The organism is Clostridium sp. CTA-7, from assembly GCF_054768095.1.
Genome location: NZ_BAAAAV010000006.1, coordinates 115,343 through 216,906, shown reverse-complemented (window position 1 = coordinate 216,906; position 101,564 = coordinate 115,343). Strand labels below are relative to the sequence as shown.

At 28.2% G+C, this 101,564-nt stretch carries 89 protein-coding genes, 5 tRNA genes, 1 rRNA gene and 1 other annotated feature (1 of these 96 cut by a window edge); of the genes, 72 read left to right on the top strand and 23 right to left on the bottom strand.

Annotation, left to right across the window (positions count from 1 at the left end; translation table 11 throughout):
• Window positions 1-39: 39 nt before the first annotated feature.
• The 18 genes from rrf to addA all read left to right on the top strand — a co-directional run bounded on the left by rrf (window position 40) and on the right by addA (window position 19,837).
• Window positions 40-156 (top strand): 5S ribosomal RNA (gene rrf, locus ACYUEX_RS13215).
• A gap of 11 nt (window positions 157-167) precedes the next feature.
• A tRNA-Ala gene (locus ACYUEX_RS13210) sits at window positions 168-243 on the top strand.
• 115 nt (window positions 244-358) lie between these two features.
• Window positions 359-862 carry an HDIG domain-containing metalloprotein gene (locus tag ACYUEX_RS13205; RefSeq protein WP_460288603.1) on the top strand — a complete coding sequence of 168 codons (504 nt, stop codon included), beginning with the start codon at window positions 359-361 and terminating at the stop codon, window positions 860-862.
• A gap of 15 nt (window positions 863-877) precedes the next feature.
• Complete coding sequence (locus tag ACYUEX_RS13200) at window positions 878-1,384, top strand: 3H domain-containing protein (protein WP_460288602.1); 507 nt, start codon at window positions 878-880, stop codon at window positions 1,382-1,384.
• Window positions 1,385-1,406: 22 nt separating this feature from the next.
• The gene (locus ACYUEX_RS13195) at window positions 1,407-2,819 is read left to right on the top strand and encodes an FAD-dependent oxidoreductase (protein ID WP_460288601.1); all 1,413 of its coding nucleotides are present in this window, start codon (window positions 1,407-1,409) and stop codon (window positions 2,817-2,819) included.
• Window positions 2,812-3,066, top strand: a complete 255-nt coding sequence (locus tag ACYUEX_RS13190) for a DUF1667 domain-containing protein (RefSeq protein ID WP_460288600.1) — start codon at window positions 2,812-2,814, stop codon at window positions 3,064-3,066. The genes ACYUEX_RS13195 and ACYUEX_RS13190 overlap by 8 nt, the downstream gene beginning before the upstream one ends.
• Window positions 3,067-3,156: 90 nt before the next feature.
• Window positions 3,157-3,356 (top strand) — a binding site (T-box leader).
• A gap of 66 nt (window positions 3,357-3,422) precedes the next feature.
• Window positions 3,423-4,700 carry a serine--tRNA ligase gene (gene serS / locus ACYUEX_RS13185; RefSeq protein ID WP_460288599.1) on the top strand — a complete coding sequence of 426 codons (1,278 nt, stop codon included), beginning with the start codon at window positions 3,423-3,425 and terminating at the stop codon, window positions 4,698-4,700.
• Window positions 4,701-4,996: 296 nt separating this feature from the next.
• Window positions 4,997-5,087, top strand: a tRNA-Ser gene (locus tag ACYUEX_RS13180).
• Window positions 5,088-5,245: 158 nt separating this feature from the next.
• A tRNA-Ser gene (locus tag ACYUEX_RS13175) sits at window positions 5,246-5,336 on the top strand.
• Between the two features lie 23 nt (window positions 5,337-5,359).
• A tRNA-Ser gene (locus ACYUEX_RS13170) sits at window positions 5,360-5,450 on the top strand.
• Between the two features lie 100 nt (window positions 5,451-5,550).
• The gene (locus ACYUEX_RS13165; RefSeq protein ID WP_460288598.1) at window positions 5,551-6,570 is read left to right on the top strand and encodes a LacI family DNA-binding transcriptional regulator; all 1,020 of its coding nucleotides are present in this window, start codon (window positions 5,551-5,553) and stop codon (window positions 6,568-6,570) included.
• Window positions 6,571-6,746: 176 nt separating this feature from the next.
• A complete protein-coding gene (locus tag ACYUEX_RS13160) occupies window positions 6,747-7,691 on the top strand; it encodes an ROK family protein (RefSeq protein WP_460288597.1) in 945 nt (314 codons plus the stop codon).
• 122 nt (window positions 7,692-7,813) lie between these two features.
• Window positions 7,814-9,478 (top strand): glycoside hydrolase family 13 protein, encoded by a 1,665-nt coding sequence (locus ACYUEX_RS13155; protein ID WP_460288596.1) that lies wholly within the window; start codon window positions 7,814-7,816, stop codon window positions 9,476-9,478.
• A 31-nt stretch (window positions 9,479-9,509) separates the two neighbouring features.
• A complete protein-coding gene (locus tag ACYUEX_RS13150; protein WP_460288595.1) occupies window positions 9,510-11,180 on the top strand; it encodes a PTS transporter subunit IIBC in 1,671 nt (556 codons plus the stop codon).
• Between the two features lies 1 nt (window position 11,181).
• Complete coding sequence (locus ACYUEX_RS13145; protein ID WP_460288594.1) at window positions 11,182-11,967, top strand: endonuclease/exonuclease/phosphatase family protein; 786 nt, start codon at window positions 11,182-11,184, stop codon at window positions 11,965-11,967.
• Window positions 11,968-12,086: 119 nt separating this feature from the next.
• Window positions 12,087-12,602: a GNAT family N-acetyltransferase gene (locus ACYUEX_RS13140; RefSeq protein WP_460288593.1), complete on the top strand. Its 516-nt coding sequence runs from the start codon at window positions 12,087-12,089 to the stop codon at window positions 12,600-12,602.
• Window positions 12,603-12,647: 45 nt separating this feature from the next.
• Window positions 12,648-16,079: a helicase-exonuclease AddAB subunit AddB gene (gene addB / locus ACYUEX_RS13135; RefSeq protein ID WP_460288592.1), complete on the top strand. Its 3,432-nt coding sequence runs from the start codon at window positions 12,648-12,650 to the stop codon at window positions 16,077-16,079.
• 2 nt (window positions 16,080-16,081) lie between these two features.
• Entirely contained in the window at window positions 16,082-19,837 is a 3,756-nt protein-coding gene (gene addA / locus ACYUEX_RS13130; RefSeq protein WP_460288591.1) for a helicase-exonuclease AddAB subunit AddA, read from the top strand.
• A 113-nt stretch (window positions 19,838-19,950) separates the two neighbouring features.
• Here the strand turns inward: addA and ACYUEX_RS13125 are convergent, their stop codons facing one another.
• Window positions 19,951-21,294, bottom strand: coding sequence for a CCA tRNA nucleotidyltransferase (locus ACYUEX_RS13125; protein ID WP_460288590.1), 1,344 nt, complete (start codon window positions 21,292-21,294; stop codon window positions 19,951-19,953).
• A 119-nt stretch (window positions 21,295-21,413) separates the two neighbouring features.
• Entirely contained in the window at window positions 21,414-22,646 is a 1,233-nt protein-coding gene (locus ACYUEX_RS13120) for a L,D-transpeptidase family protein (protein ID WP_460288589.1), read from the bottom strand.
• A gap of 189 nt (window positions 22,647-22,835) precedes the next feature.
• Here ACYUEX_RS13120 and ACYUEX_RS13115 point away from each other — a divergent pair, with 189 nt between their 5' ends.
• From ACYUEX_RS13115 to ACYUEX_RS13080, 8 genes are all read left to right on the top strand, one after another.
• Window positions 22,836-23,597, top strand: a complete 762-nt coding sequence (locus ACYUEX_RS13115) for a DUF1189 domain-containing protein (protein ID WP_460288588.1) — start codon at window positions 22,836-22,838, stop codon at window positions 23,595-23,597.
• Between the two features lie 257 nt (window positions 23,598-23,854).
• A complete protein-coding gene (locus tag ACYUEX_RS13110) occupies window positions 23,855-24,775 on the top strand; it encodes a sensor histidine kinase (protein ID WP_411169342.1) in 921 nt (306 codons plus the stop codon).
• 74 nt (window positions 24,776-24,849) lie between these two features.
• Window positions 24,850-24,926 (top strand) — tRNA-Arg (locus tag ACYUEX_RS13105).
• A gap of 143 nt (window positions 24,927-25,069) precedes the next feature.
• Entirely contained in the window at window positions 25,070-26,212 is a 1,143-nt protein-coding gene (locus tag ACYUEX_RS13100) for a Card1-like endonuclease domain-containing protein (protein ID WP_411169343.1), read from the top strand.
• A 101-nt stretch (window positions 26,213-26,313) separates the two neighbouring features.
• Complete coding sequence (locus tag ACYUEX_RS13095) at window positions 26,314-27,678, top strand: 6-phospho-beta-glucosidase (RefSeq protein WP_411169344.1); 1,365 nt, start codon at window positions 26,314-26,316, stop codon at window positions 27,676-27,678.
• Between the two features lie 272 nt (window positions 27,679-27,950).
• Window positions 27,951-28,313 (top strand): DUF2089 family protein, encoded by a 363-nt coding sequence (locus tag ACYUEX_RS13090; RefSeq protein ID WP_460288587.1) that lies wholly within the window; start codon window positions 27,951-27,953, stop codon window positions 28,311-28,313.
• A gap of 22 nt (window positions 28,314-28,335) precedes the next feature.
• Window positions 28,336-28,719 (top strand): hypothetical protein, encoded by a 384-nt coding sequence (locus tag ACYUEX_RS13085; RefSeq protein ID WP_322379156.1) that lies wholly within the window; start codon window positions 28,336-28,338, stop codon window positions 28,717-28,719.
• Window positions 28,720-28,727: 8 nt separating this feature from the next.
• The gene (locus tag ACYUEX_RS13080) at window positions 28,728-29,000 is read left to right on the top strand and encodes a hypothetical protein (protein WP_460288586.1); all 273 of its coding nucleotides are present in this window, start codon (window positions 28,728-28,730) and stop codon (window positions 28,998-29,000) included.
• Between the two features lie 120 nt (window positions 29,001-29,120).
• On the opposite strand, the gene ACYUEX_RS13075 is transcribed toward ACYUEX_RS13080, so the two are convergent.
• The gene (locus ACYUEX_RS13075; protein ID WP_460288585.1) at window positions 29,121-29,927 is read right to left on the bottom strand and encodes a MurR/RpiR family transcriptional regulator; all 807 of its coding nucleotides are present in this window, start codon (window positions 29,925-29,927) and stop codon (window positions 29,121-29,123) included.
• 9 nt (window positions 29,928-29,936) lie between these two features.
• Entirely contained in the window at window positions 29,937-30,830 is an 894-nt protein-coding gene (locus ACYUEX_RS13070; protein WP_460288584.1) for a phosphatidylserine decarboxylase, read from the bottom strand.
• A gap of 144 nt (window positions 30,831-30,974) precedes the next feature.
• Here ACYUEX_RS13070 and ACYUEX_RS13065 point away from each other — a divergent pair, with 144 nt between their 5' ends.
• The 3 genes from ACYUEX_RS13065 (at window position 30,975) to ACYUEX_RS13055 (ending at window position 34,833) form a co-directional block, all read left to right on the top strand.
• Window positions 30,975-31,295: a DUF1622 domain-containing protein gene (locus ACYUEX_RS13065; protein ID WP_411169348.1), complete on the top strand. Its 321-nt coding sequence runs from the start codon at window positions 30,975-30,977 to the stop codon at window positions 31,293-31,295.
• A gap of 208 nt (window positions 31,296-31,503) precedes the next feature.
• The gene (locus ACYUEX_RS13060; RefSeq protein ID WP_460288583.1) at window positions 31,504-33,228 is read left to right on the top strand and encodes a ferredoxin hydrogenase; all 1,725 of its coding nucleotides are present in this window, start codon (window positions 31,504-31,506) and stop codon (window positions 33,226-33,228) included.
• Between the two features lie 282 nt (window positions 33,229-33,510).
• Window positions 33,511-34,833, top strand: a complete 1,323-nt coding sequence (locus ACYUEX_RS13055; RefSeq protein WP_460288582.1) for an MATE family efflux transporter — start codon at window positions 33,511-33,513, stop codon at window positions 34,831-34,833.
• A gap of 155 nt (window positions 34,834-34,988) precedes the next feature.
• On the opposite strand, the gene ACYUEX_RS13050 is transcribed toward ACYUEX_RS13055, so the two are convergent.
• Window positions 34,989-36,599: an ABC-F family ATP-binding cassette domain-containing protein gene (locus ACYUEX_RS13050; protein ID WP_411169351.1), complete on the bottom strand. Its 1,611-nt coding sequence runs from the start codon at window positions 36,597-36,599 to the stop codon at window positions 34,989-34,991.
• Between the two features lie 483 nt (window positions 36,600-37,082).
• Between ACYUEX_RS13050 and ACYUEX_RS13045 the strand changes: the two genes are divergently transcribed.
• From ACYUEX_RS13045 to ACYUEX_RS13030, 4 genes are all read left to right on the top strand, one after another.
• Window positions 37,083-38,393 carry a sodium-dependent transporter gene (locus ACYUEX_RS13045; RefSeq protein WP_460288581.1) on the top strand — a complete coding sequence of 437 codons (1,311 nt, stop codon included), beginning with the start codon at window positions 37,083-37,085 and terminating at the stop codon, window positions 38,391-38,393.
• 235 nt (window positions 38,394-38,628) lie between these two features.
• The gene (locus ACYUEX_RS13040) at window positions 38,629-38,991 is read left to right on the top strand and encodes a GntR family transcriptional regulator (RefSeq protein ID WP_460288580.1); all 363 of its coding nucleotides are present in this window, start codon (window positions 38,629-38,631) and stop codon (window positions 38,989-38,991) included.
• Between the two features lie 3 nt (window positions 38,992-38,994).
• A complete protein-coding gene (locus ACYUEX_RS13035; RefSeq protein ID WP_460288579.1) occupies window positions 38,995-39,870 on the top strand; it encodes an ABC transporter ATP-binding protein in 876 nt (291 codons plus the stop codon).
• On the top strand, window positions 39,870-40,628 hold the full coding sequence (locus ACYUEX_RS13030; RefSeq protein ID WP_460288578.1) for a hypothetical protein: 759 nt from the start codon (window positions 39,870-39,872) through the stop codon (window positions 40,626-40,628). Before ACYUEX_RS13035 ends, ACYUEX_RS13030 begins: the two co-directional genes overlap by 1 nt.
• Before the next feature lie 58 nt (window positions 40,629-40,686).
• On the opposite strand, the gene trhA is transcribed toward ACYUEX_RS13030, so the two are convergent.
• A complete protein-coding gene (gene trhA, locus ACYUEX_RS13025) occupies window positions 40,687-41,334 on the bottom strand; it encodes a PAQR family membrane homeostasis protein TrhA (protein WP_460288577.1) in 648 nt (215 codons plus the stop codon).
• 210 nt (window positions 41,335-41,544) lie between these two features.
• On the opposite strand from trhA, the gene ACYUEX_RS13020 reads away from it, so the two are divergent.
• The 10 genes from ACYUEX_RS13020 (at window position 41,545) to ACYUEX_RS12975 (ending at window position 52,600) form a co-directional block, all read left to right on the top strand.
• Window positions 41,545-42,129 carry a DUF1836 domain-containing protein gene (locus ACYUEX_RS13020; RefSeq protein WP_460288576.1) on the top strand — a complete coding sequence of 195 codons (585 nt, stop codon included), beginning with the start codon at window positions 41,545-41,547 and terminating at the stop codon, window positions 42,127-42,129.
• A gap of 11 nt (window positions 42,130-42,140) precedes the next feature.
• Window positions 42,141-43,841 carry an ABC-ATPase domain-containing protein gene (locus ACYUEX_RS13015; protein WP_460288575.1) on the top strand — a complete coding sequence of 567 codons (1,701 nt, stop codon included), beginning with the start codon at window positions 42,141-42,143 and terminating at the stop codon, window positions 43,839-43,841.
• A gap of 35 nt (window positions 43,842-43,876) precedes the next feature.
• Complete coding sequence (locus ACYUEX_RS13010) at window positions 43,877-45,529, top strand: LytS/YhcK type 5TM receptor domain-containing protein (RefSeq protein WP_460288607.1); 1,653 nt, start codon at window positions 43,877-43,879, stop codon at window positions 45,527-45,529.
• 4 nt (window positions 45,530-45,533) lie between these two features.
• Window positions 45,534-46,256 (top strand): LytR/AlgR family response regulator transcription factor, encoded by a 723-nt coding sequence (locus ACYUEX_RS13005; RefSeq protein WP_460288574.1) that lies wholly within the window; start codon window positions 45,534-45,536, stop codon window positions 46,254-46,256.
• A 268-nt stretch (window positions 46,257-46,524) separates the two neighbouring features.
• Window positions 46,525-47,742, top strand: coding sequence for an L-lactate MFS transporter (locus ACYUEX_RS13000; protein WP_460288573.1), 1,218 nt, complete (start codon window positions 46,525-46,527; stop codon window positions 47,740-47,742).
• A gap of 379 nt (window positions 47,743-48,121) precedes the next feature.
• A complete protein-coding gene (locus ACYUEX_RS12995; protein WP_460288572.1) occupies window positions 48,122-48,823 on the top strand; it encodes a response regulator transcription factor in 702 nt (233 codons plus the stop codon).
• An 84-nt stretch (window positions 48,824-48,907) separates the two neighbouring features.
• Entirely contained in the window at window positions 48,908-49,828 is a 921-nt protein-coding gene (locus tag ACYUEX_RS12990) for an ATP-binding cassette domain-containing protein (RefSeq protein ID WP_460288571.1), read from the top strand.
• Window positions 49,821-50,561, top strand: a complete 741-nt coding sequence (locus ACYUEX_RS12985; RefSeq protein ID WP_460288570.1) for an ABC transporter permease — start codon at window positions 49,821-49,823, stop codon at window positions 50,559-50,561. The genes ACYUEX_RS12990 and ACYUEX_RS12985 overlap by 8 nt, the downstream gene beginning before the upstream one ends.
• Before the next feature lie 48 nt (window positions 50,562-50,609).
• Complete coding sequence (locus tag ACYUEX_RS12980; protein ID WP_460288569.1) at window positions 50,610-51,518, top strand: sensor histidine kinase; 909 nt, start codon at window positions 50,610-50,612, stop codon at window positions 51,516-51,518.
• Between the two features lie 194 nt (window positions 51,519-51,712).
• Window positions 51,713-52,600: an AraC family transcriptional regulator gene (locus ACYUEX_RS12975; protein WP_460288568.1), complete on the top strand. Its 888-nt coding sequence runs from the start codon at window positions 51,713-51,715 to the stop codon at window positions 52,598-52,600.
• A gap of 230 nt (window positions 52,601-52,830) precedes the next feature.
• Here the strand turns inward: ACYUEX_RS12975 and ACYUEX_RS12970 are convergent, their stop codons facing one another.
• From ACYUEX_RS12970 to ACYUEX_RS12960, 3 genes are all read right to left on the bottom strand, one after another.
• Window positions 52,831-53,520, bottom strand: a complete 690-nt coding sequence (locus tag ACYUEX_RS12970; RefSeq protein ID WP_460288567.1) for a YjjG family noncanonical pyrimidine nucleotidase — start codon at window positions 53,518-53,520, stop codon at window positions 52,831-52,833.
• A 68-nt stretch (window positions 53,521-53,588) separates the two neighbouring features.
• Window positions 53,589-54,053: a DMT family transporter gene (locus ACYUEX_RS12965; protein ID WP_460288566.1), complete on the bottom strand. Its 465-nt coding sequence runs from the start codon at window positions 54,051-54,053 to the stop codon at window positions 53,589-53,591.
• Window positions 54,054-54,064: 11 nt separating this feature from the next.
• The gene (locus ACYUEX_RS12960) at window positions 54,065-54,487 is read right to left on the bottom strand and encodes a DMT family transporter (protein ID WP_460288565.1); all 423 of its coding nucleotides are present in this window, start codon (window positions 54,485-54,487) and stop codon (window positions 54,065-54,067) included.
• A 93-nt stretch (window positions 54,488-54,580) separates the two neighbouring features.
• On the opposite strand from ACYUEX_RS12960, the gene ACYUEX_RS12955 reads away from it, so the two are divergent.
• Window positions 54,581-55,270 carry a Crp/Fnr family transcriptional regulator gene (locus ACYUEX_RS12955; RefSeq protein ID WP_460288564.1) on the top strand — a complete coding sequence of 230 codons (690 nt, stop codon included), beginning with the start codon at window positions 54,581-54,583 and terminating at the stop codon, window positions 55,268-55,270.
• Window positions 55,271-55,370: 100 nt separating this feature from the next.
• On the opposite strand, the gene ACYUEX_RS12950 is transcribed toward ACYUEX_RS12955, so the two are convergent.
• Window positions 55,371-56,315 carry an ABC transporter substrate-binding protein gene (locus ACYUEX_RS12950; RefSeq protein WP_460288563.1) on the bottom strand — a complete coding sequence of 315 codons (945 nt, stop codon included), beginning with the start codon at window positions 56,313-56,315 and terminating at the stop codon, window positions 55,371-55,373.
• 141 nt (window positions 56,316-56,456) lie between these two features.
• On the opposite strand from ACYUEX_RS12950, the gene ACYUEX_RS12945 reads away from it, so the two are divergent.
• From ACYUEX_RS12945 to ACYUEX_RS12920, 6 genes are all read left to right on the top strand, one after another.
• Window positions 56,457-57,461, top strand: a complete 1,005-nt coding sequence (locus tag ACYUEX_RS12945) for a FecCD family ABC transporter permease (protein WP_460288562.1) — start codon at window positions 56,457-56,459, stop codon at window positions 57,459-57,461.
• Entirely contained in the window at window positions 57,461-58,483 is a 1,023-nt protein-coding gene (locus ACYUEX_RS12940; protein ID WP_411169375.1) for a FecCD family ABC transporter permease, read from the top strand. The genes ACYUEX_RS12945 and ACYUEX_RS12940 overlap by 1 nt, the downstream gene beginning before the upstream one ends.
• 5 nt (window positions 58,484-58,488) lie before the next feature.
• Window positions 58,489-59,259: an ABC transporter ATP-binding protein gene (locus ACYUEX_RS12935; protein WP_460288561.1), complete on the top strand. Its 771-nt coding sequence runs from the start codon at window positions 58,489-58,491 to the stop codon at window positions 59,257-59,259.
• 275 nt (window positions 59,260-59,534) lie between these two features.
• The gene (locus ACYUEX_RS12930; RefSeq protein WP_460288560.1) at window positions 59,535-59,747 is read left to right on the top strand and encodes a hypothetical protein; all 213 of its coding nucleotides are present in this window, start codon (window positions 59,535-59,537) and stop codon (window positions 59,745-59,747) included.
• 170 nt (window positions 59,748-59,917) lie between these two features.
• On the top strand, window positions 59,918-61,732 hold the full coding sequence (locus tag ACYUEX_RS12925) for a S8 family peptidase (protein WP_460288559.1): 1,815 nt from the start codon (window positions 59,918-59,920) through the stop codon (window positions 61,730-61,732).
• Window positions 61,733-61,801: 69 nt separating this feature from the next.
• On the top strand, window positions 61,802-63,502 hold the full coding sequence (locus ACYUEX_RS12920; RefSeq protein WP_460288606.1) for a S8 family peptidase: 1,701 nt from the start codon (window positions 61,802-61,804) through the stop codon (window positions 63,500-63,502).
• Between the two features lie 116 nt (window positions 63,503-63,618).
• Here ACYUEX_RS12920 and ACYUEX_RS12915 read toward each other — a convergent pair whose 3' ends face one another.
• Entirely contained in the window at window positions 63,619-64,980 is a 1,362-nt protein-coding gene (locus tag ACYUEX_RS12915) for a YjiH family protein (RefSeq protein ID WP_460288558.1), read from the bottom strand.
• Window positions 64,981-65,195: 215 nt separating this feature from the next.
• Between ACYUEX_RS12915 and ACYUEX_RS12910 the strand changes: the two genes are divergently transcribed.
• The 3 genes from ACYUEX_RS12910 to ACYUEX_RS12900 all read left to right on the top strand — a co-directional run bounded on the left by ACYUEX_RS12910 (window position 65,196) and on the right by ACYUEX_RS12900 (window position 68,419).
• Window positions 65,196-66,263 carry an AI-2E family transporter gene (locus ACYUEX_RS12910; RefSeq protein ID WP_460288557.1) on the top strand — a complete coding sequence of 356 codons (1,068 nt, stop codon included), beginning with the start codon at window positions 65,196-65,198 and terminating at the stop codon, window positions 66,261-66,263.
• Between the two features lie 75 nt (window positions 66,264-66,338).
• Window positions 66,339-67,148 carry a glutamate 5-kinase gene (gene proB / locus ACYUEX_RS12905; protein ID WP_460288556.1) on the top strand — a complete coding sequence of 270 codons (810 nt, stop codon included), beginning with the start codon at window positions 66,339-66,341 and terminating at the stop codon, window positions 67,146-67,148.
• A gap of 26 nt (window positions 67,149-67,174) precedes the next feature.
• Complete coding sequence (locus tag ACYUEX_RS12900; RefSeq protein WP_460288555.1) at window positions 67,175-68,419, top strand: glutamate-5-semialdehyde dehydrogenase; 1,245 nt, start codon at window positions 67,175-67,177, stop codon at window positions 68,417-68,419.
• 49 nt (window positions 68,420-68,468) lie between these two features.
• Here the strand turns inward: ACYUEX_RS12900 and ACYUEX_RS12895 are convergent, their stop codons facing one another.
• The 3 genes from ACYUEX_RS12895 to ACYUEX_RS12885 are packed head-to-tail and all read right to left on the bottom strand — an operon-like array spanning window position 68,469 to window position 71,449.
• Entirely contained in the window at window positions 68,469-69,572 is a 1,104-nt protein-coding gene (locus ACYUEX_RS12895) for an ABC transporter permease (protein WP_460288554.1), read from the bottom strand.
• Window positions 69,569-70,687: an ABC transporter permease gene (locus ACYUEX_RS12890; protein WP_460288553.1), complete on the bottom strand. Its 1,119-nt coding sequence runs from the start codon at window positions 70,685-70,687 to the stop codon at window positions 69,569-69,571. The genes ACYUEX_RS12895 and ACYUEX_RS12890 overlap by 4 nt, the downstream gene beginning before the upstream one ends.
• Before the next feature lie 12 nt (window positions 70,688-70,699).
• Window positions 70,700-71,449: an ABC transporter ATP-binding protein gene (locus ACYUEX_RS12885; RefSeq protein WP_460288605.1), complete on the bottom strand. Its 750-nt coding sequence runs from the start codon at window positions 71,447-71,449 to the stop codon at window positions 70,700-70,702.
• A gap of 280 nt (window positions 71,450-71,729) precedes the next feature.
• On the opposite strand from ACYUEX_RS12885, the gene ACYUEX_RS12880 reads away from it, so the two are divergent.
• Together ACYUEX_RS12880 and ACYUEX_RS12875 are read left to right on the top strand one after the other, a co-directional pair.
• Window positions 71,730-72,200 (top strand): GNAT family N-acetyltransferase, encoded by a 471-nt coding sequence (locus ACYUEX_RS12880; protein ID WP_460288552.1) that lies wholly within the window; start codon window positions 71,730-71,732, stop codon window positions 72,198-72,200.
• Between the two features lie 52 nt (window positions 72,201-72,252).
• On the top strand, window positions 72,253-72,903 hold the full coding sequence (locus ACYUEX_RS12875; protein ID WP_460288551.1) for a SanA/YdcF family protein: 651 nt from the start codon (window positions 72,253-72,255) through the stop codon (window positions 72,901-72,903).
• A gap of 35 nt (window positions 72,904-72,938) precedes the next feature.
• Here the strand turns inward: ACYUEX_RS12875 and ACYUEX_RS12870 are convergent, their stop codons facing one another.
• From ACYUEX_RS12870 to ACYUEX_RS12860, 3 genes are read right to left on the bottom strand one after another with little or no spacing between them, the layout of a single operon-like run.
• Complete coding sequence (locus tag ACYUEX_RS12870; RefSeq protein ID WP_460288550.1) at window positions 72,939-73,289, bottom strand: hypothetical protein; 351 nt, start codon at window positions 73,287-73,289, stop codon at window positions 72,939-72,941.
• Between the two features lie 6 nt (window positions 73,290-73,295).
• Complete coding sequence (locus ACYUEX_RS12865; RefSeq protein ID WP_460288549.1) at window positions 73,296-73,685, bottom strand: hypothetical protein; 390 nt, start codon at window positions 73,683-73,685, stop codon at window positions 73,296-73,298.
• Between the two features lie 20 nt (window positions 73,686-73,705).
• Complete coding sequence (locus ACYUEX_RS12860; protein ID WP_460288548.1) at window positions 73,706-74,095, bottom strand: hypothetical protein; 390 nt, start codon at window positions 74,093-74,095, stop codon at window positions 73,706-73,708.
• A gap of 354 nt (window positions 74,096-74,449) precedes the next feature.
• Between ACYUEX_RS12860 and ACYUEX_RS12855 the strand changes: the two genes are divergently transcribed.
• The 3 genes from ACYUEX_RS12855 to ACYUEX_RS12845 all read left to right on the top strand — a co-directional run bounded on the left by ACYUEX_RS12855 (window position 74,450) and on the right by ACYUEX_RS12845 (window position 77,107).
• Entirely contained in the window at window positions 74,450-75,844 is a 1,395-nt protein-coding gene (locus ACYUEX_RS12855; RefSeq protein WP_460288547.1) for an NCS2 family permease, read from the top strand.
• 181 nt (window positions 75,845-76,025) lie between these two features.
• Window positions 76,026-76,814 (top strand): SDR family NAD(P)-dependent oxidoreductase, encoded by a 789-nt coding sequence (locus ACYUEX_RS12850; protein ID WP_460288546.1) that lies wholly within the window; start codon window positions 76,026-76,028, stop codon window positions 76,812-76,814.
• A 14-nt stretch (window positions 76,815-76,828) separates the two neighbouring features.
• On the top strand, window positions 76,829-77,107 hold the full coding sequence (locus ACYUEX_RS12845) for a hypothetical protein (RefSeq protein ID WP_460288545.1): 279 nt from the start codon (window positions 76,829-76,831) through the stop codon (window positions 77,105-77,107).
• A gap of 123 nt (window positions 77,108-77,230) precedes the next feature.
• Here the strand turns inward: ACYUEX_RS12845 and ACYUEX_RS12840 are convergent, their stop codons facing one another.
• Window positions 77,231-78,415: an ABC transporter permease gene (locus ACYUEX_RS12840; RefSeq protein ID WP_460288544.1), complete on the bottom strand. Its 1,185-nt coding sequence runs from the start codon at window positions 78,413-78,415 to the stop codon at window positions 77,231-77,233.
• On the bottom strand, window positions 78,408-79,139 hold the full coding sequence (locus ACYUEX_RS12835) for an ABC transporter ATP-binding protein (protein WP_411169392.1): 732 nt from the start codon (window positions 79,137-79,139) through the stop codon (window positions 78,408-78,410). The genes ACYUEX_RS12840 and ACYUEX_RS12835 overlap by 8 nt, the downstream gene beginning before the upstream one ends.
• Window positions 79,140-79,647: 508 nt before the next feature.
• On the opposite strand from ACYUEX_RS12835, the gene ACYUEX_RS12830 reads away from it, so the two are divergent.
• From ACYUEX_RS12830 to ACYUEX_RS12820, 3 genes are all read left to right on the top strand, one after another.
• Window positions 79,648-80,697, top strand: coding sequence for a carbamoyl phosphate synthase small subunit (locus tag ACYUEX_RS12830; protein ID WP_411169393.1), 1,050 nt, complete (start codon window positions 79,648-79,650; stop codon window positions 80,695-80,697).
• A gap of 13 nt (window positions 80,698-80,710) precedes the next feature.
• Entirely contained in the window at window positions 80,711-83,917 is a 3,207-nt protein-coding gene (gene carB, locus ACYUEX_RS12825) for a carbamoyl-phosphate synthase large subunit (protein WP_460288543.1), read from the top strand.
• Window positions 83,918-84,094: 177 nt separating this feature from the next.
• On the top strand, window positions 84,095-84,385 hold the full coding sequence (locus ACYUEX_RS12820) for a hypothetical protein (protein ID WP_460288542.1): 291 nt from the start codon (window positions 84,095-84,097) through the stop codon (window positions 84,383-84,385).
• 27 nt (window positions 84,386-84,412) lie between these two features.
• Here the strand turns inward: ACYUEX_RS12820 and ACYUEX_RS12815 are convergent, their stop codons facing one another.
• From ACYUEX_RS12815 to ACYUEX_RS12805, 3 genes are all read right to left on the bottom strand, one after another.
• A complete protein-coding gene (locus ACYUEX_RS12815; protein ID WP_411169396.1) occupies window positions 84,413-85,510 on the bottom strand; it encodes an HD-GYP domain-containing protein in 1,098 nt (365 codons plus the stop codon).
• Window positions 85,511-85,633: 123 nt separating this feature from the next.
• Window positions 85,634-87,529, bottom strand: coding sequence for a type I glutamate--ammonia ligase (locus tag ACYUEX_RS12810; RefSeq protein ID WP_411169397.1), 1,896 nt, complete (start codon window positions 87,527-87,529; stop codon window positions 85,634-85,636).
• Window positions 87,530-87,765: 236 nt separating this feature from the next.
• On the bottom strand, window positions 87,766-89,523 hold the full coding sequence (locus ACYUEX_RS12805) for a MutS-related protein (RefSeq protein ID WP_411169398.1): 1,758 nt from the start codon (window positions 89,521-89,523) through the stop codon (window positions 87,766-87,768).
• Window positions 89,524-89,704: 181 nt separating this feature from the next.
• Between ACYUEX_RS12805 and murI the strand changes: the two genes are divergently transcribed.
• The 8 genes from murI (at window position 89,705) to ACYUEX_RS12765 (ending at window position 97,949) form a co-directional block, all read left to right on the top strand.
• On the top strand, window positions 89,705-90,487 hold the full coding sequence (gene murI / locus ACYUEX_RS12800) for a glutamate racemase (protein ID WP_460288541.1): 783 nt from the start codon (window positions 89,705-89,707) through the stop codon (window positions 90,485-90,487).
• A 140-nt stretch (window positions 90,488-90,627) separates the two neighbouring features.
• Window positions 90,628-90,897 (top strand): STAS-like domain-containing protein, encoded by a 270-nt coding sequence (locus ACYUEX_RS12795; RefSeq protein WP_411169400.1) that lies wholly within the window; start codon window positions 90,628-90,630, stop codon window positions 90,895-90,897.
• 142 nt (window positions 90,898-91,039) lie between these two features.
• Complete coding sequence (locus ACYUEX_RS12790) at window positions 91,040-91,564, top strand: peptidylprolyl isomerase (protein ID WP_460288540.1); 525 nt, start codon at window positions 91,040-91,042, stop codon at window positions 91,562-91,564.
• 30 nt (window positions 91,565-91,594) lie between these two features.
• On the top strand, window positions 91,595-91,972 hold the full coding sequence (locus tag ACYUEX_RS12785; RefSeq protein ID WP_411169402.1) for a DUF3783 domain-containing protein: 378 nt from the start codon (window positions 91,595-91,597) through the stop codon (window positions 91,970-91,972).
• A complete protein-coding gene (locus ACYUEX_RS12780; protein WP_411169403.1) occupies window positions 91,965-92,645 on the top strand; it encodes a helix-turn-helix domain-containing protein in 681 nt (226 codons plus the stop codon). The genes ACYUEX_RS12785 and ACYUEX_RS12780 overlap by 8 nt, the downstream gene beginning before the upstream one ends.
• A gap of 126 nt (window positions 92,646-92,771) precedes the next feature.
• Entirely contained in the window at window positions 92,772-94,577 is a 1,806-nt protein-coding gene (locus ACYUEX_RS12775) for a S8 family peptidase (RefSeq protein WP_460288539.1), read from the top strand.
• Window positions 94,578-94,639: 62 nt separating this feature from the next.
• The gene (locus ACYUEX_RS12770) at window positions 94,640-96,043 is read left to right on the top strand and encodes a peptidoglycan-binding domain-containing protein (protein WP_411169405.1); all 1,404 of its coding nucleotides are present in this window, start codon (window positions 94,640-94,642) and stop codon (window positions 96,041-96,043) included.
• 130 nt (window positions 96,044-96,173) lie between these two features.
• On the top strand, window positions 96,174-97,949 hold the full coding sequence (locus tag ACYUEX_RS12765; RefSeq protein ID WP_411169406.1) for a heme NO-binding domain-containing protein: 1,776 nt from the start codon (window positions 96,174-96,176) through the stop codon (window positions 97,947-97,949).
• A 59-nt stretch (window positions 97,950-98,008) separates the two neighbouring features.
• On the opposite strand, the gene ACYUEX_RS12760 is transcribed toward ACYUEX_RS12765, so the two are convergent.
• Complete coding sequence (locus ACYUEX_RS12760) at window positions 98,009-99,067, bottom strand: YkvI family membrane protein (protein WP_411169407.1); 1,059 nt, start codon at window positions 99,065-99,067, stop codon at window positions 98,009-98,011.
• Between the two features lie 135 nt (window positions 99,068-99,202).
• Between ACYUEX_RS12760 and ACYUEX_RS12755 the strand changes: the two genes are divergently transcribed.
• From ACYUEX_RS12755 to ACYUEX_RS12745, 3 genes are all read left to right on the top strand, one after another.
• Complete coding sequence (locus ACYUEX_RS12755) at window positions 99,203-100,309, top strand: hypothetical protein (RefSeq protein ID WP_411170645.1); 1,107 nt, start codon at window positions 99,203-99,205, stop codon at window positions 100,307-100,309.
• A gap of 82 nt (window positions 100,310-100,391) precedes the next feature.
• Entirely contained in the window at window positions 100,392-101,315 is a 924-nt protein-coding gene (gene mnmL / locus ACYUEX_RS12750) for a tRNA modification radical SAM protein MnmL/YtqA (RefSeq protein WP_460288538.1), read from the top strand.
• A gap of 53 nt (window positions 101,316-101,368) precedes the next feature.
• On the top strand, window positions 101,369-101,564 hold the beginning of the coding sequence (locus ACYUEX_RS12745; RefSeq protein WP_460288537.1) for a 2-phosphosulfolactate phosphatase family protein. Its footprint extends 536 nt past the window's final position; the window shows 196 of its 732 coding nt (coding positions 1-196); its start codon is at window positions 101,369-101,371; the stop codon falls past the right edge of the window.

Below are 101,564 nucleotides of genomic sequence, written 5' to 3'. Positions count from 1 at the left end.
GCAATAATTCATGTGCAATTTTCAGAGAACACTCTGATATCTGGTGATGATGGCGTAGAGGAAACACTCCTTTCCATTCCGAACAGGAAAGTTAAGCTCTACAGCGTCGATGGTACTGCATGGGAAACTGTGTGGGAGAGTAGAACGTCGCCAGGTTATTTTTTTATGGGGGTATAGCTCAGTTGGGAGAGCACTTGCCTTGCACGCAAGGGGTCAAGGGTTCGAATCCCTTTACCTCCACCAAAGCTACGATTAGTTTCGTAGCTTTTTTTGTTTTATAAAAATATATATAATTGATAATGAAAATATATAGTGTTATTATCTATATATATATAGATAATAAATATAGGTGATTAAAATGGCTTTATATAGAATAAAACAATTTATATGGGGATTTACTTCATTATTTAAGGATATAGATTATGATTATATAAATAAGTTTTTAAGTGAAGATGAAATTAAAATATTTAATAAGTTAAAACATAATGATAAGCATCACTGTATAAGAGTATGTAAAGATTCAATAAAAATGAAAGAAGATTTTAATATAGATGTTGATATAAATAAACTAGCTAAGGCAGCGTTATTGCATGATGTAGGAAAGAGTAAAAAACATTTAAGTTTAATAGAAAAATCTGTAATTGTGTTATTAGATAAGACAACTAAAGGTAAAATTAAAAAGTACAATAAAGTAAAACAAATAGATATATATTATAATCATCCTAAAATAGGGTTAGATATGCTTAAAGATTTTAATTATGATAAAGAATTTTTACAAGTGGTAAGATATCATCATAATAAAAATAAAGTAAATAATAATAGAATACTTAATATAATAAGTACTTGTGATGATAAAAATTAGTACAGAGGTGTATTTATGAGAGCTATTGAAAGAAGAGAAAAAATTATAAAGTTGATAATTGAAAAGAATAGAGCAGTTAAAGGAACAGAATTAGCTGATTTATTTGGAGTTACGAGGCAAATAATAGTAAAAGATATAGCTATATTAAGAGCTGCTGGTAAAAATATAATAGCCACTCCAGATGGATATATTTATAATAAAGATATTAATAAAATAAAGGCTATTATTGCAGTTAATCATGGAAGTAGCGAAACTATAGAAGAATTAAAAATCGTAGTTAAATATGGTGGTATAATAGAAGATGTTATAATAGATCATCCTATCTATGGTGAAATAAAAGGAAATTTAATGATAAAAAACTTAAATGATTTAAATAAATTTGAAAGTGAATTTAAAAGAAAAAATATTAAACCTCTTTCAAATTTGACTAATGGGGTTCATCTTCATACTATAGCTGCAGATAATGAAGAGGACATTGAAGCAATAAAGATGGAATTATCGAAAAAAGGCTTTTTATTATAGAGTTTAGGAGGATTTAATATTTATGGACTATGATATTCTTATATTAGGTGGAGGAATAATAGGGTGTTCAGTTGCATATGAGTTATCAAAATATAATTTTAATATAGCTTTAATAGAAAGAGATTATGATATAGCAGATGATATTTCATTTGTAAATACATCTATAGTATATGACGGCTCAGAGACATCTGATGATGTAATGGCTGGACTTGAGTATATAGGAAACTCAATAATGATGGATACTTGTAAAAAGTTTAAAGTTCCTTTTAGAAAAATTGGAGCCTTAAGAGTTGTAAATGATGAAAATGGTGTTAAGAAATTACAAGAGATGTATGATAGAGCAAAAAAAAGAGGGATAGACGGCGTTTATTTAATAGATGATAAAGATGTATATGATATAGAACCAAATATAAATAATAATATAAAGAAAGGGTTATATTCTGAAAATATAGGAATAGTAGCACCTTATGATCTAGCTATTGCATATGCTGAAGTGGCTTCAGATAATGGAGTTAATTTTAGGCTAGAAGAAGAAGTTTTAAATATACAAAGTTTAGCTAGAGGATTTAAAGTAACTACCAATAAAAATAAATTTACATGCAAGGTTGTTATAAATACAATTCCTCATGAAATATATATAAGAGAAAATGGAAAAGTTGAAGATAAAGAAGTAGATAATAATGAATCTTGCTTTAAAAATATGAGTTATTTATTAGTCGATGATAATTATAAAAATAAATTAAATAAAATAGTAATAGAAACTTTTGATAAAAATACTTTTGTACTAAGTACTCCAACAACAACTACAGGATCGTTAATAGGAATAAAAAGTACAGAAAAAACTAGCTTAGAGGATAATTTAATGTATGCAAATAGCTTATTAATAGACTTAGATAAAAATAATATAAATAATTTATTTAGAGAAAGTTACAATAAAGATTCTATGGTAATAGATGATAGTGAGATAGATAAAGGATATATAAGAGTAACAGGTACTCATTATGGGAAAATTACGATAGCACCAGCAATAGCAAAAATGCTTTGTGATACTATAGCTAATAATTTAAATTGTACATTAAAGAAAAACTTTATTGATAAAAGAAGAGAAATTTATAAATTTAGAGAACTTGGAAAAAAAGAAGCTAATGAAATAATAGCTGTAGATAAAAGATATGGGAAAATTATATGTGTATGTAACAATATATCTGAAGGTGAAATAGTAGACTGTATAAGAAGACCTTTGGGAGCTAGAACTGTAGAGGGCGTTAAAAGGAGAACAGGATCTGGATTTGGAAGTTGTCATGGTTCCTACTGCTATGAAAAAATAGTAAATATATTAGCTAGAGAGCTTGATAAAAAAGTTACAGATATAGTTGAGGATTCTAAGAATTCTAAAATTATATCAAGCCGAATAAAGGAGTTTAAGGATGTTTAATTCAGAATCTAAAGTTGATAATAAAGATATATTTACATCAATAGTTAGAGTTAAGGGCAATGAAAAATATAAGGTTGTACCAGTTAGAACTAATAAAGAAGTAGATAAATCATTATGGATAGAGCTATCTAAAGTTTTAGCTAGAATATATGTTAGTACTCCAGTTAAAGAAGGAAGTATGATTTGCAAAAATATATTAAATACTGGGATTGACGTAATATGTACAAAAGATATATTAGATGAATAATTATAGTACAAAAAACAAATAATATATAAAAATCATCTTAGTAAAATATTGACATACACAATATTTTATAATATATTAAGAATAAATATAATAAAACTGTTGAAGAGGCTAGTAATAACAATATTTTTTTTAAGAGAGTCGATGTTTGGTGTAAATCGATAGTAAAATGTTATGAATCCACCTTGGAGGGACTGTGATGAGCAGTACGGCTTAAACCGTTAAATTTATTAAAGAGAATAGCATTTTTTGCTATTAATTAGGGTGGCAACGCGGAATCTTTCGTCCCTTGTTTAGGGGAAAGGTTCTTTTTTTATTGAAAAAAATTAATAGATATAAATTATTAGGAGGTATACATAATGTTAGATTTAAAATTTGTAAGAGAAAATCCAGAGATAGTTAAGGAAAATATAAAAAATAAGTTTCAAGATAGCAAACTTCCACTAGTAGATGAGGTAATAGAATTAGATAAAAAGCTTAGGGAAGCTAAACAACAAGCTGAGGCTTTAAGAGCTGATAGAAATAAATTCTCAAAACAAATTGGGTCTTTAATGGCTCAAGGAAAAAGAGAAGAAGCAGAAGAAATGAAAATGAAGGTAACTGAAAATTCAGAGCGTTTATCTGAGTTAGAAGCTGAGGAAGTTGAGTTAGATGAAAGAGTTAAGACAATAATGATGACTCTACCAAATATAATTGACCCAAGCGTTCCAATCGGTAAAGATGATAGCGAAAATGTAGAAGTTGAACGTTTTGGAGATCCAAAGGTTCCAGATTTTGAAGTTCCATATCATACAGATATAATGGAAAAGTTAAGTGGATTAGATTTAGATAGTGCTAGAAAAGTAGCTGGAAGTGGATTCTATTATTTAATGGGTAATGTTGCAAGACTTCATTCAGCAATAATTTCATATGCTAGAGATTTTATGATAGATCGTGGGTTTACTTATTGTATTCCGCCATACATGATTCGTAGCGAAGTTGTAACAGGTGTTATGAGCTTTGCTGAAATGGATGCTATGATGTATAAAATTGAGGGTGAAGATTTATATCTAATTGGAACAAGTGAACACTCTATGATAGGGAAGTACATCGATACTATATTACCTGAAGATTCATTACCACAAACTTTAACAAGTTATTCTCCTTGTTTTAGAAAAGAAAAGGGAGCTCATGGAATAGAAGAAAGAGGAGTATATAGAATTCATCAATTTGAAAAACAAGAGATGATAGTTGTATGTAAACCAGAAGAAAGTATGGAGTGGTATGAAAAATTATGGGTAAATACTGTAGATTTATTCCGTTCTTTAGATATACCAGTTAGAACTTTAGAATGTTGTTCTGGAGATTTAGCAGATCTTAAAGTTAAATCAGTAGACGTTGAAGCTTGGTCACCAAGACAAAAGAAATATTTTGAAGTAGGAAGCTGTTCAAACCTAGGAGATGCACAAGCTCGTCGTTTAAAAATTCGTGTAAATGCTAAGGATAAAAAATACTTTGCTCATACATTAAACAATACAGTTGTTGCGCCACCAAGAATGTTAATAGCATTTTTAGAAAACAACTTAAATGAAGATGGTTCAGTAAATATTCCAACTGCACTTCAACCATACATGGGAAATATGAAGGTAATTAAGTAGTTTTAATTCTAAGGACTAAATCTATGCTATTAGATTTAGTCTTTACTTATTTATTTGAAAGATAAAATTAAGTCGTAATGGAATATATTGCAAAAGAAAGTAATATATTTGATTTTTCTAAGTATATATGTTATTTAAATTTTACTATTAGATTAATAAGCAGTAATTTCAGTGGGGGATGAAGAGGTAGAAATTTGTTTTTATTAGATTTATTATTTAATTTAAAAATATGTAAATTTATAATTGACAATAAAGAAAGTCATTGCTATAATAATATTTGTCGCGAGACGAAGTATGGAGAGATGGTCGAGCTGGCTTAAGGCACCGGTCTTGAAAACCGGCGTACCTTTGCGGGTACCGTGGGTTCAAATCCCACTCTCTCCGCCATAAAGGCATCTAAGTTTTCTTAGATGCTTTTTAATTAAAGTATTAGCTTATTATAGTTAAGTATTATTTTAATATTTATTATGTAATAAAAAATTAAAAAAATAATTGACAATAAATATAGTACTTGATATAATAATATTTGTCGCAAGACGGAATATGGAGAGATGGTCGAGCTGGCTTAAGGCACCGGTCTTGAAAACCGGCGTACCTTTGCGGGTACCGTGGGTTCAAATCCCACTCTCTCCGCCATAAAACTTCAAGAGAAGGCACGTGGAGAAATACTCAAGTGGCTGAAGAGGCGCCCCTGCTAAGGGCGTAGGTCGGGTAACTGGCGCCCGGGTTCAAATCCCGGTTTCTCCGCCAGAAAGCATCTAACAGTAGTTGGATGCTTTTTTATTTTAGATTTATTTTATATTTAAAATATACTATAATCTTATTAAGTAATTCTTAGGGGGAAAATAAGATGAAAGTTACAATTAAAGATGTAGCTAAGGAAGCAAATGTTGCAACATCAACAGTTTCAAGGGTATTATCGAACAGTGATAAAATAAGTGATAAAACAAAAGAAAAAGTAAATGAAGCAATAAAAAAATTAAATTATACTCCTAATATAATTGCAAGGGGCCTTGCTAATAATAGAACTAGAATTTTAGCAGTAATATTACCAAAAGAGGCAGAAGATATATTTTCTAATCCATTTTTTGTTCAAGCAATGAAGGGGATGAGTATATATGCTCAAAAAGAAAATTATTATATAATGTATGCCTTTAAGCAAGAAGGAAAAAATGATAAAGAATGGTTTGAAAAATTTATAGACAGTAATTTAGTTGATGGTATTTGTTTATTAAATTCTAAAGAAGATGATGATTCTATAAAATATTTGAAGGAAAGGGAATTTCCGTTTGTCGTTATAGGGAGACCAGATGATATACAAAATGTATTATGGGTAGATAATGATAATTTTAAAGCTATGTATGAATTAGTAGAAAAACTTATAAGTTATGGACATAGAACAATAGGTTTTGTGGGGGCTAAATCCAATCTAAATGTATCTAAAGATAGATTAAATGGATATAAGCAAGCACTACTTGACAATAATATAGGGATTGAAGAAAGTTTGATATATGAAGGAAAAGAGTTTACACAAAAAAATGGAAGCAGTGCGACGAATAAAATATTAAAATTAAATAAACCAACAGCCATAATAGCTACTGATGATTTATTAGCACTTGGAGTTCAAGAAGTTTTAAATAAGCTTAATATGTATAATATATCTATTGTAGGGTTTAATAATATACCTATGTCTGAGTATCAAAACGTACCATTATCATCAGTAGATATAAATGCAGAAAAATTAGGATTTCATGCAACAAAGCTTATAATAAATAAATTAGAAGATAGAGATATGGAGAAAAATTCATACATAATAGATACAAAATTAATAGAAAGAAAATCCATACAAAAGATTAAAATTCAAGAGTAAGTGCAACCGATTGCACGAAACTTTAAATTATAGAGAAAAATGAAGATAATTTAAAATGATTAGCAATTTTCGCGTAAAACAAAACATTAAATTATTGTAAACAATTTCTCTTGTATGATATACTATTTTTATAATATAAGAGAAATAAAATTAAATTTATATCTAGGGGGATGGAAATGGAAAAGAAATATGTAGTAGGTGTTGATTTAGGAGGAACTAAAATATATACTGCTTTAGTTGACCTAGAGGGATCTATAATAAAAGAAGTTACCGTTAAAACAGAAGCTCATAAAGGTGAGAGTGTAGTTTTAGAAAAATTATTAAAAACAATAGATGATGTATTAGAAGGAACAGATATAAATGAAGTTAAAGCAATAGGGATAGGTTCTCCAGGGCCTTTAGATGTAGAAAAGGGATTAATAGTATATACTCCTAATTTACCATTTAAGAACTTTAACATAGTTCAACCTATAAAAGATAGATATAAATTAGATACTTACTTAGATAATGATGCAAATGTAGCAACACTAAGTGAATTTATGTTTGGAGCAGGTAAGGGAAGTAAAAACATGGTCTTCATTACTGTAAGTACGGGAATAGGTGGAGGAGCTATAATAAATGGCAATCTATTTAGAGGTAGTACATCAAATGCATTAGAAATAGGACATGCTACTGTTATGAAAGGTGGTCCTAGATGTGGATGTGGGAACACTGGATGTGCAGAAGCAGTTGCATCAGGAACTGCAATTATGAAGAGAGCAAGGGAAGCTTTTGAAAGTAAGGTAGAAACTAGCTTAAAGAATTATGAAGAAGTTACTGCTAAGGAAGTATTCGTAGAAGCTGAAAAAGGAGATAAAGTTTCACAAGATATATTAAATGATGCTTTATCATATTTAGGAATAACTGTTGCAAATATAGCAAACACTTTTGATCCTGATAAAATAGTTATAGGTGGCGGTGTTAGTGAAGCTGGTAGAATTGTATTTGACAAAATAGAAAATGAAATGGAAAGAAGATGCTTAAAGACAATTTATAATCACTGTAAAGTCGAAAAAGCTTTATTAGGTAATCAAGCAGGGGTTTTAGGTGCAGCTGCACTAGCAATATTAGAAAGCAAATAGAATGATGTGTACAGATATTCTCTGTACACATATTTTAAAATATTTTAGGCAAACGATTGCACAGATTTTTTAAAATATTTTAGGCGAACGATTGCACAGATTTAGCTATGTTGGAGGAATATATGAAACAAATTTGGTGGAAAGAAGCAGTAGCATATCAAATATATCCAAGGAGTTTTTTTGATTATAATAATGATGGGATTGGTGATTTAAAAGGAATAACTTCAAAGTTAGATTACTTGAAAGATTTAGGTATAGATGTTATATGGATTTGCCCAATGTATAAGTCACCAAATGATGATAACGGTTATGACATAAGCGATTATAAAGATATAATGACTGATTTTGGAACTATGGAAGACTTTAATGAGTTACTATCAGAGGTTCATAAGAAAGGAATGAAGTTAATAATAGACTTAGTAATAAATCATACTAGTGATGAACATGAGTGGTTTATAGAGTCAAAGTCATCTAGGGATAATCCTAAAAGAGATTGGTACATTTGGAGAAAAGGAAAAGGTGAGTTAGAACCTAACAATTGGGAGAGTATCTTTAAAGGATCAGCTTGGGAATATGATAAAGATACTAATGAATATTTTTTACATTTATTCACGAAAAAGCAGCCAGATTTAAATTGGGAAAATGAGAATTTAAGAAAAGAAATTTATAAAATGATAAATTGGTGGCTTGATAAGGGAATAGATGGATTTAGAATAGATGCTATAAGTCATATTAAGAAAGATACAGAATTTAATGACATGCCTAATATAGAAAATCAAAAATATTTAAGTTGTTTCGAAAAGCATATGAATGTTGAAGGTATACATGATTTTTTAGATGAATTAACTGAAAATACATTTTCAAAATATGATGTTATGACAGTTGCAGAAGCAAATGGAGTAAGTGCTGAAGAAGCAGAAGAGTGGGTAGGAGAAGAAACAGGTAAGTTCAACATGGTATTCCAATTTGAACATCTAGATTTATGGAATAATGAAGATAATCAAGCATTTAATGTAAATGAGTGCAAAGAGGTTCTAACTAGATGGCAAGAGGGTTTATATAATAAAGGGTGGAATGCATTATTTATAGAGAATCATGATATTCCAAGAGTAGTATCAACATGGGGAAATGATAAAGAGTATTGGCGAGAAAGTTCTACTGCGTTAGGTTTGATGTACTTTATGCAGCAAGGAACTCCATTTATATACCAAGGGCAAGAGATTGGGATGACAAATGTAAAATACGAATCTGTTGATGAGTATAATGATGTTAAAAGTATAAATGCTTATAATGATATGTTAGAAAATAGTTTTACTGAGGAACAATGCATAAAACATTTATGGGCAGTATCTAGAGATAATGCTAGAACCCCAATGCAATGGAGTAACTCAATAAATGCGGGATTCTCTAATAGTAAACCTTGGATAGGAATTAATCTAAATTATAAATATATAAATGTTGAAGATCAAATTAATGATAAAGAATCAATACTTAATTTTTATAAAGATATGATAAGAATAAGGAAAAATAATCCGATACTTATATATGGTGAGTACAAATTAATTTTAGAAAATCATGATAAGATTTATGCATATATAAGAGAAATTAATGAGGAAAAGTTTATTATTATAACTAATTTATCAGAAAATAAAGCACAGTATAAGAATGAGAATGAAATATTAAAATATGAAAACTTATTAATATCAAATTATGAGGTTTTACCACATGATGATTTGAAATATTTAGATTTAAAGCCATATGAAGCGAGAATGTATAAAATAGATTAAGATTTTTAATAAAAATAAGGAGTGAATAATAATGGGGAAAGTTGAGAAAAAAGGTAAATTGGTATCATTCGATTTCTGGCAAAAATTTGGGAAGGCATTATTAGTTGTAGTAGCGGTTATGCCAGCAGCAGGGCTTATGATCTCTATTGGAAAGCTAATAGGAATGTCAGTAGATATATCAATAATAAATACTATAGGAAGAGTTATGGAAGATATAGGTTGGGCTATAATCGGAAATCTTCATGTATTATTTGCAGTTGCTATAGGTGGATCGTGGGCAAAAGAAAGAGCTGGTGGTGCTTTTGCTGGATTACTATCCTTTATATTAATTAATCGTATTACAGGTGCAATATTTGGAGTAAATCCAGGAATGCTAAGTGATGCTTCAGCAAAAGTAAATTCATTATTTGGAACAGAACTTATAGTTAAAAATTACTTTACTAATATATTAGGTGCACCAGCACTTAATATGGGAGTTTTCGTAGGTATAATTTCAGGTTTCCTAGGAGCAGCTTTATATAATAAATATTATAATTATAATAAGCTACCTAAAGCATTAGATTTCTTTAATGGAAAAAGGTTTGTTCCTTTTGTAGTTATTTTAGGATCAACAGTTACAGCTATAGTACTGTCAATAGTTTGGCCATTTATACAAGGAGCTTTAAATAGTTTTGGAGTTTGGTTAGCAGAATCAAAAGATACAGCACCAGTTTTAGCACCTTTCGTGTATGGTGCATTAGAGCGTTTATTATTACCATTTGGTTTACATCATATGTTAACGGTTCCTGTAAACTATACAGAGCTAGGCGGAGTATATCAAATAATGACAGGTTCATCAGCAGGCACATTAGTAGCAGGTCAGGATCCACTATGGTTAGCGTGGATAGGTGATTTAATTAACTTCAAGGATGCTGGAAATATTTCAGAGTATAATACATTATTAACAAGTGTTGTTCCAGCAAGATTTAAGGCAGGGCAAGTTATACTTTCAAGTGCATCATTGCTAGGTATAGCATTTGCAATGTATAAGAATGTTGAATCAGATAAAAAGAGTAAATATAAAACAATATTCTTATCAGCTGGATTAGCAGTATTCCTAACAGGAGTTACAGAGCCAATAGAATTCATGTTTATGTTTATATCACCTATATTATATGGAGTGTATGCAGTAATTACAGGAATAGGATTTGCTTTAGCTGATATAATACAATTAAGAGTTCATGCATTTGGGTTTATAGAATTTTTAACAAGAACACCAATGATGATTCATGCAGGGTTAATAAGAGATTTAATTAATTTTATAATTACATGTTTAGTTTTCTTCGGATTAAACTATGGAATATTCAATATATTAATTAAAAAATTTAATATTCCAACACCAGGACGTAATGGAAACTATATAGATTCAGAAAATGAAGAGACAACAAAATCTTCTTCTAAACAAAATCAAAATACAGAAAATGATTTACAAGCAATTAAGATAATTTCATTATTAGGAGAAAAGGATAACATAGAAGATATAGATGCATGTATGACAAGATTGAGAGTTACTGTTAAAGATATAAAATTAGTAGCTGATGAAAAAGAATGGAAGAAGAATGGGGCATTAGGGCTTATATTAAGAGATAATGGAGTTCAAGCTATATATGGGCCAAAGGCAGATGTGTTAAAATCAAATATACAAGATATATTAGGAGTTTAAGATGAAATTATTAACACTTAATTGTCATTCATGGATGGAAGAAAATCAAGTAGAGAAAATCAAGTATTTAGCAAAAATAATAAAGGAAAATCAATATGACGTTATAGCCCTTCAAGAAGTTAGTCAAAGTATAAAAGAAGATATAATTAAAGGAATTATAAAAAAAGATAATTTTGTTCATTTATTAAATGAAGAACTTAAGGAATTAGGAGAAAGTAAATATAATTATATTTGGGATTTTTCACATATAGGTTATGATATATATGAAGAGGGATTATCTATATTAACTAAACATAAAATAGAAGGTTCAGAAGCTTTCTATATAACTGAAAGTAGTGATAAAACTTTTTATAAAAGTAGAAAAATAATTAAATGTACTATAAATATAAATAATAATACAATTAACTTTTTCACATGTCATTTGGGCTGGTGGAATGATGAAGAGGAATCCTTCAGATACCAAGTGAAAAATCTTATTAATAAAGTTGATGGATTAAGCTTTATTATGGGGGATTTTAATAATGATGCTATGATTAAAAAAGAAGGATATGATTATTTATTAAATAGTGGGTTGATTGATACTTATACGATAGCAGTTGAGAAAGATGATGGTATAACAGTAAAGGGTGAAATTGCAGGTTGGGAAGGTAAAAAGGAGAATAAAAGACTAGATATAATATTTACCAATAGAATTGTTAATGTAAAAAAGTCTAATGTAATATTTAATAATATAAACAAAAATGTTATTTCTGATCACTATGGAGTAGAAGTATATATTTCAGAGTAATATGAAAATTAAGGGTTCAATTTTTAATTGAACTCTTTTTTTTACTATAACAATAGATTTATAATAAAGTATACAAAGGTTTATTTTATAGTATAAACTTTACTTAGGGAGATGGCATTATGATATACGGAGAAAATATATATTTAAGAGATCCAGTAAGAGAAGATATAGATACTTTATATGATATTTGTGCAGATAAAGAGGTACTTAAGTATAATGGTTTATCTACAGGAATTATGACTAAGGAATATATAAGAAGCCAATTCCATCACTTTACGAAGCCAAATAAAAAGGAATTGGTTATAGTAACCAAAGATAGTGATTTAATAGGATATGTTTATTATAAAGAAAATAGTTATACAAGAGATGTATATTCAATAGGTATAACTATAGGTAAGGGATATTGGGGAAATGGATATGGTAAAGATTCAATAAGAACGTTATGCAATTATTTATTTAATAAGAGAAAAGCTCATAAGATAGAACTAGAAGTTGTTAAGGAAAATATTAGAGCTATAAATTGTTATAGAAAATGTGGATTTAAGGAAGAAGGAGTAAGAAGAAGTAAGTACTATATATGCGGAAAATATCTTGATACCATAGTAATGGGCTTATTTAAAGAAGAATTTATTTAAGGCTGAGGGGAATAATTAAGATAGAATATTATTAGGAGTGTGTTTATGGGAATAAGGTTTATTTTTGGAAGGGCAGGTACAGGAAAAAGTAGATTCTGTCTTGAACAAATAAAAAAGAAAATGGAAAACAATGATAATAAAAATAAGTTAATTTTAATAGTTCCAGAACAATACACCTTCGATACAGAAAAGAAATTCCTAGACATAGTAACTGAAAGGGGACTATTAAGGGGGGAAGTATTAAGCTTTAAAAGAATGGCTCATAGAGTATCAGAAGAATGTGGAGGAAGAACAGAGGTTAGAATGAGCGATTCTGGAAAGAATATGCTTATTTATAAATTATTAAAAGATAAAGGGGAAGACTTGCAATACTTTAACAGAATGTCTAAGCAACAAGGCTTCTCATCAATAGTATCAAAAGTAATTACAGAATTTAAAAAATATAATATTTCCACGGAAATATTAAATATAAAAGAAGAAGAAATAAATGATGATGAACTTAAAAAGAAAATGAATGATTTGAAACTAATTTTTGATAATTTTAATGAGGTTCTTCATAAGAGGTTTATTGATTCAGATGATGAATTAACTTTATTAGCAAAGAGATTAAAAGATTGCACTATATATGATGATTCTGAAATATGGATAGACGAATTTACTACTTTCACACCTCAACAGTTAGAGGTTATAAAGGTACTTGCAAAGAAGGCAAAGGTTGTAAATATAACTTTATGTAGTGATTCTTTAAGTGGTGGTGCCAATATAGATTATACTGATATATTTGATGCAATAAAGAATACTGAAAACTCTATATTAAGAATTATGCAAGAAGGAAATATATCATATTTAGAGCCTATTAATTTAAATAAAGGATATTCATATAGATTTTTAAATAGTGAAGATTTGCAACATTTAGAACGTCACTTTTTTACTTATCCATTCAAAGAATATAAAGGTAAAGCAAATAATGTAAGAGTATATAAAGCAAACAATAGCTATGATGAAATTGAGGTTGTAGCTAAAGATATTTTAAGAATGGTTAGAGATAATGGCTATAGATTTAAGGACATAGCAGTTGTATGTAGAAATATAGATGAGTATGAAAAGATATCTACAGTTATTTTTAATGAATATAACATTCCATTCTTTATAGATAAAAAAAGAGAAATACTTAATAATCCATTAGTTGTAGTTATTATTTCATCATTAGAGATATTATCAAGCAATTGGTCATATGAAAGTGTATTTAAATATTTAAAAAGTGGATTAGTAAATGTTGAAAGAGATTATATCGATATACTAGAAAATTATATATTATCTAATGGCATAAAGGGGTATAAATGGACTAAGGATCTTTATGATAAAGAGAATATTTCTGAAGAAGAAAATATAATTCTTGAGATTATGGAAGAAATAAGAGCACCTTTAATTAAGTTACATAATAAGATAAAGGGAAAGCATAGGGTAAAGGATTTTGCTATAAACATATATGAATTTATGAATGAACTAGGCGTATTTAAAACTCTAGAAACTTGGTTAGAAGAATTTGATACCTTAGGACTTCAAGATAAAATAAAAGAATATATACAAGTTCCTGAGATGGTAATAGAAATTCTAGATCAAGTTGTAGAAGTTTTAGGAGACGAAGTTTTAGAAATAAAAGAATTTACTAAAATACTTATATCAGGATTTGAGGAGAAAGAAATAGGGGTAATTCCTATGTCTTTAGATCAAGTGAATATAGGTGATATATCAAGAATTAAAGGTAGAGAAGTAAAAGCACTGTATTTAATAGGAGTAAATGATGGCATATTACCAGCTTCAAATAAGGACGAAGGAATTATAAGTGATAGAGAAAGAGATGTTTTAAGGAATATAGGAATAAAATTAGCATCAGATACTAAAAGTAGAGCTTTTGAAGAACAGTTTATTGTTTATACAGCATTAACAATTCCTTCTGAGTATTTAATGGTAACCTTCCCTATGGCAGATTTTGAAGGAAAATCATTAAGACCATCTATAATTATTCCAAGACTTAAAAAGATTCTATCAAATGTAACAGAGGAAAGTGAAATATATAATAAGAGAGATAAAGAAGATAAATTTAATAAAATAACGGCTCCTACACCAACTTTTAATGAACTTATATCGGCTCTAAGAATGGAGTTTGAAAAGGAGAAGATAGATGATTATTGGGCTCAAGCATTTAAGTGGTTTGAAAATAGTGAGGAATTTAAAAATAAATCAAGTAGAATGTTTAAAGGATTAACATATACAAATCTAGTTGAGAAGGTTCCTAGAGAAAAAATAAAGAGATTATATGAGTCAGAAAATAAGAAGCTAATATTTAATGTATCTAGAATAGAAAAGTATGCGCAGTGTCCTTTTTCATACTATGTACAATATGGATTAAAGGCAAAGGATAGAAAAGTATATGAATTTTCTGCTCCAGACTTAGGGTCATTTATGCATAACGTATTAGATGATTTTACAAATACCATAAGAGATGAAAGAATAGCATGGTCTGATTTAAATAAAGAAAGATGTAAGTTAATAGTAAATGAACTGGTTGATAAAAGGTTAGAGAATGATTCTAATTCAATATTAAATAGTACAAAAAAATATAAATATTTTGCAGATAGATTTAAGAGAACTATAACTAAGTCAGTAATGGTTATATCAGAGCAAATGAGAAAAGGAAAATTTGAAGTATTTAAAAATGAGTTTGCTTTTGGAGGATTTAAAGATGGTGAAGCAATTAAGATAGACCTACCATCAAATGAAACAGTATATTTAGTTGGAAGAGTAGATAGAATTGATACCTTAGATTTAGATGGAAACACATATATAAAGATAGTTGATTATAAATCAGGAGCTAAAAAGTTCAATTTAACAGAAGTTTATTATGGTCTCCAAATACAGTTATTAGTTTACTTAGATGCTCTTATAAAAAATTCAAAGTATATATTGCACAAGCAAGCAATGCCAGGAGCAATATTATATTTCAGAATAGATGATCCAATAATAAAATCTAAAAAACAACTTACAGAGGAAGAAATAAAAGACAATATATTAAAAGAATTAAAGATGAGTGGATTACTTCTTAAAGATATAAATGTTGTTAAGGCTATGGATAATGATATGGAATCATATTCACTAATAATACCAGCGGCGATAAAGAAAGACGGTGATTTTACATCCAGTAGTTCAGTAATTACAGAAGAGCAATTTGATATATTACGAAAATATGTTAATGATAAAATGGCAGAAATATGTGAAGATATGTTAAGTGGTGATATAAAAATAGAGCCTTGTAAAAATAATAGTACTCCATATTGTAATTATTGTGACTACTCATCAGTATGTCAATTTGATACAACAATAGAAAATAATAAATATAGAGTGGTTTTAAAGAAGAGTAACGATGAAGCTTGGAAGTTAATAAAGGATGAGGTAGAGAAGGGAGGTAATAACTAATTATGGGAGATACAAAATGGACAGAGGATCAGCTTAAGGCAATAACTACAAGAGGATGCAATTTGCTAGTAGCTGCCGCTGCTGGTTCAGGTAAAACAGCAGTATTAGTAGAAAGAATTATAAGAATAATAACTAATGAAAATAATCCAGTTGATATAGATAGATTATTAGTTGTTACATTTACTTCAGCAGCAGCAGCAGAAATGAGAGAAAGAATAGCAGCCGCAATATCAAAGGCTCTAGAAGTAAATCCTAATTCTAAGGTTTTACAAAGACAATTAACACTTTTAAGTAGATCAAATATAACAACAATGCATTCATTTTGTTTAGATGTTATAAAAAATTATTATCATGTTATAGATTTGGATCCTACATTTAGAATTTCTGATGAAACAGAAAATACCTTATTAAAGTTAGAAGTTATAAATGATATATTCGAGGATTACTATGAAGATGAAAATCAAGAATTTAGAAATTTAATAGAAGCTTATAGTGGTTCAAGAGATGATCAAAGATTAAAAGATATAATACTTGATTTATATAGGTTCTCAATGAGTGGACCATGGCCGGAAAAGTGGTTAACTAAAAATGCAGAAAGTTTTAATATAGAAAACATAGATGATTTAAACAAAACCATATGGATAGATATATTAAAGGAAACTATAAAAATTGAGGTTTCTGGATATATAAAAATGTTAGAAAAAGCTATAGGAATTATAAAAGATACTGAAGGGTTAGATCCATATGAAATTACTTTCTTAGATGATTTAAATATGTTTAAAAATATTGAAGAGTCATTAAATTACGGTATAGCGGAACTTTATTCATCTATTAGCAATATAAGTTTTTCTAGATTAAAATCAGTAAAAAAAGATAAAGTATCAAATGAAGAAAGTTTAGAAGTAGTTAAGAGTATAAGAGATAGCATTAAAAAGAAAACGTCAAAGTTAATTGAAGATAGTTTTTCTATGACAATAGATGATGCTCTAAATGGAATAAAAAGCTCTTATCCCTATATGAAGATGATAAGCCATTTAACTTTAGAGTTTATAAATAGATTTAAAGAAAAGAAAAGGGAAAGAAATATATTAGACTTTAATGACTTAGAGCATTTGTGCTTAAAGATACTTATAAATGAAGAAAATTATAGTTTAATACCATCTAGTGTAGCAAAAGGTTTTAGAGAATATTTTAATGAAGTATTAGTGGATGAATATCAAGACTCTAACAACGTTCAAGAAGCTATAATAGAATTAGTATCTAGAAAAAATTTAGAAAATCCAAATGTATTCATGGTTGGAGATGTTAAACAAAGTATATATAGATTTAGGCAAGCAAAGCCGGAGTTGTTTTTAGATAAGTATAATAAATATCCTTTAGAAGCTGGTGATTTAAATAGAAAAATACAATTATATAAAAATTTTAGAAGTAGAGAAGAAGTAATTAGTGGTGTAAATTATATATTTAAGGAAGTAATGTCTAAAACAGTAGGAGAGCTTGAGTATAATGATGATGAAGCACTTAATCTTGGAGCTAATTATAAAGAAAATAATGATGAAGATACAATTATAGCAGGTCCAATAGAACTTCATATTCTTGATAAGTCAGGGGAATACACTACTGAGGTAGAGGATGATTATGACGGTGAAGGTGTGACTGAAGAGGAAGAAGATATTGATTCAATAGGCTTAGAGGCAAGAATAGTTGCTAGAAGAATCAAAGAACTTTTAAATCCGGATCCTAAAACAGGAAAAATATATAAAGTTTTAGATAAAGAAACAGGAGATTACAGACCTTTAAAGTATAAGGATATAGTTATATTACTAAGAGCAACTAGAAATTGGTCAGAAATATTTTTAGAAGAGCTTGGTTCAGAAGGAATACCTGTTTATGCTGATACAGGTACAGGATATTTTGAAACTATAGAAATAAGAACAATGATGGCTCTATTAAAAATTATAGATAATCCAATGCAAGATGTTCCTATGATTTCAGTATTACGATCTCCTTTAGTAGGCTTTAGTGCAGAGGAGCTCGGTGATATAAGGTTATTGGATAAAGAAAAATATTTCTACGAGATAATAAAAGAAGTTGCAAATGATATCTATGAAGTAAATGAAAATCTTAGAGAAAAATGTACTGTATTTGTAAATAGTTTAAGTAAGTGGAGAAATAAATCAATATATACTCCTATAGATGAATTTATTTGGTATCTTTATATGGATACAGCTTATTATGGATATGTTGGAGCTATGCCAAATGGTAAGCTAAGACAGGCAAATTTAAAAATATTATTCCAAAGAGCAAAGCAATTTGAACAAACTAGCTTTAAGGGATTATTTAATTTTATAAACTTTATAAATAAAATTAGAAATTCATCAGGGGATATGGGAAGTGCAAAAATACTTGGTGAAAATGAAGATGTTGTTAGAATAATGAGTATTCATAAAAGTAAAGGTCTAGAATTTCCTGTAGTATTTACATCAGGATTTGGTAAGCAGTTTAATTTAATGGATTTAAATAAATCTATTTTATATCATGATGAGTTAGGGTTAGGACCAGATTATGTTGATTTAGAAAGAAGAAATTCCTACAGTACATTAGCTAAGGAAGCAATAAAGAAAAAAATACTATTTGAAACTCTCTCAGAAGAAATGAGAATACTATATGTCGCATTTACAAGAGCAAAAGAAAAACTTATTATTACAGGTGCAACAAAAAATCTAGAAAAATCAATATCAAAGTGGGCTTCAGCAGCGGCTTTAGACGATTATATAATCCCACCATCAGAAGTTTTAAAAGGAAAAAGTTATTTAGATTGGGTTGGAATGGCTATATGTAAGCATAGAGATGGAGAAAAGCTTAGAAAGTATATAGGAGTAAATAATAGCTCAGTAATAAATGATTTTTCAACATGGAATATACAAATGTGGACTAAAAATTTATTAACTGTGGAAAAAAGTGAAGTGGCTGTGGATGAAAATGGTGAGTCTGATTTATTTATAAACTCAGATATAAATTATATAGATAAGGAAATTGAAAGAAGATTAAATTATAGATATAAGTATAGTTTATCAGGGGGATTGCCTAGTAATGTTTCAGTCTCTGATTTAAAAAGATCTCTTTATAATAATGAGGATGATAATGTTATTACATTAAATATATTTAGTGATAAAGAAGTGTTAAGGCCAAAGTTTTTACAAGAGAAAAAGGGATTATCAGCATCAGAAAAAGGAACTATAGCCCACTTTATAATGCAAAAACTAGATTTAAATAAAGTAAGTAGTAAAGAAGAAATAGACGCTCAAATAAATTCTATGGAAGATAAAAATCTACTGACAGAAGAAGAAATCAAAGCAGTACAAAAAATTAGTTTTATAAGCTTTTTTGAAAGTAATCTAGGAAAAAGATTACTAAATGCATTTAATGAAGGAAAGTTATTAAAAAGGGAGTTACCTTTCTATACCGAAATTAGTAGTTTAAACATAGACAATACATTACCTAAAGAGATATATGAAAATGAAAATGTAAGACTTCAAGGAATAATAGATTGCATATTTGAAGAAGATGATTGTATTGTTTTATTAGATTATAAAACTGATTATGTTGAGTATGGCAAAGAGAATGAAATTTTAGATAAATATAGAATTCAAATTAAATATTATAAAGATGCAGTAGAAAGAATTACAGGAAAGAAAGTAAAAGAAAGCTATCTATATTTATTTGGATTAAACAAAGAGTTTAGAATGAATCTATAATGAAAAGATTATGATTTACAAATATAAAGTTAAAGGTTAATAATTTTATAAGTATGAAATAGCAAAGGGGTGGATTAAAATTAAACCACCTCTTTGCTTGCTAATAATACAATTTATTTATAGATAAACTCTTTAGCTAGTTTAAATAATGACTCTTCATCATTTAAACTAGGATTTTCTAAAACTTTATTTAGTAAAAAGCTTAATGTATCGCCAATTAATTTACCAGGTTTTAAATTAAAGTTTTTAATTAGTATTTCACCACTAGTATGAAGATCTTTTATTGAAAGCGGTTCATTATTGTTTAATATTTCATCTACTAAATTATCCATATAATCAACCTTAGCTAAAAATATTTTAGGATTATCTAAGGAGTTTATATCTGCTCGTTGCAAATCAAATAAAAGACCTATATTGTCTTTACCAATAACATTTAATAGCTTTTTAACTTCAAATTTGGTTGGAAGATAATTAACATCTAAAACTAAGTGATGTTCTATTAATTTACAAACTATATTTATAGTATTATTATCAAATCTTAATTTAGATAATATATTTCTGGCCATTATTGAACTTTCTATATTGTGATTAGGAAAATAATAAGATCCATTTCCATTAAATGTGAGTGTGTTTAATTTTCCTACATCATGAAGTAATGCTGATAATCTTAATAAAAGATTATTATAGGTATTATCAATAACTTTAAGGGTATGGCTAAATACATCTTTATTATGATTATTACATTTTGGAGTAAAGTTAGTTAAACTATGAATTTCTGGAAGAATTATTTCTAGTAATCCTGTATTTTTTAATAAAATAAGACCTTTTGATGAATTATTAGAAATTAAAATTTTACATAGCTCATCTCTTACTCTTTCATGACTTATATTACTTACTAACTTATTATTATTTATTATAGCCTTATAAGTAATCTCATCTATATTAAAGTCTAATTGACAACTAAATCTAATTGCACGAAGCATTCTGAGGGAATCCTCTTTAAAACGTTCATCAGGATTACCTACGCAACGAATTATTTTATTATTAATATCATCAATTCCACCAAAATAATCGATAAGTCCAATAGACTTATTGTAAGCTAAAGCGTTTATAGTGAAATCTCTTCTAGATAAATCCTCTTTTATATCAGAAACAAATTCGACTGATGATGGTCTTCTATTGTCTAGATAGGTTCCTTCTGTTCTAAATGTAGTTACCTCATATTGATTATTACTTATAATAACTGTTACTGTTCCATGTTTTAAACCTGTTGGAATAGTTTTTTCAAATAGAGATAAGGTGGTGTCAGGTTTTGCAGAAGTAGTTATGTCATAATCTTTAGGGGAAATTCCTAGTAAGCTATCTCTAACGCACCCACCTACCATAAATGCTTTAAAGTTATTTCTATAAAATGTATCTATAATAAAATCAACTTCATTTGGAATAAATATATGCATTATTTGTCCTACTTTCAAAATATTATATAAATATAATAGCATAATTAAATATTTATAAGAAATGGTAAAATAACCTTAATCATTACATAAATAGTGATTAAGGTTATTTTAATTATATGTTAATTTATTATTATCTTAGTATCATTTGCAATATTGTCATATAACCATTTGGCGTCTTCTACCTTTAACCTTATGCAACCATGAGAGGCTGGAGTACCAAGAGTATCGTCTAATACAACAGTTTGAGTTTTATCAAAGGGAATAGAGTGAAATAAGTAATCTCCCATAAATTGAACCCAATACTTTCCACCTTGACCGAATTCCTCTGCGAAGAACCAATCTCCTCTATTAGTAACGGCAAATATGCCCTTAGGAGTTTCTTTTCCAGATATTCCTGTGGAGCAAGGGAAATTTTTAATCAACTCCCAATTATTTGTTGAACCTTTATATACATACGTCATTTGCTCAGCTAAATTTAAATAAACAAAATAAGATGTTTTACTACTAATAGATAAGGTATTAACATTCTGAGTCGTTATTGCTTGAAGAATTGCATTAGATGTATACTCCGAGTCATCTCCTTGATATTCTTCTCTAAATAATTTTATAGAACTAATTTTATTATTTATTTCTGTTATATCATTTTTACTTAATAAGTTTGAATCATACTCAGACAAAAGATTAATTGCTTTAGTATAATATTTATTTGCAACTAGTTTATCAGAAGTTTCAAGAAGATAGCCCTTATAATTTACTGTACAATCCTTTATATATTCTTGTGCCATTGAATAATCTTCAGCTAATGATTTTGGAACTAGATTAAAGTATTTTATCGCCTTAGAATAATCTTTTGAATTAAAAGCTGAAATTCCTAAATTTAGATAATTATCTTTTTTTGATGAATTAGTGCTTGAATTATTAGATTTTGAAGATATACTATTTGAAGCACTGTTTTCAATAGGAGAATTTTCTAATGCCAAAATTAATTTATCTAATGAAGAATTTAATACATTATAGCTTTTAATTTCAGATAAAACAGCTAGTGCTTGTTTATTACTAATTTCATTATTCTTTAAAGAAACACATAACTTATTAACAATTTCTGTAAAGTATGTTTTTAAGTCTGAATTAATTTGATTTTTTTTAAAAGATATAATTTTTTTGTTCAAAGTATCTTTTGCATCTGAAAACTCACAATTATTAAATGATTTATAGAAACTAGAAGTTACTTGCTTGTATTGATAGTTTAAATAAATATTTACTCCAAACCATAATAAAATAAATAAAGTTAAAATAGAAAGAAGCTTAAAAATAGAAAATTTATTTTTAGGTTTGGGCTTATTATTAAACATTAGTACCCCTCCTTATAATTCATACTATAATCATTAACCAAAAGAGGGAATTTTAATCTGAAAAAAATATTTTTATAAAAATAGCTATTATATATGAATATTGCTATAAAAAACAACTATTGTTTATAAAATTAAATATATATGGTAAAATATTTAGTAAGCGTTTAATCCAGATATTTGGAGGTATTTATGGAAGAAAACATAAGTTTTGTAAATAAAGTTAAAATTAGTGTATTAAATATAGGAAAATATAAGGAGCTATTAAGATTAAGCTTTTCTAAAGCCTTAATTTATTCTATTTTATTAAGCATTTTAGTTGGGGTAGTAACTGGAATTGCTCAGTTTGCAGCAATAAATTTAGTGCAAAAAGCTAGTAGAAATGCATTAACAGATGATAAATTTAGTTTTGAAATGGAGGATGGTGTACTAAATTTTAATGAGTCTCCTATAATAAAGGAAAAAGGAAAGTTAATATTACTTATAGATACTAATAAGTCTTTAGAAGATGAAGAAAGTGTAAGAAAAATAGTAATACACAAGGATATTTCCACAGTAATATTTAAAGATGGAATATCTGTAAGAAATAATGATCAAAAAGTAACCTATAAGTATAAAGAACTTCCATTACCACAAAATTTTGATAATGAACTAATTATTAAAGCTATAGATGCTATGAAACCACTTAAATATATAGTATTTATAGTGAATATTTTTTTAGTTTATTTAACACTCTTATTTTATGCATTTATAATTTCCTTAGGAGGAGCAATTATTAACAAAACTCAAGGTATAAATTTAGATTATGGAGATATATTTAAATTATCTTTATATGCAATGACTTTACCTACATTAATTAAATTAATTTATCCAATAGGACCACTTAGCATATTAGTATCGGGATTTTATCTAATGATAGCTATAAGTAAAATTAAGCTAGAAGCAAATATTTAATTATAAATTTAAAATCCTAAAAAATAATATTAGATTGATTTCATGTATCTTTTTACTAATGAAAATGAAGATTAACATAATAGAAAGAATTATTATACAAAAAAGTGTAATAATAATGTATTAAAAATACCACTAGATAATTAATAATTAAATAAACAAAAGGGAAATTGGAAAAAAACAACAAAAAGCATTGTTGGAAAAATGTGTATATGTTAAACTGTTTATATGGTATTTATGTAAATAAATCTAAATCTGTTATGAAAGGAATTATTATCATGATTATTAGTGAAGTTATAGAATTATTAGATAATAAAAGAGATATAAGTGAGATTATATTAAATGAAAATTTTAATTTTAAAAATGAAGAATTAATTAATGTCATAACAGAGTTAATAGGAAAGGGGATTAATCAAGAAAATTTTTTGCTTAATATTTCTCATGACCTAAGAGGTCATTTAAATGTTATATTAAGTATTATGCAATGTATTGATTATGGTAGCGTAAATATAAAAGATAAAAAAGCATTAGAATATATGAAAATTGTGAAGAGAAATAGCTTAAAAATGTTAAAGTTAATAAATAATTTAATAGATACAACAAAACTAGAAAATAATTACTATGTTCTAAATAAGAAAAACATAGATATAATATCTATGATAGAAAGCACTATAAGTTGTATAGATAAATATGCGAAGCAAAAAGAAATTCAATTAATATTTGATACAAATGAAGAAGAATGTATCATGGCAGTTGATCCAGAGGTTATAGATAGAATTATTATGAACTTACTATCTAATTCTATTAAATTTTCTTATAGTAGTACTAATATATATATAAATATATTAGTACTAAAAGAAGCTATAAAAATTTCTATAAAGGATGAAGGTCCAGGAATATCAAAAGAATATCAAGAAAAAATATTTAATAGATTTTATCAAATATCAAGCAAGAAAGAAAGAGAAAATTCAGGAAGTGGCATAGGGTTGGATTTAGTAAATTACTTAGTAAAGTCACTTGATGGAAATATAGAGTTAAATAGTGAAGAAGGAAATGGATGTGAATTTATAGTAACATTACCAATAACTATTGTAGAAGAAAGTGAAGATTTCTGCATAAGAGGCGATAGTAATAAAATTCAAATGTTAGAAGTAGAATTCTCTGATATATATAATAATTAGTTTGCTATAAGCTAATTAGTTGCTTGATTTATTTCAGTAATTATGATAATATAATTATTGTTAAAATTTTATATGCGGTGGTAGCTCAGTTGGATAGAGTAGCTGGCTACGAACCAGTTGGTCGGGGGTTCGAATCCTCTCCGCCGTACCATAACCTGTAACTTAAGTTGCAGGTTTTTTTACTTTTAGATAAATATTATATAGTAATAATGTACTATTAATTATTTTTAAAATAAAATTTGATTCCTTTGGGTAAATTAGAATCATATAAATTAAAAAAGAAGGAATTTAATTATGAGCGTAGATATATTAGTAAATCAACTAGATGAACATAATCAATCAAGTATTTTAGTAGCTAAAAAATTTAAGCCTAAAGAAGTTTTATTTATATATGATAAAAAAGATGAAGATTTAATGAATTCATTACAGGACTACTATTTAAAGTATGAACCACTAGTAATATTTGAAAGAAGATGTATTAGCGAAGGAAATATAGAGGAGTTAGAAAAAGTTATAAACATAAATAAAAATAAAGATATCTTAATTAATTTAACAGGAGGAAGTAGAATAAATTCATTAATACTTTTGGATATATGTAATAAAAATTCATTAGAATCAATATATGTAGATATAAGAAAAAAGATTTTGTATAAGATAGGTAATGAAATAGAGTTATTAAAAGAAGAGTTTGATGATATGAACTTAGATAGCCTTATAAAGTCTGCAGGAGGAAAACTTATATCTGACTCTACTAGACTTTGTGATAAAGAGGAGCTTATATATTTAACAAAGAAAATATATAAGAACTTAAATCTATGGCATAAATATAAGCAAAAGCTATATGATATGAATATATTTGTGCATGATTATCAAGATTCTGAAAAGGTTATAATTAAAAAAGAAAATTTAAATAGAGAAGAAATACAATTATTAAACAAAATACTTAGTGAGTTAAAAAAGCTTAATGGAATAGACTATTTAGAAATCGATAAAAACCAAATAGAAGTAAATTTTAAAAATGAATATTTAAAGTCTTTTATTTTTAAAAGTGGTACATGGCTTGAAATAGCAACAGATATTATAATACGCGAAATAAAAGAAATGGATGAAGTGAAAAGTGGAGTTATGTTCTTCTGGAATGATAAGAGCAAAATAGTAAGAAATGAAGTCGATGTAGTTGCAGTAAAAGATTCAATTCCCATATGTATATCTTGTAAAGATAGCGATAAATACAATGAAGACGCATTAAATGAATTAGATGTATATAGTAAACAAATTGGTGGAGACAAGGCATATAAGATATTAGTTGCAACAAAAAATCCAATAAAATCTGCAGTAATTGAAAGAGCAAAGGAAATGGACATAGATATTGTTATATTTGATGGAGATGAAGAAAAGTTTAAAGATAAGATACAGAAAATTATTAGAAGGAATTAATTTAATGTAATAAGGATTTTCAAATTTTGAAATTGTTTAAAGGTTTATATATGTATAATTAAGATATAGAAAATAATTTAAACATTATGGGGGGTTGGCATATGGCTAAAAAAGGAATAAAAATAGTTACTATAGGTGGAGGATCAAGCTATACACCTGAATTAGTAGAAGGATTAATTAAAAGATATGATGAGATGCCTGTAAGCGATTACTGGTTAGTTGATATTGAAGAAGGTAAAGAAAAACTAGAAATAGTAGGAGCACTAGCTAAGAGAATGGTTGAAAAAGCTGGCGTTCCAATGAATATACACTTAACGTTAGATAGAAGAGAAGCATTAAAAGATGCAGACTTTGTAACTACTCAATTAAGAGTAGGATTATTGCCTGCAAGAGTAAAAGATGAAAGAATTCCACTAAGTCATGGATTTTTAGGACAAGAAACTAATGGAGCTGGTGGATTATTTAAAGCTTTAAGAACAGTTCCAGTTATATTAGATATAGCTAAGGATATAAGTGAGTTATGTCCAAATGCATGGCTTATAAACTTTACAAATCCAGCAGGTATAGTTACTGAAGCATTATTAAGATATGGAGTTCATAAAAAGGTAATTGGCGTTTGTAATGTTCCTGTAGGCTTACAATATTCATTTGCTGATATATTAGGAGTAGATAAGGATAAGGTAACTGTTGATTTTGCAGGATTAAACCATATGGTTTATGCAGAAAGAGTTTATTTAGAAGGAAAAGATGTTACAGCAGATATAATAAAAGAGTTAACATCAGGTAATGCTAAGTCACAAACTATGGCAAATATCAAAGGATTTAATTGGGATGTAGCAACTATAAAAGCTTTAGGAGTTATACTATGTCCATATCATAGATATTATTACAAAACTAGAGATATGCTTAATAGCGAGTTAGAAGAATTCAAAACAGGAAAAACTAGAGCAGAAGTAGTAATGGAAGTTGAAAAGAAATTATTTGAAATGTATAAGGATGTTAATTTACAAGAAAAGCCAGAAGAGTTGGCTAAGCGTGGTGGAGCTCACTATTCAGATGTAGCATGTAATGTTATAAATGGAATATACAATGATAAAAATACAATTATTGCAGTAAATACTAAAAATAATGGAACTTTAAAGCAATTTGAAGATGATTCAGCTATAGAAGTAAGTTGTTATGTAGGAAAAAATGGTCCTGTACCAGTTGAAACAGTTACAGAATTGCCAGTATTTGCTCAAGGCTTAGTTGCACAAATAAAGTCATTTGAAAGATTAGCAGCTGAAGCGGCTTATACAGGAGATTATAATACAGCATTATTAGCAATGGTAACAAATCCATTAATATCAGATGATATAAGAGGAAGAAAATTATTAAATGAAATGTTAGTTGCTCATAAAGATTATCTACCGCAATTTAAAGATGTTATAGAAAAGATTGAAAAGGTTGAAAGAGCAGAATTTTAATATAGTGATTACTAATTTAGGAGATTAACTTTTATAGTTAATCTCCTTTTATGTGTAATTAATTTTTATTTTATAAAGTGGTATAATTATTATTTATGTAAAGTATAGCATAATTAAGAGAAATTCAAATAAAATTAATTAAGAAATAAATAAAATCAATTAATTTAAAGTATAAAATTAAAAATATTAATTGTGAAATAATTAAATTCAATATTTTCGTTGACAAATATAAGGGGGAGGCATAATATATAATTAACAGGAGGGATAATGGAATGTATAAAGTAATAACTTCTTGTCCAGTATGTAATAAAAAAATGAAGGCTACTAGATTAAACTGTTCTTCATGTAAGACTGTTATTGAAAATGAATTTGAGTTTTCTAAGTTTGATTATTTATCTAAAGAGCAATTAAAATTTATAGAAGTTTTTATTATGTGTAGAGGAAATATTAAAGATGTAGAGAGAGAACTTGGAATTTCATATCCAACAGTTAGAGCAAAGCTAGATGAGGTAATTAATTCCTTAGGTTATAAAAATAGTTCAAAACCTTTAAAAACATCAACAAGTGATGTTATCAATGCATTAGAAAAAGGAGAGATTTCTCCGCAAGAAGCCATAGAGAGAATGAAAGAATAATAAGTATTTGGAGGGAAAAGGAATGAGAGAGGATTTAGTAAAAGTATTAACAATGCTATCAGAGGGAAAGCTTAATGTGGAAAAAAGCGCAGAATTAATTGAGGCAATGTATAAGAAGGAAGAAAAGGAAATACAAGTAGTAGATAAGAACTATGACAAGAGAATGCTCAAGGTCTTTGTAGATTCAGCACAAGGAGATAATGTAAAGGTTAATTTGCCGATAGTTGTTATAACATCAATACTTAAGGCAACAGGAAAATTACCAATTAAAAGTGCAGAGATGGAAGGCATTGACTTTGAAGTGTTAAGTGAATCAATAATTGCAGCTTTAGATAATGAAATGCTTGGAGAGATAGTAACTGTAGATTCAAGTAAGGGCGACGTTGTTAGAGTTGTTGTTGAATAGGTAGAAAAATGAAAATAGTAGTAAAATCAAAGGAAACTAATTTTACATTATATATACCTATGTTTATATTAACTAGTGGTATAAAGCTTACGAGTTATATTAGTACAAAATATCACAAGCATAACAATTCAGATAAAGATTTACAAAATTTTATTAAATATATAGACTATATAGATATGGAATCTATTATGCTAGGGATGAAAGAACTAAAGAAGTATAAGGGTTTAACATTAGTCGAGATTAATACTAATGATGGAGATTATGTGTTAGTACGTGTTTAAAAAATTACGCAAATTTATCTAATGTCTCCTATTGCTTCAAATAGTATTATAAAAATAAAGTAATATATTTGTTTTATATAAACATATTACTTTATTTTTATAATTTATATTCTAGAAAATTTAAGAATTAGAACTATATAAACTTCCGTATCTAACATAAATATATTCAATAAGATAACTTAAGTCATATCTATGATTCTGAACATATTCATTGGAGTCATTTCTTGGTGGAAGGTAAATTATATAATCACTTCTCTTTATATATTCAGGCTTTTCTTTTTCTGTAATTACAACTACTGTAGATGAACTATTCTCAATTTTTTTCCAAAGCCTTTCATGATATAGAGTAAATCTTCCAGTTGGAGAAATTAGAATAGCTAAAGAATTTTCATCTAATTCATCGGCTAACCTTTCTTGTTCTTGAACATCGTTAGCATGGTAAATTAATTTAGATAAATTAACTAGCTTACGCTGTAACTCTTGAGCCATAAGCTGAGAAAATTGAGTTCCAAATATACATACATTAGTACTATTAAATATAAGCTCTACAACCCTATCTACAACTTTTAAATCAACAAAGGATTTAAAAGTTGTAATTTCATTCATTATTTCTAAAGACATATTATTTAGAATATCTTCTCTAGAAAGATTATAATGTATAGCTTTTGGCTTCATAAGACCAACATTATAATAACCTATATTTATTTTTATACTTTCTTTAAACTCAATTAAGTTAGAATAACCTAGCTTATGACAAAATCTTGTTATAGCAGCTGGAGATGTATAACATAAATCAGCTAATTTATTTATAGACATATCTGGAATTACTCTGATATTTCTAAGCATAGTTATTGCTATATTATAGTTAATATCATTTTCTTTACTGCTATTTAAAAATAATAATAATCTATATATTAAATCCCCCATAAAATACCTCTAAGAATTAAATTTTTTACCTATTACTTCACCCATTAAAACCTTACATTCAAATCCAAGTTCTGTTTGACATAGTATATCATCATCAATTTTAATACTATTCTTTTTAAATAAAAGTATAGTTGTTGAGCCACCAAACTTAAAGTAGCCTTTTTCCTCTCCCTTTATAACTCTTTTATTAGGAGTATAAGTTTGAACTATTGTACCGACACAGGTAGCCCCAACTTCAATATGAATTATATCTCCAAAATTATCAGATTTAAAGATACTCCATTCTCTTTTATTTTGACAATATAACTTAGGGATTCTCTCTAAGGCAACAGGATTAACAGAATAGTAATTACCAGCTATGAAACTACTTTCCAATGGAACTCCATTATCAACAAAGTGAAATCTATGATAATCTGTAGGGCAAAGCCTTAACACTAAGCAAACGCCACCTTCATAATCTTTAGCTATAGAAGCATCACCTATTAATTCAGATAAACTGTAGTGAATACCTTTAACTTGTATTAGTTTGTCAGTAGAGATATTTTCAAAAGCAAATAACCTACCATCTCCAGGTGAAGTTAGCAAACTATCGTCAGTTGGAACAGGTCTTGAATCTTTACTTAATGTCCTAATAAAGAATTCATTAAAGTTATTAAACTCAGAAACGTTCATTGAGCTTATGTTCATGTCTATATCGAAATCTTTTATAAATTTATCTATTTTCTTTTTGCTAAGTGAAGTATTGCAATAAGACCCATAAAGCTTAGAAAACAACTTTTTCTTTAATAAAAGCTCTGTGAAGCTTTTCCCTACAGGTGATTCATAAGACCATTTTATATAGTTTTCTCCTGCTACTTTTTCTGTCTCATAATTATTAGTTTTTCTATTATATATTTGTATCATAAGTTACCTCGAATAAAAAAATTTTATATTATTATATTAACATAAAAACGCAATAAAAATTCTAAAAAATATATAAAGTTCCTTTACATATATTTTATTATACAAGATAATTAAGGTTGGGAATAAATTTTTGGAGGGATAGTTTTGTTAAATCATTTTGTGGAGACTATAACTCCCATAGCTATACATCTGTTAGAGTCTATGGGAATATTAATAATAATTGTAGGAGCAATTAAAGCTTTCTATAAATTTGTATTAAATATTGTAACTAAAAATAATTTTCCAATAAAAGTAGAGTTTGCACAGTCACTAACTCTTGCACTGGAATTTAAGTTAGGAGCAGAGATATTAAAAACAGTAATTGTGAGGTCTTTAGATGAAATGTACATATTAGCTGCAATAATAGTTTTAAGAGCAATATTAGCCTTTGTTATTCATTGGGAGATGAAGGAAGACTCACATTAATTAATATAATAGTAAAAAGTATGCATATTTGACTACAATTTAGCATTGTCCGTTATATAAATTTGTCGTACAATCATATATGGAGAATATATTAAAATAATAATAATTAAAAGATAGTAATTATTGGAGAAATAGTGTAAAATAGAGTTTGTTAATAAAATATCAATTACAAAAGATGTTTATATAAAGCAATACAGGGGGAAGTTAAATGAAAAACATAACTATAAATGGAAATAAAATCGTAGTTAATGAGGATAAAAGTATAATAAAAATAGCTAAAGATAACGGGATAGATATTCCAGCTTTATGTTTTTTAGAGGATTGTAGTAATGTTGGACAGTGTGGAGTATGTTTAGTTGAAGTAGAGGGACAAGAAGAGCTAGTTAAAGCATGTTGCGTTATTCCAGAAGATGAAATGGTTATTAATACAAATACAGAAAGAGTTCAAGAAGAAGTTAAAAAAACTGTTTCTTCATTATTAGATAAGCATGAATTTAAGTGTGGACCTTGTAAAAGAAGAGAAAACTGTGAATTCTTAAAGTTAGTAATAAAAACTAAAGCAAGAGCTTCTAAGCCTTTTATTGTTGCAGATAAATCAGAATATGTGGATGATAGAAGTAAATCAATAGTTTTAGATAGAACAAAATGTGTTACATGTGGCAGATGTGTTGCAGCATGTAAAACTAAGACTGGAACAGAATCAATAAAATTCATAGAAGTAGACGGAGAAAAAATAGTTGGACCAGAAAACTTAAAATGTTTTGATGATACTAACTGTTTATTATGTGGACAATGTGTTGTTGCATGTCCTGTAGATGCTTTATCAGAAAAATCTCATATGGATAGAGTAAAAGAAGCTTTAGCAGATGAAGAAAAGCATGTTATAGTTGCAATGGCACCATCAGTTAGAACATCTATGGGTGAATTATTCAAAATGGGATATGGGGTAGATGTTACAGGAAAAATATATACTGCTCTTAGACAACTTGGCTTTGATAAAATATTTGATATAAACTTTGGAGCTGACATGACAATAATGGAGGAAGCTACAGAATTAGTTCAAAGAATTAAAAAAGGTGGTCCATTCCCAATGTTTACATCTTGTTGTCCTGCATGGGTTAGACAAGTTGAAAATTATTATCCAGAGTTTATAGACAATCTATCAAGTGCTAAATCACCACAACAAATATTTGGTGCAGCAAGTAAAACTTATTATCCACAAGTTGCTGATATAGATCCAAAGAGAGTATTTACAGTAACTATAATGCCATGTACAGCTAAGAAGTATGAGGCAGATAGACCTGAAATGGAGAATGAAGATTTAAGAAATATAGATGCTGTAATAACAACAAGAGAATTAGCAAAAATGATTAAAGATGCTAAGATAGATTTTGCCAAATTAGAAGATAGCGAAGTAGATCCAGCGATGGGAGAATACACCGGAGCAGGTGCTATATTTGGAGCAACAGGTGGTGTTATGGAAGCAGCTTTAAGAAGTGCTAAGGATTTTGTTGAAGGTAAGGATTTAGGAAATATAGAATATGAACAAGTAAGAGGATTAGCAGGAATAAAGGAAGCTACAGTTGAAATAGGTGGACAAGAATGTAATGTTGCTGTTATAAATGGATCTTCAAATGTATTTGAATTTATGAAGAGCGGTAAAATTAATGATAAGAAGTATCATTTTATAGAAGTAATGGCATGTCCAGGTGGATGTGTAAATGGTGGTGGACAACCTCATGTAAATGCTTCAGATAGATTAGATATGGATATTAGAAGTATAAGAGCATCTGTATTATATAATCAAGATAAAAACTTAAAGAAGAGAAAATCACATGAAAATGGTTCTTTAAATAAAATGTATGAAACATTTATGGGAGAGCCTGGTACAGGGAAAGCTCACGAGTTACTTCATATAAAATATAAAAAATAAATTTTAATTATAAATAGAGGAGGTCGTATAGGCATCCTCTATTTTAATTTATTAGTAATTTAGTGTATAGAAAAAATGCTTAAATAGTAAAATACCCCTATGGTACAGGAACTTCTACATTGACAATATTAGTATATTGTAATAAAATTATTTCAATTAAATAGTTTTTGAGTGATTATGTCGCCGGACATAATATTCGTATAACAAGCATTAGGGATTCATACCATTAGGCCTTTGGGTATGAACCACCTAATGCTTTTTTATTTATAGGAGGAATCAATTATGAGAGTAGAATTAAGTAATAATATCTTTAAAAGTTTTATTAAATATGTATCATTCAATGTTATTAGTATGATAGGACTATCATGTTATATATTAGCTGATACATTTTTTGTTGCTAATGGAGTTGGGAGTGTTGGACTTACAGCTTTAAATTTAGTTTTACCTGTTTATAGCTTAGTTAGTGGGGTAGGACTAATGATAGGTATGGGGGCTGGAACAAAATACTCTATATTAAGAGGAAGAAACAATAATAAAGGTGCAAATGAAGTATTTACCCATGCTATTATTATGGGATTTTTAATTGGTGTTATATTAACCATTATAGGGATATTTTTCTCTTATGATATTGCAGCATTACTTGGTGCTGATGAAAATGTAAATCCTTTAGCCGGAATGTATTTAAAAACTATTTTAATGTTTTCCTGTGCTTTTATAATAAATAATATAATGATTTGCTTTATAAGAAATGATAATGATCCTAATTTACCTATGATAGCAATGCTTTTAGGAAGTTTTAGTAATATAATTCTAGATTATGTTTTTATATTTCCATTGAAGCTTGGTATGTTTGGTGCAGCCTTTGCAACGGGACTTGCTCCAATATTTAGCTTAATAGTTTTATCAATACACTTAATTAAGAAAAAAAATAATTTCAAGTTTATAAAATGTAAAATTAATAGAAGGTATATAAAAAACATAATTTCATTAGGAGTTCCATCTTTTATTACAGAATTTTCTTCTGGAATAATAATGCTTGTTTTTAACTTTACAATTTTAAATATTGCTGAAAATATTGGAGTAGCAGCCTATGGAATAATTGCAAATTTAGCACTAATAGTAGTTGCTATTTTTACTGGTATAGCACAGGGCATACAGCCTATAATAAGTAAAAATTATGGACAAGGTAAAGGTGGTAATGTTAAAAAACTATATCATTATGCATTAATAACAGCAATAATACTTGGAACTATTTGTTATTTAATGGGGATTATATTCTCTAATCAAATAATTGCTGTATTTAATAAAGAACAAAATCAAATGTTATTAAGTATAGCAGATCAAGGAATTAAAATTTATTTCATTGCTTTCTTCATAATGGGAGTAAACATTGTAACAACATCATTATTTTCATCAATCAATAAACCGCGAGAGTCATTTATTATATCTATTATGAGAGGATGTATTGCTATAATACCTTTAATACTTATATTACCTAGAATGTGGGGAATGAAAGGGGTCTGGATAACTATCCCTCTAGCTGAATTAATAACATTAATTATAAGTATTAGATTTTATACTAAAAACAAGAAAATACTTATCTAAGTAATGTAAAAAAAAGACTATTTCATTTAAAAATATGAGATGGCATTTCATTATAGTTGACTCATTTATTGAGCTAAGGTTAGAGAAAGGATTATTAAAAATAGAAGCTGTACTAAGGAGTAAAATACCCTTTAGTACAGCTTTTTATAAAGATATTACTTAGTTTTTCCAGCGAACTCTAAGTATTCATCATATGTCATAGTTCTATCTACTATTGAACCATCTTTTTTAATATCTACTATTCTATTAGCAATAGTTTGTATAAATTGGTGGTCATGAGAAGCGAATAGTATAACGCTCTTATAATCATTAAGTCCATTATTAACAGCTGTTATAGATTCAAGGTCTAAATGGTTTGTAGGTTGATCTAGTACTAATACATTAGCATTTGTAAGCATCATTCTAGATAACATACATCTAACCTTTTCTCCTCCTGATAAAACGCTAGCATTCTTTAAAGCTTCTTCTCCAGAGAATAACATTCTGCCTAAGAATCCTCTTAAGTAAGATTCTGATTGTTCTTCAACAGTGTTACCTGAATATTGTCTTAGCCAATCTACAAGGCTTAGATCACAGTTATCAAAGAATTCATTATTATCTTTAGGGAAGTAAGATTTTGTTATAGTTATTCCCCATTTGAATTCTCCACTATCTGCTTCCATTTCGCCATTTATTATTTTAAACAAAGTTGTTATAGCAATATCATTATCTCCAATGAAAGCTATCTTATCATCTTTATTAACTCTAAAGCTAACATTATCTAAAACTTTAACTCCATCAATTGTTTTAGTTAATCCTTCAACAGTTAAAATTTCGTTACCAACTTCTCTTTCAGGCTTAAAACCAATGAAAGGATATCTTCTGCTTGAAGGTTGAATATCATCTAAAGTAATTTTATCTAAAAGTTTTTTACGAGATGTTGCTTGCTTAGATTTTGAAGCGTTAGCACTAAATCTAGCAATGAAATCTTGTAATTCCTTAATTTTTTCTTCTTTTTTCTTGTTTTGATCCTTAGACATTTGTAGTGCTAATTGGCTTGATTCATACCAGAAATCATAGTTACCAACATATAACTTGATTTTGCTAAAGTCAACATCAGCCATTACAGTACATACTGTATTCAAGAAGTGTCTATCATGGGATACAACTATTACAGTTCCTTCAAATCTTAAAAGGAAATCTTCTAACCAGTTAATTGATTGTATATCTAAGTGGTTAGTAGGCTCATCTAGAATTAGTATTCCAGGGTTACCAAATAAGGCTTGAGCTAAAAGAACCTTAACCTTTTCGCCCCCAACAAGTTCTGACATCTTCTTGTAGTGCATATCAGTTCCGATTCCTAATCCTTGAAGTAATGAAGAAGCATCTGATTCAGCTTCCCAACCATTCATATCAGCAAATTCACCTTCTAATTCTGAAGCTCTTATACCATCTTCATCAGAAAAGTCTGGCTTTGCATATAAGGAATCCTTTTCTTCCATTATTTCATATAATCTTTTGTTTCCCATTATAACTGTTTGTAAAACTTCAAATTCATCATATTCATAATGATCTTGTTTTAAAACAGACATTCTTGTATTTGGAGCAATAGAAACATCTCCTGTGTTTGGCTCAATCTCTCCAGATAATATTTTTAAGAATGTACTTTTACCAGCACCGTTAGCACCGATAACACCATAGCAGTTACCAGGAGTAAATTTTATATTTACATCTTCAAAAAGCTTACGAGCACCAAATCTTAAACTTACGTTTGATACAGTTATCACTAAAAACCGACCTCATTTCTAATCTTATTCATTTCGTTATTATATCATAAACTTAACATATTTTCATTTAAAGGTAAAATAATATTTAGAAAACTTAATGGAAAAGAAGTAAATTATTAAAATTTTGAAAAAATTAAAGATTGACACTTATATAGGGGGGTGATATTATGTATTAAAATGGAAGTTTTAGGAGAATAGAAATGGGCAGTAATATTAACTTAAAAAAAATAAAAGTTAATATAGAATATTATTATAACTATTATAGATAGGTCTTGTATTTATAAAAACAATTATAGATACAGACCGTTAAGAAGATTCGGGGTTTGTATCTATGATGGTTATTATTGTTAGTTGTGCTCAAATTCACAGAGTTAATTTAGCCACATAGATAAATGCTATGTGGCTTTAATTTTTAAAGTTGCTTATTTACCACATAGCGTAGTCTATGTGGTTTTTTTTATAAAACAAGGAGGAATGTAGGTTATGAAGAAAAGAGAACATTTTACAAGCAGAGCAGGATTTATAATATCCTGTATAGGAGCAGCTGTAGGTCTAGGAAATATTTGGATGTTTCCTTATAGACTGGGGCAAAATGGAGGAGCAGTATTTTTAATACCATACTTTATATTTGTTTTATTACTTGGTTCTACAGGGCTTATTACAGAGTTTGCATTTGGAAGAGCATCACAAGGAGGATCATTAACAGGGATAAAGAGGGCCTTTGAAAAAAAAGGTAAGAAGGGTGGAATATTATTAGGAGTAATACCAGCAGTAGGATTAGCAGGAGTTTTTATGTTTTATAATGTAGTGGTAGGCTGGATTATTAAATATTTTACCTTAAGTGTAACAGGAGAAATAAATACAATAGAAATAAACAGTTATTTTAATAATTTTTCAGGGAGTACAGAAACTATACTTTGGAATGCGATTGCTATATTTATAGCTCTTATTATAGTTATTATAGGTGTAACAAAGGGTATAGAAAAAATAAATAAAATAATAATGCCTTTATTATTTATAATTTTTATATTATTAGCAGTTAGATCATTAACATTACCAGGAGCAATGGAAGGCGTTAAATACTTATTAACACCTAAGTGGGAATACTTATTTAAAGTAGATACGTGGGTAATGGCTTTAGGACAAGCATTTTTTACAGTATCATTAAATGGGTGTGGAATGGTTGTATATGGTAGTTATATAGGAAAGGATATGGATATACCAACGGCAGCAATAAGTACAGCAATATTAGATATAATATCAGCACTATTAGCTTCATTTGTTATAATGCCAGCAGTATTTGCATTCGGACTTGATCCAATGTCAGGTCCGCCTTTATTATTTATAACATTACCAACAATATTTAAATCAATGCCAGCAGGTCAAATACTATCTATATTATTCTTTTTAAGTGTGATATTTGCAGCTGTAAGTTCATCTATAAATATGCTAGAGGGTCCGGTAGAAGCATTGATGTCTCAAACAAGGTTAAATAGGAAGAAAGCAACTACTTTGATTGTTGGAATACTATTTATACTTTCAATACCGTTAAATTTAAATATGGACTTATTTAATGGATTTTCAGATTTAATGACAATAATTATATCTCCAATTGGTGCATTGATAGTACTTATCGTATTTTACTTTATGAGAGATAAAGAAGATATTTTAAGTGAAATTAATATGGGAGCAAGTAAGAAGGTTGGAGATAAATTTATAATGTTTTCTAAGTATGGTTTTACGACTATAACTGTTTTAGTTATAGTACTTGGAATAATATATGGTGGAATATAATAATTAAAATTTTTAATATAATAATGTATAGAGATTTGAGATAACTCAGGTCTCTATTTTTATATCATTTATTAAACAAAATATAGGATAAATATTTATATGTATAAATTTACAAAAAACTTATCAAACATATTGACAAAATATTTCAATAGTCATATAGTTAATTACAACAGTAATGAACCAAATGACTAAAGTCGAATATAATATAGTATAAAACTCTACAAGGAGGCTTAATATGAAGTTAGATTTTACAAGTGAAATTCCTATATATATTCAAATAGCTCAATCTATAGAGGATAGTATTTTAAAGGGAATATTTAGGGAGGATGAAGTAATACCATCTACTACAGAGATATCAGTAAAATTCAAAATAAATCCAGCTACAGTGGCTAAAGGATTTAATTTATTAGTAGATGAAGGAATTATATATAAAAGAAGAGGTGTTGGGATGTTTGTTTTAAGTGGTAGCAAAGAAATACTAATACAAAAGAGAAAAGATAGTTTCTATAAAAATTATATAGTTGCATTAATAGAAGAAGCTAAAAAGTTAAATATATCAACAGAAGATATTATAGATATGATAGAAAAGGGGGAATAGTATATGGGCTTAATAAAGATATCTAACTTAACAAAGACGTACGGCAATAGTAAGGTGTTAAACAATGTTTCTTTAACAATTGAAGAAAATAAGATTTATGGTTTATTAGGCAGAAATGGGGCAGGAAAGACAACACTATTAAATCTTATAACAAATAGAATATTTCCAAGTGAAGGAATTATAACTATAGATAATGAAAGTGTTATTGAATCAGATGAACCTATAGGAAAGATATACTTTATGACAGAACAGGATTTATATCCTCAAGGATTAAAAGTAAAAGAACTATTTAAATGGACATCTGAATTCTATGAAAGCTTTAATATGGAGTATGCTTTAAATCTTTGTAAGAAGTTTGGGTTAGATACTAATAAGAAGTTTAAAGAGCTTTCAACTGGATATTCATCAATATGCAAAATAATTATTACGCTTTCATCAGGAGCAGAAATACTGATATTTGATGAGCCAGTTTTAGGTTTAGATGCAAATCATAGAGATTTATTTTATAAAGAGTTAGTTGCTAATTATATAGATGAGCCTAAAACTATTATTCTTTCAACTCATATAATTGAAGAAGTTGCAGAGATTCTAGAAAAAGTAATAATAATAAAAGAAGGAAAGCTTTTAAGTGATAAAGAAGTTGAAAATCTTTTAAGTGAAGCTTATATAGTTTCAGGAGCTTCAGAAAGTATAGATAAATATATTAAAAATAAAAAATGTATAAATATTAATACTATCTCTGGATTTAAGGAAGCAACTATAGTTGAAATATTAAGTAAAGAAGATAAAAGGGATATAGAAAGGTTAGGGATAGAAGTTTCAAAAGTTGAACTTCAAAAGCTGTTTATACATTTAACTGGAGAGGAGGGTATTAAATAATGAAAGCTTATAAGATTGCTAAATATAATATTAATAGTTTAAAAAAGTCATTATTTGTATATTATTTAATATTTATTGCTGTATGTATGTTTTTAGTTATACTTAGTAAAATATATTATGGTAATTTTGGAACCTCAGGAATAGAATTATCTTCAGCGATATTTATATTTATTGTAGGATTAAATATGTTTAAGGAAAACTTCTATTTTATGAAGAGTAATAATATATCAAGAAAAAGCTGTTTTTTAGGAACAGTTTTATCAATGTTACCTATAGCAGCCTTAATGTCTGTTATAGATATAATAATAAATAGAGTATATAGTTTATTCTCTAAATGCCCTACGAACTATGATATGATTTTTACTGATTTCTCCAATAATGTTGATATTACAACGGCAACTTCTAACTGGATTCAAGGAAATGATATAGTAACACTTTTTAATACTTTCTTATTTCAAGCAGCATTGTATTTAATGTTATTTGCATTAGGATTTGTAATAACAATGGTTTATTATAAATGTAATAAGCTTATGAAAACAGTAATATCTATTTCTCCAATAATGTTATTTATACTTTTTGGTGCGCTTGTATCTATTTTTCCTTATGCAGCACAAAAAGTACTTGAATTCTTATTTTATATATTTGGAATTACTCCTAGAAATGTATATACAGCAATATTGACGTTCATTATTTTATTCATAGCATTAATTATAGCTGCATATTTATTGATAAGAAAAATGATAATTAAAGAAAAATAATTAGATTCTATAGATTAAAAAAACAGAAGGTTTTAATTAGAGCCTTCTGTTTTTGATTTTATATTAAATATATGAAAACACATATAAAGTGGCTTAAGCTACCTAAAATGATGAATATATGAAATATCTCATGAAAACCAAATTTACCAAGTTGGAATTTCTTTGGCTTTAATCCATATATAACTCCACCAATAGTATAAAGAATTCCTCCAAATACTAGTAAAAATAAACTAGTAGGACTAAGAACTGCTGATAGAGGTTTAATCATAAATATAGCAGCCCAGCCTAAGCCTATATAAAGAGAAGTTTGTAACCATCTAGGGCAGTTAAACCAAAGCATCCTAAATAATATGCCAGCAATTGCTATGGATGCTATAGTTGCAAAGAATACAGTTCCCTTAAAGCCACTAATGCCTATTAGGCAAAATGGTGCATAAGACCCAGCTATTAAGATAAAAATCATAGAATGATCTAGCTTTCTAAGTCTAAATATTATTTTTTCGCTTGTTATTACACCGTGATAAGTTGCAGAAACACTATATAGTAATATTAGACTAATACCAAATATTACTACAGAAACTATTGCTATACTAGATGAGTCATTTACTAAGCCTTTTGTTAGCATTGCAATTAAAGCAAAAAGAGAAAGAATTGCACCAATCCAATGAGTTAAGCTATTTATAGGTTCTCTTAAATATTTTTCCAAAAATAAACACTCCTTTACAAGTAGTTTTAAAAACTATGTATTGTTATAATTATATTATTAAAATAAACTTTGAAAGTCAAAGGTTATAATAGACGAAATAGTTAGAAATATTAATATATTTTTTGATTTCCTTGAAATATCTCTTTATTACTAGTATATTTAAATATATATATATTAATAAGTAGTTTACGAAACTACATGGAGGTACATATGGATTTAAATGAATTAAAAGAAAAATTTAATGAATTAAACTTACAAAATCAATTAACTTTAGAAGAGATACCAGAAATAGATTTATATATGGATCAAGTAACTCAACTTTTTGATAATAAGTTTAATGATTCAAAAAGAACGGAAGAAGATAAAGCTTTAACTAAAACAATGGTTAATAATTATGCTAAAGGTAAGCTTTTAATGTCTGTTAAAAATAAAAAATATAGTAAAGAACACTTAATTTTAATGAGTCTTATATACAATTTAAAGGGAGCCTTATCGATAAGTGATATAAAAAGCTCACTAAATAAGATAGTTACATCTTTAGAAAATAAAGAGAACTATGCATTAAGGGATTTATATAAACTTTATTTAGAACAATATCAAAATGACTTAATTGATGTAGAAAAGTCGATGGAGTATAAATTAAATGATATACAGAATATGCTTTTAAAAGAAGAAGGGTTAAAATCTGATGAATTTGAAAAAAACTTTTTATTGTTAAGTTCTTTTATAAATATGAGCAATATGTATAGAAAAATGGGTGAAAAGCTAATAGATGAGTATTTTAACAAGTTATAAGAGGTAAAGATATGAAAAATTCTATTATTTTAAAAAATGAATTAAATAAAATAGATGGTAAAGGATATAAGTTATATAAAAATCTACAAGGTGAATATCACTTTAAAGACTATACTTTATGTATAGATTATGTTCAAGGAGATCCATTTGCTTCTCCATCAAGGTTAAGAGTGGTTGTAGATAAAAATATATCTAATTTCCCAGAAAATTTATTAGATAAAAAGTACAAAAAAATAGCAGTTTCAGATTTTCTAACTAGATTATTTTATTTTAATATAAATAAATATGGAGAAAAAATATTTGGATCAGGTAAAAGTGGTTTGGTAACTATAAGTAAATGTCCTCAAGAAATCTTAGAAAGAACATCTATAGTAATAAATAATGATAATATAGAGGCTAGGTTTTATGTAGGATTTCCAGCTAGGGGAAGAAGTGTTTTAGCTAAAGAGTTAGAAAAGATATTATACAGTGTTATTCCTAGCATAATAGAAAATACTTTAATTTATCAAAATATAAATAAAGAAAAACTTATAGAAAGAATAAATTTAGTAGAAGATCAAGAATATATAAGAAGTGAACTTAAAAATAAGGGGTTAATTGCCTTTGTAGCCAATGGATCTATACTTCCAAGAGAAAGTGGAGTATCTTCAAAACCTTTAAGAAGTGGAAAGAAGTTTAAATCTCCTAAGAATTTAGAGCTAGAATTTAATCTTCCTAATAAAGGTTTAATTAAGGGAATGGGAGTAAAGGAAGGAATAACATTAATAGTAGGTGGAGGGTATCACGGAAAATCTACTATTTTAAACGCTATTGAACTAGGTGTTTATAATCATATAGAAGGTGATGGTAGGGAGTTTGTTATTACAGACAATACCGCTGTGAAAGTTAGAGCAGAAGATGGAAGAAGTATTAAAAATACTGATATATCATTATTTATAGATAACCTGCCTAATGGAAAAGATACAGTAAAGTTTACAACAGAAAATGCTAGTGGAAGTACATCACAGGCAGCAAATATAGTTGAAGCTATAGAAAGTAAAACAAACCTTTTACTTATAGATGAAGATACATCTGCAACTAATTTTATGATTAGAGATGAATTAATGCAAAAGTTAGTTTCAAGAGAAAAAGAGCCAATAACACCATTTATAGAAATAGTTAAACCTCTTTATGAGCAAAATAATATATCCACAATAATAGTTGTGGGAAGCTCTGGGGACTTTTTTGATGTAGCAGACTACGTAATTCAAATGGATAATTATGAAGCAAAAGATGTTACAAAAGAAGCAAAATACCTTATGAGAGGTGAAATAAATAAGAGGATAAAAGAAAAAGATATAGAGGTAAATATAAAATTTGATAGAAAAATTAAAAAAGGAACTATAGAAAGCACATACAAAGGTGTAAAAATTAAAGCTATGGGATTAAGCTCAATTAGTATAAATAAAGAAAATATAGATTTAAGAGCTGTTGAGCAAATAGTTGATACAGAACAATTAAATTCAATAGGTGCTATTATGAAATGGGCAGAGAACAATATGATGAATAAATCATTACCTTTCGAAGAAATGATTAATGAGATATATAGTGAAATAAATAAAAATGGATTAATTCCTATAGATAAAATATATGGAGGGTCAGGAAGCTTAGCTATGCCAAGGAAGCAAGAAGTTATGGCTACCTATAACAGATATAGAAAATTAATTTTATAGTTTATTAATATCTAAAGAATGGAGATGAATTTAAACTGTATTATATATACGATATATTATTTCAAGTTGTAGATAGAGCTACATTACTGGTTATATGTTTATTTATTATAACTAGGTTACAAAGTTTTAGAGAAATATTTTTAAAGGAGAATTATGAAAGAAAGGATTATGCTATTATTTGCATAGTATTTAGTATATTTGCTGTATTTGCAAATTATACAGGGGTAGATGTAGAAGGATCGTTAGTAAATGTTAGAACAATTACTATAGTTTCTGGAGGCGTAATATTTGGACCACTTGTAGGAATAGTAACAGGAGTAGTATCTGGGCTACATAGATATTTAATAGACATAAATGGAATAACATCAATACCATGTCTTATTAGTAGTATAATTTCAGGAATTGTATCTGGATATATAAATAAAAAGATTAAGAGGAAGTATAGGTGGATAGCAGGTATAGCTGCAGGAATGCTAAGTGAAACAATAACAATGATACTAATACTTATATTAAGTAAACCTCATTTATTAGGAGTTGATATAGTATCTAAAATTGCTATACCAATGATACTTGGGCAAATTAGTGTAGGATTTATTGTTTTGTTAGTTCAAAGTGTAGCAGATGATAAAGAAAAGATAGCTGCAAAACAAGCAAAATTAGCCCTTGATATTGCAAACAAAACGCTACCATACTTTAGAAATATAAATAGTGATTCTTTAAATAAGATATGCAATATTATAATGGATGATATAGAAGCTGATGCAGTATCCATAACAGATAAAAAAAATATATTAGCTTATGTTGGAGTTGGAGAAGAAAACTATAATATAGGTCATGAAATAATAACTGAAGTAACTAAAGAAGCAATAAAGAGTGGTAGAATAGTTATAAAAAATGATAACCTAGAGGATAAAGGCGCAATGCTAAAGTCAGCTATTGTAATCCCTCTTGAGGAAAAAAATGAAGTTATAGGAGCTTTAAAAATATACTATAGAAAAGAGCACAAAATAACTTATTCATTGCAAAGTCTTGCAGTGGGACTTTCACAAATTATTTCTACTTTGATGGAAATATCAAAAATTGAGCAAATAAAAGAAATGGCAAATAAATCTGAAATTAAGGCTCTTCAAACTCAAATAAATCCACATTTTTTATTTAATGCACTAAATGCTATAACTTCATCTATACGAATAGACCCTGATAAAGCAAGGGACCTTATAATAAATTTAGCTAGCTATTTAAGATATAACTTGGAATTAAATGGTGAGTTTATAGATATAAAAAAAGAACTTAAACAAGTTAAAGATTATATAGAGATAGAGAAAGCTAGGTTTGGAAATAAATTAAATATAATTTATGATATAGATGACGTAGATATTAAAATTCCAAGTCTTTCAATACAACCTTTAGTTGAGAATGCTATAGTCCATGGTATTTTAAAAGATAAAGGTACGGGAACTATAAGTATTAGTGTAAAGAAGTGTGATGAAAGGGTGAAAATATCTATAACTGATAGTGGGATCGGTATAAGTGAAGGTATAATAGAGAGAATTTATAGTGATACTATGCCTGAAAATAAAATTGGTCTTTATAATGTACATTTAAGACTTAAACTTATTTATGGGGAAGGACTTATAATAAAAAGGCTTGATAAAGGAACTAAAATAGAATTCTATGTAAAGAGGTGAGATTATGAAAGCTATAATAGTTGAAGATGAATTTCTAGCAAGAGAAGAACTTAAATATTTTATTGAAAATTATAGTAGTATAGAGATAGTAGATGAATTTGAAGATGGAATAGAGGTACTTAAATTTATTCAAGAAAATCAAGTTGATGCTATATTCTTAGATATAAATATACCATCGCTTGATGGAGTTCTACTTGCAAAGAATATAAGTAATTTTTCTAAAAGGCCTTATATAGTGTTTATAACAGCTTATAAAGAGCATGCCGTAGAGGCTTTTGAAATAGAGGCTTTCGATTACATATTAAAGCCATACCATGAATCTAGAATTATATCTATGTTAAAGAAGTTAGAAAGTAGCTATATCCAGGAAAAACATAATTCACATAAAAACAGTATACCTAACAAAATGAATTTATGGAAGAATGAAAAGATAAGAGTAGTAGATTTAGATGATATATACTATTGTGTTGCTAAAGAAAGAATAACTCATGTTTTTACAAAGGATGAAGAATACTCAGTAGGTATGAGTATAACTGAATTCTATAATAGTTTGCCAAAAGATAAGTTTTTTAGGTCTCATAGGTCTTATATTGTTAACATAAATAAAATAAGAGAAATAATACCTTGGTTTAATAATACATATAATTTAAGACTTCAAGATATAGATTATGAAGTACCAGTAAGCAGAAGTAATTTAAAGGAATTTAAACAACTAATGAATATATAATTCAAGTTTTCAATAAGATAATTAAGTACTATGACGTCTTAGTTCTTAGAGTTAAGAGTATTAATAGTATTTAGTTATCTTATTTATGCATTTAATGTAGATTTCTTTGCATCTCATTCAATAATTAATAATTTTATGGAGTGCTACTATATAATTTAAAATAAGTAAAGGGAATAAATCGGAAAAGGTTTACGAAGGGATAAAGATTTTACTTATTTATTATAGTATAAAACTAAAATTAAAGAGTGAGTGAAGGGAGATTTTCAAAATGAAAAGTAAACAAGAACGTAATTGGTTAATAGTATTAGGTACAATAATTACTCAATTAGGATTAGGGACAATATACACTTGGAGTTTATTTAATCAGCCTCTTGTAAATAAATTTGGCTGGGAATTAAGTAAAGTAGCTCTTACTTTTTCAATTACAAGTTTTGCTTTAGCATTTTCAACATTATTTGCAGGTAAACTTCAAGAGAAACTAGGAATAAGAAAGCTTATATCAATAGTTGGAATAATAATGGGAGCTGGGTTAATGTTAACATCTAGGGTAACATCAGTATCTATGTTGTATGTTATGGTTGGTTTAATTGTTGGAGCTGCAGATGGTATTGCATATATTACTACTCTTTCTAATTGTATAAAGTGGTTTCCTGAGAAAAAAGGCCTTATATCTGGTATTTCAGTAGGAGCCTATGGAGCTGGAAGCTTGGTATTTAAATATATTAATGGAAGTTTAATAAATTCAAAAGGTGTTTCTGTAGCCTTTTTGTATTGGGGAATTATAGTAATGATTTTAGTATTTACTGGTGCTCAATTATTAAAAGATGCCACATCTGAAGGGGTAAGTGTCAATAATACTACAAATGAAAATAACTTTACAGTAAGTGAAATGTTAAAAACCAGACAAGCTTATCTTTTATTTACAGTATTCTTTACAGCATGTATGAGTGGGCTTTATTTAATAGGAATTGTTAAAGATATAGGTGTTCAATTAGCTGGACTTGAACCTACTGTAGCAGCAAGTGCAGTAGCTATGGTTGCAATATTTAATACTTCTGGAAGAATTATATTAGGAGCCTTATCAGATAAAGTAGGTAGATTAAAAGTATTAGTGTTTACACTTACAGTTACTGCTATCGCAGTGTTCGTATTAAGCTTTGTACATTTAAACTTTGGAATTTTCTTTGCCTGTGTTGCTGGAATTGCGTTTTGTTTTGGTGGAAACATTACAGTTTTCCCAGCTATAGTAGGAGACTTTTTCGGTTTAAAGAATCATAGTAAAAATTATGGAATTATATATCAAGGTTTCGGACTTGGAGCTCTTTCAGGATCAGTTATTGCTACACTAGTAGGAGGATTTAAACCTACATTTATAGTCGTTGGAGTATTGTGTATTGCTTCAGTTGTAATAGTAGCTACAATAAAACCTCCTAAAAAGGCTGAAGCTACTAATAAAAATTTAAAAATACTTACAAATGCTGCTTAAAAATTTATTAATATATTTAACCTCTCAACAAATGTTGAGGGGTTTTTAACTATTTATAAATAACTTTAGAATTATATGCAAAGAGCTGTATTGTACATATAGCATGTCTATTTTATATTAATGTGAATCACCAATAGCCCAAGATTACGAAAATCATAATTACCCTAGTAATCACATAAAGAATTGTATTTTTAACTTGGATATTATACCGTAATTATGTAAAATAAAGATAAGATATAAATGGGAAAATATCACTTTAAGTATCTGTTTGGAGTTATACAACAAGTAAATTGTTTATAATATAATTTTATAGATGTAAAACGGAAGGGGGAACTTCGGTGTGGAGGTATATAATTTACTTCCAGACTAAAGAAAGTTTATGGATAATAATGTGAATATATTAGTTGTAGAAGATGATTTAGATATAAATAATCTTCTGTGCAAGATATTAATTAAAGAAGGATATAATGTAAGAGCTGCATATTCAGGGACAGAAGCTAAAATGTGTATGGAGCAGTATGATTTTCACCTTATTTTACTTGATTTAATGTTACCAGGAATAAATGGAGAGGATATTATTAAATTTGTAAGAAAACTGAAAATAATGCCTATAATAGTTATATCTGCAAAGGCTGACCAAGGTGTTAAAGTGGAAGCGCTTAACCTTGGAGCTGATGATTTTATATCAAAGCCTTTTGATACTAATGAGGTTATAGCAAGAGTTCAGTCGCAATTGAGACGCTATATGGTATTTTCTAAACCTAAAGAAGAAGAAAGAATATTAAGACATAAGGATTTAGTATTAAATAGGGATACTGTAGAGGTTACCTTAGATGGGAAACATGTTATTCTTACAGCAAGAGAATTTTGTATATTAGAGCTTTTAATGGCTAATCCAAATAAGGTATTCACAAAGTCAAATTTATTTGAACATGTTTGGAATGAGGAATTCTTAGGAGACGACAATACAATAAATGTTCATATAAGTAATCTGCGCTCAAAGCTTTCTAAAATAAAACCAAATGATGAGTATATTCATACAGTATGGGGAATCGGATTTAAAATAAGTCAGAGAAATTAATACTTTCTTAAGTTTTTCTTTAAGGTATCTTGTTGATTATGCTTTAATATATAGTTATACAAGAAAAGGAGGATAATTTAAGTTATGGACACAATACTTAAAACAAAAAATTTAACTAAGAAGTATCATAATCAATTAGCAGTAAATAATGTTAATATGGAAATAAAACAAGGGGATATATATGGACTTGTTGGGAAAAATGGTGCAGGAAAAACAACTCTTCTTAGAATGATAAGTGGGCTTACAATGCCATCTACTGGGGAAATTGACTTGTTTAATGAAACCTCACCTCAAGGGTTAAATAAATCAAGAATGAGAACTGGAGCTATAATTGAAACTCCTAGCTTTTTCCCTTATTTATCTGCAAGAAAAAATCTTGAATATTATAGGATTCAAAGAGGGATAGCAGAAAAAGATTCCATAGATTATGCGCTTAAAATTGTAGGGCTACATGATACAGGAAGTAAAAAATTCAAGAATTTTTCTTTAGGTATGAAGCAAAGATTAGGATTAGCACTTACAATAATGTCTAGTCCAGATATACTTATTTTAGATGAGCCGATAAATGGTCTTGATCCTACTGGAATAGTAGAATTTAGAGAAATATTATTAAAGCTTAATAGAGAAAGAAATACTACAATACTTATATCAAGTCATATATTAAGTGAACTTTCTCAACTTGCAACTACTTATGGCTTCATTCATAATGGTGTATTTTTAGAACAATTATCTTCCGAGGAGTTAAGTGACAATTGTAGAAAAGCTTTGGCCATAAAGGTAAATGATACAGCAAAAGCAGCTGCTATAATTGAGAGAGAACTTGGAAGTAGTGAATATGAAGTTTTAAATGATAATGAAATAAAATTGTATGATCTTATGGATGTTCCAGAGAAGGTGTCTAAAGTTCTTATAAATAATAATATTATGTTATACTCCATGAGCTCAGAGGGAGTAAACCTAGAAAATTACTTTATAAATTTAATTGGGGGTGGACATAATGCTTAATTATATAAGAGCAGATATTTACAGAAATCTTAATAGAAAATATTTTTGGATTTATACAGGAATAATAGCTGCAATGGCAGTATTAGTTACAGTACTTTTTTATATTTCAAATGGAATTCCAGATAAAGATTTTAATTTAGTACTTAATATAGCTACTCAAGCATTTACTCTTCCTATATATTTAGTAGGAGCATTTGTTGAAATGGCAACTAGTGATGAGCAAAAGAATCAAACCTTTAAAAATGTAGTATCTTTTGGAGTTACAAGAAATACAATAGCTATTTCTAAAGTTATTACTGCAGTTATTCTTTCAATATTATCAGCATTTATTATATTAACTGCATTTTCAATAAGTGGTTTAATACTTTTAGGGGGACCAAGTGACTTCTTATCAGAATTTCTTATAAGATTTTCACTAGCAAGTGTATTATGGATAGCAGCAATATCTATAGGTACATTTATAGCATTAGTTTTTAATAGTAGTAATATTTCTGCCATTGTATATTTTGGAATATTTTTAATGACGAAAAATATTATATCTTTAGTATCATTACTTGTTTGGGATAAATTTAGTTATTTAAATAAGCTTCTTATTTCTACTAAGTTAAATATTTTAGCAAAAGAACCTTTAATTATGGAGAATATAGGACCAGCAATACTAGTAGGAGTTATATACACTATAGTATTTACAGGATTAAGTATGCTATATTTAAGGAAGAAAGAAATTAAATAGATATTTATTAATTTAATTCTAAAGATTAAATAGAAAGGTGTGACCTATATGATTTTTATAATAGTTATTTGTCTTACCATTATATTGAGTATAGTTGTCACACTTTACATCTTATTAAGAAAAGAAATAAAAAGTGTGGAGAATCAACTTAGGTATATAAATAAAAATAAAACAAATTCAAGGGTATTATTGAAGACAGGGAATAAGAATGTTGAGAGGTTAATCTTAGAAATAAATAATACTATAGATTTGAAACAGAAAACAGAAGTTGATTACAGAAAGATGGATTCAGAAATTAAAGAATCAATTTCCAATATATCACATGATCTTAGAACACCGCTTACATCAGTAATGGGATATTTACAGCTTATGGAGGATCCTAATATAAGCCAGTTAGAAAGAAACGAGTATATGAATATAATAAAGGACAGAACAAAATCCTTACAGATGTTAATAACTAGTTTCTATGATTTATCAAGGCTTGAGGGAAGGGAATATAAATTTAATTTCGAATTAATTAATTTATCTAATTTAATTTGTGATTCAATAGCTTCATTTTATAACGATTTTATAAATAAAGGTATAGAGCCTTATATTGATATAGATGAAAATGCACCTAGTATTATTGGAGATGAAAATGCTGTAAAGAGAATATTATTTAATTTAATACAGAATGCATTGAAGTATGGAGAAAGCTTTATATCAATAAGTTTAAAGCATATAGATGACTATATAATTACAACTTTTACAAATGAGGCTAAAAACTTAAGCGAAGAAGATTCAAAGTGCTTGTTTCAAAGGTTTTTTACAGCAGATCGTACTAGAAGTGGTAAGAGCACCGGCATTGGTCTTGCTATAACAAAAGAATTAGTAGAGCAAATGGGACATGAAATTTCATCAGAACTAAAAGATGGTAAACTTAGTATAATAATAATATGGAAAATAAAAAACATATAATTGAATAAGAAAAGCTTAGCAATCTATTTTAAGGATTGTTAAGCTTTTCTTTATTAAGATATTAGTCTTTTTTTCATAATACTATTTAATTTTTAGAAAATTTATAAATATTTTAATTTAGCAATTTAGGAGCAATTTAACCTTAAGTTTATTGATAAAATATAATTACCACGTGGAAAAAGGTTGGTGATAATTTGAACTATAGCAGCACTATATTACAATGCATTGAGTATATCGAAGAAAATATAAAGGTGAATTTAACACCAGAATTAATAGCCAGAGAATGTGGATATTCAACTTTTCATTTTTGTAGGATATTTAGCATACATCAAGGTATGACTTTAATGGATTATGTTAAGAAGAGAAGGCTTTCATTAGCAGCAATAGACTTATTTAATGGAAATAGAATAATAGATATTGCAGTAGAATATGGATTTAATACACATAATGGATTTTCAAAGGCATTTAAAAAGGAGTATGGCTTTACTCCCACACAATATCTAAAACGTATGAATGGTTATTTTGGTGAAAAATCAAAATTAAAAGTTGGAGGTTATATAATGAATCCTATTATTGTTAAAAAGTCAGCGTTTAAAGTTGCTGGTTATGGTATTAAGACTAATGTTTCTAATGGGAATTATACAAAAGATGTCGCTTCATTTTGGAATAGTTATGATGGTGAAAATCTAGAAAGCAAAATGTATAAAATTTTAGAACCACCAAAACATGGTGAAGTTGGTTTATGTGTATCATCTAGCAAAGGAGATGGAGATGCAATATATCTTCTTGGTGTTATAGTTAATGATTTTACAAAGGTTACAGATGATATGATAACTATAGAAGTACCAGAGGCAACTTATGCAGTATTCACAACTCCACCAGTAGATACAACAAATGATTCAGAGCAAAATGACTTTGCTGATATAATAAAACAAACTTGGAAATATATATTTGAAGAATGGTTTAAAGATAGTGAATATAGTTTTGATGAAAGTAAGCTAGATTTTGAATTTTATGATGAAAGGTGTCATGGGAGAAAAGATACTGTAATGGATATTTATATACCAGTAGTAAAAAAATAGTTTGCAATTTTAGTTGTTAATTAGCTTATACTAATATGGAGAAGAAAGATAAATTTGCGTAGTTTATTTATTTAATATATTAATATTACTGGAAATTTCCATTTCCAGTAATATTTTTGTACCTTTTAAGTATCTTAATAAAATAAAACATTATTCATGAAAATTATAAAAAGTGTAAGCTATTAAACTAATTCGTTTTTAGTTAATCTTCAAATATGACAATGAAGCCGCTATTTTTTTAATATTTTAGGGAGTTCCATTAAACTAGAAATTTCATAAGTTGGTTTAATTTCAGCTTTATTTAAAATTCCATTAGGATTGTACCAACAAGTATCTATACCAAAATTTATACCACCTTGTATATCAGAGGTTAAGCTATCTCCTACCATCAATACTTTACTTTTATCGGTATGATTTATATTTTTTAAAGCAATCTCAAATATTTTGGGGTCTGGTTTTGCTACTTGTACTACCTCAGATATAACTATATCTTCGAAGTATTTAGATATAATAGATTTTCTTATTCTATTATCTTGAACATCATTAAGACCATTAGTAATTATAGAAAGTCTGTAATCTTTATTTAAGCTTTCTATAAGTTTCATACTATCATCATATAAAAAGGATGCATTAGATAAATGTTTTAAATATGATTTTGAAAATTTAACTTCATCAAAATGTATATTTAATTTATCTGACAGTCTTTTAAATCTTTCTGTTTTTAACTTTTCTTGAGAAATAAGACCTTCCTCAAACTCTCTCCAAATAGCTCTGTTTATATCAGAATAAATTTTTAAATGATAATTCTCATCATAGTCTATATTAAATTCAATCATAGCATTTTCAAAAGCATACTTTTCAGATTTTCTAAAATCAAATAATGTTTCATCTGCATCAAATATTATAATTTCATATTTCATAATAATCCTCCATATATAGTTAATTTTATAATTATAACATATAAATTTATATAAGCATTAATAAATAGTTATATATTATTTTGTAATTTAGTTTTTGGGGGTTCATATTTATTATCGACTTTTGCATTAATTATAAGCCCTATAAGAAATAAGAAGCCTCCTACTACCTTTCCTTTAGAAAATATACCTAAGTATAAATAGTCTATAAGTGCACTTGTAAACATTTGACCTATAAAACGAAGTATAACTATATATACTGCAGGTACTTTAGGAACAATAATATTAAAAATATAAGTAGTTAAAACACCTATAATGCCACCTAATAAATAAAATAGAGGAATAGATTTTATAGAAGCATATGAAGGTAGAGATCTTATCATAATAATACAAAGAAGAATTGATGATATTGTGGCCATTAAATAGTTTATAATAACTCCATTTATCTTACCTTCGTTTTGTGCAAGTTTTCCATTTAACATCATGTTTATAACTATAGTTATTCCAGTTATAAATGATAAAAATATATATATCATTTTATTTCTCCTTATACAGCAATCATAAAGATCATCCCAATAGAAATTATAGATAACCCCAATAATTTTTCTTTTTTAAATTTATTAATAGGCATTCCAAATAATCCAAAGTGCTCTACAAAACTAGACATTATAATTTGGCCGAATAAAGTAATACCAATAGTAAGAGTTAATCCTATTTTAGGTATGCAGATATTATTTAAAAATATAGTTATAACACTTAGAATTCCTGGTATAAAAAGTAGAAGAGGTATCTTCTTTAAATTGGGAAATTTATTTTTCTTTATTATTGATATAATTATAATTAATATAAGTCCTAGCAAGTGAAATACTAAGGTACTCATATAAGGGCCTATTATATTTGCTAGCATTCCATTAAGGAAAATCATTATAGCAAGTATAATTCCATTTACAAAAGCTAAATTAGTGTACATATATAAACTCCTCCTAAACTTTACAATCTTTTATAAATAAATTACACTATCTATATTAATCTAGACATGACATATGTCATGATGGGAGGAATTATGAAAAGAATTTCTGATGATAAACTTTTAAATTATTATATTCACAAACATAATATAGAAAATATATTAGATAAAGAAATTTTAAAATATGCTCAGCTTCATTTTTATGAAAAAGAAGAATACATATTAGAAGCGGAAGATAGTCTTGAGTATTATTATTTACTTGTAGATGGAAAAGTTAAAATTTTTTATCCTTTTGAAAATGGGAAATCTATGCTTTTAAAGTTTTATAGAGACTTTAATACTATAGGAGATTTAGAGCTTTTAAAGAATATTCCTATACTTTGTAATATTGATGCAGTTGAAGATACTTATTTGCTAGCAATACCGTCAGATATACTTAGAAAAAAGTATTTTAATAATACAAAGCTTTTACACCATTTAGTAGATTCTTTAAGTGATAAGCTTTATGCGACTATTAATAATAGTTCATATAACTTTGTATATCCACTTATAAATAGATTAGCAACATATTTAGTTGAGCATATAACAGATAAAGACTATATAATTTTAAGTTCATCATTTTTAGAAATTGCTCAATTTTTAGGAACGACATATAGGCATTTAAATAGAACACTTAAAGAAATGGAATCAAAATCAATTATAAGATTTGAGGATAAAAAAATATATATACTAGATGAAGAAAAGCTTAGAGAATTATCTAAAAATGTATTTATAAAAACTTTGTAATAAAAAACTAAATATAATAATAAGTAAAAAAATTTAGTTGTATAAAGTAAAAAAAGCTTAGTTTTTATATTACTAAGCTTTTTTAATTATGTATTAAGGTTTATATTTTTTCGGCATTTAACATATTAGTTAAATCATCAAGCATTAAATTAGCAGCTTTTATACCACCAGCAGTATTCCATATAATATCGTCAACTTTATAAGCTTTATTATTTTTTACAACATTTAGAGATTTAAACATAGGATCATTTAACCACTCTTCTTCCCTAGCTAATCCCTTACCATCTCCTAATTCATAAGTAAAGTAGAACATTACATCTCCATCAGCTTCATTTAATCTTTCTTTACCAATTTCATTAACGAACTCTGTTCCTTGTTGTGCTGCAGGTCTTTTAAATCCTATTTCCTTAAGAATAGTTCCTGCAAAAGTATCTCCAAGATATATTCTAGTCTTTCCATCCATGAATCTAACAAGTGATATCTCCGTATCTAATTTATCTTTAAAATTTTCTTGTATATAAGCAACTTTATTTTCATATTCCTTTATAGCCTTATTTCCTTCAGTTTCTTTGTTTAAAACCTTAGCATAGAAGTTAAAATTATCTTTCCATGCTCCTCTTATTGTATCTGAAAAAACAGTTGGTGCTATTGATTTTAATTGATCATATATTTTCTCATGTCTCATTTTATTACCAATTATTAAATCAGGTTTTAATGCAGCGACAGCTTCTATATTTACAGAAGTTTCTTTTCCAAGAGGCTTTACACCTTCAAGTTCACCTTTAGTATGTTCATACCATTCGCCAGCAACACCGGTTACAGCACCAACTGGTTTTATACCAAGAGTAAGAAGTGCTTCTAAACCTTCATTAGTTAATACGACAACTTTCTTTGGGTTTGTAGGAATTTCAGCTTTTCCCATTGCATCTTCTATAGTTATAGTACTGGAGTTTGTTGCTGTATCTTCTTTTTTATTAGAGCAACCTACAAATATACTTACAGCTAAAACACTTGATAAAATTACAGATAATAATTTCTTTTGCATAATTATGCCTCCTATATAATTTATTAAATAATACAAAATTAAATTTAATATGGATTTTAATACGTGTTTATGATATCATAACTGATAGAGATTATCAATAACAAATGATAATATTTTTCAGATGTAGGCGGAGGAATTTATATGAAAAATATACTAAAAAGTAATAGTAGTAAATTGATACTTTTTTTATTGCTCATAATAACAACTGTTATATTGTGCTACTTAAGCATTACTAAAGGATTCATACATACTTCTTATGATACGTTAATAGATGCATACAAGAATTTTAACAATTCTCAAGAACATATAATCATAAAAGCTTCTAGGGTGCCAAGAACATTAAATTCTCTTCTTGTGGGGGGAGCTCTTGGCGTATCAGGACTTTTAACCCAAGGGTTAACTAGAAATAAATTAGCATCACCAAGTATATTGGGTATAAACTCAGGAGCAGTACTTACCTTAGTTATAGCCCTTACATACTTTCCTAATATCTCTTCTTTAGGCATTGCATGGTTAGCATTCTTAGGTGCATTAGGGGCATCTATATTAGTTTATTTATTATGTGGAGGCCTTTCAGGAGATATAAAGCCTATGGATTTAACATTAGGTGGGACAGCATTAGGTGCATTGTTTTTTTCCTTAGCACAAGGAATTTTATATAAAAATGAAGTTGCTTTAGAGCAAGTTATTTATTGGATGACAGGCTCTGTTGAAGGTAAAAAGTTAGAGATAATTATTGAATTTATGCCAGTAATACTTGTAGTAATGATAGCTACATTATTTATTGGAAAAAAACTTAATGTATTTTCATTAGGAGAAGAAATGGCAAGATCACTAGGGATGAAAACAATGTATTTAAAGATAGCCATAATAGCTATAGTTGCAGTTTTATCTGGGGTATCTGTAGCTTTAGCAGGCCCAATTGCATTTATTGGGCTTATAACTCCACATATAGTACATAAGTTTGTTGGAACGGATTATAGATGGTTAATACCATTTTCAATATTAACAGGAGCATCTATATTATTGCTTGCAGATATAATGTCAAGATTTATAGTATATCCTAAAGAGGTTCCAGTAGGTGCTTTAACCGCACTTATAGGAGGACCATTCTTCATATACATTGCAAAAAGGAGGAATAGATAATGATAAATGTAAGCAAAAAGACTATCAAATTAAGTATAATTTTATTAATTGTTACTATTCTAATATTTATATTTTCTTTATGTATAGGTGAAGTAATGGTAAGCCCACTAGATGCTTTAAAAAGTATATTAGGTATGAATACTGGGTTTTCATCTGTTTTAGTAATGAATATAAGGTTACCGAGAATACTTGTTGCATTTTTTGTAGGTGCATCTTTAGCATTATCAGGAGCTATACTTCAGGGAGTAGTTAAAAATGATTTAGCATCTCCTGACATATTAGGAGTAGTTAATGGCGGATCCGTTGGAGCATTAGTATTTTTAACTATTTTTACAGATCCTAAGAATAATTCATTAACAACATCTATATTTTATATGCCAATCTTTACTTTTGCATTTTCGTTTATAGCTTTAATATCTATTTTACTTATAATTGGGAAATCTTCTTCGACAAATAAGTTAATTATAATAGGAATTGGGATTTCCGCTATTTGTAAGGCTATAACTAATATTCTTATAGTAAATGGACCAGTAGTTTTTATAAAGGAAGCTACTACATGGATAACTGGAAGTATATATGGTGCCAATTGGACTCATGCAGCAATAATTATAGTTATATTCAGTATTTTTACAATATTAACTGTAATATTTATTAAGGATTTAAATCTTCATCAGCTTGAAGATGATGTTATAACAGTACTTGGTAATAGTGTACATAAAAGTAGGATAATACTGTTAGGTCTTTCTGCTGCATTAGCTGCTGGAGCTGTAACTATTGGAGGAGGTATATCTTTCGTAGGTTTAATAGCTCCACATATTGCAAGAAAGTTGGTAGATTCTAAATTTGAAAATATAATACCTCTTTCAATATTCATAGGTGGAATAATAACATTACTAGCTGATTTTGCATCTAAATGGTTATTTTATCCACAGGATTTACCTATAGGTATATTTACAGCCTTTATAGGAGCACCTTACTTTATATACCTTTTAATTAAGAAAAGAAATTATAAGAGAGGATGATAGAGATGATAAAAGCAAAAGATTTGAAGTTATGTTATGACGAAAAAATTATATTAGATAATATTAATTTAGATATAGAAAAAGGAAAGATTACGGCGTTAATAGGTTCAAACGGATGTGGAAAATCTACATTAATAAAGGCTATAGCAAGAATACTTGCTCCTAAAAGTGGTACCATATCAATGGAGGATAGGGATATACTTAAAATGCCTTCAAAAGAAGTGGCTAAGTTATTAGCAATGCTTCCTCAAAGCAGTAATGCCCCAGAAGATATTACTATTTATGATTTAGTAAAGCAAGGAAGATACCCGTATCATACATTACTATCATTTTGGAGCAAAAAAGATGAGGATATAGTTTTAGAGTCTATAAAAAAAGTAGGACTTATAGATGAAAAGGACAGAACATTAAATAATTTATCTGGAGGACAAAAACAAAGAGCATGGATTGCATTAGCTCTAGCACAAGATACAGATATCATACTTCTAGATGAACCTACAAATCACCTAGATATAAAGTATCAGTTAGAAATTTTAAATATTTTGAAAGATTTAAATGAAAAAGAAAATAGAACAATAGTAATGGTTATTCATGATATAAATCATGCATTAAAATATGCTGATAATATTGTTGCTATAAAGGATGGCAATATATTAACTCAAGGATCAAAAGATGAGATAATAAATGAAGAGCTTATAAAAAATGTATTTGATGTTGAGTGTAAACTTATTGACTCTCCTATAGATAATTGTAAATTGTGTATACCATTTATATAAATTTTATAGAGAAATAGTAGCTTCCTATTATGCAGGAAGCTACTATTTTTGCTGTCTAATAAACGCTAACTAATATAAAATTAAAATTAGAATAGCTTTAGTAGTTAGTAGAAGATTTTAATTTAAGTGAGACATTAAATCTTAATGGAGAAACAAAATTAAAGACCAAGGATGGAAATGATTATAGTACAATTACAAGAATAGAAATTAGTGATGGAAAAACTAAATTATATTTTAAATCTAATTATGGGTTATTAGCAGCTCCAAGAGAAATTGTGGATAAAAGCACTAATGAAGTAATATCATCTGTGGATACTTTAAATTTTATTGAAGTAACTACAGCAAGATATTTAAATGAAACAGGCGAAGTTATGGTAGAGTTTAATGGTGAGTTGGCTGGAGAAAATTATGAGGTGAAATATTATGATATATCAGAAAAAGTAACTGTATATAATGATAATGCCTTTACTGTTAATTTAAATAAATAGTATTATATAAGGAGCTGCCTCCACGGATGATTAAAAATCATTTGTGGAGGCATTTCTCTTTATAGTAAATAAATTATATAATATTAAATTTATTTTAAGATAATGTACTGGGTTTAAATTCAAATAAATTCATATAATATAATGTTAATCTTTTAAGTAGAGGGTATTAAATGGAAACAGGTGTGTACTGTAAAACTTACTTCGATGAAAATGCTGCAGGATATGTAGTTGAATATAGAGGTGATTTTAAGGGTGAGATAGATAAGGTAAATTATGCATGTGGTGATATTATCACTGATAAATTAGCTGTAGTTTCAGTTGAAGAAAAAGACATGGACAGATTAAGAAAAGATGTACCATCAATAGTTTTTATAGAGCCGAGGGGAATATATGTGCTACAAAATACATCTCCTTTAAATGTAGATAATATAAATGAGATGAAAATAAATCCATACCTGAATTTAACTGGTAGAGGTGTATTGGTAGGTATGATAGATACAGGAATAGATTATCTAAATCAAGAATTTATAAGAGAAGATGATACATCTAGAATTATGAGGATATGGGATCAAACTATACAAGGAAAACACAATCAGAGGCTTTATATAGGAAAGGAATATTCTAATGATGATATAAATGAAGCAATTAAAGCAGATAGGGAGGGAAAAAATCCTTATGATATAGTAGCTAGTAAGGATGAAGTAGGTCATGGAACTAGTATGGCTGGAATAATAGGGGCCAGGGGATATAACGCCCAAGTAGAAGGTATAGCAAATGAATGTGAATTCATAATTGTCAAGCTTTTACCATCACTCAATTATACAAAGGTATTAAGAGAAAATAATATTCCTATTGTTCCTGTTTATAATAATTCTGAGGTTATAGCAGCAATTGAATACTTAAGAGTAACTGCAGAAAAGTTGAGAAAGCCTATAATCATATATCTAGGTGTTGGTAGTTATAATGGAAGTCGCGATGGATACAACATTACAGATAGATTTATAACATCAGTTGCTAGCAAAAGAGGAGTGGTTTTTGTAATAGGAACAGGAAACTCTGGAAATGATGATGGGCATGTTACTGATTTTATATTAAATCAAGGTGATAGCCATGAAGTGGAGCTATTAATATCCAGAGAAATAAAAATATTTAAGTTATATATATGGATTCAGAAACCAAATAGAATGTCATTAAATATATTAGCTCCAACAGGAGAAGAGACTGGTATTATACATCCTAATATATATTCATTGGATGAAAGGACATTTTACTTAGTTGATACTAAGCTTAAAATTAGATGTTATGATCCGGAGAACTTTACTGGTCACCAAGTTTATGAATTAGATTTTACAGGAATAAAGATAGGGCTTTGGAAGTTTAGATTAATAGGAAACTATATTACAAATGGAAGATATGATATTTGGCTTCAGAGTAAGAATACTTTACCGGATGGAACAAAGTTTCTTAATCCTAATCCATATAATACACTAACCATCCCATCTGCCGCAAAAAGTGTAATAACAGTATGTTATTATGATAATAAAAATAATGCTATAGTGGCATCTTCAGGAAAAGGATTTAATACAAATGGACTAATTAATCCAGATATAGCCACAGTTGGTATAGGAATTTTAGCTATATCTAATGAAAAAAATAAAGTTACAAGTGTGAGCGGGAGTTCAGCGGCAACTGCTATTGTAGTAGGTGTATGTGCACTACTTCTTCAATGGGGAATTATTGATGGAAATGACCCTACAATGTATTCTACTAAAATTAGAAGTTTGTTAATATATGCTGCAGATAGAGATGAAATATATGAATATCCTAATGAAAGTCAAGGATATGGAAGATTAAATTTTGCAGAAGTATTTAGGGTGTTAGGAGGAAACTATAGAAGTAAAATTTATATAGATAAAATTGAATTTATTGAATACTATGTGGGAAATTTATATGTTAGAGCTGCAAGTGAAATGATTAGTAAATAAAGGGGGGAAGACTAAGTGGAAAATGTTAATTTTACAACTCCAGAATATGTTTTCAGTAATCCAAGCTATATGCATTACTTAGTTCAGTATGAAGGCAATAAATATAATAAGTTAGATAACACCCCTGGAGTATATGTAACTGTTATTGATGATAATTATGCTGTAGTATCGATTCTTTCAGGAATGTTAGAAGATATTGAAAATACTAAATCAGTATTAGATTTAGTTAATAATCTGTATAATTCTGAGGACTTCATGATAGTTTATGTATTACCTCCAGAAATTTATACTTTACAAGAAATATCAGCTGTCGAAGCTTCTGATGTGAGTTATTTGCAGGAAGAATTACCTTTAAAACTAACTGGTAAAGGGGTAGTTGTTGGGATAATTGATACTGGAATAGATTATTTAAATGAAGAGTTTATGGATAGTGAAGGTAAGACAAGAATAAATGCTATATGGGATCAAACTATAAGTTCGAATAAAGAAAATAAAATTGTACCTTTTGGAACAATTTATACTAAAGATGAAATAGATAGTGCAATAAATATATATAGAAATGGTGGAAATCCATATGATGTGGTCGCAAGTAAAGACGAAATTGGCCATGGAACCAATATAGCAGGAATAGTTGGTGCATCAGGCAAAAATAAAGATATAAAGGGGGTAGCACCAGATTGTGAATTTGTTGTAATAAAGCTAATAGAAGCTCAATTTTATAAATATAATTATGAGCCAAGTGTACCTGTATTTAATGCACCAGCAATTTTTGGAGCCATAGAATTTTTAAGAGACTATTTAGTTAGAGAAAAGAAACCTGTAGTTGTATTATTACCTTTAGGAAGTAATAATGGTAATCATAAAGGAAATCACATTTTAGATAATTATATAGCGACAGTATCTAGTAATATAGGCATTGTAATAGTTACAGGCAGTGGTAATCAAGGAATACAAGATGGACATGTTTCAGGAATAATTAAAAATAAGGGTGATTATGATTCTATAGAGTTAATTGTAGCTAAGAGCCAAAAGCTTTTTTTTATGGATGTATGGGTTGACTTGCCTAATATAATGGAGATAAACTTAGTAGCTCCATCTGGTGAGTCTACAGGAATTATTCCTGCTATACTTAATATAAATAAAAAGTATTCTTTTGTATTTGAACAAACAAAAACTAATATATATTATTATTTACCGGAAGAATATACAGGAGATCAGCTAATAAGATTATATTTCTGGGATATTCAACCTGGAATGTGGAGATTAACAATTAGGCTTAGCTCAGGTAAAATGGCTAAATATAATGCATGGTTATTACAGAAAGGTTTGGTTGCTGAAGGTACTAGATTTACCCCAAGTGATCCATATGGAACGTTAACAATTCCAGGAGACTCGGATTATGTAGTTACGGTAGCTGCATATAATCAAAATAATAATAATTTATTAGCTTATTCAGGGGCAGCATTTATTGAGGAATCACTTAATAGGATTGACTTTGCAGCTGGTGGAGTTAATACAAAGACAACAGGTTTAGGAAATAGTGTAGATATAGTAAATGGCACTAGTGTAGCAGCAGCAGTTGGAGCTGGTGCCTGCATTTTATTATTTCAGTGGGGAATAGTTAAAGGAAATTATCCATATATGTATTCACAAAGTATAAAGACCTTTTTAAATAGAGGAACAATAAAAAGAAGAGGGGATATATATCCAAATCCTCAATTAGGGTATGGTATTATAAATTTCTATAAAATATTTGAAAATATGATATAATCAATTAAATTAATTATAAAAAACAAAGCTTAAACATTTGTTTATAACTGTTTAAGCTTTGTTTATAGTATAGAAAATTATAAAATCTTATGTATTATCATTTTATTAAATAATGTCTAAAATAATATGTTAGCAACAATAACAATTACAGGTAATGTAATTAAGGTTCTCTCTACAAAGATTATTAATAGTTGCTTTAGAGATACAGGGATTTTTGATCCAAGCAATACACCACCTACTTCAGACATATATATTAGCTGAGAAACAGAAGTACAAGCAACTATAAATTTTGTCATGTCACTAGTTATAGTGTTAGCAGCTAAAACAGATGGAAGTAGCATATCGGCAAACCCAACAACTAAAGTTTGAGATGCTGCAACAGCTTCTGGAACTTGTAATAGCTTAAGGTATGGAATGAAAGGTAGCCCTAAAATTTGAAATACAGATGTGTACTCAGCTATCATTAAAGCTGTAGTAGCAAGTGCCATAACAACAGGAAGCACACCTAACCACATATCTACTACATTTTTAATTCCATCTATTAAAAATTGTTTTATATCAGAGTTCTCAGAAGCCTTAATTAAGGCCTTTTTATATCCCCAAGAAAGAGGGGTATATCCTTCTGGTATTGATTCATTATCTTTATTTTCTTGATTGTTATAATATGTATCTGGAACTTTGCATAATGGATAAATTCTAGGAATTATAATTGCTGCAATTACTCCAGATAGACTAACTGTTAAGTAGAATGGAATAAATAAATGCGATAGCCCTACAGTATCTATTACTATCAAACTAAAAGTTATTGAAACAGCTGAGAATGTTGTACTTATTATGGCTGCCTCTCTTTTAGAGTAAAACCCTTCTTCGTATTGTTTGTTTGTTAACATTACTCCAAGTGTGCCGTCTCCAAGCCAAGAAGTTATACAATCTATGGATGAACGACCTGGCAATGTGAAAATAGGTCTCATTACTTTAGTTAGTAAGGCACCAAAAAACTCTAAAAGACCAAAGTTTAACAATAAAGGCAATAATAATCCTGCAAAAAAGAATATAGTAAATAAAATTGTTAGCAGACCATTTAATACAAAAGCTCCAGTTGAGTCACTTATTATAGCCTCAGGTCCAACTTTAAATAGTGCTAAAACACAAAACACAGCACCTATAATTCTAGTAACAAACCATATTGGCTTTATATTGAATAAAGTATTTAAAAATTCATTATTTATAATAAAATTGGGTTTAAATACTTTTGTTATTATGCTTATTATTACTGATATACAAACAGAGGTAGCTATTATTGGTGTTAGCCATTCTCCAAGAGCTTTAGCTAGAAACTTAGATAATATAGCTACGGGTATTGTTATTTCTCCATTAAAATTAACAGGAATCATGAATAAAAGTATTCCTATTAACGATGGAATAATAAAGAATAATGATGATTTTATTGAAAAGTCACCTTTTTTTAATTTATTCATTCCGATCTCCTTTATGTCCAAAATTTTAATATTTATACAGCGAATTTTATTTTAATACATTTTCATACATAAAATCAATAGAATTTTATACAAAAACAATTATATTTTATGCATAATATTAAATATTAGGTAGTAATTCTATATTTTATAAATATAATAAAAAGTATCTTAGAGGATAAACTAACTTTAATTAATTTAATAAGAGGAGTAAGTTTATGCATAAGAAAAATGTAATTACATATCTAATAATCTTCAATCTTTTAGCAGTACTAATAATATTGTTAGGAAGAATATCAATATTAAAAAATTTTATAGGTGTAGTGTTTGCTGTTGTTATTGTTCCTATAATATTTGGAGTATTCTTGTTTTATATATTAAAACCTTTAAATAACATATTTATAAAGAAAAAAATAGAAGGAGGTAAAGCAGCTGCTTTAACTTTATTAATATTTTTCTTTATTGCTTCTGGAGTAGCTAAATACTTTGGAGATTATTTTATTGAACAATTTACTAATTTAAAATCAATCTTTCTTACGATAATAAAATATAGGGGAATAGATGATGGAATAAGAGATATATTTAATGGAAGTTTGTTTAAATTAGATTATTATAATAAGTTTTTATTTGACATACAGAAGTATTCAAATTTATTAGTAACTATTTTAAGAGGCGCCTTTGATAAGGGAATGCAATTATTTTCTAATATACTACTTGTTGTTTTGATAGTTTTTTATTTACTTAGAGATGAAAAGGAAATAAAAGAAAATATAGTTAATATATTTCCTAGGAAATATAAAAATAAGATAAATTGCATTATAAAAGAAGGTGATGAAGTTCTATCATCATATATTTTAGGGCAAGCTAAAGTGGCTTTTTCTCTAGCTTTAATGGTATATATAGGATATAAAATTATAGGAATGGCAACACCAATATTGTTAGCGTCTTTTACATTCGTACTTGCATTTATACCATTTGTAGGTTTTTTTATATCAATGATAATTCCTTTTATAATAGCAATAGCGTTAGGTTGGAATATGATAATAAAATTATCTATATTAATTGTTATAGCTCAAACACTTAAAGGAAGGTTTATAGTTCCGTTAATAATGGGAAAAACGATGAAGATACATCCTATTACAGACATATTTTTAGTTGTTGGAGCAGCTAGTCTAGTTGGACCTATAGGCGCATTTGTTGTTGTACCTACGTATGCTTTACTAAAAGTGGTTTTCAAATATTTTGATGAAGAACTAGAAGAAAAATTAAGAGAGTTTAAGGAATAAAAAGAAATAGTGTAGAAAAAATATATAAAAAAAATTATAATTAAAAAAGAATTAATAAACTGGGAGGATAGCAGGGTGAGTTTTAGATGTAAAATAAAAGATTCTAAGAGAATAGTAGTTAAGGTAGGAACTTCAACATTAACTTATGAAAATGGGAGTATTAACTTAACGAGAATTGAAAAACTAACTAGAATATTATCAGATGTAATGAATTCAGGAAAAGAAGTTGTTCTAGTGACCTCAGGAGCAATCGGAGTTGGAGTATCAAAATTAAAATTAAAAGAAAAGCCTAAAACTATAAGGGAAAAACAAGCTGTTGCTGCAGTTGGGCAATGTGAATTAATGCACATATATAGCAAGTTTTTTGGAGAGTATAGTCATACTGTTGGGCAAGTTCTTTTAACTAGAGATGTAGTTGAGGATGATCATATAAGAGAAAATGTATGTAACACCTTTGAAACTTTAATGGAAAATAAAATAATACCTATAGTTAATGAGAATGATACAGTATCAATAGATGAAATAGAAAATATAGTTAGATTTGGAGACAACGATAACTTGTCAGCTATAGTAGCTAAATTAGTTAAAGCTGATCTTTTAATAATATTATCCGATATAGATGGGTTCTATGACTCAGATCCTAGGAAAAATCCACATTCAAAATTAATAAGAGAAATAAAAGAAATAACTCCAGAGCTTGAAGAGTGTTGTGGAGGTGCTGGAAGTAATCTAGGCACTGGTGGTATGATAACTAAACTTACAGCTGCAAAAACTTCTACTGAATCTGGTGTGGATATGGTGTTAGCTAATGGAGAGGATCCAAGAATAATTTTAAATATATTAAACGGAGAAGAAATAGGGACTTTATTTATTTCAAATAATTAAATTGAATCAAAAGGAGTGGAACTTTAATGGAGGGCCTAGAAGTTTTAGGTAAAAGAGCTAAAGAAGCATCTTATGATTTAGGAATAGCTTCAACTACAGAAAAGAACAAAGCATTGGATTCAATGGCAAATGCTTTAATTTATAATAAAGATGAAATATTAAAAGCAAATCAAGAAGATTTAAAATTAGCAGAAGAAAAAGGAACTTCTAAAGCCATGCTAGATAGATTATCATTAAATGATACAAGAATAGAGGATATGGCAAAGGGATTAAGAGATCTTATAATGTTAGAAGATCCTATTGGTGAAGTTGTTGAAATGTGGAAAAGACCAAACGGACTTCAAATAGGAAAACAAAGAGTTCCTATGGGAGTAATAGGTATAATATATGAAGCAAGACCAAATGTTACTTGTGATGCTGCTGGTCTATGCTTAAAAACAGGAAATGCTGTAATACTTAGAGGTGGAAGTGAAGCAATAAATTCAAACAAGGCAATAGTAAAAATATTATCTAATGCAGTAAAAGAGTCTGGATTACCTGAGTTTTCTATACAGTTAGTCGAAGATACAAGTAGAGAAATTGCATTAGAAATGATGAAATTAAATGAGTTTATTGATGTTTTAATTCCAAGAGGGGGAGCAGGGCTTATTCAAACAGTAGTGAAAAATGCAACTGTTCCTGTAATAGAAACTGGAGTTGGAAACTGTCATATATACGTTGACGAAGATTGCGACTTTGATATGGCTAAGAATATAATAATAAATGCTAAGACTTCAAGACCAGCAGTTTGTAATGCAGCAGAAAAGATGATTATAAATGAAAATGTAGCTGAGGAGTTTTTACCTAGTATAGTAAAGGCTTTAAGAGAAAAGGATGTTGAAATTAGAGGAGATGAAAAAGTAAAATATCTAATAGAAGACATTAAGGAAGCTAATGAGGAAGATTGGAGCAAGGAATACTTAGATTATATAATAAGTGCTAAAATAGTTAAAAATGTTGATGAAGCAATAAATCATATAAATAAGTATGGATCAGGGCACTCAGAAGCAATAGTTACAAATAGCTATAAAAATTCTCAAAAGTTTTTAAATAAAGTAAATGCAGCTGCAGTTTATGTAAATGCATCAACAAGATTTACTGATGGTAGTGAATTTGGATTTGGAGCAGAAATAGGAATAAGCACTCAAAAACTACATGCAAGGGGTCCTATGGGGCTTAAGGAGCTTACTACTATAAAATATATAATTTATGGTAATGGACAAATTAGATAGTATTAAAAGGTCGTAGAATTAAAATCTACGACCTTTTAATTTTTTTGTATTATGCTCTATTCTTTAATCTATAAGATGATAATCCAAGAAGTATTACAGCAATACTAATTAATAAAGAAATTGTTGTAATTGCTTCACTTAATGGAGCACCATATAAGATATTATTATTAGCTACATTTATCCAAGTTGTTGGCACAAACTCAGATATAGTTTTTAATATGCTAGGCATAATATCTCTTGGCCAGAAACAACCACCAAGCATTGCAAAAGGTAAAATTATAAGTGTACTTATTGTTCCAGAAATTCTTAAATCCTTTGAGTGAGTAGTAATAAATACTCCAAGTGAAACTGTAAATACACCAAAGATTAAGAATAATAAGTAAAGATTTAATGGGTTATCTCCTAAGTTAAATTTAAATATAAATTTGAACATTAAGAAGTATAAAGTTACTTGAGTAAAAGTAATTACTAAAAATGATGCTAAACTTTGAAGTATATATTTAAATCTGCTTAAAGGAGTAGTGAATAGTCTAGTAAATATGTTTTTCTCTTTATCTTTTAAAATAATGTTAGTAGCTGATGTTGCTGAGAATAGCATATTTAAAACTATAAATCCCATAGCTGCAGAAGTCTTAGCCTTATTTCCTTCACCCCTATCTACACTAACATATGAAACTTTATATGAGCCTTCAGAATAATAATTTAAAGCTTTATAAAATTCATCTTCATTTCCATTAGCATTTTTAGCAAAGGATTTTAGGGTGTTAATATAACTATCTAAAGAAGTTTTAATTGCCATAGAGCTGTTACCTTCTTTAGCTTCAAAACTTGTTATTTCAGGGTTCTTACCTGCTATTAAATCATTAGTATAGCCTTCAGGTATAATAATAGCATAATCAATTTCATTGTTTATTAGAGCGCTTTGTATTGTATCTTCATCATTAAAATTAACTTCTGCTTTAGAGGTAATATTATTAATAATACCTTCTGTAACAGCTGTCTTATCATTATCTATTACAGTAACTTTTAATGGAGGTGTTCCATTTGATCCTGAAAAGGCAATTAACATAAATATAAGAGGTAATAATATTAAAAATAATATATTAGATTTTGCTCTAAATAGCCTTTTCAATGTTGTCTTAAAAATTGTCATATTCTTTCCCTCCTTCCGATTACATTCGCACCGAAGAATAATAATGCAGCTATAATCCAAAGACCAAGGATACTTAAGTACACTTCTTTAGCAGCTCCACCATATATATCTTTGAATATAGCATTTGTAGCTAAATAGTTAGGAGTTAATTTTGATAAGAAACCTAATACTCCACTAAAGTTTACCTTAACAAAACCTCCACTTAAAAAAGTAAATATAGGAACTAGTACATTTAAAAGTGCAAGTCCTATTAGACCTTTTTTAGTAGCCATACATGCAAATATTCCAAGAATTGTTGATACAACAGAAAGAGAGAAAGCTGTTAATAGTATAACAGGTATGCTACTACCAAAATTAACACCAAAGGCAAAGTTAGAAACTAAAAGCAATATTATAACTTGTAGCATTATGGTAATAACTACACCAATTCCTTCTCCAATAAACATATCTGCAAGTCTTACAGGAGATGACTTTATCTTATTTCCTACTGTACTGTAGTAGGATTTATCTATAGCAAAGTTAGCATAAATTGAACCATACATTATTATCATAACTAGCATAGTAACTGAATAATAATCTATAGCAGAAGGTTTTTTACCTGATACAGTAATAATCTCTTCCTTTAAATTATCATACTTTGTAAATGAAAAGTCTTTAGCATGTATCTTTCCTAAAGCTTCAAAAGAGTTAGCAGAAGAACTATAAGTATCTATAATACTTTTAACTATAGATACACCTAGTTGGTTATAATCAGATCCAACAACTTGAAGTTTTCCATCTAATTCTTCATCATATATAACCAATGCATCATATTTTCTATTTTGAATTAACTTTTTACCTTCATCTACAGTATCTATTTTTTTAGGTTCTATAATATCATTAAGCTCTTTTCGATTTATGAAGTCTTCAAAAGCAACTCCTCCTTGGGAAGCTTCATTATTTACATATAGAACATTGACCTTATCTATTGTTCTAGCTGAAAAATCTTCATTATTTTTCAATGCATTTCCAAGAATTAATATTAAAAATATAGGTATTAAAGTCATAAAAACAAGACTTTGTTTATCCCTCCAAGATTGTAGTAATCTATATTTGGCTATTGTTAGGAATTTCATAACACATCCCCCTTAATCTCTAAGGCTTCTGCCAGTTAATTGAAGGAATACTTCTTCTAGGGATGCTCTTCTGCCATCTTCAGTTTTTACTAAATCCTTAAGTTCTTCCTTAGTACCTCTTGCGATAATATTACCATGATCTACTATACAGATATCAGTACAGATGGCTTCAACTTCTTCCATATAATGAGAAGTATATATAACTGTTGAGCCTTGTTCATTTAATTTCTTAATTGTTTCAAGTATATTGTTTCTTGATTGTGGATCAATCCCAACTGTTGGTTCATCAAATATAATTAATTTAGGTTTATGAACAATAGCACAAGCTATGTTTAGTCTTCTTTTCATTCCACCAGAAAATTTAGGTGGGAAATCCTTCTTTCTATCCCATAAACCAACGAATTCTAAGGTTTCTTGTACAGCATCCTTAAGTTTCTGACCCTTTAAACCATATAATTCACCAAAGAACTTTACATTTTCTTCAGCTGTTAAATCATCTATAAGAGCTAAATCTTGAGGAACTACTCCCATATTCTTTTTTATAAAAATAGGATCATTTTTTATGCCTTTACCAAAAATTTTTACATCACCATCATATTTTGAATAAAGGCCACTTAGAATGCTAATAGTAGTTGTTTTACCAGCACCATTTGGTCCTAAAAAGCCAAAAATTTCCCCCTCTTTTATATTTAGAGAGTTAATATCTACAGCTTTAAAATCTTTATAGCTTTTTGTTAAATTTTTTATTTCAACTAACATAATTTAATCCTCCTTATGAACATTGTTCATTTAAAAATATATTAATACTATATTATAATTGTTACAAAGCTGAAAATTCATTAAAAATAAGAAATTTTCGCTATTAAAACAGTTACATGGCAGATTAGTGTCCATTTCCTTATAATATCTGATTTAGATTAATAACTATAATCAAAAGTGGGCTTAATTAAAATAAAAGTGTATAGATAAAGTGCTTTCTATAAAATATAGTTTTATAATATTATAATAGTATTATATAAAATTTTTATTAAAGGAGTTTATTATGAGAAAAAAATATTTATATAAATCAAAAAGATTCAGTGATCTTACTATAGAAGAGCTATACGAAATAGCTAAAGTTAGATATGAAGTATTTGCTTGTGAGCAAAAAATAACTTGTGAAAATGATTTTGATGATAAGGATAAAGAATGTGTACATTTATTTGCTATAGATAATGAAGGTAATAAGGAAAAGATAGTTGGGTATTGTAGGTTATTACCTCCAGGGTTGGCTTATAAAGAAGCTTCTATAGGAAGAGTATTAGTTTTAAAAGAATATAGAGGGAAGAATATTGGAGCTGAAATGATGAGAGTTGCAATTAAGGAAATAGAAACTCATTATGGTAAAGATAAAATAACTATATCGGCTCAGAGTTACATAAAAGGGATGTATGAGAGGGTAGGCTTTAAGCAAGTATCTGATGAGTATGATGAAGCAGGAATTTCTCACATAAAAATGAAGTTTGGAATATAATATTTTAGAGAGTAGTATGAGAAAATTTAAAAGAGGTAAATAGGTAAAAGTTATGATTACTATTTTAGTATTTATAATAATATGTATAATAACTACATTAGCTACCATTTTTAGAGTACGAAGTTATAAAAAGTATATATATAATATAGAAGACATTCCTAAGAAACATGATGTTATTATAGTTTTAGGAGCTGGAGTAAGAGCTGATGGTACTCCTTCAGATATACTAGCTGATAGATTGGAAACATCAGTGGATGTATATAGTAAAGATATGGATAAAATCTTACTTTTATCTGGAGACCATGAAGAAGACGGTTATAATGAAGTAAGAGTTATGAAAGATTATGTTATGAAGTATAATTTAGATGAAAAAAGAATATTTATGGATCATGCGGGCTTTAGCACATATGATACCATGTATAGAGCAAAGAAAATATTTAAAATAAATAAAGCAGTAATAGTAACTAATGAGTATCATTTGCCAAGAGCAATATATATAGCAAGAAAATTGGGGATAGATGCATATGGAGTGGCATCAGATATAAGAGAATATGAGTTAATGGATAAATATAGAAAAAGAGAATTACTAGCTCAATTAAAGGATTTTATTTATGTAAATATATTAAAGCCAAAGCCTAAATTTTTAGGAGAAGCTATACCTGTAAATAATTCTGATGGAAGAATTACTGATGATAACAAATAAACTCGGTAAGTATTTTTTACCGAGTTTATTCTTTATTATCTGTAATTAATAGGATCATTATTACTTATACGTGTAGCAGTAAATACTAACTGTCCATTTTCCTCAGTTATAGTGATAGTTATTGGTCTAATATTAGGGAACATTATGTTATTGTACACAACAGAGCTATAAGTTTTTCCATTTAAAACATAACTGAAAACTAAATTAGCTTTTTCTCTTAATGTTAAAACATACATTTCTTCACTAGTATCATTGCTCATTGCCTTTATAGTTCCTAACTTAATAGGATGCCCACCGTTACCAGTGTGCTTGATAGTTGCATTTTCTAAATTCTTTGAAGTATGATTTTTTACATAAATAAATAAGTTGCCAAAAATGATAGTCACCTCCTCTTAATTGACATCATTGTGAGTTATGCGTGTTGCAGTAAATACTAACTGTTCATTTTCTTCAGTTATATCAATAACTAAAGGTCTTATATCATCATAAATTATATTATCGTACACGATGGAACTATACATTGCTCCATTTAATATATAACTAAAAATTAAATCTGACTTTTCCATCTCTGGTGAAGGATAGACTTCTTCGCTAGTATCACTACTCATTGCCTTTATAGTTCCTAACTTAATAGGATGGCTACCTTTGCCAGTGCGTTCAATAGTTGATTCCTCCAAAGTGTAAGAAGTATGGTTCTTTATATAAACAATTGTGTTATACCAATTAAACCTACTTCCCAAAATTAAGTGAGGTGGTGGTATTTTGGGCATTTCTCGCGTCATAGTAATTCTCCTAATTAATTTTAATTAACATCATTGTGAGTTATACGTGTTGCAGTAAATATTAACTTTCCATTTTCTTCAGTTATATCAATAACTAAAGGTCTTATATCAGTACGAATTATGTTTCCGTATACAGTAGAGCTGTACTTTACTCCATTTAACATATAACTAAAAATTAAATCTGATTTTTCTATTACTGATAAAGGGCATATTTCTTCTTTAATGTCATTTTCCATTGTTTTTATAGTTCCTAACTTAATAGGATGACCTCCTGGACCTGTACGTTCAATAGTTGCTTCCTCCAAAGTATAAGAAGTATGATTTTTTACATAAACAATTGTGTTAAATGCATTGAACTTACTTGCAAAGAATAGTATTGGAAGTGGTATCTTTGGTATAGGTTTTGTCATAGAAATCCCTCCTAAATGGTAAAATATTTTACATTATATACATATTATACCATCTTAAAATTGTATTGCAAACATTATAATTAGATTTGAAATATTATATCGGAGGGTTATAGTTTTAATTTAAATTATAGTATTAAAAGTAGTATGTTGAATAGGTTTAAAAATTTAAAGACTCAACATAATATTCGTGTTTTTGGAAACGGAATTAAAAAGTAGCACATATATATAGCTTGAAAGTTTTTGTTAAGATAAAATTTTAGCGAAATTTATAAAAAACAAAAAATATAATTGTCAAAATACGAATAAAATGATATTATAATAATATAATATTCGAATAATGAATGGGGGCTCTTTATGGAAAAGTTTTTTAAATTAAAAGAAAATGGAACTGATGTAAAAACAGAATTAGTTGCTGGATTAACTACTTTTTTAACTATGGCATATATATTATTTGTAAATCCATCAATTCTATCTTTAACGGGAATGGATAAGGGAGCAGTTTTTGTAGCAACGATTATTGCAGCGGCTATAGGAACTTTAGTTATGGGGCTAGTAGCAAATGTTCCTTTTGCTCAAGCACCTGGAATGGGGTTAAATGCATTCTTTACATTTACTGTAGTATTAGGTCTTGGTTTCACATGGCAACAAGCTTTAGCTATGGTTTTTATTTGCGGAATTATAAATATAATAATTACTACTACTAAGATAAGAAAAATGATTATTCAAGCTATTCCAGAATCACTTCAATATGCCATATCAGGTGGAATAGGTTTATTTATTGCTTATATAGGAATTAAACAAGCTCATTTCTTAAACTTTACTGGCGAAGGTGTAAACCAAATATTTGCTTCTCCAAATTCATCAGGTTACAGCGATATATTACCATCATTAACTAGCTTTAAAGATCCAGTAGCTCAATTAGCATTAATTGGACTTATAATAACAATTGTTTTGATGCTATTAAAACTTAAAAGTGCAATTTTAGTAGGGATACTTTCAACAACGGTAATAGGTATATTTATGGGAGTTACTCAAGTTCCAGACTTTTCTCAAATTAGCTTCAGCATTCCAAGTATAGCACCAACATTTTTAAAACTAGATTTTGCAGGATTATTTAGTGATCCGTCTAAGACATTTTTAGTTTTTACAACTGTATTTGCTTTTTCTTTATCAGATACATTTGACACAATAGGAACATTCTTAGGAACAGGAAGAAAAGCAGGAATATTTGATGACAATGATGAAAAATTATTTGCAGAAGGAAATAATTTCTCATCAAAGCTTGAAAGAGCATTGTTTGCAGATGCAACTGCAACTTCAATTGGAGCATTATTGGGTACAAGTAATACAACAACTTATGTAGAAAGTGCATCAGGAATAAGTGAAGGTGGAAGAACTGGATTAACATCAGTTACAGTTGCAATTCTTTTCTTATTATCATTATTTATAGCTCCAATAATGGGTATGGTTCCTGCTGCAGCAACAGCACCAGCTTTAATAGTTGTTGGGATATTAATGATGGAATCATTCAAAAATATTGATTGGAGTATATTTGAGGTAGCTATGCCAGCATTCTTTATAGTAACATTTATGCCATTTACTTATAGTATATCAAATGGGGTGGCAGCTGGATTTGTATCTTATTGCATAGCTAAAATAGTAAAAAAGGAAATGAAAGATGTTCATCCAATAATGTATATTGTAAGTGCATTATTCTTAATAAACTTTGTAATAAATGGTATAAAATAAATATTATTTTGATAATATGTTAGATAAACTTAGTAAAACAGAGAAAGGATAACCTTTCTCTGTTTTTTTGTATGAAATAGTTAATTCTATAATATATTCTCCTTTTATTTAATATTTATATATTGGAAACTATATGGTATATTTAAATATAAATTTTAATAAATTTTATGGAGGATTTTTTATGGGTAAGCCGTATGGTAGGAGCTGCGTATTAATAACAGGAGCTACTGCTGGGATTGGATATGAGTTAGCAAAGTTATATGCTAATGATGGAAACAACTTAATTCTAGTTGCAAGAGATGAGGAGAGGCTAGAGGTAGTTAAAGAGGAATTAATATTATTATATAATGTTAATGTTTATAGTATATCTTTAGATTTAGCTGAGGATAACTCTTGTGAAAAACTATTAAATTTTGTTGATAAAAAAAATTTAACTGTGGATATTTTAATTAATAATGCAGGATTAGGGTCCTTTGGTTACCTAAGTGAAATAGAAATTGAAAAAGAACTTAAATTAATAGATTTAAATATAAGAGCTTTAACAGAGTTAACCAAATTATTTTTACCAATAATGATAAGCCATGGAGAAGGTTCAATAATGAATGTTTCATCTACAGCAGCTTTTTGTGCAGGACCTAAAATGGCAAATTATTATGCATCTAAAGCATATGTACTTAATTTCACAGAGGCTATATATGAAGAGCTTAAAGGAACTGGAATAAAAATTAGCTGTTTATGTCCAGGCCCTGTAAGTACTGCTTTTCAAGATAAAGCTGGAATAAGAAAAAAAGAAAGTGCTAAAAAAGCTTTAATGACACCAAGAAAGGTAGCAGAAATTGCTTATAAGGACTTTAAAAGGGGAAAGTTAATAATAATTCCTGGTTTTAAAAATAAGTTAATAGTTACCTTAAATAAGGTTATACCTAGAAGCTTATCGAGAAAGATAATTTTAATGATGAATAAGGGATAGGTGAATTAATTTTTATGTATAAAAAACACAAAGAAGAAATTTTAAGTTTATACGAAACACTTATAGAAAATGGAGTTGTATTTTACTATGGAAGCGAAGTTATACCTACAGGAGAGATAGCAAGCTTTGACATAAATGATGAAGGAATCATTAATATAGAAGTAGATGGATTTGAAACATATGAAATTACACTAGATGAATTTCAAGAATGCCATTCAAAGGAAGGCGCGAATTATCATAATTGGCCTGATATAAGAAAGTTTGATTTGAAAATACAAGAGATAAATAATTAAAAATTAATAATAAGAGAATTTTAAAAAAGATTAAGTAAAATCAATTAAAAAATGCTAAAAACTATCTAAGTTTTTAGCATTTTTTAATTTTATAACAATTTTATAATTAACTAATATATTTTTCTAATTTCTAAAGATAACTTCTTCTTTAGAGAACATAAACTTAGCAAATAATATAGATGCTACTATATAGACTATATGCCAAGCAACAACTATAGCTATATGTTTAATATCAAATATTCCAACGGTAAATTCCTTCATTAAACAAATTGCATTTGTTATAGGTATATTGAAAAATGCTGGATTTATTCCCTTAGCGTCCATCATATAAGGCAAGAAGGCTAAAATCATAGTTGGCATAGTAATAGCAGCTAAATATGAGTTTGCTTCTTTAGTTGATCTTGCATATATACTTACTGAAATTTGTAATGCAGCTAAAGTAACTAAAACTAAAGCTCCAACTATAAGCATTCCAAGTACAGTTTTTGGAGTAATCGTAAAGTTAACCTCTTCACCAAATGTCATAAATTTTTGCATTGAAATAACCATTGCTGTAAGGTTTGCCATTAAAGCTATAAAGGAAACTGTACATAAAGCTGCTATTTTACCCCAAAGTAAAGAATATCTCTTAGCGGAGGTTGAAAGAAGTGGTTCAAAAGTAAATCTTTCCTTTTCACCAGCACCAAGGTCAGCAGCCATACCAACAGTAGAAGATACCATAAGAATTACTATTAAAGTTGGAATCATTGTAAGAAGCATTGCAGCCCCACCATTAACATCTTCACTATCAGTGTTTATTCCAGATTTCACAGAGACTTCAAATGGAGTTAATATAGATGAATCTATGCCTTTATCTGATAATCTTTGTTCAACTATAGACTTTTTATAGCCTTCATAGACCTCACTTATCATGCCACTTGCAATCATAGATTTATTTGACTCTTCATCTATTAAAAGCTCTATAGTGTCATTTTTCCCTAAAGATATATTTTTATCAAAGTTTTCAGGTATTTTTACTATAATCTGAATATCTCCATTTTTTAGAGCTTCACTTGGTGAAGAAACTTCGGGAGTTTTGATATTATCTAATGATGTTATAGCCTTAGCCATAGATGAATTTTTATCACCATCTATGAATATATTAATTTCTTTTTGAACATCTGATTGAGTTTTTTCCATTGCAGAAGACATAAATTTGAACATTATAGGATAAATAAGAATAGGAAGTATTAGAGTAAATACTAATGTCTTTTTATCTCTTATAATGTCCGTCAATTCTTTCTTTAAAACTGTTAAAAAATTACTCATTAGATTTACCTCCTATAAGTTTTAAGAATGTTTCTTCTAAATCTTCATTATTATATTCTTCCTTTAAATGACTTAAAGTACAATTTTCTATTAACTTTCCTTTATTTATTATTACAACTCTATCACATAGCTTTTCAACTTCTTTCATTGAGTGACTGGAAAATAATATTATTTTATTTTCAGCTTTACATTGAAGTATAAAGTCTTGTACTATTCTAGCAGCACTAACATCTAAACCAGTAGTTGGTTCATCAAATAGCATAACTGATGGGTTATGAACTATTGAACGAGCAATTGATATTTTTTGTTTCATACCTCTAGAATATTTTCCAACAGGCTTGTCTATATATTCCTCCATACTAAAGCTTCTAGCCAGAGCATTTATTCTAGCATCAGCTTCTTTTTTATTCATTCCATAAAGATTAGCAAAGTATCTAATATTTTCTCTGCCACTTAATCTATCATACAAGCCTACATCTCCACCGAATAAAATACCTATTTCTTTTCTAACTTTTTCAGGATTTGATTTTACATCAATTTCATTTACTTTGATTTCTCCCTCTGTTATTTCTAACATAGTTGAAATCATTCTTAGTGTTGTTGTTTTCCCTGCTCCATTTTCTCCCAGTAAGCCGACAATTTCTCCTTTATCAACAGAAAAGGATAAACTATCAACTACCTTAGACTTCTTAAATTTCTTACTAACATTATTTAGTTTAAGCAAAATATTAACCTCCCCATAAGTTTGTGGTATTTTATATAACTTTAAGAGTTATAATGTACAATATTATAACACTGAGAATTATTGTTTTCAATATAAATATAGAATATTTTTACAAAAGGTATATTTAATGTTAGGTATAAGCAAAGCTATTAATATTTTAAAAAATATGTCTATAATAACCATATTAAATTTTCTTGACATATATTTATATAAAATATAGAATATTATCAAAAAGATAAATAAATTTTAAATAAAGTTAAAAAGTACACTTTAAATTGGTCCTGTGAGGCCAGAAAGGGAGTATATAATTATGTTATATTTATATTTACAAAATAATTGCATAGCTATGTCAGTAAGGACGTTTTCTAATGCTGATATTAAGTATATAAGGATAGTAGGGAGAAAATATAGTTAAATTTCTCCTTAGTATCCTTTTATTTTTAGATAAGTAGAGCTTTTGTAAAGTGTATTTTTAGCTAAACATATTTAATTTTGAGGAGGGCTAAATATGAAAGCAAAACTAATATTAGAGAATGGCATGACTTTTGAAGGTAAAGCCTTTGGACACTTAAAAGACAGTATAGGAGAAGTAGTATTTACTACAGGAATGACAGGCTATCAAGAGGTTTTAACAGACCCATCATATTATGGACAAATAGTTACAATGACTTATCCTCTTATAGGAAACTATGGAATCAACTTAGAGGATATGGAATCAAAATCCCCTAAGGTTAAAGGGTTTATAGTTAGAGAAAAATGTAATTTTCCAAATAACTTTAGATGTGAAATGGACCTTGAAAATTACTTAAAGCAAAATAAGATAATTGGATTAGAGGGCATAGATACTAGAGCATTAACAAAGGTATTAAGGAATTATGGAACTATGAAAGGGATGATTTCTTTAGAAGAGGTTACTTTAGAAGATGTAAAAGAAAGAATAACTTCTTTTTCAAATAAAGACGCTGTTAGTATAGTAAGCACTAAAGAAAAGTATTCAATAGAAGGTGAAGGAAAACATGTCGCAATAGTTGACTTTGGAATAAAAGAAAATATAATAAGAAATTTCAAAAATAGAGGCTGTAAATTAACAGTTTTTCCTATGAATGTAACAGCAGAAGAAATCTTAGAAGTAAATCCAGACTTAGTGTTTTTATCAAATGGACCAGGGGATCCAGAGGACTTAGGAGATGTAATAGAAAATATTAAGAAATTAGTAGGAAATAAACCTATAGTAGGTATATGTTTAGGACACCAGCTTTTAGCATTAACTTTAGGTGGTAAAACTACTAAATTGAAGTTTGGTCACAGAGGATGTAACCATCCAGTTAAAGATTTAGAAGAAAATAAAGTTCATATTACATCACAAAATCATGGATATGTAGTAGAGACTCTACCAAATGATGTTGTAGCGACACATTTAAATATAAATGATGGAACAATTGAAGGAATGAAGCATGCAACACTTCCAATATTCTCAGTTCAATTTCATCCAGAAGCTGCAGCGGGCCCAAAGGATAGCGAATATATATTTGATAAATTTATGAAATATGCATTATAGGAGGATTTAAGATATGCCATTAAATAAAGAGATAAAAAAAGTTTTAGTTATAGGATCAGGTCCAATAGTTATAGGTCAAGCTGCAGAGTTTGATTATTCAGGAACTCAAGCTTGCCAAGCACTTAAAGAGGAAGGAATAGAAGTAGTTTTAGTTAATTCAAACCCAGCGACTATTATGACTGATGCAGAAATTGCTGACAAGATATATATAGAACCATTAACTGTAGAATTTTTAGAAAAAGTTATAGATAAGGAAAGACCAGATAGTTTACTTACAGGAATGGGAGGTCAAACAGGACTTAACCTTTCAGTAGATTTACATGAAGCAGGAATACTTGAAAAGTATAATGTAAAAGTAATTGGTACATCTATTCAATCAATAAAAGAAGGCGAAGATAGAGAGCTTTTTAGAAATATGATGAATAGAATAAATGAACCAGTTATACAAAGTGAAATCATAACTGAAATGGAAGCAGGAGTAGCGTATGCTTCAATTATAGGATATCCAGTAATAGTTAGACCGGCTTATACGCTAGGGGGAACAGGTGGCGGAATAGCTGAAAATGAAGCAGAGATTAGAGAAATATTAGCTTCAGGATTACAATTAAGTACAATAGGACAAGTTCTTTTAGAAAAGTCAGTTAAGGGATGGAAAGAAGTAGAGTACGAAGTTATGAGAGACTCTTATGGAAACTGCATAACTGTATGTAACATGGAAAACATAGACCCAGTTGGAATACATACAGGAGATAGTATAGTAGTAGCACCATCGCAAACTTTATCAGATAAAGAATACCAAATGCTTAGAACATCAGCAATAAATATAATAAATGCAGTAGGAATAGAAGGTGGATGTAACGTACAGTTTGCATTAAATCCAAATTCATTTGAGTATGCAGTAATAGAAATAAATCCAAGAGTTTCAAGATCATCAGCTCTTGCATCTAAGGCAACAGGATATCCAATAGCAAAACTTGCAGCTAAAATAGCTTTAGGTTATGGATTAGATGAAATAAAAAATGCTGTAACTCAAAAAACATATGCTTGTTTTGAGCCAACATTAGATTACGTAGTAGTTAAAATTCCAAAATGGCCTTTTGATAAGTTCTTTACTGCTGATAGAGCCTTAGGAACTAAGATGATGGCAACTGGAGAAATAATGGCTATAGGCGCAAACCTAGAAGCAGCACTATTAAAAGGAATAAGAAGCTTAGAAATAGGAAAGTACTCTTTAGATCATCCAAAGTTTAAAGAATTAAGCATCCAAGAATTAAAATCAATAGTAGTTAAGCCAGACGATGAAAGATTATTTGCTTTATCAGAAATGATAAGAAGAGATTATAGAATCGAAAGTATAGCAAAAATTACAGGAATAGATATATTCTTCTTAGAAAAGTTTAAATGGATTGTTGAGGAAGAAACAAGATTAAAGTTAAGTAAGATAGAAGATTTAGATAAAGAATGGTTATTAAATTTAAAGAAAAAAGGATTCTCAGATAAAGCTATAGCAGATATGCTTAGAGTTAGTCCAGATGATGTATATAGATTAAGAAGCATTTGGAACATAAAGCCTGCATATAAGATGGTTGATACTTGTGGAGGAGAATTTGAAGCTTTATCACCATATTATTACTCAACATATGAGCAATTTGACGAAGTAGAAGTATCAGATAAAAAGAAGGTAATAGTTATAGGATCAGGTCCTATTAGAATAGGACAAGGAATAGAGTTTGACTATGCTTCAGTTCACTGTGTAATGGCATTAAAGAAGATGGGAATTGAAACTATAATAGTAAATAATAACCCAGAAACAGTGAGTACTGATTTTAATATTTCAGATAAGCTATACTTTGAACCACTAACAGAGGAAGATGTATTAAACATAATAGAAAAAGAAAATCCATATGGAGTTATACTTCAATTTGGTGGTCAAACAGCTATTAAGCTTGCTAATTTCTTAAAGGAAAAAGGAATTAAAACTTTAGGAACTACAGCAGATCAAATAGATATGGCTGAAGATAGAGAAAAATTTGATGCTTTATTAGAGGAGTTAGCAATTGACAGACCAAAAGGTAAGGGAGTTTGGACTATAGAAGAAGGATTAGAAGAAGCGAGAAGATTAGGATTCCCAGTACTAGTAAGACCTTCATATGTTTTAGGTGGTCAAGGGATGGAAATAACTTTTGATGAAGAAGAATTAACATACTATCTAAAAAATGCATTTATAAAAGATAGAAAAAATCCTATATTAGTAGATAAATACTTAATGGGCAGAGAAATTGAAGTAGATGCAATATCAGATGGAGAAGAAATACTAATACCTGGAGTAATGGAACACTTAGAAAGAGCAGGAGTTCACTCTGGAGACTCAGTTACAATGTACCCAAGTCAAAATATTAGTGATGATATAAAAGATAAGGTTTTAGATTACACAAAAAAATTAGCAGTAGCTATAGGAATTAAGGGTATGATAAATATTCAGTTCATCGAATTTGAAGGAGAGCTTTATATAATAGAAGTAAATCCAAGAGCTTCAAGAACAGTTCCATACATTAGCAAGGTAAGTAAGGTGCCAATAGTAGATTTAGCTACTAAGGTAATGCTTGGTAATAAATTAAGAGATTTAGGATACGGTGTTGATATATATCCAGAACCAGAATTAGTATCAGTTAAGGTTCCTGTATTCTCAACTCAAAAATTACCTAAGGTTGAAGTGTCATTAGGACCAGAAATGAAATCTACAGGAGAAGTTTTAGGTGTAGGTAGAGACGTATTAGAAGCACTTTATAAAGGTTTTGTAGGTGGAAGTATGTATCCTTCAAATAGAAAGGGTAAAATATTAGCAACTATAAACAAGCATGATAAAGAAGAATTTTTACCAATAGCTGAAATGTTATCAGATGTAGGATATAAATTTGTAGCAACAAAAGGAACAGCTAAGCTATTAAGAGATGCAGGAATAGATGCTGAAGAAGTTAGAAAGCTAAATGAAGAAACTCCAAATATACTGGATATGGTTAAGAATAAAGAGGTAGATTTAGTAGTTAATACACCTACAAAGGGAAATGACTCTAAGAGAGATGGATTCTTAATTAGAAGAGCTGCTGTGGAGCGTAATATAGGGGTTATAACAGCTTTAGATACTTTAAAAGCAATAGCTGAGGTTAAAGTAGCTGGAATTGATAAAAAGGACTTAGAAGTATTTAATATAGTAGAATAGTTAAAAGGTGGTGAATTTATTCACCACTTTTTTGTGTAAAATTATTATGAAATTAGTATCATAATTACAAAAAATAAAAATTTCGAAATTTATATAGAAAGTTTTCTACAAGTATTGACATAAAACGTACGTTCGTATAATATGATTATAGAACTTATGTTTGGTTGGAGGGTAATTATGAATAATGATATTTTTGTAAAATTAAATTATAAGACAATGGGAGAATTTAAGAGCTTAATTATAGATAGACAGCATATAGATAAAGAAAGTGCAAAGTACTTAATGTGCACAGGAAAATATGATAAAAATGGATGGACTTTTATATTCAAAGCAAATAGTATAAAAGAAGCTGAAGATTTTATAAATAATAATTCATTAAGAGCAAAAAGAAATAGTATTAAAAATGTTTTAAATAATAATATAACTATGATAGATAGAGAAAAAGTTCATATACCAGCATGGATATAAAAAATAAGGCAGAGTAAAACCTCTACCTTAATATGATTTTGATATGTTTTTTTCTACACCACATATAACTAAAGATAATTCATCTATTAAACTTATAGTAACTCCTTCTTTATCCTTTAGACTACTTTTTACTATTTTAACATTTGGTCTTAAAGGGAAATTACGGAAGGTTTGTTGAACTACACCTAAATCGCCATTACTTAATCTAATGACCGTTCCATTTGGAAATGGAACAATGACTCTAGAAAATACTTTAACCATTTCGAAATCAAATATTGTGTTAGCGTGACTCATTATATACTCTAGTGCATCACTAGCGCACATAGGTTGAATATAATATTTCTCAGATGTTAATGTGTCATACACATCAGCAATTGAAACTATTCTAGCTAATTTATTTATTTGATTTCCAATTAAGCCTTTAGGGTAGCCTAAACCATCGATTCTTTCGTGATGTTGTAAAATTATTATTTTACTATCATTATGCAAAAAATCTTTATCTTTTAAATAACAATAACCTTTTTCACAGTGACTTTTCATTAACTCAAATTCATCATAAGTCAAAGGATCTTCCTTGGCTACAATTTCTTTTTCTATAAAGGCCTTACCTATATCATGCAACAATGCTCCAATGCATAAATTTAAAAGCTCATCTCTATTTAGATTTAAACTTATTCCAACAACTAATGATATAAGAGCAACATTTATAGAATGCGAATAAGTATTTAAATGTAAGTTTTTAATATCTACTAAATAATATATTACATTTTCATTAGATAAAATACTGTTTAAAAGATCCTCAGCCAGTAGGTGAATAGATTTTAAATAAGAATCATCCTTTTCTGAATCAGCTTTTATGGAATCTATGCAACTAACATTATCAAAGGTGCTTTTTATTAGTTCTGAAGCCTTTTTTCTAAGTTCCGGTTTTATTATATTTTCTATTTCGTAATTACTTACATCATCAATAACATATAATGAAGTTATACTTAAGCTTCTGAGCTTTTTTATTAAACTATTCGTTAGTACAGATCCTGAATTTAATAAAACTCTTCCTTCAATATCATATAGAGTTTTACTAAGGTATGAATTAGCCCTAATACTTTCTAAAGGAATAAGCCTCATATTTTACACCTCTATTTTATATTTGTATATATTATATCAATTTTAGTGATATAATACTAGCATTTACATAATGATGTTACTGCATAAAAAAAAGTTAAGCAGTGAGCTTAACTTTTTTTATATTTATATATCCAATAAATTTTTTGTATAGTTATCATAAAGGTTTCTTAAATTTTTCATTTTATCATCTAGTTCAAGATATAAATCAGAAGCTAAAGAGTAGTTTTCATTAGCTAAGGATTCTTTTATACGAGAGAATAAGCTTTTATTTGTATAAGTATCCTTCATTATATAGTGTCTTAGATCATTTATAGTCATCCAATTTGATACATCTAAATCTAAAGCAGCATTAGAATGAAGTTTTTTAAAGTTCCGGATTTCAGATGAGTGGTTTAATATAACTCTATGAATTATGTCAGTCATCCATCTTTGAATTATAGCAAGCTTAAAGCTATTTATTAGTTTATCACTAAAAACATCATTTCTTTTTAATATATTTAACTTTTCACGATATTTATCTAATTGAAGTAAATTCTCATATACAGTAGCAGGTGCCTTACCAAAGTATTCATTTCTTTCCTCATCAGAATAGAATTCAAATACATCTTCCTCACTTCTATAAGCTCTAGATTTTTCTAGGTATTTAGCTTCTTCACCAGGTTTTTTAGATAATTCAGCTAAAAGTTCTTCTTCCGTTCTATCATTTTCAAGAGCATACATTATTCCATCAAGCATTGCCATATATGACACTGAAAGAGCAAGGTAAATATTTGTATGAGGATTAGGTGATCTAAGCTCAAATCTAGTTGCCAATGGGTTCATTAAATCTCTTATTAAACCTATTAATATAGTTCTATTTCTTGAAGGGTTATCAGGAGATACCCCAAGTGATGTTACTATACATATAGGAGCTTCAAAACCAGGCTTTAATCTTTTAAAGGCCCCATTAGTACAAGAAATAAATGGGTTCATAATTTCATAATTTTTTAATACTCCCATTATTGCTCCATAACCTATGCAGCTTAAGAAATCCTCCTTAGTCGCATGGAATAGGTTTATTCTCTTTCCATCCTTAAGTTTTAAACTAACTCCTAGGTGAATATGCATACCTGATCCTGCAACATCATCTATAGGTTTTGCTTTGAATGTAACATCTAATCCATGTCTTCTAAATGTTTCTTGAATAAGGATTTTAACAAATATTTCATTATCAGCAGCTTGAATAGCATCACTATACTTCCAGTCAACTTCAAGTTGCTCCATTATATGATTAAATTGTCCATTAGCATCAAGTTTGGATTTAACTCCACCAACTTCTTTATGACCCATTTCAGGTTCAAATCCGTATTCTTCCATAAGCAATAAGGTTTCTTCAAGAGCAGTTCTTACGGCTCCTTTAGTTCTAGTCCAATATTGTTCTTGTAATACTTGAGATGTAGATAGCTCCTCAATATGTGCTTTTTCATTTGGAGTATTAACCCAAAATTCCAATTCTGAAGCTGAAGTAATTACGATTTGATCAATATCATCAAATTTAATTTTAAATGGTTTCAAAGTTTCTGGTTTATTTTTAAAGATATCTAAAAGAGTTGATTTAAAGGTGTTTACTACTGAAGTAAGGGTGTTTCTTGAACATACTGCTTTATTATTATGAATTAGAAATGAAGGGATTCTAAGAGTACCAACAGGCTTGTTAGTAGAAGTGTCAATGTGATCGAAATTATAGTCAACAAACCAATTAGCATTAAGATCTGCAACCATATCTACTTTTGCATCATTTAGTGTTGCGATTCCAGGAAGTACAACTGAAGAACCATCCGTTTGAATTGCAACTCCGTTTAAAAATGAGTCAATGTCGTCTAAAAATAATCTTGCAGGAATTTTTTCGTCGGTATCGTTACCTGATAAATCTATTCCAACAATAGATACAAATTTTATTTCAGGATGGTCTTTAAAGATTTTAAATAAGTCTTCTTTATTGTGTTTTGATTTGGGAATTGTAAAAATTAAATCTTTCATAAAAAGCTTCCTTGCCGAAATATAACAAGGAAAATTCACTTCCTTTCTGTTTTAATTCGAATATTCAACTGGTATAGACATCATAACATTCGTGAATCTCTTTAATTTATAAAGAAATTCTATTATATACACCGTATGATGTCAATAATTAATTTTATAAAGTGAGCAAAAATATTTCGCTAAAAATAGAAAGAGAAATAGAGAGAGTTTTATGTTTAAAACTCTCTCTATTTCATTTATATTTTATTTAAAGAAATATTTTTAATTGAACTTTTTATTATTTCATCTGGATATCCTAAAAATTCTAATAATTTTATAGCATTGCCTGTATTACAAATACCTTCTTTTAGTTTAAAATCAAAAACCAAGCCTTCTTTTTTATCAACATTCTCACAGAAGTAATACCTTAAATACTTATCATCGCAAGTTTCAGCTAATTCTAAATCATGGGTTGCAACAATTGAAAGTGCATTTCTATTCATAATATATTTTAATATTTGCTTAGATGTTGCAATTCTTTCAATTGGATTTGTTCCTTTAAAAATTTCATCAATTATACAAAATGCAGGGATTTCATCTTCTAATGAATTTAGAATTCTAAGCACTGCATTACATTCTTCTAAATAGTAGCTAGTCCCTGATAAAACATCATCAGAAATACTAAGAGAAGACATTACTCTAAAGAAAGATGCTTTATATTCATCACATAAGCATGTATAAATAGATTGAGATAGTAGTATATTTAAGGCTAAAGTTCTCATAAATGTAGATTTACCTGACATATTAGAGCCAGTTAAAATTACCCCTTTTTTATTTAGATATATACTATTAGGCACTCCCTTCTCTAATAAAGGGTGAAGTGCATTTTTTACTTCAAAAAATCTATCTTCATTATTTACAAATGTAGGTAAACAATAATTTTTAACTCTACTTCTATATGAAGCTATAGAAATATAAGCTTCTATTTTTCCAACAAGTGCATAAATTTCTATTAAAGATTGTCTATTTTCTTTTATTATATTGATTATAGAGTAATAAGATCTTATTTTAGTTAAAAATAATGCATTTATAGTTTCAAGAAATATATCTAGTTCCCCTTGGGTATATATAAATAATGTTTTTCTATCTATTTTTGAAAAAGGAGCTAATTTTTCCTTTATTATATTTATATCTTCATTTAATGCAGAATCTTCTATTTTACATAGTTCTTTAGCAGTCCTAATAAAATTTCCTAAGTACTGAAGAGAGGTAAGCTCGTATTCTATTTCAGAAGCTGTCTTCATTGAAATTAACATGTACATAACAAATATACCAAAAAACATTGCAATCTTATCAGAGCCATCAATTAAAAACCAAATTAATACTGCAACAGCAGATAAGGCTATAAAATTGTACAATAATATTTTTAATCTATTAACAATTGCATCAGTATTAAATAGGTTGAAAATTTCACCTTTTTTTTGCCTTCCTAAGTTAGAGTATATTTGCTGAATATTACCCCTTAAATTTTTGTCATTTTTAAGTTTTTCGATTATTTTATTTCTTTTTTCTAATTCTTCTATATTTGTTTTAGGAGTTCTTAAGATGTAATATAACATTTGCTCACCAGGAGTAGATGAGCAGATACTTATATTTTTTATTAATTCATCTATATTTAAATCATGAGCTGTTTGATCATCTATATTATGAAAGTTAGACTCATTTAATGATTCTGGGCCGTATTCATCATAGAATTTATGTATTTTTTTAAAATCAAATTTAGCATCATAAGCATCTGGCCAAGAAGAAATTAAATAGTTTATTTCTTGCATCTTTTTTAACTTGTCAAAAAGTTTAGAGGATATGAGTACAAATATAATAAATAATATTATTCCTATTTGATATATTCGTCCACCTAAAAGAGACCCCATATTAAATGTAAAGTAAATTGTAAGTATCGATAAGAATATAAAAAAGTAAGTAAAAAGCCTGTAAATTAATAAATTTTTTTTCAAAATACCACCCCTATTACATAATTTGTATATTTTATTATAATATAACATAAAGCTAAAAAATAGATTTATAAGAATAATTTATTAATATTGACACCATACAAGTAACATTATAAATTTATGGACTTATACTAAAGAAAGGTATAAAATAAATTATAGAATTAAAGAAAATGGAGTGAGAGAGTTGGACAACAAAAATAGGCCAATAGGTTTTTTTGATTCAGGATTAGGCGGATTAAGTGTAATGAAAGAGGCAATAAAAATAATGCCTAATGAAAACTATATATATTTTGGAGATTCTAAAAATGTACCTTATGGTATGAAAAGTGTAGATGAAGTTAGAGATTTAACTTTTAAGGCAGTAGAATTTCTATTAAGTAAAGGGGTAAAGGGAATAGCAATTGCTTGCAACACAGCAACTAGTGCAGCTGTAGCCGACTTAAGAAAAGTATATCCAGATTTACCTTTAGTGGGGATAGAGCCTGCTTTAAAGCCAGCAGTTGAGTTAAATAATGAAGGAAATATATTAATTATGGCAACTGCAATGACGTTAAAAGAAGAGAAATTTAATAGATTAATGAATAAATACAGTGATAGATCATCTATAGTTCCTGTTCCATGTCCTGGACTCATGGAATTTATTGAAGAAGGTAAACTTGAAGGAGAAGAGGTTGAAGAGTACCTATTTAATAAGATAAATACATACAATAAGGGAAAGATAGCTTCTATTGTTTTAGGGTGCACACATTATCCATTTATAAAAGAAAGCTTAATTAAAGTTATAGGTAGTGATATTACTATAATAGATGGAAGTTTAGGAACAGTAAAAGAATTAAGACGAAGACTAAATGATAAAGGTTTATTAACAGGGTCCAATAAAAAGGGATCTATAGAAATTATTAATTCATCTAACAAAATAGAAGTTATAGAGTTAAGTAAAGAATTATTAGGTATACAATTAAATTGAGCTTAGAGGATTAAAGATCTTCTAAGCTTAATTTTTTATAAAAATATTTGTTAAATTGTTGACAAAAAATAGGTAAGTTGATATATTATAGTAAAGGGTAAATTTTCAGAAAATTCAAAAAGTGAAACGGAGGTATATTTATGGAAATTAAAATAAAAGAGGTATTTGGAGCAAATATGACTATAGAAGATGCTATTTTATTAAGAGAAATGATTAGGAATAATATAAACCTAGGTGTATCTCTTGATTTTGAGGGATTTAATAGAATTCCAACAACTTTTTTAAACTTGTTACTTGGAGACTTAATAAATAAGTTTGGAAGAGAACTTATTTTTAAACAAATAGATGTTAAAAATTTATCAAATAATACGGATTATTATAGAGTGGTACTAGGAACTACTTTTCAATAAAGCATAGAGAAATCTATGCTTTTTCTATTAAATAATATATAATTACCATAAGAAATAATTTAGTATTATAATATGATTTTGAATTCATAAATCAAAATATGATAATACTAATAAAAAATTAAATTTTGAAGGGAGATTTATTATGAAAAATCCAATAGTAACTATAAACATGGAAGATGGAGGAGTTATAAAAGCAGAATTATATCCGGAAATAGCACCAAATACAGTAAGAAATTTTATAGATTTAATTAACAGAGGTTTTTATGATGGAATTATATTTCATAGAGTAATACCAGGTTTTATGATACAAGGAGGCTGCCCAGAAGGTACTGGAATAGGAGGCCCTGGATATAGCATTAAGGGAGAGTTTAGTAGAAATGGCTTTAAGAATGATTTAAAGCATTCAAGAGGAGTACTTTCAATGGCTAGAACTATGATACCTGATTCAGCTGGAAGTCAAATCTTTATAATGGTTCAAGATTCACCACACTTAGATGGACAATATGCTTCTTTTGGAAAAGTTATAGAGGGAATGGAAGTTGCAGATAAGATAGTAAGCTCAAAAAGAGATTATAGTGATAGACCATACGAAGATCAAAAAATGCTAAAGGTAACAGTAGATACTTTTGGTGAAACTTATGATGCACCAGAAATAATAGAAGATTAATAAAGGGTTATTAGGAGGGGTTATAGTTATATGCTTGATAATAATAAGTGTATTTTAGCTTATAATATTCCAGAAAAAGAGTTAAATATATTAAAGGAAGAAGGATTTAAATTAATAGTTATTTCACATGACATGGTAGAAATGACTATTAGGGATATATTAAATGGATTAAAGTTTGAAACATTTAATCAAAATATAAGAATGGAATCTGTTATTCTTTTCAATAATTTTTCAGATGATGAACTTAACAAAACCATAAAAAGTATTAGACAAAAATTTAAAGGCGGAATATTAGCTACAGTAACACCAACTTCAATGGAGTGGAAATTTAATTATTTAGTTGAACACTTAGTTGAAGAAAGGGAATGGTATTTAAAACATCAGAAGGGAAGATCTCAAAATGAGTAGAGTTGGGGAAAAGATAAAAGAGGCAAGACTTAAAAGTGGTATGAGTCAAAAGATGCTAGCAAAAAAGCTAGGTGTAGCAGAGAAGTTTATAAATGAAGTTGAATTAGGGAGAAAGGTAGCTCAAGAGTCTTTTATAGATAAGGCAGCAAAAGTATTAAATACTGATTTTAATGATGTAAGTATGGTTGTTACAGATGAGGCTTTATTAGAAGAGAGAAAAGCTATAAAAGAATCATTAGCTAAAAAAACTAAGAACAAAATTGAAAATGATGAGGTTTGGACTAATGCTTTTTCATCAGTATTAAAGAATGTTCTTATTTTTGATTATTCACTTCAAAATAAAAAAGGATTTAAGGAATTGCCTATACATTCTAATAAAATAGAAGGTCATCCTCAAGATAAGGTTTTATACTTAGAAATTCAGGATGATGAAATGTCTGGGTTTAGAATTTTAAAAGGTGATTTAGCATTTGCTTATTTAGTTAAAGAAATAAGTAATAACGGAATATTTTTAGTTGAGTACAAAGGTAAAAGAGCTATAAGACAAATAAAGAGTCTAGGAAATTCAAAAATCCTATTAGTAAGCAATGGAGGAAGTTTATTAACAGAAACTATGGAGCTTAAGGAAGTAACTGTACTGGCTAAATTAGAAAAGTTAGAGATATCATTATAAAAGATAAAAGTTATTTTAAAATGTATTCATTTTAAAATAACTTTTTTTATATACAAAACAAATTTTAAATTAGGTTCTCACTTTTTTTAAAAGGTACATATATTAAATATAAACAAAGTACATGAGGTGATAACTATAGAAAACATAAATCCAAATAAAGTAGATGCCGGGTTAGGACTTATACAAAATGTACCAAAGAATATATTAAGCAAATTAGGAATAAACTATGGAACTAAATTTACAGAGACTAACTTAATAGAAGTTACTATAATATCTGGAGATACTCCTGAAAATGTTACAAAAATCGTAGAAAGTTTAGGTGGGAAATATGAAGATTTAGGTTTTGGATTTGGAATAGTTACTATACCCATAGGTAATTTAGGAAAATTAGCAAGTAGTGATTCAATACGATATATAGAGTTACCCAAAAGCCTATATACAACAGATTCTCAAAGTAATAGGGCAGCTTGTGTAACTACAGCTAGAGAAAATTTTAACCTTCTAGGTGAAGGTGTGTTAATAGGATTTATAGATTCAGGAATAGACTATACTCATCCAGGTTTTAGAAATCAAGACGGAACAACAAGAATAGATTATATATACGATTTAAGTGACAATGGTAAAATTTATAACAGAGAAACTATAAATACTGCACTCCAGAATCCAGATCCTTTTTCAGTAGTTCCTTCTTATGATAGTACTGAGCATGGAACACATGTGGCAGGAATTGCTTGTGCAGGAGGAAATATAAACCCGTCTTTCTATGGTGTTGCACCTAAAAGTTCTATTGCTATGGTTAAATGCACTAGAGGTCAATTTGCTCTTAGTACTAATATAATGAGAGGGCTTAAATTTTTAGTTGACAGAGGTAAAGAACTTAAAAAACCATTGGTAGTAAATATAAGCTTAAGTACAAATGATGGGGCACATAATGGAACAAGTCTTTTAGAGCAATATATATCAACCATTTCCACACTAGAGAGAATATCTATTGTTATTGCAGCTGGAAATGAGGGGGATGCGGCACATCATGTTGGTGGAGACTTAGAAGGAGAAAAAAGAATCGCTATAAATGTAGCTGAAGATGAGGCTATAGTAATATTAAATCTATATAAACCAGTGTTGTCTAATATATCTATAAGAATTACTACGCCTAGTGCATTTACCAGTGGTGAAATAGTAATAAGAGAAGGCTACACTGAAGGAATAATAGGAAGAGATAGATATCAAATTTTTTATACAGGGCCTAAGCCTTTTGATATAATAGGAGAAATATCAATTGCATTAATTACAAATGCTCAGTATATATCATCTGGACAATGGGAAATTAGATTATCTTTATTAAATGAATATAAAGGTATATTTGATATGTGGTTACCTATCTCAGAAGGATTAAATACAAATACTAAGTTTCTTCAGCCTACAGTTTTAAATACATTGGGTATACCTGCAACAGTTTATAATGTAATTGCAGTAGGAAGCTATAATTATGTTACAAATAATATATCATCCTTTAGTGGAAGAGGAAGGCCAGTTGTATTTCAAAGAATAAGACCAGATTTGGTTGCGCCAGGAGAAAATATATCTTCAACAACCCCTAATAGGTCTTTCGATACTAAAAGTGGTACATCTATGGCTACACCACATGTGTCAGGAATTGCTGGGTTAATGATGGAGTGGGGAATAGTTAAAAGAAATGATCCCTATTTATATGCGGAGAGACTAAAATATTATTTAGTTGTTTCAGCTAAAAGACCTAGAACAGATATAACCTACCCAGATCCTAGTTGGGGGTATGGAGAAGTATGTTTAAATAACGCAATAGAAAGCATTATAAGTAATATAGGATTTATTGGAATGAGAAATGATAGAAGTGAAGTTGAAAAATATAGAGTTGGAAACTTATTTATAAGTGAGCCAAAAGATATATGAAAGAACAAAATTCATATTAAAGACATATATTAATTAAAGGAAAAATATTAAAGGAGTATTATATGGCTCAAGGCAGATTAAAGGTTCAATGTTTTGTTAATGAAACGTATATACCTGTTGACAATACAAAAATAACTGTAAGACCGTCAACAGGTGGCCCAAGTGCGCAAGTAATATCATTATCTACAAATTCTATGGGGGAGTCTCAAATTGTTGATTTAGAAGCGCCACCACTAGAATATTCTCAACAGCCAACAGGACAAGTTCCTTATAGTATGTATGATGTAAGAGTTGAGAGAGAAGGGTTTCAAAGTATTTTAATAAATAGGTGTCAGGTTTTCCCAGATGAACTAGCAATACAACAGTGTAATCTTATAGAATCCTCAGGAATATTAACTAGAATGGAAAATATAAATATACCACCAAATACAGCTAATACACCACAAAATCAACAAGGTGGGAATGTAAATGAAATAATAAATGTTGGGCCTAACACATTAAATGGCAATTACCCAGAGAAAATTCCTGAAGAGGAAGATAAGCCACTACCACCACCAACAAGCGGAGTAGTTTTACCAAAGCCGGTAGTTCCTGAATTTATAATTGTACATGCAGGAGGACCCAATAATACATCAGCACCAAACTATAGAGTTTTATATAAGGATTATATAAAGAATGTTGCATCTTGCGAAATTTATTCAACTTGGTCAGAAAATACAATTAGAGCAAATATATATGCCATAATTTCATTTACCTTAAATAGAATATATACAGAATGGTATAGAGGAAAAGGCAAAAACTTTGACATAACTAACTCAACAGCTTATGATCATGCATTTACTTATGGAAGAAATATATTTGAAAGTATAAGTGCAGTAGTAGATGATATTTTTGCCACTTATATAAGAAGAGTTGGAAGAAAGCAGCCTTTATTAGCTCAATATTGCGATGGGAAAAATGTACAATGTCCAGGGTGGATGACTCAGTGGGGAAGTAAGTATTTAGGCGATCAAGGAAAGGCTCCATTCGAAATATTAAAAAACTTTTATGGTAGTGATTTAGAGCTAGTAACAGCAGAGCAAGTTAAAGGAATTCCTAAATCATATCCTGGATATGATTTAATAGTAGGATCAGCAGGGCCAGAAGTTAGAAGTATACAAGAATATTTAAATAGAATAGCTCAGAACTATCCATTAATTCCAAAAGTAGCACAAGATGGTGTGTATGGAACTAGCACTGCAGAAGCTGTTAAAGTATTTCAGGGAGTTTTCAATTTACCTCAAACAGGTATAGTTGATTATGCAACTTGGTATAAGATATCAGATGTTTATGTAGGAGTAACAAGAATAGCAGAACTAAGAGGTAGTGCTGAAACTGTACAAAGAATATTTATACCACCTAGGTCCTTTGACAATTACTATGATTCTACAGTTCCTAAATTTAATTATATAGATGATATACTATAATACAGATGGATTGGAAATTTTCCAATCCATCTATATTTTCTATGTTAATAGATATATAATATATGTGGCTATCTATATAAGTTATATTTTTTAGTATAAATATTAAAATTCAAAATAGGGGGAATAAAATATGAAAGGTACAGTTGTATCTACATGGATAAGAACTTGTAGAGATTTGTACGGAAATGAAGTTATAAACAAAAGCTTAAAATCAGTAAATTGGTCAGAAGACATAGTCTTTACACCTCTTGAAGATGTAGATGATAATCATATATTTAAGCTTATACAAATAATAGCAAACAATGTAAACACTTCAGTTAATGATTTGTGGCAAGTAATTGGAGAAAATAATTTAAATAAATTTGCAGAGGACTATCCAGTATTCTTTAAAAGAGTAAACTTATTTAAGTTTTTAAATTCCCTTAACTTTATACACTCAATAATAATGAAAAAAATAAAAGGTGCAAAGCCTCCTAAAATGGTTTTAGAGCCAATTTCAGAAGATAGTATTCATTTTACTTATAGATCTGAAAGAGAGTTATTTGATTATTTTTTAGGACTATTAAAGGGAAGTGCTAAGTATTTTGGTGAAAAAATAGAAATAAAAGAGGTAGAAAGAAAAAAAGGAGAATTAAAGGTACATATAAAATTTGAAAATACTATCCAGTATAGTAAGAAGTATATGCTAAGCAGAAGTTTATCTGTTGTAGGTTTGAGAAGCTTAGAATTAAAGATTTCAATACCTATATTTCTAATTATGACTTTAGTAGGGATACCTCTTGCAGGATTAACTAAGGGTTTGATAATTGGGGGAGTATCTGGGGTTATATCAGCTTTTATAACTTATATGACAATTAAGCCTTTAAATGACATAGTAGAAAATATAGAGAATAATAATTTTGAAGCGATAGATAAAAATATTTCTACTAATGATAAACTTGAGAAAATATACTTAGGGATATCAAAGCTTAAGGATAATATAGGTAAAGATTCAACATCTGCTAACCTTGCAATAAATGAATTAGCAGTGTTTACTCAGGCTATGTATAATACAACAGAAAAAATGAGAGAAACAACAGAAGAAATATCTAGCTACTCGGAACAAGTTTCTCAGCTTGCAACACAACAAGAAATAAGCACAGAAGTTCTTGTAAAACAAATAAATGAAAATATATTAGCATTAAAAGAACTTGTAAAGTCTGAAGATAGAAATAAAAATGAACTTGATAAGTCAGTAGAAAAAATTAATCAAAGTCATACTAATGTAGATAAATCAAGTGAGGCAATAAAAGAATCATTAAAATCATTTATGGATGTAAAAGAAAAAGGTAGAAATCTTCAAGATAAAGCTCAGGATATTACTAATATAGTATCATTAGTTTCAGGGATTTCTGAACAAACTAATCTTTTGGCACTAAATGCATCTATAGAAGCTGCGAGAGCTGGAGAACAAGGAAGAGGATTTGCAGTTGTTGCAGAAGAAGTTAGAAAGCTAGCTGAGCAATCTCAACAAGCAGTTAAGGATATTAATAGTAATTTATCATTCTTTGCAGGAGAAATAAATTCATTAGTTAAAAGTATAGAAAGTCAATACACTGTATTAGAGCTAGAAACAACTAATTTAGAAAATGTAAGAAATATAAGTTCAGAAGCAAATGACTTAATTGAAGTTGTGTCAAATGAAACTAATAAATCAATAGCTCAATTAAATAGTGAAGTTCAATCTGTGGAAGAAATGTTTAAAACAATAGATTCATTAGCAGCTATTGCAGCAGAAAATGCTGCATCATCACAACAAGTTAATCAGGATATAGAAGAATTTACTAGAAATATTCAAGATATGATAGAAACTCTTCAAAAGGTTAAAGCTGTTGGAGAAAATTTTGTAAATGATGTAAATTCTTAATTTATGTATAAAGATACCCCTATTGTAATATTTCAATAGGGGTATTTTTATAAGAAGAATTAATTTAACTCTTCTTTATGTTTAAAATAAAAGTAAATTGTTTGACCTATGAAAACTAGGCTAAGCAATCCAAAAAGAGGATATAGTGATCCGATAAGTTTTGAAAATCCTATTCTGGATATAGGCAGAGCTATAATAAGAACTATGAAAATTGCTTTTTTAAATTCTATATGAAAGTTATTGTCGAGAGTCTTACTTATAGAATAAACATCAGAAACTTCAGTTGAAAACATCTCTAGCCAAATTACAATCAACAATAATGCCTGTATTATATTTCCAAAACGTTGTGCTACAAATAATAAAGGTATTTCATATTGATGTATATAAGGTTGATTTATCATTAGCAAGAAGTTTATTGCAAAACTCAATAGAGCCAATCCTATTGCACCTAATGCAACACCATAAAACATAGTTTTAGGCTTTCCAACTTGGTTACTTAAAGGTACTAATACACCTAAGCAGCAAAGAGTGTTATATCCTGCATACAATGTTGTTGATAAGGCTATACCTGTTTTTTTGGGTTCAAATTTAGTTAAAAATTCTAATGACATCATATCTTTACAAAACATAAAGTACAGTATGGTTATTGTAGTAATAGTTATTACTAGAGTTGGAACTATAAATGAGTTTACCTCAATTAAACCATCAGTATCTTTTAAAAGGAAGAACACAGCTAAGACTATCATTATAATAGAACCGATTATTTTAGGAACTCCGAAAAATTGATTTATTAAAGCACCACTACCTGCCAAGATTATTGATGCACTGGATATAAGATATAATGTTGTGATTATACCTGTGATTTTACCAAGAATATTTGGACTAACTACTTTTATTACATCACCATAAGAGTTTAGTTTATACTTAATACTAATTTTTGAAACTATAGAACCCATAATTATATAAAATATACCACAGGCTATAACTCCTATAAAACTTGATATTCCGTAAGATGTAAAAAACTCTTTAATTTCTTGTCCAGAAGCTAGTCCAGCACCAACAATTGTTCCAATAAAAACAACTGCTATCTGAAAAATTTTAGAAAGTTCACGTTTCATTTTTATATCCCCCTATATTCTCTCTATTAACAAATATATATATGTTAAATTACTTTTATTCTTTAAAAATGAATAAGGTATATATTCTTAGGGAAAATAAGCTTAAGGAATATATATTAGGAGGTAATAAAAGTGATGAGAAGAAAGTTAACAATATGCTTTTTATTAATAATTATGAGTTTTTATTTATTATCTGCATGTACAAAAAAAGAAAATAATAGAGAAGCTAAGATAGATTTATTTAGCCCTAAAACTGCAGTTGATGTTGCAGAAACCTATTTAAATTTTGTTAAGGAAAATAATATGGATATGGCAAATAGCTTATGTACAGATAGTTTATTAAGCAGAAATAAGGAAATAACTACTGGAACATCAAGAATTGTATCTTATGAACCAGATAACTTAATAGAATCAACAGGATCAGCATATGCTACATTTAATGTTGTTAGAAATTCACCAACAGAGGCAAAGTGTGATTTAGATAATTATGCTATAAAAGTAGTTAAAGTGGGTAATGAATATAAAATTGATGAAATTAAATCAATGAATAAAAAACAAGTTTTTGTTAGAAATAACTCCTTAAGGATTATAGGTGAAGAAGGAGGAAAGAGTGATTTAATATTAAATTTAAATAACTTGCCTAAAGATGTGTATATAAAGGAAAATAGAATAATGTTATATAAAGAAAAAGCACCAGTAGAAGCTTTTGGACCTATATCAGTGGGATATAAAGGTCAAAAGGTAGCGTTATCAACAATAGGAAATAACAAAACATTTTTATCAATTGCATATATAGAAGAAAGTAAAGCAACTCAAGCAGCTCAACCATCTCAGGCAGATCAAGGAAGTAGTAAAGCTGGAGGAGCAGATGCAAGTAAATCAATAGAAGAAGTATTAGATAAACCTATAGTAAAGAAGGTTGTTCCTTTAGATATATTAGATAATGCAATAGTAAAAAATTTAGTTTTTTCAAAAGAAGAAGGATATTTAATAGTAGAATATTTAAATTCTAATAAATTAAATAGAATAAATATATATAATAGCGCTCAAGGAGATCTTGTTAAAATAAAATTTAATGAAATGTTTCCAGAAGACAAGTATAATGTAGAATTAAAGAGCTTCGATAAAAATACTATTACAGTTAAAGTTAGTGGCAAAGAGGGCAGAAATGATATAAACAGTGATGTTACAGGCGAATATAAGGTAAATATGGAAGCAGAGGAAGTTAAAAAAAATATTTAAAAGACTTAACATATAAAAATATTGTAGTAGAATAAAAGTACAACTTAAATAAAGTGGTACTTTTATTTTTTTAGGAGGAAGCATGAAAGAATGGAATGGAAAAAGATATCATAGTTTAAACTATTATCTTAGAAATAAATTTAATGAAAAAGTATATAAAATATCTTTAGATGGAGGGTTTACATGTCCAAATAGAGACGGAAAGGTCGCAAAAGGAGGATGCACATTTTGCAGTGCAAGAGGATCTGGGGATTTTGCGGGTAGTAGAACATTATCTATAACAAAGCAATTTGAAGATAGAAAAGATATGATGGAGAAAAAATGGAAAGATGGAAAACTAATTGCATATTTTCAAGCCTACACTAATACCTATGCTCCAGTAGAAGAACTTAGGAGAAAGTATAGGGAAGCTTTAGAGCAAAAAAATGTAGTAGCTATATCAATAGCAACAAGGCCAGATTGTATTGATGATGATGTTTTAGACTTCTTAACAGAATTAAATAAAGAAACATATTTAATAGTTGAGCTGGGGCTTCAAACAATAAATGATGAAACGGCGAGAGATTTTAATAGAGGATATGATTTTGAAGTTTTTGATAATACATTAAAAAGACTATTGGAAAGAAACATTGAAGTAGTAGCTCACACTATATTTGGACTACCAGGTGAAACAGAAGAAGATATGTTAAAAACTGTTGATTATATAGCGCACTCAGGGGCAACGGGAATAAAGTTCCACTTACTTCACTTAATGGAAGGAACAAAAATGGTTGAACAATACGAAAGTGGAGAATTAAAGTTGTTAACTCAAGAAGAGTATATAGACCTAGTATGCAAAGGAGTTGCTATGATACCAGAAGATATGGTGGTACATAGATTAACAGGTGATGCTCCAAGAGAGTTATTAATAGGACCTATGTGGAGTTTAAAAAAGTGGGAAGTTTTAAATGCTATAGATAAAGCATTAGAAGATAATGATATATGGCAAGGTAAGAATTTTAAGTAGAGAAAATATAAACAATATATAGGGTGAGTTATAAAAGTTAGGGGGAAGTACTTATGAATATAGATGTTATTATATCTGCAGACCATATTAAAGGGGAGTATTTAAATAATAAGATAGTTGTAGTAATTGATATGCTAAGAGCAACTTCTGTTATTATAACAGCATTAGCAAATAAAGCAAAAAGAGTTATTCCAATGTTAACTGTAGAAGAAGCCTTTGAAAAGCAAAAAGAGCTTTTAGAAAAAGGAA

Bases quoted from the DNA above. Each gene is read 5' to 3' on its own strand.
- ACYUEX_RS13205 (WP_460288603.1), top strand. From the start codon at position 359: ATGGCTTTATATAGAATAAAACAATTTATATGGGGATTTACTTCATTA.
- ACYUEX_RS13200 (WP_460288602.1), top strand. From the start codon at position 878: ATGAGAGCTATTGAAAGAAGAGAAAAAATTATAAAGTTGATAATTGAA.
- ACYUEX_RS13195 (WP_460288601.1), top strand. From the start codon at position 1,407: ATGGACTATGATATTCTTATATTAGGTGGAGGAATAATAGGGTGTTCA.
- ACYUEX_RS13190 (WP_460288600.1), top strand. From the start codon at position 2,812: ATGTTTAATTCAGAATCTAAAGTTGATAATAAAGATATATTTACATCA.
- serS (WP_460288599.1), top strand. From the start codon at position 3,423: ATGTTAGATTTAAAATTTGTAAGAGAAAATCCAGAGATAGTTAAGGAA.
- ACYUEX_RS13165 (WP_460288598.1), top strand. From the start codon at position 5,551: ATGAAAGTTACAATTAAAGATGTAGCTAAGGAAGCAAATGTTGCAACA.
- ACYUEX_RS13160 (WP_460288597.1), top strand. From the start codon at position 6,747: ATGGAAAAGAAATATGTAGTAGGTGTTGATTTAGGAGGAACTAAAATA.
- ACYUEX_RS13155 (WP_460288596.1), top strand. From the start codon at position 7,814: ATGAAACAAATTTGGTGGAAAGAAGCAGTAGCATATCAAATATATCCA.
- ACYUEX_RS13150 (WP_460288595.1), top strand. From the start codon at position 9,510: ATGGGGAAAGTTGAGAAAAAAGGTAAATTGGTATCATTCGATTTCTGG.
- ACYUEX_RS13145 (WP_460288594.1), top strand. From the start codon at position 11,182: ATGAAATTATTAACACTTAATTGTCATTCATGGATGGAAGAAAATCAA.
- ACYUEX_RS13140 (WP_460288593.1), top strand. From the start codon at position 12,087: ATGATATACGGAGAAAATATATATTTAAGAGATCCAGTAAGAGAAGAT.
- addB (WP_460288592.1), top strand. From the start codon at position 12,648: ATGGGAATAAGGTTTATTTTTGGAAGGGCAGGTACAGGAAAAAGTAGA.
- addA (WP_460288591.1), top strand. From the start codon at position 16,082: ATGGGAGATACAAAATGGACAGAGGATCAGCTTAAGGCAATAACTACA.
- ACYUEX_RS13125 (WP_460288590.1), bottom strand. From the start codon at position 21,294: ATGCATATATTTATTCCAAATGAAGTTGATTTTATTATAGATACATTT.
- ACYUEX_RS13120 (WP_460288589.1), bottom strand. From the start codon at position 22,646: ATGTTTAATAATAAGCCCAAACCTAAAAATAAATTTTCTATTTTTAAG.
- ACYUEX_RS13115 (WP_460288588.1), top strand. From the start codon at position 22,836: ATGGAAGAAAACATAAGTTTTGTAAATAAAGTTAAAATTAGTGTATTA.
- ACYUEX_RS13110 (WP_411169342.1), top strand. From the start codon at position 23,855: ATGAAAGGAATTATTATCATGATTATTAGTGAAGTTATAGAATTATTA.
- ACYUEX_RS13100 (WP_411169343.1), top strand. From the start codon at position 25,070: ATGAGCGTAGATATATTAGTAAATCAACTAGATGAACATAATCAATCA.
- ACYUEX_RS13095 (WP_411169344.1), top strand. From the start codon at position 26,314: ATGGCTAAAAAAGGAATAAAAATAGTTACTATAGGTGGAGGATCAAGC.
- ACYUEX_RS13090 (WP_460288587.1), top strand. From the start codon at position 27,951: ATGTATAAAGTAATAACTTCTTGTCCAGTATGTAATAAAAAAATGAAG.
- ACYUEX_RS13085 (WP_322379156.1), top strand. From the start codon at position 28,336: ATGAGAGAGGATTTAGTAAAAGTATTAACAATGCTATCAGAGGGAAAG.
- ACYUEX_RS13080 (WP_460288586.1), top strand. From the start codon at position 28,728: ATGAAAATAGTAGTAAAATCAAAGGAAACTAATTTTACATTATATATA.
- ACYUEX_RS13075 (WP_460288585.1), bottom strand. From the start codon at position 29,927: ATGGGGGATTTAATATATAGATTATTATTATTTTTAAATAGCAGTAAA.
- ACYUEX_RS13070 (WP_460288584.1), bottom strand. From the start codon at position 30,830: ATGATACAAATATATAATAGAAAAACTAATAATTATGAGACAGAAAAA.
- ACYUEX_RS13060 (WP_460288583.1), top strand. From the start codon at position 31,504: ATGAAAAACATAACTATAAATGGAAATAAAATCGTAGTTAATGAGGAT.
- ACYUEX_RS13055 (WP_460288582.1), top strand. From the start codon at position 33,511: ATGAGAGTAGAATTAAGTAATAATATCTTTAAAAGTTTTATTAAATAT.
- ACYUEX_RS13045 (WP_460288581.1), top strand. From the start codon at position 37,083: ATGAAGAAAAGAGAACATTTTACAAGCAGAGCAGGATTTATAATATCC.
- ACYUEX_RS13040 (WP_460288580.1), top strand. From the start codon at position 38,629: ATGAAGTTAGATTTTACAAGTGAAATTCCTATATATATTCAAATAGCT.
- ACYUEX_RS13035 (WP_460288579.1), top strand. From the start codon at position 38,995: ATGGGCTTAATAAAGATATCTAACTTAACAAAGACGTACGGCAATAGT.
- ACYUEX_RS13030 (WP_460288578.1), top strand. From the start codon at position 39,870: ATGAAAGCTTATAAGATTGCTAAATATAATATTAATAGTTTAAAAAAG.
- ACYUEX_RS13020 (WP_460288576.1), top strand. From the start codon at position 41,545: ATGGATTTAAATGAATTAAAAGAAAAATTTAATGAATTAAACTTACAA.
- ACYUEX_RS13015 (WP_460288575.1), top strand. From the start codon at position 42,141: ATGAAAAATTCTATTATTTTAAAAAATGAATTAAATAAAATAGATGGT.
- ACYUEX_RS13005 (WP_460288574.1), top strand. From the start codon at position 45,534: ATGAAAGCTATAATAGTTGAAGATGAATTTCTAGCAAGAGAAGAACTT.
- ACYUEX_RS13000 (WP_460288573.1), top strand. From the start codon at position 46,525: ATGAAAAGTAAACAAGAACGTAATTGGTTAATAGTATTAGGTACAATA.
- ACYUEX_RS12995 (WP_460288572.1), top strand. From the start codon at position 48,122: ATGGATAATAATGTGAATATATTAGTTGTAGAAGATGATTTAGATATA.
- ACYUEX_RS12990 (WP_460288571.1), top strand. From the start codon at position 48,908: ATGGACACAATACTTAAAACAAAAAATTTAACTAAGAAGTATCATAAT.
- ACYUEX_RS12985 (WP_460288570.1), top strand. From the start codon at position 49,821: ATGCTTAATTATATAAGAGCAGATATTTACAGAAATCTTAATAGAAAA.
- ACYUEX_RS12980 (WP_460288569.1), top strand. From the start codon at position 50,610: ATGATTTTTATAATAGTTATTTGTCTTACCATTATATTGAGTATAGTT.
- ACYUEX_RS12970 (WP_460288567.1), bottom strand. From the start codon at position 53,520: ATGAAATATGAAATTATAATATTTGATGCAGATGAAACATTATTTGAT.
- ACYUEX_RS12965 (WP_460288566.1), bottom strand. From the start codon at position 54,053: ATGATATATATATTTTTATCATTTATAACTGGAATAACTATAGTTATA.
- ACYUEX_RS12960 (WP_460288565.1), bottom strand. From the start codon at position 54,487: ATGTACACTAATTTAGCTTTTGTAAATGGAATTATACTTGCTATAATG.
- ACYUEX_RS12955 (WP_460288564.1), top strand. From the start codon at position 54,581: ATGAAAAGAATTTCTGATGATAAACTTTTAAATTATTATATTCACAAA.
- ACYUEX_RS12950 (WP_460288563.1), bottom strand. From the start codon at position 56,315: ATGCAAAAGAAATTATTATCTGTAATTTTATCAAGTGTTTTAGCTGTA.
- ACYUEX_RS12945 (WP_460288562.1), top strand. From the start codon at position 56,457: ATGAAAAATATACTAAAAAGTAATAGTAGTAAATTGATACTTTTTTTA.
- ACYUEX_RS12940 (WP_411169375.1), top strand. From the start codon at position 57,461: ATGATAAATGTAAGCAAAAAGACTATCAAATTAAGTATAATTTTATTA.
- ACYUEX_RS12935 (WP_460288561.1), top strand. From the start codon at position 58,489: ATGATAAAAGCAAAAGATTTGAAGTTATGTTATGACGAAAAAATTATA.
- ACYUEX_RS12925 (WP_460288559.1), top strand. From the start codon at position 59,918: ATGGAAACAGGTGTGTACTGTAAAACTTACTTCGATGAAAATGCTGCA.
- ACYUEX_RS12920 (WP_460288606.1), top strand. From the start codon at position 61,802: ATGCATTACTTAGTTCAGTATGAAGGCAATAAATATAATAAGTTAGAT.
- ACYUEX_RS12915 (WP_460288558.1), bottom strand. From the start codon at position 64,980: ATGAATAAATTAAAAAAAGGTGACTTTTCAATAAAATCATCATTATTC.
- ACYUEX_RS12910 (WP_460288557.1), top strand. From the start codon at position 65,196: ATGCATAAGAAAAATGTAATTACATATCTAATAATCTTCAATCTTTTA.
- ACYUEX_RS12900 (WP_460288555.1), top strand. From the start codon at position 67,175: ATGGAGGGCCTAGAAGTTTTAGGTAAAAGAGCTAAAGAAGCATCTTAT.
- ACYUEX_RS12895 (WP_460288554.1), bottom strand. From the start codon at position 69,572: ATGACAATTTTTAAGACAACATTGAAAAGGCTATTTAGAGCAAAATCT.
- ACYUEX_RS12890 (WP_460288553.1), bottom strand. From the start codon at position 70,687: ATGAAATTCCTAACAATAGCCAAATATAGATTACTACAATCTTGGAGG.
- ACYUEX_RS12880 (WP_460288552.1), top strand. From the start codon at position 71,730: ATGAGAAAAAAATATTTATATAAATCAAAAAGATTCAGTGATCTTACT.
- ACYUEX_RS12875 (WP_460288551.1), top strand. From the start codon at position 72,253: ATGATTACTATTTTAGTATTTATAATAATATGTATAATAACTACATTA.
- ACYUEX_RS12865 (WP_460288549.1), bottom strand. From the start codon at position 73,685: ATGACGCGAGAAATGCCCAAAATACCACCACCTCACTTAATTTTGGGA.
- ACYUEX_RS12860 (WP_460288548.1), bottom strand. From the start codon at position 74,095: ATGACAAAACCTATACCAAAGATACCACTTCCAATACTATTCTTTGCA.
- ACYUEX_RS12855 (WP_460288547.1), top strand. From the start codon at position 74,450: ATGGAAAAGTTTTTTAAATTAAAAGAAAATGGAACTGATGTAAAAACA.
- ACYUEX_RS12850 (WP_460288546.1), top strand. From the start codon at position 76,026: ATGGGTAAGCCGTATGGTAGGAGCTGCGTATTAATAACAGGAGCTACT.
- ACYUEX_RS12845 (WP_460288545.1), top strand. From the start codon at position 76,829: ATGTATAAAAAACACAAAGAAGAAATTTTAAGTTTATACGAAACACTT.
- ACYUEX_RS12840 (WP_460288544.1), bottom strand. From the start codon at position 78,415: ATGAGTAATTTTTTAACAGTTTTAAAGAAAGAATTGACGGACATTATA.
- ACYUEX_RS12830 (WP_411169393.1), top strand. From the start codon at position 79,648: ATGAAAGCAAAACTAATATTAGAGAATGGCATGACTTTTGAAGGTAAA.
- carB (WP_460288543.1), top strand. From the start codon at position 80,711: ATGCCATTAAATAAAGAGATAAAAAAAGTTTTAGTTATAGGATCAGGT.
- ACYUEX_RS12820 (WP_460288542.1), top strand. From the start codon at position 84,095: ATGAATAATGATATTTTTGTAAAATTAAATTATAAGACAATGGGAGAA.
- ACYUEX_RS12815 (WP_411169396.1), bottom strand. From the start codon at position 85,510: ATGAGGCTTATTCCTTTAGAAAGTATTAGGGCTAATTCATACCTTAGT.
- ACYUEX_RS12810 (WP_411169397.1), bottom strand. From the start codon at position 87,529: ATGAAAGATTTAATTTTTACAATTCCCAAATCAAAACACAATAAAGAA.
- ACYUEX_RS12795 (WP_411169400.1), top strand. From the start codon at position 90,628: ATGGAAATTAAAATAAAAGAGGTATTTGGAGCAAATATGACTATAGAA.
- ACYUEX_RS12790 (WP_460288540.1), top strand. From the start codon at position 91,040: ATGAAAAATCCAATAGTAACTATAAACATGGAAGATGGAGGAGTTATA.
- ACYUEX_RS12785 (WP_411169402.1), top strand. From the start codon at position 91,595: ATGCTTGATAATAATAAGTGTATTTTAGCTTATAATATTCCAGAAAAA.
- ACYUEX_RS12780 (WP_411169403.1), top strand. From the start codon at position 91,965: ATGAGTAGAGTTGGGGAAAAGATAAAAGAGGCAAGACTTAAAAGTGGT.
- ACYUEX_RS12770 (WP_411169405.1), top strand. From the start codon at position 94,640: ATGGCTCAAGGCAGATTAAAGGTTCAATGTTTTGTTAATGAAACGTAT.
- ACYUEX_RS12765 (WP_411169406.1), top strand. From the start codon at position 96,174: ATGAAAGGTACAGTTGTATCTACATGGATAAGAACTTGTAGAGATTTG.
- ACYUEX_RS12760 (WP_411169407.1), bottom strand. From the start codon at position 99,067: ATGAAACGTGAACTTTCTAAAATTTTTCAGATAGCAGTTGTTTTTATT.
- ACYUEX_RS12755 (WP_411170645.1), top strand. From the start codon at position 99,203: ATGAGAAGAAAGTTAACAATATGCTTTTTATTAATAATTATGAGTTTT.
- mnmL (WP_460288538.1), top strand. From the start codon at position 100,392: ATGAAAGAATGGAATGGAAAAAGATATCATAGTTTAAACTATTATCTT.